The organism is Streptomyces venezuelae (assembly GCF_008642375.1).
Classification (GTDB): domain Bacteria; phylum Actinomycetota; class Actinomycetes; order Streptomycetales; family Streptomycetaceae; genus Streptomyces; species Streptomyces venezuelae_G.
This window is the reverse complement of sequence record NZ_CP029194.1, coordinates 3,634,524-3,746,615: the sequence shown is the minus strand read 5'-3', so window position 1 is coordinate 3,746,615 and position 112,092 is coordinate 3,634,524. Positions and strand designations below refer to the sequence as shown.

The following is a 112,092-nucleotide window of genomic DNA, read 5'->3' as shown; positions in this document are numbered from 1 at the left end:
GGCGATCGCCCTCCGGGGCGGCGGCGAGCCGCCCGAGTCACCGAGTGAGCGGGAGCCGAAAGCCGGTTCGTCACGGGACCGGAATGCCCGAACCTATAAACCGGTAGACAAAGACTCTGGGAAGAACGATCCCCACCCACCCCCCAAAGCGCGGGCGGAACGCGAACCGGACCCGGACCCGGACCCGCAGCCGGACCCCGCCCCCGAGGCGGACATCGAGGCGGACCCCGCCCCGCCGGACGGCGACCCGGAATTCCTCACGGCCGAACGCCTGTTGCTGTCCCTCCGTCACAGCCACAAGGACCTGCTGCTCGGGGTCCGGGAGGCACGGGGGCTGGCCGAGCAGGCGGCGGAATGGCTCCGGCGCGGGATCCCGGCCGCCGACCTGCGCCGCGCACTGACGGCGTACCTGCCGGGCACCGGCGTGCGGTCGGCGGTGGGCTTCCTGCGGCACCGCCTGACGGAGAAGATGCCGGCTCCGCTCGTCCCGGACGTCCCGGAGGCTCCTGCCGAGCCGCCCGCCCGCCCGGCGCCGCTGATCGCCTGCGAGGGCCCGGGAAACCCGCACGTCTTCCGGCCGGCGGTCGACGAGACGCGCTGCGGCCCCTGTCGCAGGGAAGCGGCCTGGGAAGAGCACGAGCAACGCCACGGCCTGCCCCGGAGCCGCCCGGACGACAAGCCGGTCCCCTGGCGGGAACGCTTCGACCGGTACGCCGAGGGCGCCGTCACCTAGGGGAGTCGTGGTCCGGGCGTACGGGTCAGGAGCTCGTCGCCACGGACGTCAGCCAGGCGTTCCAATCGCTCTCGTAGTCCAGCGACGTGAGGTGGGCGCGCGCCGCGGCCCAGTTGCCGGTGCGGTAGTGGCCGAGCACGGTGGCGACGTCGTCCGGGTGTCTCTCGATCATGTAACGGACGGCGAGGTAGCCCCAGTTGTAGGTGCGGGCGGCGTCGCTGTTGGCGTAGGTGGTGTCGAACAGCGTGCGCAGGGAGTAGGTGTGCTTGCCGGCCTCGGCTATCGCGTTGGTGTAGGTGACGCCGCGGTAGGAATACGATATGTACTCCGCGAGGCCCTCGCCCCACCACACGGTCGGGGTGGTCTGGCCGGCGTTGAAGTCGCCGTACAGGTCGAAGCGGCCGTCGAGGTAGTGGGCGTACTCGTGGTTGAGGTTCCAGATCTGCCAGCCCGGGCTCACGTCGGTGCGTTCGTAGCAGATGAACCGCGGCTGGTTGCCCGGCTTGGCGGGGTCTCCCTCCAGGTACATGCCGCCGTTGTTGGTGTCGATGCCGTAGATCTTCCGCGCGTAGGCCTTGTAGTCGGCGCTTGAGTTGAAGACGTCGACCTCCAGGGTGGTGTTGTAGTCGTTCGCTACCGGCCCTGAGTCCTTCACCACGCCGTGGAAGAAGGCGTCCTGGTTGGCCAGGCTCTCGCAGGTCGCCGTCAGTTGGGCGGCCGTCATCTCCTGCGCCCGGATTCTCAGGGACGGGCTACACGTGTGGACGATCGGCAGGATGCGGGACTCCAGCCCGCCGCCCCCGCCGGGAGCGCCCTTGGTGTTGCCGTGGGCCGGACGCTGCCCTGGGTCAGTGACGGCATGGTCCGGCTTGGGCCCGGGCGGGGCGGCTTGGGCGGCTTGTGCGGTCTGGAGGGGGGTGGCCGCGATGGCCGTGATCAGCAGAGCGGTGACGAGGGCGCGCAAGATTCACTCCCAGAGACTGGAACAGATGTCCACCCGTGACGGGCTGGCAGTAAAATGGCACACGTCACATTGCTTGGCAATGGATCGCGCGAGGGCCGGTACCGGCGTCATGCCGTACCTGCCGCGCAACGGCGTTCGGTCGGCGGCCGAGGGCTCCGAGCCGGCGGCGGCCGCTACTTCGCGAGTGCCGCCCCGACCACCTCCACGACCCGGTCGCGCTGCGCCTCGGGGGTGGCCTTGGGGTCGGGGCGCAGGGTGTAGGTGACTCGGCGGTGCGGGTCGGTCGTCGCGAACACGCCGCTGGTCCAGCCGCCGCTGGAGCCGGTCTTGCCCCAGACCCTGTGGCCGTTCAGGTCGATGCCCATCAGTCCGCCGGCGCTGAAGCAGGCCGTGCCCTTGGGGCAGCTGGTGTTCTCGGGGGCGCCGGGGACCCCGGGTATCTCGAAGAGGTGCCGCTGCTGGGCCGGAGGGAGCAGCCGCCCGCCCAGCAGGGCGCGGAGGAATCTGTCGAGGTCGGCCGCGGTGGACGTCAGCCCGCCCTCCGCCCAGGACCAGGCGATGGCCGGCTCCTCGGAGAGTGCGGTGTCGTGCAGGGCGAGCGGGCGCAGGACGCGCCGGTCGAGCTCGTCGGCGAAGGTGCGGCCGGTGAGCCGCTCCACGAGCAAACCGGCGACGAAGCTGTTGAGCCCGTTGTACTGCTGGACGGTGCCGGGCGCCGGAACGCGGCCGGAGGTGTCGGCCTCGAAGGAGGCGGTCACCACCCCGCGCGGTTCGAGCGGGACCTTCGCGGGCCGGGGGAAGTCGCTGGTGTGGTCGAGGAGCTGGCGGACCGTCACTCCGGAGTGGGCGGCCGGGATCAGCTCGGGCAGGTGGCGGCGTACGGGCTCGTCGATGTCGATCCGGCGCTCGGCGACGAGCTGGAGGAGCACGGCGTCGGTGAACACCTTGGTCACGCTCCCCACCGGGAACCGCGCGTCCGCCGCCACCGGCCCGGCCGTCCCGGTGTACGAGCCGCGCACGCCCCGGCCGGCCACCCGCACCAGGGCCGCGTCCGTCACGTCGTCGGGCAGGGTGGCGAGCAGCGCGCGGACCGGGCCGGGGGAGTGGTGCGGGACGGGTGCGGCCGTCGCTGCGGGTGCGGCCCCGATCCCGGCGGTGACGGCGGCCAGCGCGAGGCCGGTGACGGCGAGACGGTGAAGGGCGTGAGGGCGGGAGTGGGGGAGGGCGGTCATCGGTGACTCCTGGGGGCGAGGCGGGGCGAGGCGGAGTGGGTGGCACTGTGACTGGTTCGGCTTGTTCGCCTGGATCAACCATCGCTCCCACACCGCAAGTTGCTCATCGGTGATCACCCGGACCCGACCCTGACCGCACCCCGACTCCCCCTCGGGGCCGCACACGGGGGGAGCCCCGACCACCCCCTATAAACCCTGTGTATACACACTGCGTATAGTCGACCCCATGGCCCCGCCCTCATCCCCGCGCAGCGCGACCGCCCCCCGCCTCCTCAAGGCGCTCGTCGTCTCCCTGATCGCCGTCGCGGCGGCGCATCTCGTGCTGTCCGACACCCTGCGGCTGTCCTTCAGCAGCCAGGCCGCCGCGACGCTGGGCGCCGCGCCCGGCTACTCGGCGGACCAGGCGTTCACGAACGCGCTGATCAACACGTTCCTGGCGATGCCGTTCGTCCTGTGGGCGGGCATGCGGATCACCGGGGAGCGGCGGGTCGGTCCGATGGTGCTCGTGGGCACCGTCGCCTGGGTCGTCGCCCTGGGGAACGGCATCGACCTCATCGATGACGCACCCGGGGCGCTCCTCCCCCTCCGCTCCCTCGCCCTCGTCGTCGGCGTCACCGCACTCGCGTCCCTGGTGCGACGCCGGTCACCCGTCTCCTGACGGGTGACCGGTAGCGCGGGAGGGTCACCCCTTGCTGACCGCCGTCAGGATCTCCGGCAGCCGCCGCGCCGTGCGCGGCGCCGCCAGCTTCAGCCCCGCCTGGACGAGCAGCGCGCCGTAGAGGACGCCGGCCGGGAGGACGAGCCACAGCAGGGACTGCCGGTCGGAGAGGTGGAGGTAGACCGTCGCGCCGATGAGCGGGGCGCACAGCAGGATGGACCCGATCATGCCGCCGAGGATCGACATCCAGGCCAGACCGCCCTGCCCCGGCACCACGTTCTTGTAACCGCTGTCCTGCGGGATCGAGTACGGGAAGACCGCCGAGGCCACCGCGCCCGAACCCAGCAGCGCGCCCAGCAGGCCGAACGACAGGCCGAGCGCCTCCGGGAGGGCCGACCAGTCGCCGAGGACGGCGGCCGTCGCCACCGTCACCAGCGCGGTGAACGGCAGGGTCACCCACAACAGGGCCAGCGCCCGCGCCCGGAGTTCGGCGTACGCGTCGGCCGTCGTCGAGACGGTCTGCGCGACCATCCAGAAGGCCGAGGTGTCCTGGCCGAACTGGTTGTACATCTGGACGCCGAGCATGCCCGAGGCGAAGCACGCCCAGTAGATCGAGCCCGTCCCCTGGAAGGCGTTGAAGATCGGCACGATCACGCCCATGGCCAGCGAGGTCACCCACGCGGCCTTCGTCTTGGGATCGCGCCAGATGTACCGCAGGGTCCGTTCCATGGTCGCGCCCGTGCGCCCGCCCGGCAGGATCCGGCCGAGCAGCCCCGTACCGCCGGACTTCTCGCGGACGCCCTTGTCGGACGACGCGCCGATCGTGGAGCCGTCCGGCTCGACCATCAGCTTCACCAGGCTCCGCTGCCACCAGTGCACGAGCGCCACGAGCGCCGCCGCCGTGAGCAGCAGCCGGGCCGCCGCCACGGCGTAGTCGCCGGTGCTCGCCGCGTCCACGGCGCCGATCGCGGCGGCGGGCGGCAGCCAGCCGACGACGGTGGCCGCCGGTTCGAGCGGGCCGAGGCCGCCGGCCTGGCCGAGGCGCTGGGCGCCGAAGTTGACCAGCTGCATGCCGACCGCGATCACCAGACCGCTGAGCAACGCCAGGTCCCGGCCCTTGCGGGAGGTCAGGAGCCGGATGTTGGCCGCGACCACCGCCCGGGACAGCGCCACGCACACGACCGTCACGAGCGGGACGGCGAGGACGGCGACGACCGTTCCGGCGGCGCCGTGCGCGACCGACACGGCCGCGCCGAACGCCAGGCACAGCGTGAGGAACGGCCCGACGCCCACCAGGGACGCCACGAGCAGGGCGCGCACCAGCGGCCGGGGCCGCAGCGGCAGCATCACGAGCCGCGACGGGTCGAGCGTCTCGTCCCCGGTCGGCACGAACAGCGGCATGACCGCCCACGAGAGCGCCACGACCCCCGTGAGGAGGACCGCGATCGTGTCGGCGTCCGTGCTGCCCCGCAGCAGGACGGAGGACAGCACCATGGACGCGGCGAAGAGGACACCGAGGACGATCGAGACGATGTACGCGGCGGTCCGCCCGCCCGACTGCCGCAGCCCGTTCTTCAGCAGCGACAGCTTGAGCTGCACGAAGACCGAGGTGAGGGACGGTACGGGGGCGGGGGAAGGGGAGGGCGAGGCGGAGGCGGAAAGGGCCGTGGCGTTCGTGCTCATCGCTGCGCCCCGCCGCCCAGCCAGTCCAGGGACTCCCCGGCCGTCTCGCGCCCGTTCGCCCCGACCAGCTCCAGGAACGCCGCCTGGAGCGAGGGCCGGTCGCCTCGGACCTCCGCGAGCGTGCCCTGCGCGCGGATCCGGCCCGCCGCCATCACGGCGACCCAGTCGCAGAGCGACTCGACCAGCTCCATGACGTGGCTGGAGAAGACGACGGTCGCGCCGGACTGGGTGTACCGCTCCAGGACCCCGCGGATGGTCTGCGCGGAGACCGGGTCGACGCCCTCGAACGGCTCGTCGAGGAAGAGCACCTCGGGGTTGTGGAGGAGGGCGGCGGCGAGACCGATCTTCTTGCGCATGCCGGTCGAGTAGTCGACGACCAGCTTGTTCTGCGAGCCGGTCAGGTCGAGGACGTCGAGGAGCTGCGCCGCCCGCTTGTCGACCTCGGCGCCCGGCAGCCCCCGCAGCCGGCCGCTGTAGGCGAGGAGTTCACGGCCGGAGAGCCGCTCGAAGAGCCGCAGGCCCTCCGGCAGGATCCCGATCCGGGCCTTGACCCGGGCGACCGACTCGGGGTCCGCCCAGACGTCGTGCCCGGCGACCAGGATCCGCCCCTGATCGGGCCGGAGCAGTCCGGTGATCATGGAGAGGGTGGTGGTCTTTCCGGCCCCGTTGGGCCCGACGAGCCCGATGAACTTCCCCGCCGGCAGGACGAGATCGATCCCGTTCACCGCGATCTGCTGGCCGAAACGCTTCCACAGCCCCTCGACACGCACCGCGGGCACCGCACCGGAACCCGGTGCGGTGCCCGCAGTGGCGCCCGCCTTCTCGAATACTCCGTCAAATGCCTGGTCAGGCATGGTCCGTCAACCCTTCGGTTGTCCCCGTGTACAAGGGCACCACCATACGGGTGAGGCCTGACCCGGCCCAGGGATCACTGCGCCCGGGAACGGGCCTCCGCCGCTTCTCGGCCGCACGCGTACGCGAGGGGGCTGATCAGCTCCTCCGCGTCGGGGAGCCAGCGGTTCGCCGGGGTGGGCCGCCGCGCCCACTGCACCGCGCCGACGCCGCCGATCCGGGTGGGCGGGGCCGCCACGTAATGGCCCTCGCCGCGCGTCACGAGGTCGATCGAGGTCGGGATCCAGCCCAGCTTGCGGACGAGGTCGGGCACCTTGGCGGCGGCGCCCGGCAGCACGAAGAAGAACATCCGGCGGTCCGGCGTGCAGGTGACGGGGCCGAGCGTCAGGTCCATGCGCTCCATGCGGGCGAGTGCCAGGACCCCGGCCGATTCCGACACCTCGATCGCGTCGAACGTCCGGCCCGTCGGCAGCAGGATCGACGCCTTCGGTGTCTTCGACCACATGCGCCGTGCCCCGACGCCGCTCCCGGTGGCCTGGGTCGACCAGTCGGGCTTGACGGCGTGCGCGCCGGGGACGGCGCACTCCGCGCCGCAGGAGCAGCGCTCCCTGCCTTCGACGGCCTCAAGCCAGGTCCCGGGGAACACGTCCCAGTGCCGCTCTTCCGCGTACCGCACGGCGTTGTCCAGCAGTTGCTCGCCTCGCTGCTGGGGGATCTGTGCGGCTTCCGTGACTCCGATGGTCTCTTCCACGGTGAGCACAACTGCGCCCGTCACCTGGGGTTACGGGCGCGGGGGAGAGCGGTGTGACGCATCGATCCTGCATACGGGGCGCACGGGTGCACCGACGGGGGCGCGCGGGGGCCGGGGGAGCGGGGGTGGGTACGCACCAGTGGGGGCGCCGGCGGCAGCGTCGCGGCCGGCGTGTCCGGTGCCGACCGTGCGGCACGTACGACGCCGGCCTGTCCGGTTTCGCGTGTTCACATCGGCATTGACCGGATATCCACCGGGCAGTGATCACTTCTCGTGATCACTGCACCTGTGATCATCGTTCGGCCTCAGGGGGTAACTCATGGCAGCCAGGCCACTCGTCGCGCGTCAGCCGAACGAACGGCTCCAGGCGCTCATCCAGGAGGCGGCCTGCTCGCACGCCGGCCTCGCCCGCAGGGTCAACATGGTCGGCGCGGAGCGCGGCCTCGACCTGCGGTACGACAAGACGTCGGTGGCGCGGTGGTTGCGCGGGCAGCAGCCGCGCGGCCGGGCGCCGGGCATCATCGCGGAGGCCCTGGGCCGCAAGCTGGGCCGGACGGTCACGATCGACGAGGTCGGGATGGCGAACGGCCGGAACCTCGCCGCGGGCGTGGGACTCCAGTTCGCGCCGACCGTCCTCGGGGCGATCGAGCAGGCCTGCGAGCTGTGGCGCAGTGACGTGGGCAGGCGGGACTTCCTGACGGGCTCCACGGTCGCGGCCTCCGCGCTCGTCGAGCCGAGCAGGGACTGGCTGATCACCGGGCCGGACACGCACGTGGCGCGGCTCGCGGGCGCGCGCGTCGGGGTCGCGGACGTCGCGGCGGTACGGGAGATGACGAGCGCGCTGGTCGACCTCGACCGACGGTTCGGCAGCGGTCACGTACGGCCGGTGGTGGTGCACTACCTCAACAGCGTGGTGTCGGGGATGCTTTCGGGCTCGTACCGGGAGGCCGTGGGCCGGCAGCTGTTCGCGGCGGCGGCGCGGCTGACCGAGCTCGCCGGGTACATGGCGGTGGACACGGGCGAACCGGGGCTCGCGCAGCGCTACTACATCCAGGCGCTGCGGCTCGCGCAGGCGGCGGGGGACCGGGGCTACGGCGGCTATGTCCTGGCCGCGTCGATGAGCCACCTCGCCGCGCAGCTCGGGAACCCCCGGGAGATCGCCCAGTTGGCACGGGCGGCGCAGGAGGGGGCGCGGGGCAAGGTGCCGCCGCGGGCGGAGGCGATGTTCCTCGCGGCCGAGGCGCGCGGGCACGCGCTGATGGGGGACGAGAGCTCCTTCGAGACGGCGGCGGGCCGTGCCGTGCGGGCGCTGGAGCGGGCCGATCCGGAGGCGGGCGACGACCCGGTGTGGATCGCGCACTTCGACCGCGCCTATCTCGCGGACGAACTGGCGCACTGCTACCGGGACCTGGGGCAGGCGGAGGCGGCGGCGCGGGCGGCGCGGGAGTCGGTCGCGGGGCACCCGGAGACGCGGGCGCGGCGCCGGGCGATCGGTCTGGCCCTGCTGGCCTCGGCGCAGGTGCAGCAGCGGGAGGTGGAGCAGGCCTGCCGGACGGGGACGCAGGCGCTCGAACTCCTGGGCACGCTGCGGTCGTCGCGGGGCGCCGAGTACCTGGACGACCTGAGGGAGAGCCTGGAGCCGTACGCGGGAGAGGCGGTGGTGCGGGAGTTCCACGCGCGGATGGACCTGTCGGCGGCGTAGGCGGAGCCTTCGCACAAGGAGGTTGTGTAACCGGTCTCACACGTGTGTGCGGAGCGCCGCGCGTACCCGGTAGCGTGAGCCGACGATTCCGTAGGTCCATCAGTAGGAGTCCCGGTGACGCAGAACGGACAGGGTCAGGAGCCGCAGTACCCGGCGGCGCCCCCCGCGCACGACGGTGCCTGGGGTCCCGCCGGTGGTCAGCCGGGCGGGCAGCCGCTGCCGCCCGCGCAGCCGCTGCCCCCTGAGGCGACGCCGGGCGCCGCCGACATGCAGTCCACGCAGTATCTGGCGCCGGTCCCGCAGCAGCAGTTCCCGGCGCAGGCTCCGCCGATACCGCAGCAGCTCCCGCCGCAGCCCGGGTACGGCTACCCGCCGCCGGCCGCGCGGGCGGCCGCCGACATGCAGGCGACGCAGCACATCGCGCCCGTCCCCGGCGCGATGCCGCCGGTGCAGGCGCCGCAGCCGGGGTACGGCTACCCGCCGCCGGCTGCGCAGGCGGCCGCCGACATGCAGGCGACGCAGCACATGTCCGCCGTGCCGCCGCACCCGGGCGCGGGCTCCGACACCCAGTTCCTGGGCACGGGCCCGCTCCCGCACCAGGGGCCCGGGCAGCCCGCCGGCGCCGCGGACGCGACCCAGTACATCGCGCCCGTGCCGCCGCAGGCCCAGGCCCAGCAGCCCGGTGAGCGGCAGCCGCCCGCCGAGTTCGACAACCTCTTCCGTACGGAGGCGCCGCGGGCCCCGCAGCAGCCGCAGGCCTACCAGCCGCCGCTGGGGGCACCTCCCGGGCAGCAGGGTCCGGGGGGACAGGCCGCCCCGCCCGCGTACCAGCAGCACCAGGGGCCGCCGCAGCAGCACGGCTACCAGCCGCCTCAGCCCCCTCAGCAGTACGCGTACCAGGACGCCTACTACGACGACGAGCCCGAGCCGGCGCGCCGCAAGTCGCCGGTCGCGCTGATCGCCGCCGTCGTCGTCGGCTGCGCGGTCGTCGGCCTCGGTGCCGGGATGCTGCTCAGCGGTGAGGACGAGAAGGACCCCAAGACGCCCGGGCAGAACGTCGCGGCGAGCTCCGCCGCGCCGCCCTCCGCCACCACCGCCGCGCCGCCCACGGAGAAGCCGGTCGACCCGGCGGAGCCGCAGGCCAAGGAGCTGGACAAGCTCCTCGCGACCAGCAACAGCAGCCGTGACACGGTGATCAGCTCGGTCGCGCTGATCAACCAGTGCAAGGACCTGGACAAGGCGGCGAGGGACCTGCGGGGCGCCGCCGACCAGCGTCGGGGCCTGGTGACCAAGCTCCGTACGCTCTCGGTCGACAAGATCCCGAACAACCCCGCTCTGACGGGCGCGCTGACCAGGGCCTGGCAGGCCTCGGCCGCCGCCGACGACCACTACGCGGCCTGGGCCGTCCAGATGAAGGCCAAGAAGGCCTGCAAGGACGGCAAGGCCAAGAGGACCAACCGGCTGGCGGAGGCCGAGAAGAAGAGCGGCGAGGCCACCGCCGCCAAGAAGCAGGCGGCCGGGCTGTGGAACCCGACCGCCGTGAAGTACGGACTGGAGAAGCGGACGCCCACCCAGCTGTAGCCGTGAGAGGGGTGGCTACGGGGCGCTGAGGACGGTCTCGCCGACATCGACGAAGCCGGGCTTCTCCGCCACGAGCCGCCCCTGACGGACGACCTGGAACGTCACCTGGTGGTTGACGACCCGGGTGAGGCCGGGGGCGCCGAGCAGGTCCTCGTACTTCCAGCGCAGGCTGGGGGTGAGGCCGCCGGTGTCGACGCGTGCGCCCCGGTCGAGGGCGTGGGTGATCTGCTCGGGGCTGATCCGGTCCTTGTCGAGGCCTTCGATGACGGACTTGAGGACCGTGTAGGCGATCCACGTGGTCTGGACGCCGGCGTCGGCCGGGTCGACGCGGTTGTCGGCGAAGGCGTGCTCCTGGATGACCTTGCGCATCGGCGCCCAGCTCTTGTCGGAGGCCTCCGGGTACCAGCCGGTGACGAACGCGCCCTCGAAGGGGCTGCGGGCGCCGCCGGTGCGGTCGATGACGGGCTGGGCGACGCTGCCGAGCACCGAGGAGATGCGGACGGGGTCGATCTTCTTGCCGGAGCCGTCCTTCTTCCCCTCCGACGGGAGGCGGCGGAAGGAGTCGAAGAAGGTCTGGGTGCGCTCGCCGAGCACGGCGGTGACGCAGCCGTTCTCGTCGCCGGCCTTGTCGCGGGCCCGGCCGGCCTGCTCGGTGTACTCGCCGGCGTCCTCGACGGCCGGGATGTCGACCGCGCTGCGGTGACTGGCCTTGCGGAGGCCGGAGTTGAGGAGGTCGGGGAGCCGGTCGCCGGCGACGGTGTCGGGCCGGACGAGGGAGACCTTGCGGCAGGACTCGGCGAGCTGGATGCCGTGGCCGGCGATGAGGGAGGCCTGCCCGCCGTTGACGGGGTAGGAGAGCGAGCTGGTGAACTCGTCCTCCGAGATGCCGTAGCCGCCGATGTACGGGATGCCGGCGGCTTCCAGCGGGCCGAGGAACGCGCTGCCGTTCTGGCTGTACGAGCCGACGACCGCGACCACGTCCTCGCGGACGGCGCGGCGGGCGCAGGCGGCGGCGCCGGCGCCGGTGTTCTGTTCGTTGCAGGTGAGGACGCGGAGTTCGTGGCCGTCGATACCGCCCTGGGAGTTCACCCAGCGGGCGTAGGCCTGCGCCATTGCGGGCATTCCGGGCATGTTGGTCGCTCGGGTCTGGTCGGGCGCCCAGGTCATCACCGTGACGGGCTCCCTGGAGCCCCCCGTGGTCCCAGGGAGCACGCCACACCCGGTGAGCAGCGACGCTCCGGCCGCCGCGGTCGTGACGTACGCGAGGAGTGAGGTCAGTCGCCTACCGGTCATGGGCATGCACATTTCCGCCTCACGGGTAACGCGGGAGTGAGCACGGTTCAACGAAGGGTGACGTGAAGGTGAATTACGGGGGCGTGCGGGCGATGAGGAGGGGGCGAGTCCGCTTATCTGGCAAGGGAACGTACGATCGAAACGTGTCCAGTCCAGTCTCCGGTTCGGTTAACTCTTCCCGTCGCGGCCGTCGCTCCTCCACCATGGGCGGCATGCCGCTCAACGACATGCCGTGGTGGCGCTGGCGCATCAACGTGCGTTCCGCGCTGCACATGCTTTCCGACCCCGGGTTCCACGAGACCACCTGGCTGACCGGCCAGGAGGGGTACGGCGACGTCACCGACGCCGTCTACCGACTCGTCGAGGACACCTGGCTCGACAACTGGTCCGCCGAGAAGTACGTGGGCGCCGTCTTCCGTGACAGCGGTGAGGCCGCCCTCGTCGACGTCGCCGTACTCCGCGTGCTGCGGATCCTGCACCAGGTGGGCCCGGACGCGCCCGTCTCCGCCTATCTGCAGCACCAGGGCTGGCCCGAGGTCGTACAGGCCGCCCGCGAGGCACACGTACGGATGGCGCGGGCCGACGGGGAGGACCCCGACACGCCCCCGCGCTCCCTCGACGTGCTCCGTATCATGACCCGGTCCTGAGCCGTTCCGCCTGACGGACGGTGGCTCTTGCGGGCCTCGCGCGTATGGCAGGCTGACGGGATGACCGACCAGTACGTCCTCACCCTTTCGTGCCCGGACAAAAAGGGCATCGTGCACGCCGTGTCGAGCTACTTGTTCATCACCGGGTGCAACATCGAGGACAGCCAGCAGTTCGGAGACCACGACACGGGTCTCTTCTTCATGCGGGTCCACTTCTCGGCCGAGGCGCCGGTGAACGTGGAGAAGCTGCGCGCGAGCTTCACGGCGGTCGGGGACTCCTACGGGATGGACTGGCAGATCAACCGCGCCGACGACCGCATGCGGATCGTGCTCATGGTCTCCAAGTTCGGGCACTGCCTGAACGACCTGCTGTTCCGCTCGCGGCTCGGCGCGCTTCCGGTGGAGATCGTCGCCGTCGTCTCCAACCACACGGACTTCGCGGAGCTCGTCGGCTCGTACGGCATCCCCTTCCGGCACATTCCGGTCACCAAGGACACCAAGGCCGAGGCCGAGGCCGAGCTCCTCGACCTGGTCCGCGAGGAGAACGTCGAGCTGGTCGTCCTCGCCCGCTACATGCAGGTGCTCTCCGACGACCTGTGCAAGCAGCTCTCCGGGCGCATCATCAACATCCACCACTCCTTCCTGCCGAGCTTCAAGGGCGCCAAGCCCTACCACCAGGCGCACGCGCGCGGTGTGAAGCTGATCGGCGCGACCGCGCACTACGTGACGGCCGACCTCGACGAGGGCCCGATCATCGAGCAGGAGGTCGAGCGGGTGGGCCACGAGGTGACCCCGGACCAGCTGGTCGCGGTGGGCCGCGACGTGGAGTGCCAGGCGCTCGCCCGCGCGGTGAAGTGGCACGCGGAGCGCCGCATCCTCCTCAACGGCCGCCGCACGGTCGTCTTCGCCTGAGCCGCCCGGACCTCGGACTAGAGGCGACTGAGGGAGGCCGCCGCCGACAGGACGTCGCGGATGGCCTCCCGGTCGCCGTCCTGGCCCGCCGCGGCCTCCTCCGGCGAGATGTGGCCGGCCACCAGCTGGCAGAACTCCACCCCGTCCATCGCGACCTGCGCCACCGCCCGCTCCGGCGAGCCGACCGCCGCCGGGGAGTCCAGCGCGATGTACCAGTGGCCGCCGCCCGCGCCCTCGACCTCCAGGTGGAGCGAGCGGCCGGGCGCACCCGCCGCGACGAGCTGCCGGGCCGGGGCGGCGAGGCCGCTGCGCCGGCGGCCGGCGAGGGCCGCCGGGAGCAGCCGGGCCGCCAGGTCGATCATGCCGTGCAGATGGGCGCCGCTCGGCGGGGCGTACGGGTACGCCACCGCGTTGGCGATGTCGTCCGCGTGCAGCCAGCACTCGAAGGCCCGCTCCAGGAGCGAGTCCCGCAGGGGCAGCGCGAAGTCCTTGTAGGTGACCGTGAGGTCACCCACGCCACGGCCCGCGAAGGAGACCGTGCGGATCAGGGTGTGCGTCTGGTCCCGCCAGGGCCCGCGCAGCGCGCGGTTCGGCGGCCGGTCGAGCGCCGACCAGAACGCCTCGGTCCGCTCCGTCGGCGAGAGCTCGGGCACGCCCGCGCCCAGCGGGTCCTTGATGCCGAGCGCGGAGCTCACCAGGCCGTCCACGGCGAGGAAGTGGCCGATGACCCCGGCGACGGTGGTCTTGCGGCGCACCAGGTGGTCGTTCTCGTACCACTTGAGCCGCACCGGGGCGTGCCACTCCGACTCGCCGATGTCCCGGAGCAGCGCGTCGAGACGGGCGGTCTCCGCGTCGTACGGGGTGACCCACTCGGGCACCGGTACGCGGGCGGGGCGGCGGCCCAGGCAGTTCTCCAGGACCCGGGAGCGCAGCAGCGGGTCGAGGTCCAGGTCGCGGTCCTCGTGGAGCAGCGCGACGGCGTCCCGCAGCCGCAGGGCCTCCTCGGCGCAGGGCGCGCACTCGGTGAGGTGGTCCTCGACGGCCTTCGTCTCCCCGGCGGAGCACGCCGAGAGCGCCCAGGCCCCGAGGAGGGACTTGAGCACGCGGTGCGTCAGCTGGGGCACGTCCGGAGGTTCCTCGGCCTCCACCTCGGTCACCGGGGTCACCGGGGTCACCGGAGTCTCCGGGGTCTCCGGGTTCGCAGGAGTCTCCGGGGCCATCGGCGGGGCCGACGTCAGGTCCGCGTGGTCGTCCGCCGACCGGCGGGGTCCCGGTATCCACGGGGCGCGTGCGACGTCGTCCGCGTCGCCGTTCGCCCCCGTCACAGTGTCCGCCCGTAGCCGCCGGGCGGTGAGGAGCCCTCCAGGGGGCGGGTGTTCGCCGAGGAGAGCAGCTGCAGCCCGAGCCGGAGGCGCCGCCGCGCCTCGTCCTCGGTGACCCCGAGGTCGGCCGCGGTCTGGCGGTAGTCCCGCCGCTGGAAGTAGGCCAGTTCGAGCGCGGCCCGCAGCGGCGCCGGCATGGACGTCACGATGTGCTCCGCGCGGGCCGCGACATGGGCCCGCCGGACTTTCTGCTCCAGCTCCTCGGCGGAGCCCTGCCCGGTCTCCGCGTAGGCCGTCGCCTCGGCCTGCCGCAGCCGGTGGACGGCCTGCCGCTGGGTCAGCCGGGCCACCCACGACCGCATGTTCCCCTGCTTGGGGTCGTAGTCGTCGGGGTTCTCCCAGATGTAGCCGAAGACCTCGCGGGTGACCTGGTCGGCCGCCGCGTCGTCGTCGAGCACCCGGTGGGCGAGGCTGTGCACGAGCGAGGCGAACCGGTCGTAGAACTCGCCGAGCGCGGCGGCCTCTCCGGCGGCGAGCCGCTGCTGCATCTTGCGGTCCCAGCGCGGTGGTGTCTCCATCGCCATGCGAATCCTCCGTCCTGCCGGTCCTCGCGTCCTCGACAGTGCCCTCGTCGGTGCCCTGGTCCTGGCTTTCCAACTCCAAAGTAATGTGCCGGGCCGACAGAGCACGTCTGTTTGCCGCAAGTGCGCCCTTGACGCGGGTCTGGATGGTAAGGAAAGCGCCATACCTCGGAGAAGGGGTTTCGGCCGGTCGTGCCGGGGCAGGCGGCGACCGTGACGACGATCGAGGTCGACGAGGACGAACGCGGCCCCTGGACGGTGCTGAGCATCCGGGGGGAACTGGACCTGGTCACCTCCCCCCGGATACGCCGCCGCGTCCACGACGCGGTCGCGGGAGGCCGCCACGACCTGGTGATCGACCTGTCCGCCGTGCGGTTCTGCGACTCCAGCGGCGTCGGCGTCCTCATCGCCGCCCGCCGCCTCCTCCGCTCCTGCGGCGGCCGCCTCCGCCTGATCCTGCCCGAGACGGCGGTCGAAGGCGGCGACGGCCACGTCGACCGGGTGCTGTCCGCCCTCGGCGTCCGCCGCCTCTTCGAGGTCTACGGGGACGTCCCGGCGGCGGTGGAGGAGGTCAGCTGATCGACCGGATCGTGCTCCAGGAGCCGGTCCCGACCGTGGTGCGGGGGCCGTCCACCGGGGTTCCCGAGGCGCCGGTGCCGCCCGCGTAGAACAACAGGGTGCCGGTGCCCTCGTCCGTGGTCGCCCACAGGTCGGCGACCCCGTTCCGGTCGGCGTCGGCGGCTCCCGCGAGCAGCGGGCGCGAGGTGACGTCGTAGCCGTGGCCGTACGCGACGCGGTGGTCGAAGGTCCCGTCGTCGTCCCCCCGGTACAGCCAGAGGTCGCCGGTCCCGGTGTGCCGGGCGAGCAGGTCCACGCGGCCGTCCCGGTCGGCGTCGCCGGGGGAGGTGAGCGTCATGACGTCCCAGCCGCTGCCGCCGATCAGGACGGGCGCGGCCACCGCCGGCGCGGAGCCGCGGACCCCGGCGCGCAGCCACAGCCTGTCGTCGTACTGGAGGACCGCGTCCGGGTGTCCGTCGTGGGTGACGTCGCCGACGCCCACGACCTTCGTGTCGGTGGGCAGTCCGGTCGCGACCGTCACGGGCGCGGTGATCGAGCCGTCGCCGCGGTTGGCGTAGACGCGCAGTTCGCCGCCGACCCGGGCGAGCACGTCCTCCGTGCCGTCGCCCGTCCAGTCCCCGCGGTGCGCCACCGAGGCGGTGGACCAGCCGCCGGTGCCGATGACGTCGTGGGCGCCGGGGAGGCCGCCGGTGCCCTCGCCGTGGTAGAGCCGAAGCCTGCCGGCGTCGTCGACGGCGACGAGGTCGGGCGCGCCGTCACCGGTCTGGTCGCCGGGGACGGGGGCCGGGCGGCGGTAGCCGATGACCGGGGCGTGGTCGGACCAGCCGTTCGGCTCCTCGGCTCCGGACGCCAGGTTCTGCGTGGTGTCCAGGAGGGAGTGGTCGACGGTGCAGGACACGAACCGCTGCCCGCCGGGCCGCTGGGTGCCGAAGAGGTGGTCGAGACGGCTCCAGCGTCGGTCCTTGCCGTCCTCCCAGCGTACGAAGGTGTCGTCGCCGGTCTCGCAGCGGTCGAGGGTGGTGGCGATCGGGGCCAGGGCCGCCGAGGTCTCGCGGTTGTTGAGGTCGCCGCCGAGGACGACACCGGCGGCGAGGGCGCCCTGGAGGTGGTCGCGGACGGTCTCGCTCTGGCGCTGCGCCACGGCGTTGTTGTTGTCGATGAGGTGCGTAGTGCAGAAGGTGTCGGTGCGGCCGGTGACCCGTGCGCAGAGCAGGGGCATCCGGCGGTCGGAGAGCTCGGCGGGGACGGTCTCGACGCGCTCGACGGGGCCGTCGAAGGTGCCCTTGACGGCGAGCAGGACGCCGACCGAGCCGCCCAGGGCGATGCCGCGGCAGGCCGACACGGGCTTGAGCGGGCCGCTGGTGCCGAGGACGTAGTCACCGGCCCTGTTCCCGGCGGCGTGCGCGAGGGACCAGCCGGGGCCGAGGCGGGCGGCGAGCAGCGCCATGTGGCTCTTCTCGGCTCCGGCCGGCGGCGTCGCGCCCTGGTAGCCGCAGGCCTCCTGGAGCATCACGACGTTCGCCTGGTGGGCGTCGACGAGCTTCTTGACCTCGTCCATCTTGGGGCCGGGGTCGTTGCGGTGCGGGCAGTAGCCGAGCTGCCCGCGCTCGCCGCCGGCCTCGCCGCAGATGTTCCAGCTGACGACGCGTACTTCGTCGGCGTACGGGGCGGTGGCGGTCGGCGCGGTCGCCGTAGCTGCCGCCGCAGCCGCAGCCGCAGCCGTGGTCGCGGTCCCGGCCGTGGTCGCCGCCGTCGCCTGGCCCGCCGCCGGTATGCCGAGCAGCAGGCCCGCGACGGCCGCGAGGCCTGCAGCGAGCGCGATGGGTCGTCTTCTCATGTGGTCCCCCTCCGGTTCCGCGGGTGGGTGCCCGCGGAGGATTCCCGGGGATCATAGAGCGGCGCTCACCGAGCGCCGAACCGCTCCCTGAGCTGGTACTTGAGCACCTTGCGCAGGGTCTCGTTGCGCGGGAGGGCGGCCACGACCTCCAGTTGCTCCGGGAGTTTGTGGACGGAGAGACCGGCCTCGCGGAGGAAGGCCGTGACCGCCGGCAGGGTCAGCGGGGCGGCACCCGGGGGCTGTTCGACGACCGCGCAGACACGTTCGCCGCGCTCGGGGTCGGGGAGGCCTATGACGGCCGCGTCGCCGACGTCCGGGTGGCCGTGGAGGAGGTCCTCGATCTCCTTGGCCGAGATGTTCTCTCCCTTCCGGATGATGATGTCCTTGATCCGGCCCGTGAGGACGAGGTGGCCGCTCGGGGTCAGGTGGCCCACGTCCCCGGTGATGAGGAAGCCGTCCTCGTCGAAGGCGGCCGCGGTCTGTGCCGGGTCCAGGTAGCCCTGACAGACGGCCTCGCCGCGGAGCCGGACCTCACCGTCGCCGGTGCCGTCGCCGGTGATCCGGATCTCCATGCCGGCGGGCGGGCGGCCCTCGGTGGTCGCGAGGTTCTCGGCGGTGTCGTCCGGGTCGCCCATCGTGATCATCGGGACCTCGGTCATGCCGTACCCGTGGGTGAGCTGGCAGCCCAGCTCCTTGCGCACCGCGTGGTAGATCTCCGGCGGCTTCGGCGCCCCGCCGCCCGCGAGCAGCCGCAGGGTGGGGATGACCGGTTCGCCGGGCCGCGCGCGCTGTTCGGCGAGGAACATCGCGTAGAAGGCGGTCGAGCCGCCGGCGACGGTCACGCCGTGCGCGCGGTACTCGTCGAGCGCCTCGGGCAGCGCGAACTGTTCGAACATGACGGCGGGGAATCCGTACAGCAGGAGCATCACCGTGTAGTCGGGCCCGGCGATGTGCGCGTACGGGAAGGCCATCGAGCCGACGTCCTCGGCGGTCAGCCGCAGGGCGTGGGCGAGGCAGGAGCCGCCCGCGAGGAGCGAACGGTCGGTGTGCAGGACGCCCTTGGGGTCGGAGGTCGTGCCGGAGGTCCAGTAGATCCAGCGGACGTCGGTCCCTGAGGAGGGCGGCGGGGGCAGCACCGCCGGGTCGCCGTCGGGGAGGCTCTCGGGGGAGTACGCCTCGAAGATCCCGCGCGCGCCGAGCCGGCGGGCCATCTCCGTGTGGTCGAAGCCGCGCCATACGCCGGGGACGGCGAAGTACTCGGCCCGGGACTCGCGCAGGGCGAAGCCGACCTCCTTGTCCCGGTAGAAGGGGATCACCGGCGTCTGTACGGCGCCGAGGCGGGCGAGCGCGAAGGTGAGCACCGCGGTCTCGATGCGGGTGGGCAGCTGCCAGGCGACGACCGTGCCCGGCCGGACCCCCATCCCGTACAGCCCGGCGGCGCAGCGCTCGGCGCGCTCGCGCAGCCCGCCGAAGGTGAGGACGCGGTCGCCCTGGAGCAGGACGGGCCGGTCGGGGGTGAGGGCGGCGCGGCGCTCGACGAGCTCCCAGAGGGTGCGTGACTCGCCGAGGGCGTGCGCGGTCTGGTCCAGGGCCGTATCCATGACCGTACTCCTCTTGGCTGACGTTCCGTCAGATCGTGCGGTGAGCGTAGAGGCCGGGCGCTTGTCGGTCCAGGGGTGCGGGGCTAGCCTGATCCCGTCAGATCTGACGGTCCATCAGAAAACGCCATGAGAGACATGGAGGGGTCATGACGGAACTGCCCCGCATCATCAGCGTCGACGACCACGTGATCGAGCCGGCCCACCTCTTCGACACCTGGCTCCCGAAGAAGTACCGCGACCGAGGCCCCAGGCCCCTCACGGCCGGCATCGGCGAGCTCGCCTACGTCGCCGGCAAGTACCAGATCACGATGGACCCGGACGGCCCGCCGACCGACTGGTGGATCTACGAGGACCTCAAGTTCCCGTACAAGCGGAACATCGCCGCCGTCGGCTTCGACCGCGACGACATGACCCTGGAGGGGATCACCCGCGCCGAGATGCGGCGCGGCTGCTGGGACCCCAAGGCACGCCTCGCCGACATGGACCTCAACCACGTCGAGGCCTCCCTCTGCTTCCCCACCTTCCCGCGCTTCTGCGGCCAGACCTTCGCAGAGGCCCAGGACAAGGAGGTCGCCCTCGCCTGCGTCCGCGCCTACAACGACTGGATGGTCGAGGAGTGGTGCGGCGACAGCGGCGGCCGGCTCATCCCACTCTGCATCATCCCGCTCTGGGACATCGGACTCGCCGTGGCCGAGATCCGGCGCAACGCCGCCCGGGGCGTGAAGGCCGTGACCTTCTCCGAGATCCCCACCCACCTCGGCCTGCCGTCGATCCACTCCGGCTACTGGGACCCCTTCTTCGCCGTCTGCCAGGAGACCGGCACCGTCGTCAACATGCACATCGGCTCCAGCAGCCAGATGCCCGCCGCCTCCCCCGACGCCCCGCCCGCCGTCCAGGCCTCCCTGAGCTTCAACAACGCCATGGCCTCGATGATGGACTTCCTCTTCAGCGGAGTGCTGGTGAAGTTTCCGCGGCTCAAGCTCGCCTACAGCGAGGGCCAGATGGGGTGGATCCCGTACGCCCTCGAACGCGCCGACGACGTGTGGGAGGAGCACCGCGCCTGGGGAGGCGTCCGCGACCTCATCCCCGAGCCGCCGTCCACGTACTACTACCGGCAGATCTTCTGCTGCTTCTTCCGCGACAAGCACGGGATCGCGTCCCTGGACGTCGTCGGCCGGGACAACGCCACCTTCGAGACCGACTACCCGCACGTCGACTCGACCTTCCCGCACACCAAGGAGGTCGCCCTCGACCACGTCCAGGGCCTCGACGACGAGACGGTCTACAAGCTGATGCGCGGCAACGCCATCCGGATGCTGGACCTGGACTTCGACCGGGACCTCGACCGGGGCGTCCGGGCCGTCCGGGACGCCGTCTGATGGACCTCGCGTACAGCGCGGAGGAGGAGGAGTTCCGGGCGCGGCTGAGGGCCTGGCTCGCGGTCGTCCTGCCCGCGTTGCCGCCGAGGCCCGACCCGCTGGACTGGCCGGCCCGGCGCGCGTACGACTGCGGCTGGCAGCGCAGGCTGCACGACGCCGGATACGCCGACGTCCACTGGGACGCCTCCCCCACCCAGCGGCTGATCTTCCTGGAGGAGACCGAGCTCGCCGGAGCGCCCTACGTCGGCGCCAACTTCGTCGGGCTGCTGCACGCCGGCCCGACGATCGCCGCCGAGGGCACGGCCGCCCAGCGGGAGCGCTGGCTGCCGCCGGTCCTGCGCGGCGACGAGGTCTGGTGCCAGGGCTTCAGCGAGCCCGGGGCGGGCTCCGACCTCGCCTCCCTGCGGACGAAGGCCGTCCGGGACGGCGACGCGTACGTCGTCAGCGGGCAGAAGATCTGGACCTCGCACGCCGAGGTCGCCGACTGGTGCGAACTCCTCGTCCGTACGGACCCCACCGCACCCAGGCACCGGGGCATCAGCTGGCTCGCCATGCCCATGGACGCCCCCGGTGTCACCGTACGGCCGCTGCGGACCCTCGCGGGCTCGACGGAGTTCGCGGAGGTCTTCCTCGACGAGGTGCGGGTGCCGGTGGCCAACCGGGTGGGCGACGAGAACGACGGCTGGCGGGTCACGATGGTGACGCTCTCCTTCGAGCGCGGCACCGCGTTCGTCGGGGAGGTCGTCGCCTGCCGTCGCCTCCTCGGCGAACTCGCCCGTACGGCACGGGAGAACGGCACCTGGGACGACCCCGTCCTGCGGCGGCGGCTCGGCAGGCTCTCCGCCGAGTTCCAGGCGCTGTGGCGGCTCACCCAGGCGAACATCAGCGAGGCGCAGGCGACCGGCGGGGTGCCGGGCGCCGGCGGGTCCGTCTTCAAGCTGCACTACTCGCACGCCCGGCAGGAGCTGTACGAGGCCGCCGCGACGGTCCTGGGCCCGGACGCGCTGGACCTCGGGCGGGACTGGACGCTCGACCGGCTGTCCTCGCTCTCGTACACGATCGCCGCCGGCACCTCCCAGATCCAGCGCAACATCGTCGCCGAGCGCATCCTCGGCCTCCCGAAGGGACGGTGACCCCCGCCATGGACTTCCGACTCACCGAGGACCAGCGGGCGCTGCGGAAGGGGGTACGCGAGCTGCTCGCGCGGCTCTTCGGCCGGGAGGCGCTGCGGGCCGCCGTGGACTCCGGGGGCCTGGACCGGGAGCTGTGGCGGGAGCTCGGCGCGGCCGGGTTCTTCGCGCTGCGACTGCCGGAGGAGGAGGGCGGGGTGGGGCTCGGCCTCCCGGAGGCGGTGCTCCTCTTCGAGGAGGCGGGGCGGGTGCTGCTGCCGGGGCCGCTCGTTGCCACGCATGTGGCGGCGGGGGCGGTGCCGGGTGCGGCGGAGGGGGCTGTCGTGGTGACCTCCGCTTCGGAGGGGCTGGTTCCTTGGCTGGACGAGGCGGATGTGGTGCTGGGGGAGGCGGAGGGCGCCGTACCGGTGCGGTCGGTGGATCCGCTGACGCCGCTGCACAAGGTGCCCGGCACCGGGGGTTGTGCCCACCCTTCCCCAGAGGGGGGACCCCCACGCCGTGCGGAACGCCTGCCCACAACGGTTTCGACGGAGGCGGTGTCCGCTCTCCTCGCCGCCGCCGAGCAGGTCGGGAGTGCGGGGCGGACCACGGACATGGCTGTCGCCTACGCTCGGGAGCGGGAGCAGTTCGGGCAGGTCATCGGGGGGTTTCAGGCGGTCAAGCACCTGTGTGCGGGGATGCTCGTGCGGGCCGAACTCGCCCGGGCCGCCGTGCGGGCCGCCGCCGTGACCGCCGATCCGGTCGAGATCGCCGGGGCCAAGCTCCTCGCCGACGAGGCTGCCACTGCGAACGCCCGGGACTGCCTCCAGGTGCACGGCGGCATGGGCTTCACCTGGGAGGCGGACGTGCACCTGCACCTCAAGCGGGCCTGGGTGCGGGCCGAGCTGTGGCTGCCCGCCGCGCGGGCCGAGGAGGTGGTGGCGGCCCGCCTGTAGCGCGCCGCGTCCGTCGCGTCACGGAATGTCGATATCGGGTTGTGTCCTTCGGTGGGGCCGTCACGGCCCGGAGTCGGTCTCCGGCTCCGGTACTCTCCGTGGGATGCGAGTGCTCGTTGGCCCGGATTGTCCCGGTGTCGCCCCTGAGGTGACTCCGGGCCCGGGGATGCCCGCCGCTCGTACCCGGCGTTCGACTACCCGCAGAGTGCGTCGCACAGTATGGACCACTCGTACTCCTTCGCGCTGGAATATGCCCGAAGCGCTTGTTGCGGTGACTGTACGTCAACCATGCTGTCCCACAAGGGAATCACGTTCCGTGAAGGTGTGTCCGCCGGTTCGGATGGTGTGAGCGGTGCAGGTGCTTCAGGTTCAGTTGGAGGTCGGGCCCGACCCGGCGGAAGTGGGGCGAGCCCGGAGGTGGGCGCGTTCGCGGCTCGCCGGTTCGGGCATAGGGGACGACGAGCCGCTGGCGGAGACGCTGGTGCTGCTCATCTCCGAGCTCGTGACCAACGCCGTCGTGCACACGGGCTGCCCCGCAGTGCTGCGGATGCTGTTCGCGGCGGAGGGCGGCGTGCGGGTCGAGGTCGCGGACGCGAGCGACCGCCCGCCGCGGCCCCGGCACGCGGAGGGCGAGGACACCAACGGGCGCGGCCTGGAGCTGGTGGACGGCCTCGCGGACCGGTGGGGCTGGCAGCGCGAGGGCGCCGGGAAGAGCATCTGGTGCGAGGTGGACCGGGCCCCGGTGAACTCTGTGAACGGGCAGGGTGCGGTGGCGCCCGGCCGGGTGCACTGTTGACGGTTCGTTCCGTTTTGCCCACTCTGGTGTGAGCGATTCGTGGCGAGGGGAGCCGAGGGCCGTGTGCCCTCGGCGTGTGCGGGTCGTGGCCGGGTGGCGGCTCCCCCGCAGCGCTTCGCACGCGGGGGGACCCCCATTCGCTCCGCTCGCCGTGCTCGGGGCGCGTGCGAGCGCGCCGCCACCGGCAAAGACGTGTCTCAGAGGATCGCGATTGGGGCCACCGGTGTGCCCGTGCCACCGACGAAGGGCTCCGGCATCGCGGAGAGCAGGAAGGCGTAGCGCCGCTCCTGTGCACAGGCTGTGGACAGTGATTCGAGATTCCAGTTCTGGCCCTGGAGCATGCCCATCTCGACGAGGTCGAGGGCGTGGACGGGCAGCCAGAGGTCGTCGATCTCCGGCGGGAAGATCTCGAAGGTGAGCGTGTCGTTGGCGACGGCCGCGACGTCCCGGGCGTGGAACCACTCCGGCGTACGGACCGAGAGCCCGGGGGACGGGAAGGCGTACCCGTGCTTGTCCCCGGCCAGGTACACCTGCATCTGTCCCGTCCGTACGAGGACGATGTCGCCGGACCGGACGGTGACCCCGCCGAAGTCGGCGGCCTCGTCGAGGTCTTCGGGGGTGACGGCGTGGTCGCCGGGCAGTCGGTCGACGCCCTTGGCGGCGGCCACGTCGAGCAGGACGCCCCGTGAGACGACCTGGCGGGCGGTGTGGATGCCGCTGAACTCGGCGCGGCCGTGGGCGGTGATCGTGCCGGCGGGCCGGCCGTTGTAGATCCGTCCGGAGTGCGAGGCGTGCGTCAGGGCGTCCCAGTGGGTGCCGGCCTGGAGGCCGAGGGTCACGGCGTCGTCGCTGGTGGCGACCGTGCCGGGGCCGAACAGCTCCTGGTTGACCTGGATCATGACGTGGAGCGGGTTGACGCGGCCGGGGATCATGCCGGTCTGGACGCCGTCCTGCTTGAGGTCGACGGCGAGGGGGACGCGCCGGCCGGTGCGGACGGTCGCGACGGCGTTCCGTACGACCTCGTCGGTGACGAGGTTGAGGGTGCCGATCTCGTCGTCCTGGCCCCAACGGCCCCAGTTGTTGACGCGTTTGGCGATCTCGTGAAATGCGGCGGGCAGAGACATCGGGGGCCTCCGGGGTCTTGTTCTCGGGTATCTGACGGACCGTAGAATCCTGACGACGAATGAATCTAACGGACCGTCAGAAACTGCGGGAGGGGCCGGGCATGGGGAACTTCTTGGCTGGCAGGGTCGTCGCCGTCACGGGCGCGGGGCGGGGCATCGGCCGCGCCGTCGCCCTCGCGTGCGCGGCGGAGGGCGCGAAGGTCGTCGTGAACGACTACGGGGTGTCGATCGAGGGAGGCGAACCGACCTCGGAGATCGCCCTCTCCGTCGTGAAGGAGATCGAGGCGGCCGGCGGCACGGCCGTCGCCGTCGCCGACGACATCTCGACGATGGCGGGCGGACAGCGCGTCGTGGACATCGCGCTCGCCGAGTACGGGAGGATCGACGGCGTCGTGTGCGTGGCGGGCATCCTGCGCGAGCGGATGCTCTTCAACATGGCCGAGGAGGAGTGGGACCCGGTCGTCGCCACCCATCTGAAGGGCACCTTCACGGTCTTCCGCGCGGCCTCGGCCGTGATGCGCAAGCAGGGTACGGGGACCCTGATCGGCTTCACCAGCGGCAACCACCAGGGCTCCGTCGCACAGGCCAACTACTCGGCGGCGAAGGGCGGGATCATCTCGCTCGTACGCAGCGCCGCCCTCGGACTCCACAAGTACGGGGTCACCGCGAACGCGGTCGCGCCCGTGGCCAGGACCCGGATGTCCGCCAACGTCCCCATGGAGCTGAAGGAGATCGGCGAACCGGAGGACGTGGCCGCGCTCGTCGTCTACCTGCTCTCGGAGCGGGCCAGGGCGGAGAGGATCACCGGCCAGGTGTACACGATCGCCGGCCCGAAGATCGCGGTCTGGGCGCAGCCGAGGGAGCTGCGGGCCGGGTACGCGGAGGGCGGCGGCTGGACCCCGGAGCGGATCGCGGACTTCCTGCCGGGGACGGTGGGGACGGACCCCATGCCGATGCTGGAACGGCTCGAGGAGATGGCCAGGGCCGCGGCGGCCGGCGAGCGCCCCAACACGGACAAGAGGAGCGGGTCATGAGGGGTGTCGTGTTCGACGGGAAGTCCGTCCAGGTCGTCGACGACCTGGAGGTGCGGGACCCCGGGCCCGGGGAGGTGCTCGTCGGGATCGCCGCCGCCGGGCTCTGCCACAGCGACCTGTCCGTGGTCGACGGGACGATCCCCTTCCCGCCGCCCGTCGTCCTCGGACACGAGGGCGCCGGAGTCGTCGAGGCCGTCGGCCCCGGCGTCACCCACGTCGTCCCCGGCGACCACGTCGCCCTCTCGACCCTCGCGAACTGCGGCGCCTGCGCCGACTGCGACCGCGGCCGGCCCACCATGTGCCGCAAGGCGATCGGGATGCCGGGACAGCCGTTCTCGCGCGCCTCGACCGGACAGGCGCTGTTCCAGTTCGCGTCCAACTCCTCCTTCGCCGAGCGGACCGTCGTCAAGGCAGTCCAGGCCGTGAAGATCCCGAAGGGCATCCCGCTGACCTCCGCCGCCCTCATGGGCTGCGGCGTCCTCACCGGCGTCGGGGCCGTGCTCAACCGCGCGAAGGTCGACCGCGGCGAGACCGTCGTCGTCATCGGCACCGGCGGCATCGGCCTCAACGTCATCCAGGGCGCCCGGATCGCCGGCGCCCCGACGATCGTCGCCGTCGACACCAACCCGGACAAGGAGGCCGTGGCCCTGCGGTTCGGCGCCACGCACTTCCTCACCTCCACCGACGGCGTACGCGAGATCCTGCCCACCGGCGCCGACCACGTCTTCGAGTGCGTCGGCCACACCGGCCTCGTCCGTACCGCGATCGAACTCCTCGACCGGCACGGCCAGGCGATCCTCCTCGGCATGACCGCCCCCACGGCGGAGGCGAGCTTCCCGCCCGCCGCGATGTTCCTGGACAAGTCGATCCTGGGCTGCCGGTACGGCTCCTCCCGCCCCCAGAAGGACATCGCGCTCTACGCGGAGCTGTACCGCTCCGGCGGCCTCCTCCTCGACGAGCTGGTGACACGGACGTACCCCGTGGAGGAGTTCGCGCGGGCCGTCGAGGACGCCGAGCAGGGGAAGGTCGCGCGAGGCGTGCTCACTTTCTGAGCCGGACGGGAGAGGAGGCGAGGAGGGGGGAGGAGGCGAGGAGGACGAGGAGGGCGGTAATCCCCTGGGGACAGGACCGCCTGACGGTTACGGTCGTGGCCATGTCCTACCGCGAGCTCGCCACCCGCCCCGTCCTCGCCTGGTGCGCCGTCACCGCCGCCGGGCGGCTGCCCGTCGCCATGGCGCCGCTCGCGCTCGTCTTCCTCGTGCGCGAGCGGCCCGGGGGCTACACGCTGGGGGCGGTCGTCGCCGCCGTGTACGTCCTCGGGGAGATCGTCGCCGCGCCCGTCCTCGGTATGCGCATGAACGCCGAGCGCGCCCGGCCGCAGCTCGCCGCCGGACTGGCCTTCGGCACCGCCGGGTTCGCCGGGCTCGGGCTCGCACCCGGTGCGCACCCCGTCGTCCTCTCCGCCTTCGCGCTGCTCGCGGGCGCCGGACCCGCCGCCGTGCCCGGCGGGCTGCGCGCCCTCCTGACCGGCATGGTCCCGGAGCGGGCCGTCACGCAGGCGATGAGCATGGAGACGATGCTGACCTTCGGTGTCTGGGCCGCCGCGCCCGCGCTCGCCACCGGTCTCGCGCTCGGCGCGGGTCCCGCCGTACCGCTGCTGCTCCAGGCGGTCCTGATGGGGCTGTCGGTGGCCGGGCTGTGGCTGCTGCCGGCCGGCTGGACCACCGGGGAGCGGACGAAGGGGGCCCCGGAGCGGCGGGCGCTGCTGCGGGCCTGGCCCGTGTACGTCCTCGGGGCCGCCGGGCTCTCCCTGCTCGCGCTCGCCGAACTGATCCTGCCCGCCCTGCTCGAACAGCGCGGGATCGCCATCGGCTGGGCGGGCCCGATCCTCGCCGGATTCTCGATCGGCTCGGCGGTCGGCGCGTTCGTCTACGGCCTGCGAGGCCGCTGGCCGGGTGCGCTGCTCGTCCAGTCCGTCGTCCTGGTCCTCGCGGTGACCGCGGGCGTCGCGCTCGTCGCCCTCCTGCCCTGGGCCGCCGCCATCGGCGCCGTCCTGGTCGTCGCCGGACTCCTCCAGGCCCCCGCCGCCCTCAGCCGCAACCTCGCGCTGCGGCAGATCTTCCCGCCGTCCGCGCTCGCCGCCGGGTACTCGGTCATGTACGCGGCCGTCGGCGCCGGTTACGCGGCGAGCGGCGCCCTCGCGGGCGGCCTGCTCAAGGTGGTGGCCCCGTCGACGGCGATCCTCTACGGCGTCGTCCTGACCCTGCTGCTCGTCGCGGTCGGCGCGGTGGGGGAGCGGCGGCTGACCCGCCGCGCTCGGGCCGGTCAGGAGGCGGCGGCGCCCGGCGCCCCGGTGGTCGCGGAGGTTTCGGTGGTCTCCGACCCGCCCGTGGTCCCCGATCCACCCGTGGTCTCCGATGCCCCCGTGGTCTCCGACGGTTCCGGAGGGGAGGAGCGGAAGGTGCGCCGGTAGGACGTCGGCGTCACCCCGATCGCGCTCATCAGGTGCACGCGCAGCGACTGGGCCGTGCCGAAGCCCGCGTCCTGCGCGACCCGGTCGACGGGCAGGCCGGTGGACTCCAGGAGGTGCCGGGCGCGCTCGACGCGCTGCTGCGTGAGCCACTGTCCGGGGCTGATCCCGACCTCGTCGCGGAAGCGGCGGGTGAACGTCCGTACGCTCATCGCCTCCTTCCCGGCCAGGTCCCGCAGCTGGATCGGCTCGTGGAGGTGGGCGAGCGCCCACGCCCTTGCCGTGGTCGTGGTGTGCGTGCCGGCCTCGGGGAGGGGCCTCTCGATGTACTGGGCCTGCCCGCCGTCCCGGTGCGGCGGTACGACGGTCCTGCGGGCGACGTCGTTGGCGACGGCCGTGCCGTGGTCGCGGCGCACGATGTGCAGGCACAGGTCGATCCCGGCGGCCACGCCCGCCGAGGTGAGGACGTCGCCGTCGTCGACGAAGAGGACGTCGGCATCGACCCGCACGCTCGGGAAGAGCCGCTGGAAGTGCGCCGCGGAGGACCAGTGGGTGGTGGCCGGGCGTCCGTCGAGGAACCCGGCGGCGGCGAGCACGTACCCGCCGGTGCAGATGGAGACGAGCCGGGTGCCGGGCCGGATGTGCGCGAGGGCGGCGGCGAGCTCCTCGGTGAGCCTGCCCTCCTCGTAGACCGGGCCGAGCTCGTACGAGGCGGGGACGACGACCGTGTCGGCGGTGGCGAGGATCTCGGGACCGTGCTCCACGTGCACGGAGAAATCGGCGTCGGTGGGGACGGGTCCGGCGACCGGGGCGCAGGTGACGATCTCGTACAGGAGCGTGCCCTCGGCGTCCCGGGCGCGGCCGAAGATGCGGTGCGGGATGCCCAGCTCGAAGGGGAGGAGCCCGGGCAGGGCGAGGACGGCGACGCGGTGGGGCGGCCTCGGCACGGTGGGGGCTCCTTCGGAAGCGCGTGGACGGAAAACCAGTGGTGGTCCAGACCAGTTGACTGGTACCTCTTCGTGTCCGTGACGGACAACACGTACAAGTCTGAGGCCGCCGAACGGATTCCCGCACCGGGTTCCGCACCGGCCGGGCCGCCCGCACTGTGGAACCGTAACTTCCGGCTCTTCTTCGTCGCCCGCGCGGTCGCCGTCTTCGGCGAGGGCATGGTCCCGGTCGCCTACGCCGCAGGACTCCTCGGCGCCGGCCACCCCGGCTCCACCGTCGGCTTCGCACTCGGCGGCTGGACCGCCGCCTTCGCGCTCTTCGTGCTCTTCGGCGGCGTCCTCGCCGACCGGTTCACCGCCCGCCGCATGATGATCCTCGCGGACCTGCTCCGGCTCCCCGGCGCCGCCGTCCTCGCCGTCTCCTTCACCGTCGGCAGCCCGCCCCTGTGGGCCGTCTACGCCCTGTCCGTCCTCAGCGGCGTGGGCGCCGCCCTCTTCCAGCCCGGGGTCGCCTCCACGATCCCGCGCATCGCCCCCGACGTGCAGCGCGCCAACGCCGTCCTGCGGGTCGTCGAGGCCCTCATGATCATGGCGGGACCGGCCGCGGCGGGCCTGCTCGTCGCCGTGTGGAACGCGGGCGCGGCCTTTGCCGTCAATGGCGTGACCTTCGCCGTAAGCGCCCTCTGCCTCGCCCTCATGCGGCTCGTCCCCATCCCGTCCGACACGGCCCGCCGCGACTCCCTCGGCGCCGAACTCGCCGGCGGGTGGCGCGAGTTCCGCTCGCGCAGCTGGCTGTGGGGGGTCATCTGCATCTGGACCGTGTACGGGCTGACCGTCGCGGGCCCGATGGTGCCGCTCACCGCGAGCCTGGTCACCGGGGACCACGGCTCCGCCACGTACGGCGTGCTCATGGCGATCAACGGCGCGGGCAGTGCCGTCGGCGGCCTCCTGGCCCTCCGGCTGCGCCCCCGACGCCCCCTCGCGGCGGGCGCGGTCGCCCTCCTCGGCCTCCCCGTGAACCTCCTCCTGCTCGGCACGGGCGCCCCGGTGTGGCTGCTCGGCGCGGGTCAGTTCATCGGCGGCGCGGCCTTCGCCTTCTGGCTGGTCATGTGGTCCACCGCCGTCCAGACCCACGTCCCGCAGGAGGCCCTCAACCGGATGCACGCGTACGACGTGGCCGGCTCGCTCCTGATGATGGGCGTCGGCCGCGCGCTGTCGGGCCCGGTCGCGGCGGCCGTGGGTGCGGAGGAGGTGCTGCTCACGGGCGCGGGCATCGCCGTACTCGTCGTCGCGGCGCTGCTCGTCGTACGCCCGGTCAGGAGGCTGCCGCGGGTGTAGGCCCGCGTGAGTGGCCGATGTCCCGATCCTTTGGAAACGTGTCGTTCAGGCCAATGGTGGGGGCGGGGGCGCGGACGGGATGCTCTGTGGCATGGCCCAGACAACCGAGAGCGCCGCTTCCGCGCCCCCGAATCCCTCATCGCCCCGTCGCGCGCCCCGCGTCCACCGCGCCTGGTTCGTCGCGGCGGTCACCTTCGTCACGATCATCGGCGCGGCGGCCTTCGCCTCCCTGCCGGGCCTGCTGATCGAGCCGCTGCACGAGGAATTCGACTGGTCGCGCGGGACGATCGGCTTCGCCGTCTCGGTGAATCTCGCCCTCTACGGGCTCACGGCTCCCTTCGCCGCCGCGCTCATGGACCGCTTCGGCATCCGCCGCGTCGTCGCCCTCGCGCTGACGGTCATCTCCGTCGGCTCCGTCCTCACCGTGTGGATGACGGCCGCCTGGCAGCTGGTCCTCTACTGGGGCGTACTCGTCGGCCTCGGCAGCGGCTCGATGGCGCTCGCGTTCGCCGCGACCGTCACCAACCGCTGGTTCGTCGCCCGCCGCGGCCTCGTCACCGGCATCCTCACCGCGGCCGGGGCTTCTGGTCAGCTGGTCTTCCTTCCCCTTCTCTCCTGGCTGGTCGAGGACCACGGCTGGCGTCCCGCCGCGGTCACCGTGTCGCTCGCCGCCCTCGCGGTCGTCCCCTTCGTGTGGCTGCTGCTCCGCGACCACCCGGCGGACACGGGCCTCGCCCCGTACGGCGGGGAGTACGCCGAGAAGCCCGCCGCCGTCACGGGCGCCGCACGCCGGGCCGTCACCGTCCTGCTCAAGGCGGCCCGCACGGGCCCCTTCTGGCTGCTCGCCGGAACCTTCGCGATCTGCGGGGCCTCGACGAACGGCCTGGTCAAGACCCACTTCGTGCCCGCCGCCCACGACCACGGGATGCCCGTCACGGCGGCCGCCGGACTGCTGGCCGTCATCGGTGTCTTCGACGTCGTCGGCACGATCGCCTCCGGCTGGTTCACCGACCGCTTCGAGGCCCGCCGGCTCCTCGCGGTCTACTACGCGCTGCGTGGCGTCTCGCTGCTCTTCCTGCCGATGCTCCTCGCGCCCACCGTGCACCCGCCGATGCTCTTCTTCATCGTCTTCTACGGCCTGGACTGGGTGGCCACGGTCCCGCCGACGATCGCCCTCTGCCGCGAGCACTACGGCGAGGACTCGGCGATCGTCTTCGGCTGGGTCCTCGCCTCCCATCAGGTGGGCGCGGCCGTCGTCGCCTTCGGCGGCGGTGTCGCCCGGGACGTCTTCGGCTCGTACGACGTCGTCTGGTACGCCTCCGGAGCGCTCTGCGCGGCGGCGGCCCTGATGGCCCTGGTCATCCGGCGGCCCCGGACGGAGGCGACGATTCCGGTGGTCGCATGATGGTTCCCGACGAGTTTCCGAGGAGGTGATCGCGGATGAGCGATTCCGACGACGGCCGGACCGTCGGCCGCATGCTGCGGGTGGCGGTGCCGGTGCTGCTGCTGGAGGCGTCCCTGACGGTGGCGGCGAGGGCTGCCCTCGCCGAGCCCGGGGAGCCCGCCCGGGACGCGGCCATGCTCCTGGACGTCTTCACGCACCCGCTGCTGCTGCCGACGTGGCTGGGTGCCGTGCTGCTGGCGGCCGTGGTCATCGTGCTGCCCACGGTGTGGATGAGCGAGCACCTGGCCGGCCGCTTCGGCGGCGGCGCGGACCGCTGGGTACCGGCCGTCGCGGCCGCGGGCGCCACGCTGCCGGTCCTGCCCCGGGCCCTCTCGGCGGGCTCGGGCCCGACGGACACGGCCGGGGCGTGGCTGGCGGCCGTGGTGGTCCTGACGGTGGCTGCGCTGGTCACCCGGAGGGCGGGCGGAGCCCGCGGCCGCCGAAGGAACATGATGACCGCCAGGGGGTGATCGCACATGAGCGGTCCTGGGGCGGGGCGGACGCATGCCCGGATGCTGAGGGTCTCGACACTGGCGCTGTGCCTGGAGGCCGGGGTGGCCCTGGCGGTGCTGATGACGGTGGGCCTGTCGATGGAGCCGGAGCCCGGAGACGACACTGCCGGCGGCGCTCTCGTCCTGCTGGCGCTTCCGTTCGTGGCGGTGTTCGGCGTACTGGCGGCGTTCGCGGTCTCCGCCGTGCTGATCCTGCCCGTGGTGCTGCTGGGCGAGGCCCTGGGCCGCAAGTTCGGCCGCGACCCGCTCTGGTGGCAGCTGGCGCTCGCGGGCCTCGCCGGCGCCCTCCTCGCACCCCTCGGGGGCGTGCGGGGGTGGATCGTGGGCTGGGCGGTCCTGGCGGTGGCGGTGCTGCTCACCCGGCCGACGAGGCAGGGCTACTTCGTCTCCCTGCTTCTCTGGGGCACGCTCGCCGTGGTGAGCGTCTTCTTGGTGGGCGGGATCGTCCTGTACGCGCAGGGTTAGGGCGAGCTGAACCGCCCGAACCGCCCCCGGTGGAACAGCAGCGGATCCCCGTCCTCCGTCGCGCCGAGCGACTCGACCCGTCCGACCACGATCAGATGGTCGCCGCCCGTGTGGACGGCGGTGATCGTGCAGTCGATCCAGGCGGGCGAGTGGGCCAGGCGCGGTGAGCCGGTGGCCGGGGCGCGGTCCCACTCCACCCCCGCGAACTTGTCGGCCCCGCTGACCGCGAACGACCGGCAGAGATCGCCCTGCCCGGCCCCGAGGATGTTGACGCAGAAGGAGCCCGCGTCGGCGATCCGGGGCCAGGTCGTCGACGTACGGGCGACCATGAAGGCGACCAGGGGCGGGTCGAGGGAGAGCGAGGCGAAGGACTGGCAGGCGAACCCGGCCGGCCCTTCCGCGTCGAGGGCGGTCACGATCGTGACCCCGCTCGCGAAGTGACCGAGGACGCGGCGGAACTCGGCGGGATCGACGGGCGGTCGCTCGTCCTCCCGTACCGCGCGCAGTACCGGCCGTGGCAGTGCTTCGACGGCCGTCGGCGAACCGGCCGCTCTCAGGTGTCGGACGGCGGTGGCCGCCATCCCGGCGTGTCCCATCACATCACCCATTGAAACTGACGGTTCGTCAGATGGGAAGCCCCGGGACCTCCCGCACGCGAGAGCCCCTCGGGGCGACGGCCGTCCGCCGCCCCGAGGGGCTTCCTTCACTCGCGCCTCGCGAGGATCAGCCGACGACCGCCGAGGTCGCCGGGGTCCACGCGACACCGTTGAGATGACCGGTGCGGTAGGCCGTCACCCGCACGGTGATCTTCATCCCGCGCTGCGCGCTCGTCAGCGTGAACCAGGCCTTCGTCGCACCGCTGATCGCCCGCCCGTTCGCGTACCACTGATACGCGTACGAGCTCGGCGCCGGCGTCCACGTACCCCGGTTCAGGGTCAGCGTCCGGCCGACCTTGACGGTGCCGGTGAGGGACGGGGCCTTGGTGGCCTTGGGGGCGACGCCCTTGACGGCGGAGGCCGCGCCGGCGGAGGTCACGGCCGGGTGACCCGCCTTGCGAGCGGTCACGGAGACGGACAGCTGCTTGCCCTGGAGCGTCGACGGGAGCGTGTACGAGGATGCCGTGGCCCCCGCGATGATCGCGCCGTTGGCACGCCACTGGTACGCGTACGTGTCGGCCGCCGGCGTCCACGAGCCGGCCGTCGCCGTCACCTTGCCGCCGACGACGACCGTGCCGGTGACCTTGGGGGCGGCGGTGACGCGGAGCGGGGCGATGACGGTGATCTGGCCGCGCGCGAACCTCTCGGCGTCGTGAGTGACCACGGTCGCGTAGAGCTTCGTGCGCGGGGCGCTCGTCAGGTCGAGGGCGACCACCATGCTCCGGCGGTCGGTCGCGACGGAGACCGTAGTCGAACGGGCGCGGCAGGAGCCGGAGGTGAGCTCGACGACGTCCTTCTCGTGCAGGGCCGTGCCGGTGACCTTCATGGTGATCTTCCCGGCGCCGACGGTGCCCGGGGTGACGGTGCCGATGGTCCGGGCGTCGGCGCCGCAGGGCGAGTGCATGCAGGAGAACTTCGCCGCTACCGGCACGGGGGACGTGGTGGGCCTGGACGGCATGCCGATCAGGAGGACGGTCGGCCGGGACACCGGGTACCGCTCGTCCTCCGTCGGCGGAACCTCGCACTCGTAGCGCCCGTAGTAGTGCCGCTTCGTACAGCCGTCCTGGCGGTCCGCCAGCGTGTACAGCCTGGGGGTCGGCGTGCCCGGAATGTCGGTACCGGAACTCTGCGGCATGGCGAAGCGGTCGCCCGACATCGTCGGGAGCACGGCACAGATCGCGGTCTTCTGCTCGGACAGGGTGGCGACGAGCGGCCCGAAGCCGTAGCTCACGCAGCATGCGTACTGCTCCGGAGCGAGCGTCGCTCGGCCGACCGCGTCGCCCGGGGTGCCGAACGGAGCGAGCGGCAGGGCGGGGCAGGAGGGGTCGCCGGTGGGGGCGACGGTCTGCGTCGGGTCCGGCGCCGGCTCCGTGCTCTGCGTGGGCGTCGGGTCCGGTGTCGGTTCCGTGCTCGGCGTCGGCGTCGGCGTCGGTGTCGGGTCCGGTGTCGGGTTCGTGGTGGACGACGGCTCGCGTGTGGGCTCGTCCGAAGCCTGGGCGTCCGAGGCCGGCGCAGGCTCCGAGGGTGCGGTCGGCGCGGGCGTCGCCGCCACCGCCGCGCCCGTCGGGACCAGTGGGCTCAGCAGAGCAGTCAGCAGGGCCGGCTCCAGGAGAAAGGATCTTCCGGATCTTCGGGATCTTTTGCGTGAGCGCGCGGAGTTGGGCATTCCGTTCCCCCGGAGCGGCAGTGTGTGGCATATTTGCGCGACACACCACAAGGCTCCGGTACGACAGCCCCCGCTACCGCCCCTCGTACCGCGCCTCCCGCCGTTCCACGAAGCTCGCCACCCCCTCCTGCGCGTCCCGCGTCGTCATGTTCAGCTCCTGGGCCGTCGCCTCCGCCGCGAAGGCCGTCGTGCGGTCCGTGTCCAGGGACGCGTTCACCAGCTGCTTCGTCAGGGCGATGGCCCGCGTCGGGCCCTGCGCCAGGCGCTCGGCCCACTCCCGGGCCGTCTTCTCCAGGGCCTCCGCCGGGACCACCCGGTTCACCAGGCCCATCCGCTCCGCCTCCGCCGCCGGCACCGCGTCGCCGAAGAACATCAGCTCCTTCGCCCGCTGCGGCCCGATCAGGCGGGGGAGGAGGTACGCGCCCCCACCGTCCGGGACGAGCCCCCGCCGGACGAACACCTCGACGAAGCGCGCCGAGTCCGCCGCCAGCACCAGATCGCAGGCGAAGGCGAGGTGTGCCCCGATGCCCGCCGCCGTTCCGTTCACCGCCGCGATCACCGGCTTCTCGCAGTCCAGTACGGCCCCGATGAACCGCTGCGCCCCGAGCCGGATCATCCGGGCCACGTCCCCCGCCACCCGCTCCGCACCGGAGGACGGCGCTCCGCGCAGGTCCGCGCCCGCGCAGAAGCCCCGGCCGGTCGCCGTGACGACCACCGCCCGGATCTCCGGGTCGGCGGAGGCCGACGCCAGCAGGGCGATGATCCGCTCCCGCTGGTCCCAGGTGACCGCGTTCATCGCCTCGGGGCGGTTGAGCGTGATCCAGGAGACGCCGTTCTCCACGGCGTGCAGCACATCCGGCACGGAAGAAGCTCCTTATCGGCAGACCGCGAGCGCGTCCAGGGCCACCGCACCCTGCCCGCGCGGCAGCACCATCAGCGGGTTGATGTCCAGTTCGGCGAGGTCGCCGTCGAGTTCGAGGGCCATCCGCTGCACCCGCAGCACGACCTCGACCAGCGCGTCGACGTCGGCCGGCGGAGCGCCCCGTACGCCCTCCAGGAGCGCCCGCCCGCGCAGCTCCGCGAGCATGGACCGGGCCTCGCGTTCGCCGAACGGCGGGACCCGGACGGCCGTGTCGTTCAGGACCTCGACCAGGACCCCGCCGAAGCCGACGGTCACGGTCGGGCCGAAGAGTTCGTCCCGCGTCACGCCCACCACCATCTCGACCCCGCGCCCGACCATCTGACAGACGAGGATGCCGTCGAGGTCGATCGACTCGTACCGCGCGATGTCCGTGAGCTCGCGGTACGCGTCCCGCACCTGGCTCGCCGAGGTCAGCCCGACCTTCACGAGCCCCAGCTCCGTCTTGTGCGCGAGCTGCGCGCCCGAGGCCTTCATCACCACCGGGTAGCCGACGAGCCCCGCCGCCCGGACCGCCGCCGCCGCGCTCGTCACGAGCTGCTCGCGCGGCACCCGTATCCCGTACGCCCGCAGCAGCTGCTTCGCCGCGTGCTCGCTGAGCCGCCGGCCCGGCCGCATGAGGGCCTGCGCCTTGCGGAAGGAGGGGGAGGGGGTGCGGGGGGCCTCGTCGAAGGGGGAGCGGTAGCCGACGGTGAAGCGGTGGTGGTCGAGATAGGCCTTCACGGCCCCGATGCAGTTGCCGAACGTCCGGAAGGTGGCGACGCGCGAGGAGCCGAGGAGGGTCGTGCGGTACGCCTCCTCCGTCCCGACCGGCGAGCCCCACACCACGCACACCAGCTTGTCCGTGGCCTCGGCGGCGTCGACCAGGTCCTGCGCGAGCTTGTCGCTCATGGGCGGGAAGGGGCCGGTGATCGGACAGATGAGGACGCCGACGGAGGGGTCGGCGAGGATCGCGTCGATGATCTTCCGGCCGCGCCAGTCGCCCACCGGGTGCCCGCCGTTGTCGACGGGGTTCGAGACGCTCAGGTACTCCGGGATCCACTGGTGCAGTTCGTCCTGCTTGGCCTGCGGGAGCGTGGGGAGTTCGAGACCCGCCGCCGTCGCCAGGTCGGCGAAGTGGGCGCCCGTACCGCCGGAGATCGAGTAGACGACGACGCCGTCGGCCTGCGGCCTGCGGGCGCGGGCGAGCAGGGTCGCGGTGTCCTGGAGCTGGTCGAGCCCGTCGACCCGGATCACCCCGTACTGGCGCATGGCCGCGTCGACGACCTGGTCGGCGCCGGTGAGCTTGCCGGTGTGGGAGGCGGCGGTGCGGGCCCCGGTCTCGGTGCGGCCGACCTTCACGGCGACGACGGGGACGCCCTGGCGCGCGGCCCGGTCGGCGGCGAGGAGGAAGGAGCGGCCGTCCTTGAGACCTTCGACGTAGCAGGCGATGGCGCCGACCTCGGGCAGTCCGGCGAAGTACGAGATGAAGTCGGAGGTCTCCAGGTCGGCTTCGTTTCCGGTGGGCGCCCAGTGGGAGAGCCGGACGCCGAGCTCCTGGAGGGTGAAGACGGGCCGCCCCTGGTGGCCGGACTGGGTGATGAGGGCGACGGCCGGGCCTTCGAGGTCCTCGCGGAAGCGCTCGAAGGCGTTGAGGTTGGTGTTGGGACCGAGGAGCCGGAGCCCCGAGCGGCGTACGGCGGCGGCGAGACGTTCCTGCGCGGCGGCGCCCGCCTCGCCGGTCTCGGCGAAGCCGGAGGCGAAGGCGACCGCGAACCGCACCTTCGTGTCGGCGAGTTCCTCGATGACGGGGAGCGGGTCGGCGACGAGGAGGACGGCGAGGTCGACGGGTTCGGCGAGCGCGCCGACGGAGGATACGCAGTCGATCCCGAAGACGCTCGTACGGGTCGGGTGCACGGGCACGAGCCGGGCGCCGACCCGCTCGGCCCAGGCGAGCAGCTGCCGGGTGATGCCGGTGTTGGGGCGGCCCTCGGTGTCGGAGGCGCCGACGACGGCGACGGACCCGGGCCGGAAGAACCGGTCGAGGTCGGGTACGGGGGCGTGCAGCGGGCGTCCACTGACGTCCTGGTCGCCGGGGGCGGCGGTGAAGCCGTGCACGACGCCGGTGGGCTCCTCCCCGCAGGCGACCACGCGGGCGCGGAGATCGGTGGTGAAGGTGCCGTGAGTCGATCCAAGCATCGTTCCGCTCCACCTTCCGCCCATGACCATTGACCTGACGCACAGTCAGATTAGCGAACTGACGCTCAGTCAGGAATGGTTGTGCGGGGGTGGATGTTCGGGAATGTGCGGGGGTGGAAGTTCGGGACGTCCCCGAGCTTCCGGGTCCCACCCCCTAGGCCTTCTTCGGCTGCGACGCGTGCGCGACGACGAGGAGCAGTACGCCACAGACGGCGACCAGGATCCAGCCCGGACGCGACGCCTCCGCGAGCCCCGCCGGGGCGGCGGTCGCGACCAGGCCCCCGGCGAGCGCGATGCCCAGGGCGGCGCCGAGCTGCCGCGCCGTGGAGGTGATCGCCCCGGCCACACCGGCGCGGGCGGGCGGCAGGCCGTTGACCGCCGTGTTGGTGATCGGGGCGTTGGCGAAGCCGAACCCGATGCCGATGAGCGAGAGCGCGGCGAGCAGCAGGAGCACGCTCGTGTGCGGGGTGAGCCCGACCAGGCAGAGCCCGCCGGCCGTCAGGAAACCGCCGGCGAGGGACAGCGGCAGCCGCGGTCCCGTACGGCCGACCATGCGGCCGGACCAGGGGGCGCAGACGGTCGCGCCGACGGCCAGCGGCAAGGTCGCCGCACCGGCGGCCAGCGGCGACCAGCCCCGGGTGTGCTGGAGGTACAGGGTGTTCAGCAGCAGCGTCACGTTCAGGGCGACGAAGACGGCCACCGCGCCGACGACGGCACCGCTGAAGACGGGGCGCCCGAAGAGCCGCAGGTCCATCAGGGGTTCGGGCCGCCGGGACTCGGCCCACACGAATGCGGCCGTCGCCGCGGCCCCCGCGTATCCCGCGAGCGCCGCGGGCGACGTCCAGCCGATGCGCGGTCCCTCGATGAGGATGCCGACCACGACCGCGAGGACGACGGTCAGCAGGAGCTGGCCGGGCAGGTCGAGCCGCCGGGCGCGCGGGGCCCGGGACTCCGGCACGAAGACCGCGCTGAGCACCAGAGCGGCCACGATCACGGGCGCGTTGATCCAGAACAGCGCCCGCCAGTCGAGCCCCGCGAGCAGTGCGCCGCCCGTGAGGGGGCCGGCGGCCATGCTCAGTCCGAACACCGATGCCCAGACGCCGATCGCCTGCGCCCGCTCCTTCGGGTCCGGCATCGCGTTCACCACGATCGCGAGCGCCACAGGGCTGAGCATCGAGGCGCCGACGCCCTGCAGGGCGCGACCCGTGACGAGGGTGCCCGCCGTCGGGGCGAGCGCGCAGAGCAGCGAGGCCACACCGAACACGGCCAGCCCGCACTGGAAGACCCGGCGGCGCCCGAAGCGGTCCGCCAGCGCGCCGGAGGAGATCAGGAGACCGGCCAGCACGAGGGTGTAGGCGTCCACGATCCATTCGAGACCGCGCGTGCCGACGTCCAGGCCGCGCCCGATGGCCGGCAGGCCCACATTGACGATGGTGGTGTCCAGGCCCACCAGGAACATGCTGAGGCAGCAGACGGCCAGCACCGTCCAGCGTCTGCGCTTGCTCAGCACGGGTTGAGCGGGTTGAGCGGGCCGAACAGGCTGGGTGGATCGAACAGGCTGATCGGATCGAACAGGCTGATCGGGCTGATCGGCGTGTGTCGGCGGCGTCGCGGTCATGGTCCACCCCTGATGTCCGGGAACTGTGCCCGACAAGGCTCGGCCCGCGCGACGGCAGATGGCCACAGAACTTGCCGATACCGCAAGGGGGGGAAAGCCGCAGCGGCTTCTACCGCCCCCGGGCGGCCTTTCGCGCGGCCCCGCGCGCGATCCTCCGCGCGATCTTCTCCGCGTCGATCGCCAGCTCGCGCAGCATCCCGCTGATCGGGTTCGTGAAGCCGGTGAAGTACAGGCCCGGCGCCTCGCGCGGGCAGCGCGCCCCGTGCACCGCCGGGCGTCCGTTCCCGTCGAGCACCCCGTCCAGGTGTCCGAGGAGGGGCTCCAGGGCGCGCCGGTAGCCGGTCGCCGCGATCACCGCGTCCGGGGCGATCCGGGTGCCGTCCGCGAGGAGCACCTCGCCGTGCTCGAAGCCCTCGACGGCGGCGACGACCTCGACCTTCCCGGCCCGTACGGCCTCGATGAGACCCACGTCCTGCACCGGGACCGCGCCCTCCCGCTGGCGGGTGGCGAGGCCCTTCTCGGGGCGGGGCAGCCCGTGCGCCGACAGGTCCGGCAGGAAGCAGCGGCCGATCACCTCGCCCATCCGGTCGACCACGGACACCGGCAGGCGCCGCACCAGGATGCCGCTGCGCTGGGCGGGCCAGCCGAGGGTCGTGCGCCGCACGATGTGCGGGACGGTCCGCACCGCGAGCCGTACGCGCCCGGCACCGCCCTCGGCGAGGTCGGCGGCGATCTCGGCCCCGGTGTTCCCGACGCCCACGACGAGGACGTCCTTCCCGGCGTACGGCTTCGGGTTGCGGTACTCGCGGGCGTGGCTCAGCTCGCCCTCGTACGCGTCGAGGCCGGGCCACTCCGGCAGGCGCGGGGTGTGGTTGTAGCCGGTGGCCACGACCACGGCGCTCCCGGTGAGCCGGCGCCCGCCGGTCGCGTGCAGGACCCACTCGGCGCCCGCCCGGTCGACACGGAAGACCTCGACGCCCGTCACGATCTCCAGCTCGTGCTTCTCCGCGTACTTCTCCAGGTACCGCACGACGTCGGCGCGGGCGACCCAGCGTCCGAAGGAGCGGGGTATCCGCAGGCCGGGGAGGCCGGAGAGGCGCCGGGTGGTGTGGAGCCGCAGCCGGTCGTAGTGGGTGCGCCAGGAGGCGCCGACGGCGTCGGACTTCTCCAGGACGACGGCCCGTACTCCGCGCTCGCGCAGGGAGGCGGCGACGGCGAGCCCGCCGGGGCCGCCGCCGATGACGTACACGGGGTGAGCGGGAGACTGCTGGGGGGTGGTGGCCATGAATGCTGAGCGTAATGACGTGTACACGTAGTGGGTCTCGACCAAGAGGGATTTCGGTTGCGAATCGGTCACGCCCGCCGGCCTCTTGCGCGACCGGCCCGCCCTGCGCTGAACTGACGTACCGTCAGATCCGATGACTCAGCTCGTGGGGGCGCGCATGCAGACCGTCTGGCTCACCGGCGCCGAATGGCTCGCCGTCCTCCGCATCGGCCTCGGCCTGTGGTGGCTGGAGAGCTGGCGGCACAAGGACAGAAAGGGCTGGTTCGAGCGCGGCACCGGCATCGCCTGGGCCGCCGACGTCGCCGCCAAGCACAGGTGGCCGCAGGTGAAGAAGGGCTTCGACGCCGTCGTCGCCCCCCGGCCCAAGGTCATGGCCTACGTCGTCGTCTACGCCGAACTGGCCCTCGGCCTCGGCCTGGTCGTCGGCTTCCTCACCCCGGTCGCCCTCGTCGGCGGCCTCCTCCTCAACCTCCTCTACCTCGTCCTGATGATCCACGACTGGGCCGAGCAGGGGCAGAACGCGATGATGGCGCTGATCTCCCTGGTCGCGCTCCTCGCGATGTCCTGGCAGACCTGGTCCCTCGACCATGCGATCGGACTCTTCTGATGACGGCAGCCGACCCCGACATCGACGCCTTCACCCGCCCGTACTGGGACGCCGCAGCCGAGGGCCGCCTCCTGCTGCGCCACTGCGCGGCCTGCGACCGGACCCACCACTACCCGCGCGAGTTCTGCCCCCACTGCTGGAGCGAGGACGTCGGCTGGGAGCGGGCGAGCGGCCGCGCCACGCTCTACACCTGGTCGGTCGTCCACCGGAACGACCTCCCGCCCTTCGGCGAGCGCGTCCCGTACGTCGCCGCCGTCGTCGACCTCGCGGAGGGCCCGCGGATGATGACGGAGGTCGTGGACGTCCCGGAGGCGGACCTCCGGATCGGCATGGAGCTGCGGGTCGCCTTCCGGGCGGAGGGGGAGGTGGCGGTGCCGGTCTTCACGACCGGCTCCTGACGCGCGGTTCGGACGAGAGGTCTGGATGGGCGGTTCGGACGTGCGGTTCGGAGACGGCGGTCAGACCGGGGAGACGTTCCGCCAGAGGTGGCTCCGGTCGTTCGGGTTGCAGGTGTACATCATCAGGAACGGCGGGCCGGGGATCATGCACTCGCCGCTGTTCACGTTCTTGATGGTGTGACCGCTGGACGTCTTGGTGCCGATGGTCCACGACTGGAGGCTGGAGCCGTTGCAGGCAGTGGCGGTGAAACCGGGTGTCCCGCCAGGCTGGAGGCACTTGCCGGACTTCTTGTTGACCAGCCGGAAGGTGCCGTTCCCCATGGACGAGTAGGTCCAGGAGTAGGAGATGGTGCCGCTGCTGGGCGGGGTGCCGCACGGGGCGGTGTTGACCATGGTGCCGCCCCACCCGGGGTTGCTCTCGGACAGGCACTCTCCGCTGGAGACGTTCTCGACGGAGTACGTCCCCGAGGGCGACGAGCCGCCGCCGGTGGACGGCGGGGGAGCGGGCCGGGTGGTCGTCCGTGAGGGCTGCGGCGCGGGCGGCTGTGTGGTCTTCGTCCCGCCGCCACCTCCGCCGCCGGGGCTGGTCGTGGTGGATCCTCCGCCGTCCGGGCCGGTCGTCGAACCGCTTCCTGACCCGTTCCCGTCGCCGGGCGTGGTCCCGCCACCGCCACCGCCGCCCGCACCGGCCGTGCCGGGCGGCGGGGCCGCCGTGGACCCGCCCGGAGGCGCGGAGGACGGACCCGAGGAGGCGGAGGCGGACGGGGACGTGGAGGTGCCCGGCTTCGCGGAGGCGGAGGACGAGGAGGGTACGGGCGCGGGATGGCCGGGCGCCGGCTGCGAGGCGACGGCGGAGGGCGAGCCCGAGGAGCCGGGGGCCGCGCCGAGGCGGCCGATCTCGTACGGGCCGAGGGCGACGGTCAGGGTGGTGCCGGTCGCCACGACGACGGGCACGGCCAGCATGACGAATCGATTCCGCCGGACCCGCTCGGAGCCCGGGGCCGCCGCCCCGGTGATCGCGACGGGATCGGGGGCGGCGGTGGCCGGCTCCTTCCCGCCCTGCGGCGTGAGCGAGGCGGTCGCCACGTCCTGGGCCGGCTCGACGCGCTCCAGCTCCGCCAGGTGCTCGGCGGTGGGCGCCCCGGCGGCGAAGGCCGCGCGCTCGCCTATCCGTTCGGCGACGGCGGCGGGCCACGCGGTCCCGGCGGCCTTCTCGCCGGCCCGCTCGACGAGCTCGGCGGCGGTCGGCCGGTCCGCGGGGTCCTTGGCGAAGCAGGTCCGGACGAGCGCGGCGAGCTCGGGGTCGGTCTCGGTGAGCTTCCCGAAGTCGGGCTCGCCGTGGACGACGCGGTAGAGGAGGCCGGGGCCGGAGCCGTCACCGAACGGGGGCCGCCCGTTCGCCGCGTACAGGACCAGGCTCCCGAGCGCGAACACATCGGCGGCGCCGGTGAGTTGCCGGTCGGCGACGGCCTGCTCGGGGGCCATGTAGGCGGGGGTGCCGATGACCATGCCGGTCCTGGTGAGCCGGCTCTGGTCGGCGGCGCGGGCCACGCCGAAGTCGATGAGGGAGAGGCCGCCGTCGGTCAGCATGACGTTGGACGGCTTGAGGTCGCGGTGCACCATGTCGGCGCCGTGCACGACCTTCAGCCCGGCCGCCGCATCCCGCAGGAGCCGCCACAGGGACTCCGGGGGCAGCGGGCCGCCGTGCAGCCGTACGGCCTCGTTGAGGGTGATGCCCGGGATGAACTCGGTGGCGAACCACGGCGGTTTGGCCGTGCGGTCGCTCGCGAGGAGCTTCGTGTTGGCCCCGCCGGGCAGTCGGGCCAGGTTGTCGAGCTCGTGCCCGAAGTGGCTCAGGAAGTCGGCGTCCTCGGCGAGTATCGGAAGGACCCGCTTCACCGCCGCGAACTTCCCTGGTACGGCGCCGAGATAGACCCGCCCCATACCTCCGGAGCCCAGCACGCCGAGGAGCCTGAAGGCCCCGATCCGGCGGGGGTCTCCCGCCTCGAGTGGCATGGCTCCGCTGCCGTTCAGACTGCCCAAACCAGAGTGGTCTTCCAGTTCCCCCTGCATGGGCCACACATTAGCTGAGGGTGATTCACATCTGTACGGAGTCCAAGTGCCGCTTTCGGTGGGGTGGTTGAGCGGCGACTGGGCGACGGGTGGCGTACCCGCAGCGCGTTCATCGACATGTCATTGCAATGAGCGAGGGAAGCTTGTTGCGTTAGCTCACATGATGGTTGCAATGAAATTCCTGCCTTGACCTGCATGAATGGGGATTTGGGGCTGGGGGATTGTTGCGGGAACTATGAACGCAACGTAGCGTTTCTCTTGTCAGAAACGGCGCGGGCAAGAGTCCGAGAGCCGCGAAAGCAAGAACCCAAGGAGTACGTCATGCAGTTCCCCACCACCGCCCCGATCACCGTCGTCCTGAACGTCCCCGCGGGTCTGGTCCGGTTCATCGCCGCCGACCGGGCCGACGCCACGGTCGAGGTCCTCCCGGCGAACGCCTCGAACGTCCGCGACGTGAAGGCCGCCGGGCAGGTCGCCGTCGCCCACGCCGACGGTGTCCTGCGGATCGAGGCCGCCGAGGCCGGGAACCGGATCCTCGGCAACTCCGGCTCGGTCGAGGTCACGGTCCAGCTCCCCGCCGGCTCCCGCGTCGAGGCGAAGACGGCCGCCGCCGAACTCCACGGAGTCGGACGCCTCGGAGACGTCACCTTCGAGAGCGCGCAGGGCACGGTCAAGCTCGACGAGACCGCCGCCGCCCGCCTCACCCTCCAGGCCGGTGACATCACCGTCGGCCGCCTGGGCGGCGCCGCCGAACTCAGCACCCAGCAGGGCGACATCCGTATCACCGAGGCCCACGGCGGCACGGTCGTCCTGCGCACCGAGTCCGGTGACCTGGAGATCGGCGCCGCGCACGGTGTCTCCGCCACCCTCGACGCCGGCACCTCCTACGGCCGCATCAGCAACACCCTCCGCAACAGCGAGGGCGCCAAGGCCGGCCTGAACATCCAGGCCACCACCGCGTACGGCGACATCACCGCCCGCAGCCTCTGAACCCCTTCTCCCCTCTCCCCTCCTCCCTCCCCCTCCATCGACACCCCGAAAGCAGGCACAACGTGACCGTCACCGCCCCCACCGCCGCCCCCTCCACCTCGAACACCGCCGACACCACCGAAAGCAGGCACCCCATGGCCCCCGCCCCCTGGACCGGCACGATCTCCGTCGAGGACACCGCCCTCGCCGTGACCGACACCGGCGGCTCCGGCCGCCCGGTCGTCTACCTCAACGGCTCCTACGCCGACCAGAAGCACTGGCGGCGCGTGATCGACGAACTCGGCGGCGACTACCGGCACATCACCTACGACGAGCGCGCCCGCGGCAAGTCGGCGCTCTCCGCCGACTACTCCTTCGAGGCGTGCCTGCGCGACCTCGACGCCGTCCTCACCGCCCGCGGCGTCGAGCGCCCGATCCTGGTCGGCTGGTCGTACGGCGCGATGCTCGCCGTGCACTGGGCCGCACGGAACCCCGACCGCGTCCTCGGTGTCGTGTCCGTGGACGGCGCCCTGCCGCACTCGTGGCTCGACGAAGCCACCAAGGTGCAGGTCCGCAAGCTGTTCCGCCGCCTGAGCCCGCTGTTCCCGGTGGCCCGCCGGCTCGGCATGGCGGCGCGCATGAGCGCCGAGCAGCACGCCGAGATCAACATCGAGGTCAACGAGCTCTGCGCACCCGCCGCCCTCGACCCGGTCTTCGACCGCCTCACCGTCCCGACCAAGTACGTCCTCGCCACCGGCGGCAACCTCGGCGGCGACCCGAAGCTGATGGAGAAGATCCGAGGCAACCTCACCCCGGTGAGCGCCCGCAACCCCCACGTCCAGCTCAGCGCCAAGGTCCCCAGCAACCACTCCAAGATCCTGCGCAAGGACTTCCGCGCGGTGGCCGACGCAGCCCGCGAGATCGCCACCACCGCCCGCGAGACGGGCCGGTGAGCGAGCGGCAGGACCCCACCTCTAGGGCACGCGCTCACCGAGCCGCCTCATGGCCCGTTCGAGCTCCCCGCGCGCCCCGACCGGGACGAGGGCGGGCCTTCCCGGCAGGCGTACGCCTCCCGTGAGCGCCACCCTCGTCCGGCCGTCGTCCGTCGCGTCGGCAGCCATCCCGACGACCAGGAACCGGCTCTGCAGCCAGCCCCAGCCGGGGCGCAGAACGCCGTGGAAGTGAGCGCGCAGCCCGTACCGGCTGCGGGCCAGGGCCTCGACGCGGTCGCCGTCGACACGGAGGACCCGCACGGACCGCATGTCCGGCTGGAAGTCCCCGAAGCCCCCTTCGAGATCCCCCATCACGCCCCACACCTCGTCGAACGACGAAGGCAGCACCCCCTCGACGACGTACGCCCCCCGGATCGCGGCCCCCATGACGCGCAGCCGCCCCACATTGCTCGGTGTCATCCGCTCCACGCCTTTCGGAAACTCTGCCGGGCCCGGTGCAGCCGCGACTTCGCGGTGCCGGCCGGAACGCCGAGCACGGCCGCCGCGGACTCCTCGTCCAGCCCTTCGACATCGCGCAGGACGAGCACCGCGCGATGCTGCGGAGACAGCCGCGAGAGCACGTCGTCGATGTCGGCGGCCAGCTGCGGATCACCCCGCTCCGGTACGTCGGCCAGCTCGGCCGGCCGCGCCCGCGCCGCCCGCTTGGCCACCCGTACCGCCTCGCGTACGGAGATCCCCCGGACCCACCCGTACAGCGCCTCCGGGTCCCGCAGCGACCTCAGCGACGTGAACACGGCGACCAGCGCCTCCTGCGTGGCGTCCGGGCCGTCGTCCAGCGCGATGGGACGGCAGATCCGGGCGATGTACGGGGTGAGATGGTCGAGCAGGTCGTGCAGGGCCAGCGTGTCACCGCGCCGGGCGGCCCGGGCGAGCGCGACGCCCCGGTCAATGCCCAGGTCGACGCTCCGGCCGGCACCCCGGCCGGCGTGATCAGCGGGCGGCACGCAGCGCCGCCCATCCGCACACCAGGCACAGGGGCGTGTAGAGGAAGGCGTTCAGCCACGGGAACACCGCACCGGACCCGTCGCGGCCGGCCACGATCCACACCAGCCCGGCCGCCGCGCGCAGCAGCATCCCGGCGGCGACGGCCGCCGTGACCAGCCGCGCCGTCCTGCCGCCCCGACGACGCGCCCGGGCGGACACGGCCAGGGCGGCGACGCCCTCCAGTGCGGCGAGCGGCAGCACGACGGGCGGTCCGAAGGAGACGACACCGCCGAGGACGGCGAGCGAGAGCCCCCGCTCGTCGTGGGCCGGCCACGTCAGGCCGGTGGCCCAGTAGACGTGCACCAGGGCGAGGACGGCGAGCAGCGCCGAGACGGCATGCGCGCCGGTGGCCGTACGAGGCCGCTGGATGTCGATGACCGCCACGGGTCCCCCTCCGAGTCGAGGCCGGCGTCGGGCGCCGACACCCGAAGGAGGAGCCGAAGCGCCGGAACGTTCCCTGTGACCCGCCTCACAGGTCCGCCCGTGCGGACGCTTACGCGCTACACCAGCGTCGCCAGGATGTGCGGAGCCGCGTCGGCCAGCGTCGGGAAGTGACGGTGGGCGCCGTCCACGGGAGCGGGGCCGTTGACCGACCAGACCGTCATCCCGGCGGCGAGCCCGGAGCGGACCCCGGACGGCGCGTCCTCGATGACCAGGCAGTCCGTCGGGTCCGCGCCCAGCTTCTCGGCCGCGAGAAGGTACGGGACGGGGGACGGCTTCCCCTCGGCCACCGAGGCCGCGTCCACGATCAGCCCCGGCAGCGGCAGCCCGGTCCGCTCGAACCGGCCCCGCACCCGGTGCTCGTAGTTCGACGTGACGAGCGCCCACCGGTCCGCGGGAAGCCCGCCGAGCAGCTCGGCGGCCCCGTCGAAGGCCGCGTACGTGCCCGTACGGACGTCCTCGTCCTCCAGCGCGTGCAGCAGGGCGAGGCACTCGTCCGGATCGTGCCCCGGGGCGACGGCCGCGAAGGTCTCGACGGGCCGCGTCCGCAGGGCCACGGCGTGGACCTCGTCCCCGTCGAGCCCGTACCGAGCGGCCCACTCGTGCCACATGCGGCGCTGGTCGGCGACGGCGTCCATGAGGGTGCCGTCGACGTCGAAGAGTACGAAGCTGCCGGTGGAGGTCACGCCCGGATGCTACGAGGAGCCGTCCGAGGCGTGACGCCGGGGCCGGGCCGGGATCGGTCACGACACCGACGTGAACTTGGTCCCCTCGCCCGCGTACAGCGAGGTCGCCGTCTTCGTGAACGGCGTGGCCCACGCCCCGGTCCCCAGGAAGACGTGCGTCCCCGCCGACCCGTACGCGACGAGGTCGGACCGGCCGTCGTTGTCGGCGTCGCCGACGCCCACCAGCTGGCTGTAACCGCCCCAGCCCGTACCGATCCTGGTCCGGGCCGCGAACGTACCGTCGCCCTTCCCGAGGTACAGCCACAGCACCCCGGCGGTGTCCCGCGCGAGGAGGTCGCCGGCGACACCGCCGGCGATGTTCCCGACGGCCGTCAGCTGGTTGTAGACACCCCAGCCGGACCCGACCTTCACCCGGGCCGCGTAGGGCGCCATGGCGCTTCCCGCGCCCTTGTACAGCCACAGCAGACCGGAGGCGTCGGTGGCGACGAGATCGTCCCTGCCGTCGCCCGTGAGGTCCGAACCGGCCGCGAGCTTGTTGTAGATGCCCCAGCCGGGGCCGACCTTGGTCCGCGTCCCGAAGGTGCCGTCGCCCTTGCTGAGGTAGGTCCACAGCACCCCGGCCGTGTCCCGCGCGAGCAGGTCGGGCGAGCCGTTGTCGGTGTAGTCGTGCGGGTTGGCCTTCCGGACCACCTTGAGCGAGCCGTTCGCGTATCCCGGGAACCCGATGCCGTTGGTCGGCGTCAGGGTCACCTGCCACGAGTAGGCGCCGTTCGGGGCACTGGCCCCGTCGATCAGCCCGTCCCAGGTGAGCCGAACCTCGTCCACGTCAGCGCGGTCCCACCCGCGCCGTCGTCCTTCGAGGTGAGAACCCGGTGTTACCGGAGCTGACGAGCTTCTCGCCGGCCGGAAGCGGGACGGTCGCATTCGCCGCGGCCGGAGCCGCCGGAGCCGTCACGGTCGCCTCGGCGGCCGGCGCGGTGACGAGCGTCCCGCCGACGAAGGTGACGGCGAGCACGGCGGTGACGGCCACGGCGAGCCGGCGGCCGCGTAGGTGCGCGTGATTCATGGTGCGTATCCCCCCAGGAAACGGGCGGGGTGTCACACAACACCCCGCCCGCTCCTCATGATTGCTTGAAGATCGCAGCGTAAGAGATCACGCCGGGGGATGCGGTGGCTGCGTCCATCAGAGTGCCGTCGTCGCCGGAGAGGAGGCATGTGCCAGAGGCAAGGGGGAGGTCCTAGGTATGAAGAGAACCCTCGCCCACCCCCTCGCCGCCGCCACACTCGTCGGCCTGGCGCTCACCGGCACCGCGACCGCAGCCCCCGGACCGGGGGACTCCACCGCCACGGCGCCGAAGCCGCCCACCCGCCTGCACCTGACGGTCACCGACTCGGCCGGTGTCGCGAAGGACGTGTTCCTCGGCTGCCGCCCGACCGGCGGGAACCACCCGGACGCGGCCCTGGCCTGCGACGCCCTCCACGACGCCGGCGGCGACTTCGACAAGCTGAAGGGCGACCCGGACGCGATCTGCACCACCGAGTACGACCCGGTCACGGCGAAGGCGGAGGGCACGTACAACGAGGTCCCCGTCTCCTGGGAGAAGGAGTTCGGCAACGCGTGCGAGCTGAACGCGAGGACGACGCCCGTCTTCGCGTTCTGAGCACGTCCGACGGGTCAGACGGTCGCGTACGCCACGAACGACGCCCAGCTGGCGGGAGCGACGGCCGGCTGGGGGCCCTCGGGGTCCTTGGAGTCGCGGACGTGGATGATGGTGGGGTGCGCGGCGACTTCGATGCACTCGCCGCCCGAGGCGTCGTCTGGAGGAGGCCTGGAACCGCCTGTACTTCGTAGCAGTGGTTGGCGACCGCCTCCGCTTCCTCCTTCGTGAAGCTCCGGAACCAATCCGCGTGCCGCACCCGCGCCTTCGCCAGCGCCTCCCGTACGTCGTCCACCGCAGCGATCAACACGCCCCCGGCGCCCAGCACCGGATCCGCCCGCAGCAGGAAGTCCGGCTGGGGAATCGGTACTCCCCGTTCGATCGAGGACACCAGGTCCTCGCTGCAATGGGCGATGTCCGCCAGTTCCGCCTGGCTCAGGTCCGCGTTCCGGTGAGTTCACGCTCCGGCTCTCGGCCACGCGCCGGGGCGCACGCCTCGCCCGGCTACTCGCCGTGCAGCAGCTCCACGAGTGGGGCGTGCCCGGCTCCGCCGCCGAGGCGGCCGAGCTGGTCGTCGCGGCGATCGCGAGCAACACCGCCGTGCACGGCCGGGTGCCGGGGAGGGACTTCGAGGTGCGGATGGGCTGGACGGCGACCACGTACGGATTGAGCTCTCCGACGCGCGCGGCGAGCGCCGCCCGTCACGCGTCGAGGACCCTGAGGAGGGCGGCTACGGGCTCCTGCTCGTAGCCGCCCTCGCCACCACCTGGGGTGTGAAGGACCGGTCCGTCGGCAAGACGGTCTGGGCGACCGTCCCGCTGACGGCGCAAAGTCACAGCAGCAGCCGTCAGTAGATGTGGTGCCCGGACGTGGCCAGCCCCCGTCCGTCCTCGCCCCAGTAGTACATGCCGTGGTTGCGCAGTGCCTGGCCGGTCGCGAAGGGAGCCTTCCAGTTGCCCGAGCCCTTGTACACGTGGAGAAGGGTGTCCGGAGCGTTCTTCTCGTCGTACGCGACCAGGTCGTTCCGGCCGTCGCCGTCGGTGTCACCGATACCGATGAGCTTCGTGTACGCGTTCCAGCCGTTACCGACCTTGGTGCGGGGAGCGAAGGTGCCGTCGCCCTTGCCGAGGTAGAGCCAGAGGCCGCCGTCCCTGTCGCGGGCGACGAGGTCTCCGGTGGCGGCGCCGCCGATGTCTCCGGTGGCGGTGAGCTCGCTGTAGGCGCCCCAGCCGCCGCCGACCTTCACGCGCTTGGCGAAGGGTGCGGTGGCACTGCCCGTCGCCTTGTAGAGCCACAGCACGCCGGCAGTGTCGGTGGCGAGGAGGTCGGGCCGGCCGTCGCCGGTGAGGTCGGAGCCGCCGGCGAGCTTGTTGTAGATCTGCCAGCCGCCGCCGACTCGCGTACGGGGAGCGAGGCCCCTGCCGTTGCCCTGGTGGAGCCAGAGGGCACCGGTCTTGTCCAGGCCGACCAGGTCGCCGGCCTTCGTGCCGCCGATGTCGCCGGTGGCGGTGATCAGGGCGTACGTGTTCCAGCCGGTGCCGAGATCCCGCGGCTGGTACTCGTCGGCTGCGGACGTGTCGGCGGTGTTCAGGACGTGCCCGCCGTCGAACGCGGTCAGCTTGCCTGTCTGGCTACGGACCAGCAGGTCGGGGCTGCCGTTGTCGTTGACGTCGTGCCGCTCCGGCGTGCGGGTCAAGGTGAAGCCGCCGGTCCGCACGATGTCGTCGCCGATGCCGTTGGCGGGCGATGCCGTCATCGTCCAGGTGTAGGCCCCGTTGTACGCGGGGAGGTCGTCCCTGTCGAAGAGGCCGTTCCAGTCGAAGGTGTAGGGAACCGTCGAGGACTGCCAGGCCCGGTACGAGGTCCACTGCAGGCCGGACGCGGTGTGCGTGAGGACGAGTCCGACGAGCGCGTTGTGCCGGCTGAACGTCCACGACGCCTTCAGCGAGCCGCCGTTGCGGTCGAGGTCGACCACACCGCTCGGTGCGGTCTCCTTCGTGAGGAGGAAGGCTGTGGGGACACCGGTGGACGCGAGGAGGGACGCGGCGGGCTTGCCGGTGGCCGGGTCCAGGGCGATCCGGTAGAGGCCCTCGCCGTGTTCGAGTGTGCCACCAGTGGCGATCAGGCTGCCGTCGGGGGACTGCGTCGTGTAGGTGACGTGGTCGAGGAGGTCGACCACGCCACCGCCCTCGGCCGTCCCGCCCTTCAGCGGCCGGGCGGTCAGCGTGTAGTCGGGGGTGTCGCTGGTGGCTATGCCGCCGTGGGTCACACCCGCGACGACCCAGTCACCCATCAGCCGCACGGTCGTGCGGTAGTACACCGCGCCCAGTGGCGTCCGCTCGACCTCCGTGGCGCCCCGCCGGACGACGGCGAGGGTCACTTGGGTGGGGTCCGTCTGCTCGATCCAGGCCACATGGGTCGGTGACACGGCCGGAACGGAGGGGTTGTTGGTCGTCTTGAGGGTCTCGTACGTCTCGACGACCGACGCGGAAGCGGTGTCCGCGACGGCGAGCCGGTAGCGGTCGACACCGTTCGCCCGGGTGAGGTAGCTGATGAGGAAGGTGCCCGGCGTGCCGGAAGTGAACCGCAGGTTTGTGGCGCCCGTGGGCAGGCCGGTCAGCTTGCGGGAGACGAGCCGGCCCTGGGCGTCCTGGCCGAACACGTACGGTTCCGGCTGTTCCTCCGCGCTCGTCGATGCGACGAACCCGGTGCCCAGGTAGAGCTTCGGGGCGTAGGTCCCGTCGAGCGTACTGACGTCGTAGGTCATCAGCTCGGTGCCCGTGGACATGTCGACGTGCGTGCGGACGGTGCCCGAGGACCGGACGACGATGTCCGTGCCGGCGATTCCCCCGTACAGCTGTCCGGGCAGCTGCGTCCGGACGCCGTCCTTGTGCCGCGTCCAGGTGTAGGAAATCGCCGAGCCCGACCCGTGGGACGCCAGGAAACCCGTGGGACCGCTGCTGTGGGCCACTGTGCCGACCGGCATCGTGAGGACGTCCTGCTGCTCCGTCCCCTGCTCCGCGCTCACCATGGTGGACGCCGGCGATGGGTTCGGGGCGGCCGAGGCGGACGGCGCGGCCAGCCCGGTGGCGGTGACGGCGACTACGGCCGTGACGGCCCCCGCGAGGCGTCGCCGGGGCACACGAACGTGGATCAAGGGGGGTCCTCCCGCAAGGGTGCTGGTACGGCAGTGATGCGCCGTTGCGGGTGGGACTCGCAGGGAAGGCGAATGGTTGTACGAGGAACCGGAGGGAGCCCCGGCCCAGGCAGGGCAGGGGCTCCCCGAGTTCGGACGACTCGGGCCGCCTCCGATCTTCGTACAGGGGAGAGGGGACGGCCGGGGCTTGGTGCAGCTGCCCCGGTTCTCTCCGGGTCAGTACAGCGTCGGGTACTGGCGGGCGAGGTCCGCCGGGAGCGTCGTGGCCGACCCGAGCGTGAACGGCACGCGCCAGTCGCCGCTGCCGCCGTACACGACGACCTCGTCGCCGCGGCCGGCGGCGAGGTCGGGACGGCCGTCGCGGGTGGTGTCGCCGATGGCGACGATGGAGCCGAACTGGTTCCAGCCGCCGCCGATCCGGGTGCGGGCGGCGAAGCTGCCGTCGCCCTTGCCGAGGTAGAGCCAGAGGACGCCGGCGGTGTCGCGGGCGACGAGGTCTCCGGCCGGGCCGCCGCCGATGTTCCCGGTGGCGACGATCTTGTTGTAGACGCCCCAGCCGCCGCCGACCTTGGTGCGGGCGGCGAAGGGGGCGGTGACGGAGCCGGTGCCCTTGTAGAGCCACAGGGCGCCGGCCTTGTCGGTGGCGAGGAGGTCGGAGCGGCCGTCGCCGGTGAGGTCGCTGCCGGCGGTGAGCTTGTTGTAGACGCCCCACCCGCCGCCGATCCTGGTCCGCGTGGCGAAGGGCTCGGTGGCCTTGCCGGTGCCCGCGTAGGACCACAGCACGCCCGTCTTGTCCCGGGCGATCAGGTCGGCGTGGCGGGCGCCGCCGATGTTTCCGGGCGTGACGATCTGGTCGTAGACGTCCCAGCCGCCTCCGTTGATCGACTCCGGTTCCGTCTGAGCCCCGGAGCGGTCGAGCGTCTGGCGGGCGTCGTAGAGGAAGAGGTGGCCGCCGGCCCGGAAGATCAGGTCCGGCGAGCCGCTGTCCGAGAAGTCGTGCGGCGCGGGCTTGCTCGCGACCTTGAGGGCACCCGCTCGCTCGACCGGCCCGCCGATCCCGTTCGTGGGCTTCGCCGTCATGCGCCAGGTGTAGTCGCCGTTGTACGCGGCCGTCGCGTCGTCGAAGGTGCCGTCCCACCAGGCGTTGACGCGCCCCTGCCGGTTCAGTTCGTGGGTGAGGACGCGGCGCTTCCCGGAAGCGGTGTGCGTCAGCTCGACGCGTACCGTCGCGGAGGTCGAGCCGGCGAACTGGAAGATCAGGTTCGCGTCGCGCGTGCCGAAGTCGATGGTGGCGGGGACGGTCTGGGAGGCCAGTTCGAGCACGATGGGGCGGCCGGTGCTCGCCACGAGGGTGGCGGTCGGGGTGGCGCCGTCCGCGCCGAGGGTGATCCGGAAGAGGCCCTCGCCCTGCGCGATCGTGCCGCCGAGGACCAGCAGGCCGCCGTCGGTGTCGTTGCGGATCTCGCTCACGGTGTCGAGGAGCGTCACCGTCCGGTTGTCGGTCAGCGAGCGGACCGTCAGGGAGTGGAGGGGGTTGGGGAAGACGGCCCTCGCCCCGCCGGTCGCGGCGTACGCGACCCAGTCGGCGCCCAGGAGACCGGTCGCGAGCCCGCCCGTCCCGAGGGGGATGGACGTGCTCCCGCCCTCGCCCCGGCGGGCGACACGGAGGACGGCCTTCTCGGCGCTGGAGTGCTCCGCCCAGACCAGGTGCGTGGCGGACGCGCGGACTCCGGAGTCCTGGCCGCCCGCCGTGAGGGGCCGGTTCTCCACGACCGCGGCGGAGGCGACGTCCACCAGGGCCACGCGGAGGGGGCCCGTCCAGGTCTCTCCGTGGCGGACGACCAGGGTGTCGGGCGAGGACTGGTCGTACCAGCGGACGATCGCGTCGGCGGGCATCCCGGTGACCGTGCGGTCCACGAGGGTGTCGCCGGACTTGGAGACGAGGTGGATGTCGGCGCCGCCGCCGGCGCGAGGGACCTCCATGACGAGGGTGGAGCCGGCCGCCTGCACGAACTTGGCGGACGCGCCGAGGGAGCCGGTGTCGATCACGACGGGGGCGGCGCCGGTGGCCATGTCGTACAGCTTGTACGTGGTCCCCTCGATCCGGACGATCACGTCGGACCGGGGGCTTCCCTGGTACGTGCCCTTGGGCAGGACGGTGGTGACACCGGTGTCGTAACGCGTCCAGCGGTACACGTCCCCGATGTCGTAGCTGTCCCGGCGAAGCGTCAGGAAGCCCGTCGGGCCGTTGCCGAGGACCTTGGACTCGGGCAGCAGTGCGGCGGCGTCCGCCTCCTGCGCCGTCGTGCCGGGAGCGGGAGCCGTGGCGAGGGTTCCCGTGGTCGCCGTGGTCGCCGTGGTCGCCGTGGTCGCCGTGGCCGGTCCGGCCGCGAGCGTGCCCACGGTGACGGCGAGTACGGCCGTGACGGCGGCGGCGAGCCGGATCCGACGTCGAGGTGCGCGCGCGTTGGACGGAACAGACAAAGCGGTGATCTCCCCCAGGGGTACGGGTGTGGCCTTCGTGGCCACACCCACAAGACCCGCGGGAAGATCGGAGAGTTGTACGCCGCTCGAGATTCCTTACGGAGCTTTCTGGGCGTCGTTCGCCTCGAAGACGAGTCCGGTGACGCACGGGTGACCGGCGAACCGTTCCGACGTGCCGCCGCCCAGTCCCACCCGGTCGCCTTCCCGCGCGAAGAGCTTCCCGGCGGCGTCGTACACGGCCGTCCCGCCGTTCTCCTCGCGAACCGACCAGCCGTGTCCCCACACGATCGGCGTGAGCTCGGCGCTCTTGGACGCCTTCACCGCGACACAGTTGTCCTCGGTGACCACGAGAGTCCCGGGGAGGTGGGCGAAGAGCCCGGGGAAGGGGTCGCCGGCCTTGCGGGTGATGATCCGCGCGGGAGCCTTCCGGTCCGTGTCGGCCGTCGGCCGAGGGTCCGCCGGTGCCGTCGCCACCACCGCGCGGGCGGTGCCGTCCTTCGGGCTCTGCGCGCCGGCTGTTCCGCACGCGGCGGTCGCCGTGGCGGCGAGCAGGCAGCCCACGAGAGCCATCGCGCCCCGCAGGGCCGGGCGCGGACGGCTGGTGTGCCGATCGGGGTGCTCGGGCATCGGTTTCCGCTCCTTCGCAAGACGTGGTGCTTCCCGTCAACATCCGGGAACTCAAGGCGAGTCGGGCATTGGACGCCTCCAGGGCCGGACGGGTTCCGGCCCTGGAGGTGGTGATGTGCCGATGCCGGCGCGTCAGGGGAGTCCTGCGCGGGGCGGTGAGGGCGGGGCCGCTCAGCCGACCAGGTCGACCGACTGGCTCGCCGTGAAGATCGGCAGCGGGGTGCGCGGCGAGAACGGGGCCGTCAGGCCGCCCGTTCCCAGGTGCACGTACGAGTTGGCGGCGCCGCCGTAGCCGTAGAGGTCCGCGCGGCCGTCCCGGTTCACGTCGCCGGCGCCGACGATGTGCGCGTAACCGCCCCAGCCCGCGCCGACGCGCACGCGCGCCCCGAACGTGCCCGTGCCCGTGCTCGGGTACAGCCAGAGGACCCCGGAGGTGTCACGGGCGACGAGGTCGCCGTGCACCGTGCCGCCGAGGTTGCCGGTGGCCACGATCTGGTTCATGACGCCCCAGCCGCCGCCGACCCGCGTGCGCGCGGAGTAGGGGGCCTGCCAGTTGCCCGTGCCCTTGTAGAGCCAGAGGACGCCGGAGGTGTCGGTGGCGAACAGGTCGGCCTTGCCGTCGTTGTTGACGTCGCTGCCGCCGGTGATCTTGTTGTACGCGTTCCACCCGGGGCCGATCTTGGTGCGGGGCGCGAAGGTGCCGTCGCCCTTGCCGAGGTACAGCCAGAGGTTGCCGTCCTTGTCCTTGGCGACGAGGTCGCTCGTCGCCGCGCCCGCGACGTTGCCCACTGCCTCGATGTGGCTGTAGATGTTCCAGCCGGAGCCGAGCAGCGTGCGCGTGGAGACGGGGTGGTCCGACGTCAGCTTGGTGGTGAGGTCGTCGCGCCAGACCCGCCCGGCGGAGTCCCGGGTGAGAAGGTCCAGGGTGCCGTTGTCCGAGAAGTCGTGCGCACCGGCCTTCCGGACCACCTTGAGGACGCCGGCCTTCTTCACCTCCGGGCCGATGCCGCTGCGCGGCTTGAGGCGGAGTTCCCAGGTGTAGTCGCCGTTGAAGGCGTCGAGGGAGGAGTGGACGAGCTTGCCCGACCAGTCGACGGTGGCCTTGTTGCCCGGGTTGGCCGTCGGGTTGTCGGTCCAGACGGGTATCTGCTCGGTCTTGCCGGTGCGGGTGTGCTTCAGCGTGAACGTGCCGTCCACGTTCGCCTGGGTCAGGGTCCAGCTGAACCTCGCCCCCTGGCTCTTGTCGAGGTCGACCACGGTCGGGGCGGCGTCCTGGGAGACGATCCCGAGCGCCGTCGGCGTGTTCGCGGTCGCGACCGTGGTGACGGTCGGTACGCCACCCGTCGCGTTCGCCGAGACCTTGTAGACGCCCTCGCCCGATTCCGGGCCCTCGGTGAGGCTGCCGCCGCGCACGACGAGGTTGCCGTCGGTGTCCGAGACCGCGGTGACGACGTGATCGAGGAGCTTGACCGGTGTCCCGCCGCCGAGGGGGCGGGCGACCAGCGGGTAGTGCGGCGACGGACCGTTGGACTGGTAGCCACCGGCGCTGGTGTAGGTCACCCAGTCACCCAGGAGGCCCGTGCGCATCGACTCGCCGCCGGTGACGAGGCCCAGGTTGGTGGTCGTGGGCGCGCCGCCGCCGCGCGGGGCGGTGTGGAGGAGAGCGACGCGCTTCCCGCCGAGCGGTCCTTCGGGGTAGTCGTACTCGATCCAGGACCAGTGGGTCGCGGAGAGCGCTACGTCGCCGAACTCCAGCGAGCCCGCCGGGCGCGTCTCCAGGACCTCGCCGGTCACGGTGTCCACGGCGGCCATGTGGTAGCGGAGGGTTGCGCCGCTGCCCGTCTCGTACACGATGACGGCCGTGCCGGGCGTCGTGAGGACGACCTTGGTCACCTTGGCGTTGCCCGGGATGCCGGGGACGGGGGTGGGGGGCGTCGGGTACTTGCTCCCTCGGAGGATCTCGACTCGCACCGCGCCGGTGTAGCGGTCCTCGGTGACGGTCACGAGCGCTGCGCCGATGGCCCCGTACACGGAGGTGCCGTTGTTCATCGAGACACCGCCCACGGCGCTGCTCGGGTTGGCCATGTCGTGCATCGAGTACGAGAGCGAACCGGGCTGGGAGCCCCAGACGATGTCCGAACCCTGTCCGAAGAAGCCGGTGTTCGGAGTGTTCAGGAGGGTGGTGGAGCCGTCGGCGTACTTCGTCCAGAGGTAGTCGGTCCTCAAGGGGTCGTAGTGCCGGACCGTGCTGAGGAAGCCGGTGGCCCCGGCGCTGGTGACCCGCGCGTTCTGCGGGATCGTGCCGATCGCCTCGGCAGCCGACCCGACCGCCGGGCCGGGGACGGGGGCCGCCGTGGCGGGGGTGGCGACGAGGGCCGTACCGGCGGTGACGGCCAGGACGGCGACGACGGCGGCGGCGAGGTGACGCCGGGAGGAGGTACGTGAGCGAGTCAAAGGACCGTTTCCTCTTGAGTCGTGGGTGTCAGAGTGCGTGCTGGTAGGCCGCGCCGGCGTACATGAGGAGCTCGGCGGAGGCGCGGGCCGCGAAGGGCGCGCTCCAGTTGCCGGTGCCGGCGTAGACGTACGAGGGCCGGCTCGGGCCACCCCACGCGTACAGGTCGGTCCGGCCGTCCTTGTTCGCGTCGCCGAAGCCGATGAGCTCCGTGTAGCCGCCCCAGCCGCTGCCGACCTTGACGCGGCTCGCGAACGTGCCGTCGCCCCTGCCGAGGTGGAGCCAGAGGATGCCGGCCGTGTCGCGGGCGAGCAGGTCACCGGCGGGGCCGCCGGCCAGGTTCCCCACGGTCGTCAGCTGGTTGTAGCCGCCCCAGCCGCCGCCGAGCTTCTTCCTGGCGCCGAAGGGGGCGGTGGCGCTGCCGGTGCCCTTGTAGAGGTAGAGGTCCCCGGCCTTGTCGGTGGCGACGAGGTCGGCGCGGCCGTCCCCGGTGAGGTCGCTGCCGCCCGCGAGCTGGTTGTAGACGCCCCAGCCGGAGCCGATCTTCGTACGGGCACCCAGCGGCTTCGTCTCGCTGCCCGTGCCCTGGTAGAGCCACAGCGCGCCGGTCCTGTCGCGGGCGATCACGTCGGCGACGTTCGTCCCCGCGACGTTCCCGACGGACTCGATCCGGTCGTACGTGTTCCAGCCGGAACCGACCGCCGCGCGCTGGTAGGTCGGCGCGAGCTTCCTCGTGTACGAGTCGTACGTGCTGTCGACTCGCCACAGCGCGCCGTCCCGGTCCCGGGCGAACAGGTCCGGCGAGCCGTTGTCGCTGTAGTCGTGCGGCTTGGCCGAGCGGACCACCTTGAAGGTGCCCGACTGCTTCACCTCGGCACCGATGCCGTTCTGCGGGACGGCGCGGAACTCCCAGGTGTAGTCGCCGTTGAAGGCCGACTTGCCGTTCGCCGAGAGGTCGGCGAGGACGCCCTGCCAGGTGATGCCGAAGGTGATGTCGTCGAAGGTGTGCCGGGACGGGTACGTGCGGCGCAGTTCCAGCAGGCGGGAGTAGGACTGCCCGGTCTTCTTGTGGGTGAGCTTCAGGTGGACGTCGGCGTTGAGCCGGGACAGCCGCCACTTCAGCTCGGTCTCGCGGTCCCGGTCGAAGTCGACGACGGCCGGCACCTGCGAGCCGAGGTAGGTCAGCGCGGTCGGCTGTCCGGTCGTCGCGACCTTCTCGACGGCGAGCTGCCCGCCGCCGGGGGAGGAGACCTCGTAGAGGCCCTCGCCCTGTTCGAGCGTGCCGCCGCGGATCAGCAGGCTGCCGTCGGCCGCCGGCTCCATGGAGTTGGCGTAGGCGGTGAGCTCGACGGGCTCGGCGGTCGCGCCGGCCGTCAGGTCGACGGCGCGCACGCGCGTGTTCGGGAACGTCCCGTGCTCGGTGAGCTTGCTCGGGACCCCGAACACCAGCCAGTTGCCGACGAGGCCAGTGAGGTGCTCGTCGACGAAGCCGAGGACGCGCCGCTTCGTGGTGCCGGTGCTCCGGTCGACCGTGTGGACGACGATGCCGTCGTCCTCGGTGAAGTGGGACCAGGCGACGTGCGAGGCGGAGAGGGACATCTGGGACTGGAGGTAGCCGGAGTCGGAGGCTCCGTACGTCTTCACGACCGCGCCGGTGGCCAGGTCGATGACGGCACGGCCGCCCGTGATCAGATCGGAGCCGGTCTCGTAGCCGACGAGGATCTCGCCGTCGACGGCGGAGGCGCCGGCGGAGAAGTGCCGCGCGTCGGCGGGGAGTCCGGTCACCTCGCGCTCGTGGGCGACGTCGTTCTCGGAGGTGACGAGGAGCAGCTTCTCCGAGCCGTTCGCACCGATCCGCTTGGCGAGGACCGTGTCGGGGCCGACGGCCCGGACGTAGGTGGCCCCCAGTGAGCCGAGGTCGAAGGAGACCACGACGGCGGGCCGGTCGGCGACGGGCGCGGACATGTCCAGGAGCGTCACGGTACGCATCAGGTGCGGGGCGGCGGAGTCACCGACCACCAGGATGTCCGTGCCGGTGCCGTCGACGCCACCGCCGACGGGGGACGCGACGGCGGCCGAGACGCCGTCCTCGTACCGGGTCCAGCGGAGCTCCTGTCCCGTCTCCCCGGAGCGGGAGAGGAAGCCGGTGGCGCCGGCGCCATCGATCTTCCCGTCGGCCGGGAACGGCACGGTCACGTCCGCGGCGGCGGTGGGGCCCGCGGCGGCGGTGAGGCCCGCGGGGGCGGTGACGCCCGCCGGGGCCGCGGCGAGCGCGGCGGGGCCGGCGGCCAGGGCCGTACCCGCGGTGATGGCGAGGACGGCGGTCACGGCGGCGAGGTGACGGCGACGGAAGGACGAGCGGTTCTGCAAGGTGAATTCCCCCCAGGGCTAACAAAGATGGCGATCGCCACTCCGATGTGACTCTTGATCGCCATCGGAGGTTGTACGACTCGTTCGAACAAATGACCCGGCAGGGCGAGTCGGCCCGGTTGTCAATCACGGTTGACATGACTCGGCTGTCAACTTAGGTTGACGGTATGACCGATGCGACCGATCTCGCCGCGCGGGCGGGCGACCGCGACCCCCGGGTCGGGCTACGGGCCGTCTCCGCCCTGCGGCGGCTACTGGAACAGCTGGAAGCCGTCCAGGTCCGCAGTGCGCGCAACCAGGGCTGGTCGTGGCAGGAGATCGCGACCGAACTGGGAGTCAGCCGGCAGGCCGTCCACAAGAAGTACGGGAGGCAGTGATGTTCGAACGGTTCACGAAAGCCGCACGTGCCGTGGTGAAGGGGGCGGCCGAGCACGCGGAGCGCCGCGGCGCCGCGGCCGTCACCAAGGAGCACCTGCTGCTGAGCCTGCTAGACCGGGAGGACACCAGGGCGGCGACCGCGCTGCGCGAGCTGTGCCCGCCGGACCGCCGTCCCTCCCTCGTGGCCGCACTGGCCGACGCCCGGCGCCGGGCGGGACTGTCCCGGGCGGACACGGACGCCCTGGCGGGCCTCGGTATCGACGTCGGCGCGATCGTGGCGCGGGTGGAGGAGGCCCACGGCGAGGGCGCGCTGACCGGCGACCGCAAGGACTCCGGGTGGTGGTCGGGCCGCCGGACCTTCTCCCGGGAGGCCAAGACCGTCCTGGAACAGTCCCTGCGGGTGGCCCTGGCCCGCAAGGACCGGGAGATCGGCGACGAGCACATCCTCCTGGCGCTCACCATGACCGGCGGCGTCGTCGCGGAGGCCCTGGCCGACCACGGCGTGACGTACTCCTCCGTGGACACCGCGGTCCCCGGCACGAAGGGCCCCTGACCCGCACCCTGCGGGCGCCGGAGGCTATCAGCCCGCGCTGACGCGCCTCACGACGTCCCGCGCCGCTCCACCACGCCCCGGACGAACGCCGCCTGCCCCGCGTGCTGGAGGTCGTCCGCGATCACCGAGACCAGGCGGACGCCGAGGGTGACCGGGGGGTCCCAGGCGGTGTCGACGATCCGGCCCAGGTCCGCGTTGGTCACCGTCCCGATCAGCTCCACCGTCCGCGCGTGCACGGCGTCGTGGTAGCCGAGCAGCAGCTCCGCCGACGCGCGCACCGCGCCGACCTGGGCGCTCGTCTGGCCGTAACCGGTGGCCCGCCGGGAGAAGGGCAGGTCGAAGCGGGTCTCCCAGCCGTCCGACACCCACAGCTGCGCCGTGTCGAAGGCGTCCGCGAGGTGGTCGTCCTGGATCCGGGTGAGGTGCCAGACGAGCCAGGCGACCGAGTTGGCGTCCGGGTCGATCCGGGCGGCGAGCTCGTCCTCCGTCAGCCCTTCCACGGCCTCGTGGACGGCCTCGCGGATCCGTCCGAACGAGTCGACCAGCAGACCTGCGCTGGTCACGGGATGCACGGGATGCACGGGATGCACGGGATGCACGGGGTTCACGGGAGTCTCCTCTCCGCCCTCCACCCCTCCAGCACCGCTTCGACGTCGAAGAGCGTCAGGTTCAGCGGCGGTCCGGCCGGCGGCCGGGCGAGGGCTTCGGCGATCTTGGTGTTGATCTCGCCGAGGATCCGGCGGACCTGGCTCTCCGAGACGGCCGCGGCCACCGCCTCCACCGCGTCCTCGGCCTCCTTGCGCAGCGCCAGCGAGGGAGGCAGCACGGACGCGCCCTCGCTGTGCATCTTGCCCTTGATCCACCACAGCTCGTCGTACGGGGCGGAGTCGTCGGGCAGCGGCTTCCCGAAACCGGCCAGGCTGCGGAACTCGCCGCGCTCCGAGGCCTCCCGGATCTGCTTGTCGACGAACGACTCGAAGCTCACACCCGGCGGTTTCCGTTCGGTCATGTGTCCAGCCTACGTAACGACGACCGTACGAGTGTGGGTCTCGCGGACTACTACGGCACCCGGTCTTCCGGCACGCTGTGGTCCGTTCAACGCGCGTCGACCCCTGTCCCCGTTCGGTTCCTGGAGGATGCATGCGTGCCCGGATCACCCCGCTAGGCACCCTGCTCGCGCTCGTCGCGGGCCTGCTCACCGCGCTCGTCACGACCACCCCCGCCCAGGCCGCGCCGCTCTTCAAGGCGCCCTACCCCTGCGGCCAGAAATGGACCTACGGCCACCACTCCGCCGAGGTCCGCCAGGCCCTCGACTTCATCCGCGCCGACGGCGGCAGCACGGCCGGCACCCCGGTCCTCGCCTCCGCGTCCGGTAGCGCCTACCGCTACTCGCAGCCGAGCGGCGCGGGCAACTACATCGTGGTCGACCACGGCAGCGGCTGGAAGACGTACTACTTCCACCTCAACGCCTACTCCGTCGCCAACGGCGCCCGGGTCGCCCAGGGGCAGCAGATCGGAACCACCGGCTCCACCGGCAACAGCTCGGGCGCCCACATCCACTACGAGCAGCTCTACAACGGCGTCGGCCAGCCCATCGTCATCAACGGCACCTCCCTCGCCCCCTACCCGGGCTCCTACGGCTCCAAGTACCTGACGAGCGACAACGGCTGCTCGGGCGGCGGTGGCGGGAAGTACTGGGTCGACACCTTCGCCAACGCCACGGGCTACGCCCAGGCCAACACCAACGACGCCCAGGGCGTGCTGAACGCGGGCACGAACTACGTCTACTGCAAGGTCTGGGGCCAGGAGGTCCGGGACGCCTCCGGAAACTTCAACCACTGGTGGCTGCGGACCGACCTCGACACCGTCTACGCCGGCAAGAACGGATACGGAGCGTACGTGTCCGCCTACTACCTGTCGCGCTGGGGCGACGACGAGGCCCGTGACAACAACGGCGCCACCATCCCCAACTGCTGAGTACCCGGAAAGAGGATCGGAAAGAGGCCCCGAAAGAGGCAGGAGCCCCGCTCGTGCCGAGGCACGGAGCGGGGCTCCTTGGGTACTGCTCTAGTCCAGCGCTGACGCCGACCCGGGCACCTTAGGCCGGGGTGACGTTCTCCGCCTGCGGGCCCTTCGGGCCCTGCGTGACGTCGAAGGTCACGAGCTGGTTCTCCTCGAGCGAACGGAAGCCGTTCGCGTTGATCGCGGAGTAGTGGACGAAGACATCCGGGCCGCCGCCGTCCTGGGCGATGAAGCCGAAGCCCTTTTCAGCGTTGAACCACTTCACGGTTCCGGTAGCCATGAGCCCTCCTATGGGCCAAAGGGTCGCCCTGCTCCAGAACCTGCAAACAAGTCTGAAAACTACAAAAGCCTGCGGGTCACATGCTCCGCAGGCTCTGTACTGCAAGGGAAACCAAACTGCAACTTGCGAACGAGCCTAGCACGCAGGACGCGGCGGGCGGTAGAGGGAAAGATCACGTCGTCCGCATGTTTGATCTGCGGTTCCTTACCCACTGCGGACGTGTCGCGCGCCCCGGCGATGCCCGCCGTACGGGACGGGTCTAGCCTCGCGATGTGGACAATGCAACCGATGACCACCAGCGCAGCCGGCCCCGCGTCGGACACATCCAGTTCCTGAACTGCCTGCCCCTTTACTGGGGGCTCGCGAGGACCGGAACGCTGCTCGATCTCGAGCTCACGAAGGACACCCCGGAGAAGCTCAGCGAGCGCCTCGTCAGAGGCGACCTCGACGTCGGTCCCATCACCCTCGTCGAGTACCTCCGCAACGCGGAGGACCTCGTCGCCCTGCCCGACATCGCCGTCGGCTGCGACGGTCCCGTCATGTCGTGCGTGATCGTCTCCCAGCGGCCGCTCCGGGAGCTGGACGGGGCCCGGGTGGCGCTCGGTTCCACCTCCCGCACCTCGGTGCGCCTCGCGCAGCTGCTGCTCGCCGAGCAGTACGGGGTGAAGCCCGACTACTACACGTGCCCGCCCGACCTCGGCGTGATGATGCAGGAGGCGGACGCGGCGGTCCTCATCGGCGACGCCGCGCTCCGGGCCTCGCTGCACGACGCCCCCCGCCTCGGGCTCCAGGTCCACGACCTGGGCCTGATGTGGAAGGAGTGGACCGGGCTGCCCTTCGTCTTCGCCGTGTGGGCGGCGCGCAAGGACTACCTGGCCCGTGAGCCGGAGACCGTCCGCGAGGTGCACCAGGCGTTCCTGGCCTCGCGCGACCTCTCCCTCGAAGAGGTCGCCAAGGTCGCCGAGCAGGCCGCCCGCTGGGAGACCTTCGACGCGGAGCTCCTGGAGCGGTACTTCCGTACGCTCGACTTCCGCTTCGGCCCGGAGCAGCTCGCGGGCGTCCGGGAGTTCGCCCGCCGCACCGGCCCGACGACCGGCTTCCCGGCCGACGTCCGCGTGGAGCTGCTGGCGCCGAGCACCCTGCGGCAGCCGTGAGAAGCCCTGGCGTACGCTGGTTCGGTCGTTCAGAACCCCTCCGAAAGGGACGCACCCGGTGACCGAGAAGGCCGAACTGCAGTCCGTTCTCGACCGCGCAGCCGCGGGTGGCCGGATCACCCCCGAGGAGGCGCTCGACCTGTACCGCTCGGCGCCGCTGCACGCGCTGGGCGCCGCCGCCGACGCCGTGCGCCGCCGCAGGTACGCGGGGACCGAGCACATCGCGACGTACATCATCGAGCGGAACATCAACTACACGAACGTCTGTGTGACGGCGTGCAAGTTCTGCGCGTTCTACGCCGCGCCGAAGGACACGAAGAAGGGCTGGACCCGGGACCTCGACGACATCCTGCGCCGCTGCGCGGAGACCGTGGAGCTCGGCGGCACCCAGATCATGTTCCAGGGCGGTCACCACCCGGACTTCGGCGTCGAGTACTACGAGAAGCACTTCGCGGCCATCAAGAAGGACTTCCCGCAGCTCGTCATCCACTCCCTCGGCGCCTCCGAGGTCGAGCACATGGCCCGGATCTCCGGCGTCTCCGTCGAGGAGGCGATCACCCGCATCCACGCCGCCGGCCTCGACTCCTTCGCGGGCGCCGGCGCCGAGCTGCTCCCCGAGCGGCCGCGCAAGGCCATCGCCCCGCTCAAGGAGAGCGGCGAGCGCTGGCTGGAGATCATGGAGATCGCCCACAAGCTGGGCGTCGAGTCCACCTCCACGATGCTGATGGGCACCGGCGAGACGAACGCCGAGCGGATCGAGCACCTGCGCATGATCCGTGACGTGCAGGACCGGACGGGCGGCTTCCGGGCCTTCATCCCGTACACCTACCAGCCCGAGAACAACCACCTCAAGGGCCGTACGCACGCCACGCTCTTCGAGTACCTGCGCATGATCTCGATCGCGCGGCTCTTCCTCGACAACATCGCGCACATCCAGGGCTCGTGGCTCACCACGGGCAAGGAGATCGGCCAGCTGACCCTGCACTACGGCGCGGACGACCTCGGCTCGATCATGCTGGAGGAGAACGTCGTCTCCTCGGCGGGTGCCAAGCACCGCTCCAACCTGCGCGAGATGATCGACATGATCCGCACGGCGGACCGCGTCCCGGCGCAGCGCACCACCACGTACGAGCACATCGTCGTCCACGACGACCCGGCGAACGACCCGGTGGACGAGCGCGTCGCCTCGCACATCTCGTCCACGGCGATCGAGGGCGGCACGGCGCACCCGGAGCTGAAGCTCCTCGACGCGAACTGAGGCCGTCGTGCTGACGATCCACGTTGCCGAGGCGACACCCGAGACCGCCGTCCTGGTCGACGGCGAGCTCGTCGCCGCCGTCGGCCCGTACGAGGACCTGGTCGCCGTCCGGCGCGAGGCGCGGTTGCGGCGGTGGCCCGGCATCCTCACGTCCGGTCTGCTCAACCCGTACGCGCCCGAGCTCCTCGAAGGCATGTACCACCCGGACCCCCGGGAGGCCGAGGGTTTCGGCACCGAGCCGATCACGGGGGAGCGGGCGCAGCGGATCTTCCGGATGGACGCCTCCCGCCGGGGCGCCTCCGCGCGCCGCGGCGTGCAGCGGCTCCTCGCGCACGGGACGGTCGCGGTGGCGGGCGAGCTCCGCAGCCAGGCGGCGGCGGACGCCGTGCGCCGGGCCGGCCTGGCGGTGGGCCGCCGTCCCGACAAGCTCCCGGGCGGCCCGTCCTTCTCGCCGGTGCCGCTGATCCTGCTGCCCGGCCTGGCACCGGGCGGCCCGGCCCGCTTCGCCGTCTTCGACGTCCCGGACCGGACCGCCCTGGTCCGCCTCGGCGCGTCGACCTGCGTCGCCACCGTGATCGGCGGCCGACTGGTCTACCGCGCCCGCTGACCCGACCCGAAGGCCGTTTCGGGCGTCCCCAGGGGCGGCTCCGGCAACTCCATCGGGCGCGCGTCCGCTTCCTTCACCAGCTCCAGGAAGCGCGGGTCCTGGGTCACGGTGAAGCTGTCGCGTCCCGTCACCGGCAGCACCGCCTTCCCCGCGTAGACGGTGAGCTCGACCCGGCTCTTGCGGTACCAGTACTGCACGGTCGACTTGACGGTCGGAAAGTCGATGAACGAGCCGGTCCTCAGCTGCGTTTCCTCCTCGCAGGCGGGGGCGTTCCTCGGCCTCGACTTGCAGTACCCGAGGACGGAGTCGTCGTCCGGCCGCACCGACACGACCATGCGGAGGGTCTCGCCGCCCGCCGTGATCCGGTACTCGGCCACCTCGTCCCGCACCGGACGGACGTCGGTGACCCGGTCGGGCAGCAGCTCGTCCAGCAGCGCCGTCATCCTCCGCTGGTACTCCGCGCGGCGCTCCCGCTCGGCCTCGCCGACGGCGGGCGTCGACACCCCGGTGACGTCCGTCCCCGGGCCCGGCAACAGCGTGAGGCCGAGGGCCCCCGCCGTGAGCACGCCGAACGCCGCGGCCCCGACCGCGAACCGGGCCCTGGCCCGCCGCCTGCGGCCCTCGCGCACCGCGAGCGGGACGGGCCCGTTCCGGGCGGCGGGGCCCCGCCTGCCAGAATGGGTGGATCCGTCCGCACCCGATCTTGCGAGGCCGAAGCCAGTGACCCGCGCCACTCTGGAAAAGCAGCCGCACGAAGTCGCCTCGATGTTCGACGACGTGGCGGCGAACTACGACCTCACGAACGACGTGCTCTCGCTCGGCCAGGACCGCCGCTGGCGCAAGGAGGTCGCGAAGGCGGTCGACGCCCGCCCCGCGCAGAAGATCCTCGACCTCGCGGCGGGCACGGCCACGTCCTCGCAGCCCTTCGCCCGTGCGGGCGCGTACGTCGTCCCCTGCGACTTCTCGCTCGGGATGCTCCGGGTGGGCAAGAAGAACCACCCGTGGATGCCGTTCACTGCCGGCGACGGCACGAAGCTGCCCTTCCGTGACGACGTCTTCGACGCCGTGACGATCTCCTTCGGGCTGCGGAACATCCAGGACACCGAGCAGGCGCTGCGCGAGCTGTACCGGGTGACGAAGCCGGGCGGCCGGGTCGTCATCTCCGAGTTCTCGCACGCCACCTGGGCGCCGTTCCGCACGGTGTACGAGGAGTACCTGATGCGGGCGCTGCCGCCGGTGGCGCGCGCGGTCTCCTCGAACCCGGACGCGTACGTGTACCTGGCCGAGTCCATCCGGTCCTGGCCGGACCAGCCGACCCTGGCGGGGATGCTCCAGAAGGCCGGCTGGTCGAAGGTGGCCTGGCGGAACCTGACCGGCGGGATCGTGGCCCTGCACCGGGGGTTCAAGCCCGCCTGACCGACCGCCGCGTCACGTGCGTCAGGGCTACCGCGCGTCCAGCCCGTAGCCGCCGACGCCCGTGTACACCGAGTCGGCCACGGTGCGGTGCACGAGCTTGCCGTCCGCAAGGTCCGTCGGCGGGGTGTGGATCTTCGCCTTCTCCGTCGGATCCTTCGACGGCACCTTCGTCGCCAGCACCGTGGAACCGCCGCCGTCCAGGTTGAGGGCATCGACGATCCCGAGCTGCGGGGAGTCCAGGAGGGCGGCGAAGCTCCGCAGATAGTCGCCGTCTTCGTTGTCCTGCCCGGTGAGGGTGACGAGCACCGGGTGGCCCTGGGAGTTCGTGGCGAGCGCGGTGCGCGAGTCGGTGCAGATCAGGGTCGTACCGTCGGTGCCCTTCTCCTTACCGCTGCAGGAGTCGGGCAGCTCGGTGGGGATCGCCGAGTTGCGGAGCAGCTGGTGGAAGGAGCTGACGACGTCGACCGAGTCGTCCAGCGGGATGTTCCGGCCCAGGTTGACGTCGCGGAGCTTCTGGTCGATCGTCACCCGGTCGTCGAGGGCGAGCCGGTCGCGGAGCCACTGGGCGCCGGTGCCGATGCCCTGGATGACGCGGCCGCCCGCGGGGACCTCGGTTCCGCCGCGGCCCTCGCGGGCGAGGGTGACGACGCCGTGCGCGTCGACGACGACCTCGAAGCCCGCGTCGGCGGTGGCGGCGACGAGGGGGTCGGTTCCGGGCTTCGGGGTGGACAGGCCGTAGTCGTCGGTGAAGACGACGATCTCGTCAGGGTCGGTGAAGACGGGCGGGCTCTTGCTCACCTCCGTGTCCTCGGCGTCGCGCGCGCAGTGCGGGGGGCGTCCCGGGGTCCGGTTGACGTCGTCGATCCGGATGGTCTCGCCGGACGGGCCGATCAGCTCCATGTCCGTGAGGAGCTTGGTGATGTACGGGATGCCGTGCTGGATCACCGCTCCGGTACTGCCCTTTCCGCCGCTCCAGCAGCTGGAGCTGTGCAGGACGCCGTCCGTGACCGAGGCACCGGTGTGGGCTGCGGTCTTCTCGACGCCGACTCCGGCGGGTTCCCGCTGGAACAGGCCGCCGTTGACTCCCGCGTACGGGTGGCGGACCAGCACGGAGGTGACCTCGGCGAGCTGGTCGGAGACCTGCTCGGCTGAGCCGTCGTCCGTTCCGACGGTGCTTTCCAGGGTGAGGGACCCGGCGGTGGGGTCGATCTCGACGATCTGGAGCTTGCGGGCCTTGGCGCGCTTGGTGTCGGCGGGGGTGGTCTCGATCCAGGTGGTGTGGGTGACGCCCGGGGCGACCGTTACGGGGGCGCCCAGGGTCCAGGCGGCGAGCGGGTCGGTGGGCGCTTGACCGGCGCCGGAGGCGGGCGAGGTGAGGGCGAGGGCGGCGCCGAGAGCGGCGGCCACGGCGACCCAGGGGCGGCGGTTCCTGGTCACTGGCAGTCTCCCGTGGTGGCGACGAGCTCGTGCGAGTGGAAGGTGCCGGCGAAGGGCGCCGGGACGGTGACGCTGTCGCCGCGCAGGACGACGTACGCGCCGAACTTCTTCTCGTCCGAACCGGTCCAGGTGCCGGTGTACGTCGGCTCGGGGTAGAAGCACACGTGCTTCTGCGTCCGGTTCCAGGCGGACGTGGGTGCCGCCTCGGCGCCGTAGCTGTTGCCGTAGTTCTTGGTGGCGGGGTCGGTCGCCGGGAGGTGCACGGTCATCGTGCCGCGGCCGTTGGCCTCGGTGAAGGTGCAGACGCGGTTGTCGGGGCAGCGTTCGTAGCCGGTGAAGCAGTGGGCGGAGGAGGGCGCGAGCTTGTGCGAGCTCGCCGTGGCGGCGGGGAACTCGACGGCGGCGCCCGGCGGGACCGGCTTGACCGTTCCGCCGTACGCGCCTCCGGTGGAGAAGCAGGCCCAGTGGGTGGTGTTGTTCATGGCGGAGAGGGCCCGGTCGTCCCAGCCCCCGTCGTACGTCTCACGGTTGTCGCCGAGGGGGAAGTCCCGCCGCTCGCCGCCGCCGCCGGAGGCGTCGTAGAGGCAGAGCTTGCCGCTCGCGCAGTCGTCGAAGGCGTCGGCGCTCGCGGGAGAGACGAGGAAGGCCGAGCAGATCAGGGTGAGGACGGCGGCGAGGGCGAGGCCCCATCGCCGCAGGGTTCTTTGTCTGTTCACACGAATGATCATGACAGCGCAACTCGAACAACGGATCGAATTCTGCCGAGAGGGGAAGCGCGTGCGGCACACCCTCCGATCCCCTCGCGCCCGCCCCCCATAGACTGCCCCGGTACGTCCGTACCGCCCCAGTCGTCGAGCCTTCGGGAGACTCCGCCGTGACCGAGCAGCCCCTCTCCGAGCACACCGCAGATGTGATCGTCGTCGGGGCGGGCCCGGCCGGCTCCACCACCGCGTACTACCTGGCCAAGGCCGGACTCGACGTCCTGCTCCTGGAGAAGACCGCCTTCCCCCGCGAGAAGGTCTGCGGCGACGGCCTCACCCCCCGCGCCACCAAGCAGCTCGTCTCCATGGGCATCGACATCTCCGAAGAGGCCGGCTGGCTGCGGAACAAGGGCCTGCGGATCATCGGCGGCGGCGTCCGCCTGGAGCTCGACTGGCCGGAGCTCGCCTCGTACCCGGACTACGGACTCGTCCGCAAGCGCGACGACTTCGACGAGCAGCTCGCCCGGCAGGCGCAGAAGGCCGGCGCCCGGCTGTACGAGCGCTGCAACGTCGGCGCCCCGATCGTCGACGACCGCACCGGCCGCATCACCGGCGTCCACGCCAAGCTCGGCGACGAGAAGCGCGAGGTCACCTTCCACGCCCCGCTCGTCGTCGCCGCCGACGGCAACTCCACGCGGCTCTCCCTCGCCATGGGCCTGCACCGCCGCGAGGACCGCCCGATGGGCGTCGCCGTCCGCACGTACTTCACCAGCCCCCGCCACGACGACGACTACCTGGAGTCCTGGCTGGAGCTGTGGGACCGCCGCGGCCCGCAGGACCGGCTGCTCCCCGGCTACGGCTGGATCTTCGGCATGGGCGACGGCACGTCCAACGTCGGCCTCGGCATCCTCAACTCCTCCTCCGCCTTCCGCGAGCTGGACTGGCGCGAGGTGCTCAAGGCCTGGTGCGCCTCGATGCCGGAGGACTGGGGCTACACCCCGGAGAACATGACGACGCCGATCCGCGGCGCCGCCCTCCCGATGGCCTTCAACCGCCAGCCGCACTACACGAAGGGCCTGCTGCTCGTCGGCGACGCGGGCGGCATGGTCAATCCGTTCAACGGCGAGGGCATCGCGTACGCCATGGAGTCCGGCCAGATCGCGGCCGACGTCATCGTCCAGGCCCACGCCCGCGCGACCCCCGCGCAGCGCGAACTGGCCCTGCGGAACTACCCGCAGGTCCTCAAGGACACCTACGGCGGCTACTACACGCTCGGCCGCGCCTTCGTGAAGCTCATCGGCAACCCGAAGGTCATGAAGATCGCGACCCAGCGCGGCCTGACCCACCCGCTCCTGATGAAGTTCACGCTCAAGATGCTCGCGAACCTCACGGACCCGACGGGCGGCGACGCGATGGACCGCATCATCAACGGCCTCTCGAAGGTGGCCCCGAAGGCCTGACCCCCCACCGGCGCACGACGAAGGGCCGTCCCTCCCCCGAGGAGTGACGGCCCTTCGTCGTGTGATCGGTCGTGCCGCCGGATCAGAGGATCCGGACGGCGCCCGACGGGGTGTCCCAGTCGAGCGAGCGCTCGACGACGCCCGTGGACGGGTTCTGCGCGCCGACGTACTTGCCGCCGCCGACGTAGATGGCGACGTGGTACGAGCCGCTGCGGCTGCCCCAGTACAGGATGTCGCCCGGCTGGAGGTTGCTCAGCGAGACGGAGGTGCCACGGCTCGACTGGTCGCCGGAGATGCGCGGCAGGTCGATGCCGGCCGAGGCGTAGGCGGCCTGGACGAGGCCGGAGCAGTCCCAGGAGTTGGGGCCGGTGCCGCCCATGACGTACGCGTCGCCGACCTGGGCACGCGCGAAGGCCACGATCGCGGCGGCGGTGCCGGAGGGAGCCTGCGTCTCGTTGCTGCTGCTGCCCGTGGAGGAGCCGCTGTCCGAGGAGCCGGAGGAGCCCGAGTCGGAGGAGCCGGAGCCCGAGCCGCTGTCGCTCGTGGAGGTGGTGGAGAGCTGGGTGCGCGCACGGTCGCGGGAGGCGCGCTCCGCGGCCTCCTGGCGCTCCTGCTCGGCCTTCTCCGCCGCGGCCTTGGCCTCGGCCTCGGCGCGGGCCTTCTCGGCGCGCTCGGCCTCGGCCTTGCGGTCCGCCTCGGCCTTGGCCTTCTTGGCCTCCTTCGCGGCCTTCTGCAGGGCCGCGTTCTCCTGGGTCTCCAGGCTCTGGTCGAGGGCCTCCTGCTGGGACGCCTCGGCCGAGGCGGCGACAGCGCTCGCCAGGCCCGCGGTGTCGAGGGACCCGAGCGTGGGCATTTCGATGGTCTCGGTCACCGGCTCGGCATTCGCCGGCCCGGCAGCACCGGCCACCGCGATGGTGCCGAGGACGCCACCGGCAACTCCGGCACGGAGCGCGAGCTTCGAGGCGCTGCGGCGGGGCTTCCGGTGGCTGGGTATGTGAGCGGAGTGGGACATGGGAACAACCGCTATCAGGGCTTGGCGGTTCCCTTCAAGAAACGTGGGCTGCGCCACAGTTGCCCAAGGAATGGCCGAATCCGCTTCCCTGACACCCTTATTGACGCCGTAACGGGCAAATCGGGCATGGCTCATCACGCCCTTGATCATGTGTTTTCAATAAAACGTCCGGATTGCCCGTCACTTACCACCTCTTCACCTCTGTGGCCAAGCCCCGCTTTCCCGGACCCCTTTGGCGCGTGACGCAGGTCACATCCCGGCTCGTGAACGCGCGCACGCGTCCACCTCCGTACGCCGGACCCCCCGACCGGGCGACGGCGGCTTCCTTTATCACTTTGATCCATCCCATCGCCAATTTGCCTGTATGGGCCATGGCTTGATAGTGCGCCACCCCCTCCGAGCAGCGACTTCCGGTACGGATGTCACATCTGGTGATCACCTGGGCGCTTCGCGCAACAAGATCACCCCTCATCCGGCTTCATGATCCTTCGTCAGGTGGTGGAGATCACAAACTCCTTGCTGCACCCCGTGTCGCAGATCACAGAGGGGCGGGCATAAGATGCGGGGCAGCCGGGCTTGTGAACTGCCTCACATGGGGGCGATCTTTCACGGTCCGGTCGTGCGATCCAACGGTCAAGGACGACTGGAAGGAGCGAGGAGCGTGAATGCGTACGCGCCCGTCCTCGTGCTCGGTGCCCTGGGTGCGGGGTTTGCGATCTTCTCCGTGGTCATGGCCACGCTTATCGGGCCAAAGCGGTACAACAGGGCAAAGCTTGAGGCGTACGAGTGCGGCATCGAGCCGACACCCACTCCCGCCGGAGGCGGCCGCTTCCCGATCAAGTACTACCTGACGGCGATGCTCTTCATCGTCTTCGACATCGAGATCGTCTTCCTCTACCCCTGGGCGGTCACCTTCGACGCCCTGGGGCTTTTCGGGCTCGTGGAGATGCTGCTCTTCGTGCTCACCGTCTTCGTCGCCTACGCGTACGTGTGGCGTCGCGGCGGCCTGGAATGGGACTGAAGGGCTGAGGGGCACCAATGGGACTCGAAGAGAAACTCCCGAGCGGCTTTCTGCTGACGACGGTCGAACAGGCCGCGGGCTGGGTGCGCAAGGCGTCCGTGTTCCCCGCGACCTTCGGCCTCGCCTGCTGCGCCATCGAGATGATGACCACCGGCGCCGGCCGGTACGACCTGGCCCGCTTCGGCATGGAGGTCTTCCGCGGCTCACCGCGCCAGGCCGACCTCATGATCGTCGCCGGCCGCGTCAGCCAGAAGATGGCGCCGGTCCTGCGGCAGGTCTACGACCAGATGCCCAACCCCAAGTGGGTCATCTCGATGGGCGTCTGCGCCTCCTCGGGCGGCATGTTCAACAACTACGCGATCGTGCAGGGCGTCGACCACATCGTGCCCGTCGACATCTACCTGCCCGGCTGTCCGCCGCGGCCGGAGATGCTCCTCGACGCGATCCTCAAGCTCCACCAGAAGATCCAGACCTCCAAGCTCGGCGTGAACGCCGAGGAGGCGGCCCGGGAGGCGGAGGAAGCGGCGTTGAAGGCGCTGCCGACCATTGAGTTGAAGGGTCTGCTCCGGTGAGCGACGAGACACCCAATCCCGAGAAGGACCTCAGCGCGCAGAACCTGCCGGGGCAGCGCGGGGAACACGGCGAGGAGGTTCGCCTCCAGCGTGGCATGTTCGGTGCCAACAACGGCGGCGACACGTCCGGCTACAGCGGCCTCGTCCGCTCGATCCGCCTCCCCGGCCCGGCCACCCGCCCGTACGGCGGCTGGTTCGACGAGGTCGCCGACGAACTCGAAGGCGCACTGGAGGAGCAGGGACTGCTCCCCGCCAACGCCATCGGGAAGACGGTCGTCGACCGCGACGAGCTCACCTTCCACATCGAGCGCGAGCACCTCGTCCGCGTCGCCCGCACCCTCCGCGACGACCCGGCGCTCCGCTTCGAGCTCTGCACCGGCGTCTCCGGCGTCCACTACCCCGGGGACAAGGGCCGCGAGCTGCACGCCGTCTACCACCTGCGCTCGCTCACCCACGGCAGGCTGATCCGCCTGGAGGTCTCGGCGCCCGACGCCGACCCGCGCATCCCTTCCCTCGTCGCCGTCTATCCGACGAACGACTGGCACGAGCGCGAGACGTACGACTTCTTCGGCATCGTCTTCGACGGCCACCCCGCCCTCACCCGGATCATGATGCCGGACGACTGGCAGGGCCACCCGCAGCGCAAGGACTACCCCCTCGGCGGCATCGCCGTCGAGTACAAGGGCGCCCAGATCCCGGCTCCGGACCAGCGGAGGTCGTACTCGTGAACACCCCGTCCGCCTCCCCCCGGGAGACGACAGAAGGCGCCGTCTACACGGTGACCGGCGGCGACTGGGAAGAGGTCGTCCAGTCCGCCGCCAAGGCCGACGACGAGCGCATCATCGTCAACATGGGCCCGCAGCACCCGTCCACCCACGGCGTGCTCCGGCTCATCCTGGAGATCGACGGCGAGACCGTCACCGAGGCCCGCTGCGGCATCGGCTACCTCCACACCGGCATCGAGAAGAACCTCGAGTACCGGACCTGGACGCAGGGCACCACCTTCGTCACGCGCATGGACTACCTCACCTCGTTCTACAACGAGACGGCGTACTGCCTCGGCGTGGAGAAGCTCCTCGGCATCACCGAGCAGATCCCGGACCGCGCCAGCGTCATCCGCGTCCTGCTCATGGAGCTCAACCGGCTCTCCTCGCACCTGGTGTGCATCGCCACCGGCGGCATGGAGCTCGGCGCCACCACGATCATGATCTACGGCTTCCGGGACCGCGAGATGATCCTGGACCTGTACGAGCTGATCACCGGCCTGCGCATGAACCACGCGTTCATCCGCCCCGGCGGCCTCGCCCAGGACCTGCCGCCCGGCGCCGTCGACGCCGTCCGCGAGTTCGTGAAGACCATGAAGAAGAACCTGCCGGAGTACGACAAGCTCGCCACCGGCAACCCCATCTTCAAGGCCCGCATGCAGGACGTCGGCTACCTCGACCTCACCGGCTGCATGGCCCTCGGTGCCACCGGACCGATCCTGCGCTCCGCGGGCCTCCCGCACGACCTGCGCAAGACCGACCCGTACTGCGGCTACGAGGACTACGAGTTCGACGTCCCGACCGCCGACACCTGCGACTCCTACGGACGCTTCCTCGTCCGCCTGGAGGAGATGCGGCAGTCGCTGCGGATCGTCGAGCAGTGCCTCGACCGCCTCGCGCCGGGCCCGGTCATGGTCGGCGACAAGAAGATCGCCTGGCCCGCGCAGCTCGCGCTCGGACCCGACGGCCTCGGCAACTCCCTCGACCACATCAAGAAGATCATGGGCACCTCCATGGAGGCCCTGATCCACCACTTCAAGCTGGTCACCGAGGGCTTCCGGGTCCCCGCCGGGCAGGCCTACGCGGCCGTCGAGTCCCCCAAGGGCGAGCTCGGCGTCCACGTCGTCTCCGACGGCGGCACCCGCCCCTTCCGGGTCCACTTCCGCGACCCGTCCTTCACCAACCTCCAGGCCATGGCCGCGATGTGCGAGGGCGGCCAGGTCGCCGACGTCATCGTCGCCGTCGCCTCCATCGACCCCGTGATGGGAGGCGTCGACCGATGACGGAGAACGTCAGCCTGGGGATGCCCCAGCTCCCCGCCCCCGCGTACCCGGCCGAGGTCCACGCGCGTCTGGAGCAGGACGCGCGGGAGATCATCGCCCGCTACCCGGACTCCCGCTCCGCGCTCCTGCCGATGCTGCACCTCGTGCAGTCGGAGGAGGGCCATGTGACCCGTACCGGCATGCAGTTCTGCGCCGACCTCCTCGGCCTGACGACCGCCGAGGTCACCGCCGTCGCCACCTTCTACTCGATGTACCGGCGCAAGCCCTCCGGCGACTACCAGGTCGGCGTCTGTACGAACACGCTCTGCGCCGTCATGGGTGGCGACGCCATCTTCGAGGAGCTCAAGCAGCACCTCGCCGTCGGCAACAACGAGACGACCGACGACGGCAAGATCACCCTCGAGCACATCGAGTGCAACGCGGCCTGCGACTTCGCACCGGTCGTGATGGTCAACTGGGAGTTCTTCGACAACCAGACCCCGGAGTCCGCCAAGAGGATGGTGGACGACCTGCGGGCCGGACGGACCGTCGAACCCACCCGCGGCGCCCCCCTCTGCACCTTCAAGGAGACCGCCCGCATCCTCGCCGGCTTCCCCGACGAGCGCCCCGGCGCCGTCGAGGCCACCGGCGGAGCGGGCCCCGCCTCCCTCGTCGGACTGCGACTGGCCAAGGGCGAGGCGCCCCACCACCGAATCGTCCACCCGCGCGGTGAGGCAACCCGTCAGGAGGGGGAGTGATGACCTTGGCGGCCGAGATCGACAACAACAACAGCCCCGAGAAGCTTCTCGCCCCCGTCCTCTCCGCCTTCTGGGACCAGCCCAACTCCTGGACCCTGGAGACCTACGAGCGGCACGAGGGATACCAGGGCCTCAAGCGGGCCCTCGCGATGAGCCCCGACGACCTCATCGCGTACGTCAAGGAATCCGGCCTCCGCGGCCGCGGCGGCGCAGGCTTCCCCACCGGCATGAAGTGGCAGTTCATCCCGCAGGGCGACGGCAAGCCGCACTACCTCGTCGTCAACGCCGACGAGTCCGAGCCCGGCACCTGCAAGGACATCCCCCTCCTCTTCGCCAACCCGCACTCCCTCATCGAGGGAATGATCATCGCCTGCTACGCGATCCGCTCCGAGCACGCCTTCATCTATCTGCGCGGCGAGGTCGTCCCCGTCCTGCGCCGCCTCCACGAGGCGGTCCGCGAGGCCTACGCGGCCGGCTACCTCGGCCGGAACATCCTGGGCAGCGGTCTGAACCTCGAACTCACCGTCCACGCCGGCGCCGGCGCGTACATCTGCGGCGAGGAGACCGCCCTGCTCGACTCGCTCGAAGGGCGCCGCGGCCAGCCCCGGCTGCGTCCCCCCTTCCCCGCGGTCGCCGGCCTGTACGCCTGCCCCACTGTCGTGAACAACGTCGAGTCCATCGCCTCCGTTCCCGCAATCCTCAACCGCGGCAAGGAGTGGTTCACCTCGATGGGCAGCGAGAAGTCCCCGGGCTTCACGCTCTACTCGCTCAGCGGGCACGTCGCCACACCCGGCCAGTACGAGGCCCCCCTCGGCATCACCCTGCGCCAGCTCCTCGACATGAGCGGCGGCATGCGGCCGGGCCACCGGCTCAAGTTCTGGACCCCCGGCGGCTCCTCCACCCCCATGTTCACCGAGGAGCACCTCGACGTGCCCCTCGACTACGAGGGCGTCGGCGCCGCCGGATCCATGCTCGGCACCAAGGCCCTCCAGTGCTTCGACGAGACGACCTGCGTCGTCCGGGCCGTCACCCGCTGGACCGAGTTCTACGCCCACGAGTCCTGCGGCAAGTGCACCCCCTGCCGCGAAGGCACGTACTGGCTCGTCCAGTTGCTCCGCGACATCGAGGCCGGCAAGGGCCAGATGTCCGACCTCGACAAGCTGAACGACATCGCCGACAACATCAACGGCAAGTCGTTCTGCGCCCTCGGCGACGGCGCCGCCTCACCGATCTTCTCCTCGCTCAAGTACTTCCGCGACGAGTACGAGCAGCACATCACGGGCAAGGGCTGCCCCTTCGACCCCGCCAGGTCGACCGTCTGGGCCGACCGGCGCGCAGACAACACGGAGGTGAACGCATGACAGTCACCACGTCTGCCCCCTCCGGGGGCGGCGAGGCGGCGCTCCCGCCCCAGGACCTCGTCACGCTGACCATCGACGGCATCGAGATCTCCGTCCCCAAGGGGACGCTGGTCATCCGCGCCGCCGAACAGCTCGGCATCGAGATCCCGCGCTTCTGCGACCACCCGCTCCTCGACCCCGCCGGCGCCTGCCGCCAGTGCATCGTCGAGGTCGAGGGCCAGCGCAAGCCCATGGCCTCCTGCACCATCACCTGCACCGACGGCATGGTGGTCAAGTCGCAGCTCACCTCGCCCGTCGCCGAGAAGGCGCAGCACGGCGTGATGGAGCTGCTGCTCGTCAACCACCCGCTGGACTGCCCGGTCTGCGACAAGGGCGGCGAGTGCCCCCTGCAGAACCAGGCCATGTCCCACGGACAGTCGGAGTCCCGCTTCGACGGCGTCAAGCGGACGTACGAGAAGCCGATCCCGCTCTCCACGCAGGTGCTGCTCGACCGCGAGCGCTGCGTCCTGTGCGCCCGCTGCACCCGCTTCTCCAACCAGGTCGCGGGCGACCCGATGATCGAGCTGATCGAGCGCGGCGCGCTCCAGCAGGTCGGCACCGGCGAGGGCGACCCCTTCGAGTCGTACTTCTCCGGCAACACCATCCAGATCTGCCCGGTCGGCGCCCTCACCTCGGCCGCCTACCGCTTCCGCGCCCGCCCCTTCGACCTGGTCTCCTCGCCGTCGGTCTGCGAGCAGTGCGCGGGCGGCTGTGCCACCCGCACCGACCACCGGCGGGGCAAGGTCATGCGGCGGCTCGCCGCCGAGGACCCCGAGGTCAACGAGGAGTGGATCTGCGACAAGGGCCGCTTCGGCTTCCGGTACGCGCAGCAGCGCGACCGGCTCACCACCCCGCTCGTCCGGAACACCGAGACGGGTGAGCTGGAGGCCGCGTCCTGGCCGGAGGCCCTGGAGGCCGCCGCCCGCGGACTCGTCCGCGGCCGCACCGGCGTCCTCGCCGGCGGCCGGCTGACCGTCGAGGACTCCTACGCGTACGCCAAGTTCGCCCGGGTCGCCCTCGACACCAACGACATCGACTTCCGGGCCCGGGTCCACTCCGGCGAGGAGGCCGACTTCCTGGCCTCCGCCGTCGCCGGACGCGGGAGGGACCTGGACGGCAGCGGCCTCACGTACACCTCGCTGGAAGCGGCGCCGGCCGTGCTCCTCGTCGGCCTGGAGGCCGAGGAGGAGGCCCCGGGCGTCTTCCTGCGGCTCCGCAAGGCCTGGCGCAAGCACGGTCAGAAGACCTACGCGGTCGCCGCCTTCGCGACCCGCGGCCTGGAGAAGGCGGGCGGCACTCTGCTGGCGGCCGCGCCCGGCACCGAGACCGAGTGGCTCGACGCCCTCACCTCCCGGGTCGGCCTCGAAGGTCCGGGACTCGCCGCCGCCGAGGCCCTTCGCGAGGAAGGCGCCGTCATCGCCGTCGGCGAGCGCCTCGCGGGCGTGCCGGGCGCGCTCACCGCCGCCCTGCGGGCCTCGGCCGCCACCGGCGCCCGGCTCGTCTGGATCCCGCGCCGTTCCGGCGAGCGCGGGGCGGTGGAGGCGGGCGCGATCCCGACGCTGCTGCCCGGCGGCCGGCCCGCGACCGACCCGCGCGCGCGGGAGGAGGTCGCCGCCGCCTGGGGCGTCCGCGAACTCCCGCACCGCTACGGCCGTGACACCGGTCAGATCCTGGAGGCCGCGGCCACCGGAGAGCTCGGCGCCCTGCTCGTCGCCGGCGTCGACGTCGTCGACCTGCCCGACCCGGCACGCGCGCGTGAGGCCCTCGACTCGGCCTTCGTGGTCTCCCTGGAGCTGAGGCCCGGCGAGGTCACCGACCGCGCCGACGTCGTCCTCCCGGTCGCCGCCGTCGCCGAGAAGTCCGGCACCTTCCTCAACTGGGAGGGCAGGGCACGCCTCTTCGAGGCCGCGCTCAAGCCCGAGCACATGACCAGGGCCCTGTCGCCGACGGACGCGCGCGTGCTCCACATGCTCGCCGACGCCATGGACGCCCACCTGGCCCTGCCCGACCTGCGGTCCGCGCGGCGGGAGATCGACCGGCTCGGCCGCTGGACCGAGGAGCGGGCCTCCGAGCCCGCCGAGCCCGGCCAGGCCGCGCCCCGGCCCGGCGACGGCGAGGCCGTCCTCGCCGGACACCGGCTGCTCCTCGACCTCGGCCGTCTCCAGGAAGGCGACACCGCCCTGGCCGGCACCCGCCACGCGGCGGTCGCCCGGCTCTCCGCCGCCACCGCCGCCGACACCGGCGTCAAGGACGGCGACACGCTCGAGGTCACCGGCCCGGCCGGCTCGGTCGCCTTCCCGCTCCAGGTCACCGAGATGCCCGACCGCGTGGTCTGGCTCCCGATGAACTCGGCCGGCACCGGCGTCCACTCCGACACCGGCGCCCACCCCGGCGACCTGGTCCGCATCGGCCCGGCCACCCCGAAGGAGGTCCAGGCATGAGCACCCTCCTCGCCGCCGAAGACCTGTCCATGTTCGGCACGGACCCCTGGTGGCTCGTCGCGATCAAGGCCGTCTTCTGCTTCGCCTTCCTGATGGTCACCGTGCTGTTCTCCATCGTGTGGGAGCGCAAGGTCGTCGCCTGGATGCAGCTGCGCATCGGGCCCAACCGGCACGGCCCCTGGGGCCTCCTCCAGTCCCTCGCGGACGGCATCAAGCTGATGCTCAAGGAGGACGTGATCGTCCGGAAGGCCGACAAGGTCGTCTACGTCCTCGCCCCGATCATCGCCGCGATCCCGGCCTTCATGGCGATCGCCGTGATCCCCTTCGGGCCCGCGGGCAACGAGGTGTCGATCTTCGGTCACCGCACGGCGATGCAGCTCACCGACCTGCCGATCGCGATGCTGTACGTCCTCGCGGTCGCCTCCGTCGGCATCTACGGCATCGTCCTCGCGGGCTGGTCCTCCGGCTCCACCTACCCGCTCCTCGGCGGCCTGCGCTCCTGCGCGCAGATGATCTCGTACGAGATCGCCATGGGCGCGGCCTTCGCCTCCGTCTTCCTCTACTCCGGGTCGATGTCGACCTCGGCGATCGTCGAGGCGCAGGCGGACCGCTGGTTCGTCATCCTGCTGCCGGTCTCGTTCATCATCTACATCGTCACGATGGTCGGCGAGACGAACCGCGCCCCCTTCGACATGCCGGAGTCCGAGGGCGACCTCGTCGGCGGCTTCAACACCGAGTACTCGTCCATCAAGTTCGCGATGTTCATGCTCGCCGAGTACGTGAACATGGTGACGGTCTCGGCCGTGTCGGTGACGCTCTTCCTGGGCGGCTGGCGGGCCCCGTACCCGGTCTCCACCTTCTGGGAGGGCGCGAACCACGGCTGGTGGCCGATGCTCTGGTTCGTCCTCAAGGTGCAGCTGCTGCTCTTCTTCTTCATCTGGCTGCGCGGCACCCTGCCCCGCGTCCGCTACGACCAGCTGATGAAGCTCGGGTGGAAGGTCCTCATCCCGGTCTCCGTGGTCTGGCTCATGCTCGTCGCCACCGTCCGGGCCCTGCGGAACGAGAACATCGCGTTCAGCAACATCGTCCTGTACGTGGCCGGCGCCGTCCTCGGACTGCTGCTGCTCTCGTTCCTCTTCGACACCTTCCGCGACAGGAAGGCGAAGGCGGAGGCGGCGGCGCCGGAGAAGGAGCGCGCCTTCGACCCGATGGCCGGAGGTTTCCCCGTACCGCCCAAGCCCGGACAGTCCCTGCCGCCCGTGCCCCGGCGCAGGCCGCGGCGCGAGGGGGACCTCGTTGTCAGTGGCGCCTCCGATACTGCTACTGCGAGTGAGGGAAAGGAGACGGACGGTGTCTGACTTCCAGAATCCGGTGGCCGGCTTCGGCGTGACCTTCAAGGCCATGTTCAAGAAGCGGCTGACCGAGCAGTACCCGGAGCAGCAGAAGACGACGGCGCCCCGCTTCCACGGCCGGCACCAGCTCAACCGTCACCCCGACGGCCTGGAGAAGTGCGTCGGCTGCGAGCTCTGCGCCTGGGCCTGTCCCGCCGACGCGATCTACGTCGAGGGCGCGGACAACACCGACGAGGAGCGCTACTCGCCCGGCGAGCGGTACGGCCGCGTCTACCAGATCAACTACGCCCGCTGCATCCTGTGCGGGCTGTGCATCGAGGCCTGCCCCACGCGCGCGCTGACGATGACCAACGAGTTCGAGCTGGCCGACTCCTCCCGCGAGAACCTGATCTACACCAAGGAGCAGCTGCTCGCGGGCCTGGAGGAGACCATGGTCGACTCCCCGCACGCGATCTTCCCCGGCATGACCGAGCAGGACTACTACCGCGGCCTCGTCACCGAGGCCGCGCCCGGGACCGTCCAGCAGGTCGCCGTCTCCAAGGGTGAGAAGGGCGAGTCTGAGGGGGCGGACGCATGAGCGCCGACCTCGCTGCCTACACCACGTCTTCGGGCGAGGCCTTCCAGTTCTGGGTCCTCGGCACCGTCGCCGTCGTCGGCGCCCTCGCCACGATCCTGATGAAGAAGGCCATGCACAGCGCGCTGTCGCTGGCCGGCACGATGATCGTCCTCGCGGTCTTCTACCTCGCCAACGGCGCGTATTTCCTCGGCGTCGTCCAGATCGTCGTCTACACCGGCGCGATCATGATGCTCTTCCTCTTCATCGTCATGCTGGTCGGCGTCACGGCCGCGGACTCCCTGAAGGAGACCATCAAGGGCCAGCGCTGGTGGGCCGCGGCCTGCGGTCTCGGCTTCGGCATCCTGCTGGTCGCCGGCATCGGCCAGGCCTCGCTCACCGAGTTCAACGGCCTCGGCGCGGCCAACACGGCGCACGGCGGAAACGTGGAGGGCCTCGCCGCCCTCATCTTCACCAAGTACGTCTTCGCCTTCGAGATCACCGGCGCGCTCCTCATCACCGCGGCCGTCGGCGCGATGGTGCTCACGCATCGCGAGCGCACCGAGCGGGCCCGCACCCAGCGCGAGCTCTCCGAGCAGCGCGTCCGGCAGGGCACGCACGTGCCGCCGCTGCCCGCGCCCGGTGTCTACGCCCGGCACAACGCCGTGGACGTCGCCGGTCTGCTGCCCGACGGCTCCCCGTCGGAGCTCACCGTCATGCAGACCCTGCGCAAGCGGGGTCAGGTCCGGGACGTGTCCAGCGAGGCGCTCGCTGACCTCAAGGCGCTGGAGCAGCGCTCCGAGGAGCGGCTCGGCCGGGACCGGGACGAAGAGGAGGCCACCCGGTGAACCCCGTCAACTACCTGTATCTCGCGGCCCTGCTGTTCACCATCGGTGCGGCGGGGGTGCTGATCCGGCGCAACGCGATCGTGGTCTTCATGTGCGTCGAGCTGATGCTCAACGCCTGCAACCTCGCGTTCGTCACCTTCTCCCGCATGCACGGCAACCTCGACGGCCAGATCATCGCGTTCTTCACGATGGTCGTCGCCGCCGCGGAGGTCGTCGTCGGGCTCGCGATCATCGTGTCCGTCTTCCGTGCCCGCCACTCGGCCTCGGTCGACGACGCCAGCCTGATGAAGCTGTGAGGGGCTGACCCGTGGAAAATCTCATTGCGCTGCTCGTCGGGGCACCTCTGCTCGGCGCGGCCGTCCTGCTCTGCGGCGGACGGCGGCTCGACAGGACCGGCCATTGGATCGGCACGCTGCTCGCGGCCGTCTCCTTCGTCATCGGCCTGGCGCTCTTCGCCGACATGCTCGGCAGGAGCGCCGACGACCGGGCCATGTACCAGCGGCTCTACACCTGGATCCCCGTCGAGGGCTTCCAGGCGGACGTCGCCTTCCAGCTCGACCAGCTGTCGATGACCTTCGTCCTGCTGATCAGCGGGGTCGGCACGCTCATCCACGTCTACTCCATCGGCTACATGGAGCACGACGAGCGCCGCCGCCGCTTCTTCGGCTACCTCAACCTGTTCGTCGCGGCGATGCTCCTGCTCGTCCTCGCCGACAACTACCTGCTCCTGTACTTCGGCTGGGAGGGCGTCGGCCTCGCCTCGTACCTCCTGATCGGGTTCTGGCAGCACAAGCCCAGCGCGGCGACCGCCGCGAAGAAGGCCTTCCTGGTCAACCGGGTCGGCGACATGGGCCTCTCGATCGCCATCATGATCATGTTCACCACCTTCGGGACCTTCACCTTCGGGCCGGTCCTGGAGGCCACCGGGCAGGCGTCCGAGGGCACGCTGACCGCGATCGGCCTGATGCTGCTCCTCGCGGCCTGCGGCAAGTCGGCCCAGGTGCCGCTGCAGTCCTGGCTCGGGGACGCGATGGAGGGCCCGACCCCGGTCTCGGCCCTCATCCACGCGGCCACGATGGTGACCGCCGGCGTCTATCTGATCGTCCGCTCCGCCGACATCTTCAACGCGGCGCCGGACGCACAGCTCGTGGTCGTCGTGGTCGGCGCCGTCACGCTCCTCTTCGGTGCGATCGTCGGTTGCGCGAAGGACGACATCAAGAAGGCGCTCGCCGGCTCGACGATGTCCCAGATCGGCTACATGATCCTGGCAGCCGGCCTCGGCCCCATCGGCTACGTCTTCGCGATCATGCACCTGGTGACGCACGGCTTCTTCAAGGCCGGGCTCTTCCTCGGCGCCGGTTCGGTCATGCACGGCATGAACGACGAGGTCGACATGCGGAAGTACGGCGGCCTGCGGACGTATATGCCGGTCACCTTCGTCACCTTCGGTCTCGGCTACCTCGCGATCATCGGCTTCCCCGGTCTGTCCGGCTTCTTCTCCAAGGACAAGATCATCGAGGCGGCCTTCGCGAAGGGCGGCACCGAGGGCTGGATCCTCGGCGCGGTCACCCTGCTGGGCGCGGCCATCACCGCGTACTACATGACCCGCGTGATGCTGATGACCTTCTTCGGCGAGAAGCGCTGGCAGAACGACGAGAACGGCGAGCCGCCCCACCCGCACGAGTCGCCCAGGTCCATGACGATCCCGATGATCCTGCTGGCCTTCGGGTCGGTCTTCGCGGGCGGGTTCTTCAGCATCGGCGACCGGTTCGTGAGCTGGCTGGAGCCCGTCACCAACTTCGAGCACGGCCACCCGCCGATCAGCGCCGCGGCCGTCACCACCGCCACGGTCGCCGTCATGGTGATCGGCGTCGGGCTCGCCTACCTCCAGTACGGGCGCAGGCCCGTCCCCGTGGTCGCCCCGCGCGGCTCGCTCCTCACCCGGGCGGCCCGCCGCGACCTCCTCCAGGACGACTTCAACCACGCCGTCTTCGTCACGGGCGGCACGCACCTCACCCGCTCGCTCGTCTACGTCGACCACAGCCTGGTCGACGGCGTCGTCAACGGCACCGCGGCCTCCGTCGGGGGACTCTCCGGCCGGCTGCGCAAGCTCCAGAACGGCTACGCCCGTACGTACGCGGTCTCCATGTTCGGAGGTACTGCGGTGCTGATCGCCGCGACCCTGCTGATGAGGGCGGTGTAACTCCTATGTCCTTCCCGCTCCTTACGCTGACGGCAGCGGTGCCGGCGGCCGGCGCGATTCTCACCGCCGCCGTCCCCGCCGCCCGTCGCACCGCCGCCAAATGGCTGGCGCTGCTCGTCTCGCTCGCCACGCTGGTGCTCGCCGCCGTCGTCTTCGTACGGTTCGAGCCCGGCGGCGAGCGGTACCAGCTGACCGAATCGCACGCCTGGATCAAGGACTTCGGCGTCCGGTACGAGCTCGGGGTCGACGGCATCGGGGTGGCGCTCATCGCGCTCACCGCCCTGCTGATCCCCTTCATCATCCTGGCCGGCTGGCACGATGCCGACCCCCTGGAGACGAAGTCCTCGCGCTGGCGCCCGACCCAGGGCTTCTTCGCCCTGATCCTCATGGTCGAGGCGATGGTGATCCTCTCCTTCGAAGCCACCGACGTCTTCCTCTTCTACGTCCTCTTCGAAGCCATGCTCATCCCGATGTACTTCCTCATCGGCGGCTTCGGCGACCGGGCGCACTCGGGCTCCGACGAGAACGCGGCGGCCCAGCGCTCGTACGCGGCGGTCAAGTTCCTGCTCTACAACCTGGTCGGCGGCCTCATCATGCTGGCCGCGGTCATCGGGCTCTACGTGGTCGCGGGGAACTTCTCGCTCACGGAGATCGCCGAGGCGAGGGCGAACGGCTCGTTGGAGATGGCGACCAACACCGAGCGGCTGCTCTTCCTCGGCTTCTTCTTCGCCTTCGCGGTGAAGGCGCCGCTCTGGCCGCTGCACACCTGGCTGCCGAACGCGATGGGGGAGGCGACCGCCCCGGTCGCGGTCCTCATCACCGCCGTCGTCGACAAGGTCGGCACCTTCGCGATGCTCCGCTTCTGCCTGGGGCTCTTCCCCGAGGCCTCGAAGTGGGCCACTCCGGCGATCATCGTCCTCGCGCTCATCAGCATCGTGTACGGGGCGCTGCTCGCCGTCGGTCAGCGGGACATCAAGCGGCTTGTCGCCTACGCGTCGATCTCGCACTTCGGCTTCATCATCCTGGGCATCTTCGCGATGACCACCCAGGGCCAGTCCGGTGCCACGCTCTACATGGTCAACCACGGCATCTCGACGGCCGCGCTGATGCTCGTCGCCGGCTTCCTGATCTCCCGGCGCGGCTCGCGGCTCATCGCCGACTACGGCGGTGTGCAGAAGGTCGCCCCGGTGCTCGCCGGCACCTTCCTGATCGGCGGCCTCGCGACCCTGTCGCTGCCCGGACTCGCGCCGTTCGTCAGCGAGTTCCTGGTCCTGGTCGGCACCTACGCCCGGTACCCGGTGGCCGGGATCATCGCCACCACCGGCATCGTCCTCGCCGCGCTCTACGTCCTCGTCCTGTACCAGCGGACGATGACCGGGCCGGTGAAGGAGGAGGTGCGCTCGCTGCCGGACCTGCGGGCGCGTGAACTGGCGGTGGTCGTCCCGCTGATCGCCGTCCTGATCTTCCTCGGCGTCTTCCCGAAGCCGCTGACGGACGTCGTCAACCCGGCGGTGCAGCACACCATGTCCGACGTCCAGCAGAAGGACCCCCAGCCCACCGTGCCCAACGTGGAGGCCGCCCAGTGAGTGCAACGGCTGTCCACAGCCTGTGGACAACGGCGGCGGTCGAGCCGCTGAACAAGATCCCGGCCCCCCACATCGAGTACACGCAGCTCTCGCCCGTACTCATCGTGGTCGGCGCCGCGATCGTCAGCGTCCTCCTCGAGGCCTTCGTGCCCCGCAAGGGCCGGTACGTGGCCCAGGTGTTCCTCTCCGTCCTCGCCCTCGCCGCGGCCTTCGCCGCGGTCGTCGCCCTGGCGGCCGGCGGCTACGGCACCACCAAGGCCCAGATCGCGGCCATGGGCGCCATCGCCGTCGACGGACCCGCCCTGTTCCTCCAGGGCACGATCCTCCTCGCCTCGATCGTGGCGATCTTCACCTTCGCCGAGCGCAGGCTCGACCCGGCCGACCACGGCCACAAGGTCGACTCCTTCGCCGCCGAGGCCGCAGCCGTCCCCGGCAGCGAGCAGGAGAAGGCGGCCGTCAAGGCCGGGTTCACCACCACCGAGGTCTTCCCGCTCGCGCTCTTCGCGATCGCCGGCATGCTGGTCTTCCCCGCGGCCAACGACCTCCTGACGCTCTTCGTCGCCCTGGAGGTCTTCTCCCTCCCGCTGTACCTGCTCTGCGCCGTCGCCCGCCGCAAGCGGCTGATGTCGCAGGAGGCGGCCGTCAAGTACTTCCTGCTCGGCGCCTTCTCCTCGGCGTTCCTGCTCTTCGGGATCGCCCTGCTCTACGGCTACGCGGGCTCCGTCTCGTACGCGACGATCGCCCGGGTCGTCGACGGCGCCGTCGTCTCCGTCGACCCGGCGCTCGCCGACACCATGGGCAACGACGTCCTGCTGCTCATCGGCTTCGCCATGGTCCTCACGGGGCTCCTCTTCAAGGTCGGCGCCGTGCCGTTCCACATGTGGACCCCGGACGTCTACCAGGGCGCCCCGACCCCGGTCACCGGCTTCATGGCCGCCGCGACCAAGGTCGCCGCGTTCGGCGCGCTCCTCCGCCTGCTGTACGTGGTGCTGCCGGGCCTCACCTGGGACTGGCGGCCGGTCATGTGGGGCGTCGCGATCGTCACGATGCTGGGCGGTGCGATCGTCGCCATCACCCAGACCGACATCAAGCGGCTCCTGGCCTACTCGTCCATCGCGCACGCCGGGTTCCTGCTGGCGGGTGTCATCGCCGCCACCCCCGACGGCATCTCGTCCGTCCTCTTCTACCTGGGGGCGTACTCCTTCGTGACGATCGGTGCGTTCGCCGTCGTCACCCTGGTCAGGGACGCGGGCGGCGAGGCCACCCACCTCTCCAAGTGGGCCGGGCTCGGCCGCCGTTCGCCGCTCGTCGCGGCGGTCTTCGCGGTCTTCCTGCTCGCCTTCGCCGGCATCCCGCTGACCTCCGGCTTCTCCGGCAAGTTCGCGGTCTTCAAGGCGGCGGCGGACGGCGGAGCGGGCGCGCTCGTCGTGGTCGGTGTGCTCTCCTCGGCGATCGCCGCGTTCTTCTACATCCGGGTGATCGTGCTGATGTTCTTCAGCGAGCCGAAGGCGGACGGCCCCACGGTCGCCGTGCCCTCGGCCCTGACGACGCTCACCATCACCGCGGGCGTGGTGGTCACGCTGGTGCTCGGCCTCGCGCCGCAGTACTTCCTGGACCTGGCGAACCAGGCGAGCGTGTTCGTCCGGTAGCGGGGTACGGCAGAGGGCCCGGTCTCCGTGCGCGGAAGGCCGGGCCCTTCGTCGTACGCCTACGCCTTCGGGTGGCCCTCAGGGCAGGGGGTGCAGTGCACCCGGGGGTTGTACGGGGTGAAGACGCCCTTCGGGTTCTTCTTGAAGATCCACGCGTGCAGCGAGTAGTGCGGCCCGAGGGGCTCGAAGTCGAACGGCCCGTCGAAGCCCCGGCCGAAGAGCTGCGGCCTGGGCAGGTTTTCGTCCGGGTCGGGGACGACCCACTCGACCGCGACCAGCTCGCGCTTGCCGGTCTTGTGGTTCTCCTCGTACAGCACGGCGGCAGGCTTCGTCGGGTCGGTGGAACCGAGGTTCGCCGGGTTGACGTAGTGGTAGCCCATGCCACCGAGCTTCGGGTCCTCGACGCACACGTCGGTGCGCAGGTAGCCGTCGTCGATGGCCTTCTGCTCCGACTTGTACTTCACCGTGGCGTCGTACGTCTTCTTCAGGTCCGGATGCGGGAAGTCGGTGACCGGCTTCGCGGCGGGGACGGCCGGGGCGGCGAAGGCGGCCGGGGTCGCGCCCAGGGCCAGTGAGCCGGCGGCCACCAGGGCGAGCGCGGCTATGAGGGGACGGGGTCGAGCGGACATGTGGGTGTGCTCCTAGAGAGGGGGCGCGCCCGTGCGGGGCGCCTGACGGGGGCGGACTCTCCCCTGATCCCGCCGCCTCCAGCAGCATCGGCCGCCCGGCGGGGATGCCGCACGCGGGGTGACCCATTGGAGGTGCCCGTGCCATCGTGGAGACCGCCCCGAATGGTCTGTACCAGTCGTCGAGAGGGAAGCGGCACGATGCGTGGCTCGACCGTCTTACCAGGGACCCCCTGCGCCGCCCCCGGGCGGGCGAACCGCCCGTCCACCGGCTCGAACTGCGCCTGCCCGACGACGTGCCCTTCGCCGCCGGGAGCTTCGACGCCCTCGGCCCCATGTCCCGGGCCGCCTTTCCCCACCGCCACACCTTCTACGAGATCGTCCACGTCACCGCCGGGACCGGCGCCCACATCGTCGACCTGGCCCGCTGGGAGCTGCGCCCGCCCCACCTGGCCGTGATCGTGCCCGGACAGGTGCACCGCTGGGAAGGCGCCCGCGGCCTGGACGGCACCGTCGTCCTCTTCACCGAGGACTTCCTCCTCGACCACCCCGGCGACCGGGAGCTGCTGCGCCGTCTCGGCGAGCGCCCCTGGCTCACCCTCGACGGGCCCACACACGCCCGTACCGCCCGCCTGATGGCCGAACTCGCCGAGGAGTACGGGCACGGCGACCCCGGCTTCGCGACGGTCCTGCGGTCCCTGCTGCGCGTCCTCCTCGTCCGTACGGCGCGACTGCCCGGCCCGGGTCCCGACGCGGGAGCCGCCCCCGGAACCGGGCCACAGGCCGGCCGTACGGGGGCCGTCGCCGAGGAGTTCGCCCGTCTGATCGCCCGGACCGGCGAGGACCACCGGTCCGTGCGCGAGTGCGCCGAGCTGATCGGGGTCACGCCCGGCCACCTCACCGCGGCCGTCCGGGCCGCCACCGGACGGACCCCAGGGGTGCTGCTCCGCGAGGCGCGCACACGCGAGGCCCAACGCCTGCTGCTCGGCACGGACCTGTCGAGCCGTCAGGTCGCCCGCCGGGTCGGCTTCGACGATCCCGCGTACTTCTGCCGCTTCTTCCGCCGCGAGACCGGACGCAGCCCGGGGGACTTCCGAAAACACCACGACGGCCGTGTTCCGTCCCTCGAAGGCGGCGGCGCGCGGGCCTAGGTTCGTAGCGACCCAAGCCCCCCGCACGAGGAGCAGGCATGGACCACGAAACCAGCACCGGGCACGTCACCCGCAAGGCGGTGCTGCGCGCCGCGCTCGCCGCCGGCATGGCGGCGCCCGCGGTGCTCATGGGCGTCCCGGCGCTCGCCCGGACCCTCACCGCCGGCGAGGCGGCGCCCGCGCTCACCCCGGAGTGCGACGACGGCGACGCCCCGACCCCGCCGCAGACCGAGGGCCCCTACTTCAAGCCCAACTCGCCGCTGCGCACCAGCCTGTCGGAGTCCGGCACGGCCGGCGTGCGGCTCACCGTCAGCGGCTACGTCTTCGGGCTCGCCTGCCGGCCGATCGCGGGCGTCCTCCTGGACTTCTGGCAGGCCGACACCAACGGCGCCTACGACAACACCGGCTTCCGCTTCCGCGGACACCAGTTCACCGACGCCCAGGGCGCCTTCAAGCTCACCACCATCGTGCCCGGCCTCTACCCCGGCCGCACCCGGCACATCCACGTCAAGCTCCAGGCCCCCGGCCGCCCGGTGCTGACCACCCAGCTGTACTTCCCGAACGAACCCCGCAACAACACCGACACGATCTTCGACCCGCGGCTGCTGATGACCGTGCGGGACACGGGCGGGGCCCGGGAGGCCGCCTTCGACTTCGTCCTGAACGTGCCGCAGACCCCCGGCCCGACCCCGACGGCCACCGCGACGACCCGGCCGCCCGGCGGCAGCTGGGCCGCCGGGACCTCCTACCGGGCGGGGGACACCGTCACGTACGGCGGCCCGGGCTACGTGTGCCTCCAGGCGCACACGGCCCAGGCCGGCTGGGAGCCGCCGAACGTCCCCGCGCTCTGGCGGCTCCGGTAGCGGGAGGCTCCCGCCCGCGGGCTACGCGGAAGGAACGATCCGGCCCCGGACCTCGCCGAGTCCCACGCGCGTGCCGTCCGGGCCCGGCGCCCAGGCCGTGAGCACGACCTCGTCGCCGTCCTCCAGGAACGTCCGCTTGCCGCCGGCCAGTTCGATCGCGTCCCGGCCGTTCCAGGTGAGTTCGAGCAGTGAGCCGCGCTGGCCCACCTCGGGCCCGGAGACCGTCCCGGAGCCGTACAGGTCACCCGTGCGCAGCGAGGCGCCGTTCACCGTCATGTGGGCGAGCTGCTGGGCCGCCGTCCAGTACATGGTGGAGAACGGCGGCTCGGCCACGGCTTCGCCGTTGATCTCCACCGTGATCCGCACGTCGAAGCCGCCGGGCTCCTCCGCGGCCGCGTCGTCCAGGTACGGCAGCAGCGGGAAGTCGCGGGCCGGCGGGGTGGTCCGGGCGGCGTCGAGCGCCTCCAGGGGCGTCACCCAGGCCGCGACCGAGGTCTGGAACGACTTGCCGAGGAACGGGCCGAGCGGCACGTACTCCCAGGCCTGGATGTCCCGCGCCGACCAGTCGTTCAGCAGGGTCAGACCGAAGACGTGCTCCTGGAAGTCGCCGAGCGCGACCGGCCGGCCGAGCTCCGACGGGGTGCCGACGAGGAAGCCGACCTCCGCCTCGATGTCCAGCTTGACCGACGGACCGAAGACCGGGGCGGCGTCCGTCGGCGCCTTGCGCTGCCCGGAGGGGCGTACGACATCGGTGCCGGAGACCACGACCGTGCCCGCGCGACCGTGGTAACCGATCGGCAGGTGCTTCCAGTTGGGGGTGAGGGCGTCGCCGTCGGGGCGGAAGATCCGGCCCACGTTCGTCGCGTGGTGCTCGCTCGCGTAGAAGTCGACGTAGTCCGCGACCTCGTACGGCAGGTGCAGCGTCACCCCGTCCAGCGGGTGCAGCAGCGGCTCGATGTCCGCCCGGTGCGCGGGCACCGTCACCCAGGCGGTGAGCGCCCGGCGCACATCGCGCCAGGCGGTCCGCCCGGCCGCGAGCAGCGGGTTCAGGCTCGGCTGGGCGAGCAGCGCCGCGTAGGGCGAGCCGAGCGCGTGCGCGGCTGCGCCCGCGTCCAGCACGTACCCGCCGATCCGGACGCCGAGCCGGCGCCGCTCGGGCTCGTCGGCGGTCGTGAAGACGCCGTACGGGAGGTTGTGCGGGCCGAAGGGATCGCCCTCGGCCAGGTCGAGCGGGCTGTGCTCGGACATCTGTGCGTGCCTCGCTTTCCACGTGTGTGGGGGACACGTTACGGGGCGGGCCGCCGGGCGCTGATGACATGGATCACACAGAAAGTGCGGCCTCCGTGGGCAACTGTCCGACTTCGCGCGGTTTGCGCGCCCGGCGAGTGATGCACCCCGCCCCGGACCCCGAAAAGAGGTCTCCCACAGAGGTGTTCCGGACCATACGATCGCGGTGGTATCGCGCCGCGTGAAGTCGCCGCAGGCGCGCGCCCGCTTTTCTTTCACCCCTCCCTGACCAGGAAAAAGGTCCCGCACTGTGAAGATTCGTCGCATCCTCGCGACCGCCGTGGCCGCCGCTGTGACCACCCCGGTCGTGTTCCTCTCCGCCGCGCCGGCGTTCGCCGACACCAAGCCGACGCCCGCCTCGACGGAGAAGCCCGCCTCGGACGAGGACCCGGACGGTGATGACTTCGCCGAGTACGAGAAGCTCCTCGCCGCCGTCGCCGCGGCGGAGGAGAAGCTGGAGGAGCTCAAGGCCAAGCGCAAGGCGGCCGTCCAGGACGTCAGGGACAACAAGGTCGACGAGGCCCTGAAGACCGAGCTGGCCGCGGCCAAGGCCGCCGCAGAGGCCGCGAAGACCGCGAAGGACACCGCCGACGCGGCGCTCGTCACCGCCGAGGAGGCCCTGGCGGCGCTGAAGGAGACCGGCAGCACCGCCACTCCGGAGGAGATCGCGACGGCCGAGCAGGCCGTCACCGCCGCGAAGACCGCCGCCGAGGCCGCCGCCGCCGGCAAGACCGCCGCCGACCGCCGTCTGAAGGACGCGGACACCGCCTTCGACGACGCGCATGTCGAGCTCACGCGGAAGGTGAGCCGCATCGACGCCGAGATCGTCGTGGCCGAGCAGGATCTCACCGACGCCGAGGAAGCCCTGGAGGAGTTCGAGGGCGGCATGATCTGCGAGGAGGAGGAGATCGAGAAGGACCCCTCCCTCAAGGTCGCGCTGGACGGGCCGAAGACGGTCACCGCCGGTACCGGCGCCGTCTTCTCGCTGCGCGTCACCAACGTCTCCGACAAGACCCTGGAGTCGGTCCAGGCCTACGCCGGCGCCCTCCAGCTCCCGGAGGCCGGTGACCTCATCGACGAGGAGACGGACTGGGAGAGCCGCTTCATCCAGGTCGAGTGGTCCTCCGCCGACAACCTGGAGTGGACGGAGTTCTCCGAGAAGGACGACGCCATCGAGATCGGCAAGCTGGTCAAGGGCGGCTCCGCCGACGTGAAGCTGCGCCTCACGGTCGACGAGGACGCCCCTGTCGGCAAGGGCGTGGCCTTCGCGGGCGGCGCGTACGAGACCAACGCCGAAGACGCCTGCGGCATGGCCGAGGACGTCGCGACCGCCTACTTCGACATCCTCGCGGCCAAGGACGACAAGCCGTCCCCGAAGCCCACCTCGGCGACGGAGTCCCCCGAGCCGTCCCCGTCGACGACGACGCCCACCCCGGCGCCGACCGTCACCAGCACGGGCAACACCGGCACCACCCAGCAGGGCGGCTCGTCCCGCACCCCCGTGAACAACGGCACCCTCGCCGCCACCGGTGCGAACGACACCCTGCCGCTGGGCCTCGCCGCCGCGGGTGCCGTCGCCCTCGGCGCCGGCGCGCTGGTCTTCGCCCGCCGCCGCAAGGCCGGCGCGAACGCGTAAGGCAGTGAACGGAAGGCGCCCGTACCCCCGTCGGGGTGCGGGCGCCTTCGCGCGTCCTCAGCCCGCCGTGCGCGGGATCTGCTCCTCCCAGGTGCGGTGGAAGACGACCTCGTCGCCGTCCTTGCACACCACCTCGTTCGAGGTGAAGAAGGAATCCGCGTCGCAGGAGATCTCCGAGCGCGTGTCGACCGTGACGTCCCAGGCCGTCTCGGGCCGGTGCAGCCGGATCGACCACTCCGAGCGGGTCCGCGCGGACAGCGGGTCGCCCTCGTCGATCGTGTACGTCTCCACGGCGTCCTCGGTGAACTCCAGGCCGTCCGGGTAGACGCGCGTGCCGCCGTACTTCGGGTCGACCTCCAGCTTCCATTCGCCCTTCGCCACGTCCCGCACCACGACCCGCTCCGGGCGCGGCTCCTCCAGGGTGCGCGGGTAGGCGACGCCCAGCGGCTCGGACTGCTCCGGCTCCGCCCATTCGACGGCGTCCTCCGTGTGGCGGCGCACCGGCAGGGTGAGGGAGGAGCCCACCGGGTCGAGCGTGAAGCCCTTCGCGTCCGGCTGCGGCCAGATCCACGGCCAGTACGTGGAGGAGACCGCGAGCCGCACCCGGTGGCCGGGCGGGAAGGTGTGCCCGATGCCGTTCAGCTCGAAGTCGACGTTCTCCGCCTCGCCGACCTGCGCCTCCACGGCCCGGTCGCGGCCGTAGCGGGCGGAGAAGTTGAGCGCGCCGCGCGTGACGAGGGTGGAGGACCCGTCGGGGGCGATGTCGCAGAGCCGGGCGACGACCTGGCCGGTGGGTGCGCCGGCGCGCAGGGAGAGGCTCACGGACGGGCGGCCGAGGATCTCGATGGGGCCGCCGTCCTCGGGGACGGGGAAGTCGAAGCAGGCCGAGTGGGCGTCCTCCTCGCGCTGGTCGGGCGGGAGGTCGGCGTCGTTGCCGAAGGGGAAGAACCGGCCGGCGTCGATGCCGGTCTGCTGGGGCGAGTCGACCACGACGGGGGAGCCCTGGAAGGCGTACGCGACGGGGGTGACGTTCGGGGAGGGCCAGGCGGGGTCGGTGACCCAGCGGCCCGGCAGCTCCTCGTAGACGGTGGCCGGCGGGTGCGACTCGCTGATCCAGGAGCGCAGCAGCGGCTCGGCCATCACGTCGTTCTCGACGCCCTTGAGGTGGTGGTCCCACCAGCGCAGGGTCTCCTGGAGGAAGCCGATGGCGGGCCCTGGCGGCAGGCCGCGGTCCGGGTACTGGTGGGACCAGGGGCCGATGATGCCGCGCACCCGGTCCTGGGGGAGGTGCTGGGCGAGCCGCAGGACGGTGTCCCGGTAGGGGTCGTGCCAGCCGCCGACGGCGAGGACGGCGGCCTCGACCGCGGAGTAGTCCTCGCAGACGCTGCCGTGCTTCCAGTAGGCGTCGCGGGTCTGGTGGGCGAGCCAGGTGTGGATGAGCGGGTCCACGGCCTCCAGTCGCTCCAGCCACATCGCGCGCCACTCCTCGCCCGCGTACCGGGGGTCGGGCGGGCGGCAGACGAAGGCGAGCATGGTGGCGGCCCAGGCGTGCATGTCGACGCCGAGGACCGAGCCGCCCATGTAGTGGACGTCGTTGTCGTACCGGTCGTCGGTGGAGCAGACGGTGACGATCGCCTTCAGCGGCTCGGGGGCGAGGGCGGCGATCTGGAGCGCGTTGAAGCCGCCCCAGGAGATGCCGAACATGCCGACGCTGCCCGAGCACCAGGGCTGTTCGGCGAGCCAGTTCACGACGGCCACGCCGTCGGCGAGCTCGACGGCGTCGTACTCGTCGCCGGGGAGGCCCTCACTGTTGCCGTGGCCGCGGACGTCGACCCGTACGGAGGCGTAGCCGTGGCCCGCGTACCAGGGGTGGCGCTGCCAGTCGCGGGGCGCGGTCCAGTCCGTGAGGCGGTACGGCAGGTACTCCAGGAGGGCCGGTACGGGCTCGTCGGTCACGGGGCGCCAGATCCGGGCGTACAGCCGGGTGCCGTCCGGGAGGGGGATGCGGACGTCCTCGTGGCGGGTCTCGTACGGGAAGTCGGTGCGGATCTTCGGCATGAACTCACCTCGGGGGCTGCCTCAGTGGACGGGGTGCATGGTGCGGCGCAGCCAGGGCGCCAGGGCGATCACGGCGAGGCCGACGGCGACGGCCACGGCTCCGTTGACGCCGAAGTACACGGGCTTGGAGACGTCGTCGTAGAGCTTCACGGTCTGGGCCTGGATGCCGTTGGCGAGCGCGAGCGACAGGAACCACAGCGACATCGTCTGGCTGGAGAAGGCCTTCGGGGCGAGCTTGCTCGTGGCGGACATCCCGGAGGTCTCCAGGAGCACGTCGCCGAGGCCGAGAAGCAGGTACGAGCCGACGATCCACCAGGCGGCCATCCGGTACGTGTCGTCGGCGTGCCCGGAGGTCGGCAGGACCATCAGGAGGAAGGAGAGGCCGCCCAGGATCACACCGAAGGCGATCTTGTTGGAGGCGTGCGGCTGCCGGGGTCCCATCCGGGCCCAGGCGGCGGCCACGACGGGGGCGAGGAGGACCTCGAAGGCGCCCAGGGCGGAGGCGTACCAGCTCGCCGGGAAGTCGAAGCCGAGGATGGTCGTGCGGGCGTTGGTGGAGGCCAGCAGCATCATCGTCGAGTACGCCTGGAAGAGGATGAAGTTGAACGCCACCGAGGCCAGGAAGAGCACGATGTACGGCTTCAGCCGGCCGCGCTCCTCGGCCGTGACCCGGGGGCTGGTGAACATCACCCAGAAGTAGACGACGGGCGCGACGACCGAGATCAGGGTCAGCAGGTCCACGAACCGGTCCATGGTGAGCCAGCCGGCGAGGGCGAGCGCCACGGCGACGGCGGCCGTCACGAGCGCGCCGACGACCATCAGCCGGACGGCCCGGCGCAGGGCGTCCGCGGCGAGCGGGAACTCGGCGGCGTGCTTGCGCCCGGCCAGGTGACGGCGGCCCGCCACGTACTGGATCAGGCCGAGGGTCATGCCGAGCGCGGCGGCCGAGAAGCCCCAGTGGTAGCCCTTGTGGTCGGCGAGCCAGCCGGTGATCAGCGGTCCCGCGAAGGCGCCGATGTTGATCGCCATGTAGTAGAGCGCGAAACCGGCGTCGCGGCGGTCGTCGTCGGTGCGGTACAGCTTGCCGACCATGGTCGCGACGTTCGGCTTGAGGAGACCGGTGCCGGCACTGATCAGGCCGAGGCCCGCCCAGGTCATCGCGGCGGTCGGCACGGCCATCGCGTAGTGGCCGCAGGCGATCAGGATCCCGCCCCAGAGGACCGCGTGGTACGAGCCGAGGATGCGGTCCGCGAGCCAGCCGCCGGCCACCGAGACGAGGTAGACGAGCGTGCCGTAGGCGGCGGAGACGGAGGCGGCGGTGCCGGCGGCCATGCCGAGGCCGCCGTCGGAGACGCTCGCGGCGAAGTAGAGGACGAGGATGGCCTGCATGCCGAGGAACGAGAACCGCTCCCAGACCTCCAGGCCCGAGAGGGTCAGCAGACCTCGGGGGTGCCCGAGGAACGCGTGGTCGTCCTCGGGGGGCGGCTGCTCGCCGTTCGGATCCGTATCGATCGCTGTTCGGGACAAAACGCCTACTCCTGGTCGTATGAGCTGATCACGAACATACCGGGGGTGACGGGAAGGCGCCCACGGTGATCGAAAGGTGACCGGATACGCTGGCTTGAGTGAATCGAGCGACACATCGACAATCCGTGTGATCGTCAAACAGTCCATGTGATCGTCAGCAGGCGTCAGCAGACAGGAGACCCCCTCGTGACCGTCGTCGGGCCGTTCGGTCTTAGCGTGCGGGACCAGGCTCTTGAGGCCGATGTCCAGACCGGGTTGGCGGCTGTGGAGGCGGGCCTCCTGGACGCCACCAAGAGCGATGTCCCCTTCATCACGGAGGCCGCGCAGCACCTCGTCCTGGCCGGTGGCAAGCGGTTCCGCCCCCTGCTCGTGATGCTCGCCGCCCAGTTCGGCGACCCCTACGCGCCGGGCGTGGTGCCCTCCGCCGTGGTCGTCGAGCTCACCCACCTGGCCACGCTCTACCACGACGACGTCATGGACGAGGCGGACGTGCGGCGCGGGGTGCCGAGCGCCAACACGCGCTGGGGCAACTCGATCGCCGTCCTGACGGGTGACTTCCTCTTCGCCCGCGCCTCGCACACGCTCGCGGACCTCGGCCCCGAGGCCGTACGGATCCAGTCCGAGGCGTTCGAACGACTCGTCACCGGGCAGATCCTGGAGACCGCGGGACCGACCGACGGCCGCGACCCCGTCGAGCACTACCTCGACGTCCTCGGCGGCAAGACCGGCTCGCTCGTCGCCGTCTCCTGCCGCTTCGGCGCGATGATGTCCGGCGCCGACGAGAGCGTCGTCGACATCCTCACCCAGTACGGGGAGCGGCTCGGCGTCGCCTTCCAGCTCGCCGACGACGTCCTCGACATCGCCTCCGACTCCCACGAGTCCGGCAAGACCCCGGGCATCGACCTCCGCGAGGGCATCCCGACCCTGCCCGTCCTGCACCTGCGGGCCGCGGCGGCCGCCCACGGCCGCCCGGAGGACGTCGAGCTCGTCGCCCTCGTCGACAGCGACCTGACGGACGACGAGCGGCACGCCGAGGTCCTGCGGCGGCTGCGCGTCCACCCGGCCCTGGAGCAGGCCCGGCGGGACACCGTGCGGTACGCGGAGGAGGCGCGGGAGATGCTGGCGCCGCTGCCCGACGGGTACGCGAAGGCGGCGCTCCAGGAGATGTGCGACGCGGTGGTCCACCGCGCCCGCTGACGCCTCTCGGGGGCTTCGCCCGTGGGGCCCCGTACCCCGTGCGGGTGAGGGGATCTCGGGGTCGGGTCATCCCGAAGCAGTACGCGAGGTTGATCCCCGGGGCTGACGCTTCCGTGCCGCCGTTTTGGTCAGATGGAGTCATCGACCACTAGGGCGCACGGAGAAAGCGGAGACCATGGCAGACACCCGTAAGGCGAGCCGGTTCATCGTCCCGGTCGCGGTGGCAGGAGTGGCCGCGGCGACCATCGGGCTCGTCCCGGCACTGGCGGCGGCCGGTGACCCGGACCTGCCGGAGATCACGGCCCAGCAGCTCATCGAGAAGATCGCCGCCTCGGACACCCAGACCCTGTCCGGCACGTTCAGGATCTCCACCGACCTCGGCCTGCCCCTCGACGGACTGGCCGGCCTCGGCGGTCTCGCCGGCGGCGCCGGCGGCTCCTCCACGGCGGACCCCACCGAGAAGCTCACCGAGCTCGTCTCCGGTACGCACACCCTGCGGGTGGCCGCCGACGGCCCCGACCGCCAGAAGCTGACGCTGCTCGACGGCTCCGACGAGTACAGCCTGATCCACAACGGCGACGACGTCTGGGCCTACGACAGCAAGTCGAAGGAGGTCTTCCACGAGAAGGGCGCCTCCGGTGCCCCCGAGGACGCCGACAAGCAGCTCCCGGCCACTCCGAAGGAGATGGCGGACGAGATCCTGAAGGCGGCCGGCGACACCACCTCGATCACCGTCGACGGCACGGCCAAGGTCGCCGGCCGGGACGCGTACCAGCTGCTGATCAAGCCGAAGCAGTCCGGCTCGACGGTCGAGTCCGTCAAGATCGCCGTGGACGCGGCGAGCGGCACCCCGCTCAAGTTCACCCTCGCCTCCGTCGAGGGCGGCAAGCCGGTCGTCGACGCGGGCTTCACGAAGGTCGACTTCGGCAGGCCCGCGGCCTCGACCTTCGACTTCAAGGTCCCCGAGGGCGCGAAGGTGACCGAGGGCGCCGCGGAGAAGGGCGCGAAGGAGGAGAAGCTCCCCGAGGACTTCGAGAAGGACTTCGAGAAGGGCTTCGGCGACCTGGCCGGCCTCGGCGACTTCGGGAAGGACGGCGGCCTGAACGTCATCGGCGAGGGCTGGACGACGATCGCGAAGCTCGACAGCGGCGCCCCGGCCCCCAAGACCGACGAAGCGCCGAAGGAGATCCAGGGTCTCCTGGATTCCTTCGGCGACAAGGTCACCGGGAAGTTCGGCTCGGGCACCGTCTTCAAGACGAAGCTGGTGAACGCGCTGCTCACCGACGACGGCAAGGTCTACGTCGGCGCGGTGACGCAGGACGCGCTGGTGGACGCCGCCAACGCCGGTAAGTAGGAGCCAGGTTGGGACCCCGGGCGGGTCGGGGGCGATGGTCACCGACCCACCCGGGAGCGTGCACTTCGGCTGGTTCTTCCCCCGGCCTTACGGGAAGGTCAGCTTGAAGTTGTTGATGTAACCGGTGTCGACCGAGGCCTTGTCCTGGACGCGCAGCTTCCAGGCGCCGTTGGCGACCTCCGAGGAGGCGTTCACGGTGAAGGTCTGGACGATGTTGTCGGCGCTGCCGCCCGACCGGTTGGACAGGCTGTAGACCGAGCCGTCGGGGGCGACGAGGTCGACCACGAGGTCACCGCGGTAGGTGTGGACGATGTCCACGCCGACGGCGAGGTTGCTCGGGGCGTTGCCGGTGATCCCGGTGACGTTGACCGTCGAGGTCACCGCGGCGCCGTTGTCCGGGACCGAGACGTCGGCGCTGTTCTCGAAGACCGTGCCGGTGGGCGGCGTGGTCGTGGAGCCCGACAGCTTCCAGACCGCGTACGCGGCCGCGTCGCTGTTGCGGTCGAGGGCGGTGTCGTTGATGTTCGACGTCGTGTCGCACGACGAGTGGTAGCAGCGGTCGAAGGCCGTGGCCGTACCGCCCCACTTCGACACCTGGGCGCTGGACTTGACCCGGCTCGCGCCCGTGAAGAGACCGCCGACGGGTATGCCGACGTTCTTGAACGAGGCGTGGTCCGAGCGGCCGTCGCCCTCGGTCTCGATCTCGGTGGGGACACCGAGACCCGCGAAGTACTCCTTGAAGGTCTGCTCGATGACCGGGTCGTCGTCGTAGACGAAGTAGCCCGGGTTCGGCGAGCCGATCATGTCGAAGTTCAAGTAGCCGGAGACCTTGGCGCGTTCGGCCGTGGGCAGCTGGCTGACGTAGTACTTCGAGCCGACGAGACCGAGTTCCTCCGCGCCCCACCAGCCGAAGCGCAGGTGCTTGGAGGGCTGGTAGCCGGAGCGGGCGACCGCGAGGGCCGTCTCCAGGACGGCGGCGGAGCCGGAGCCGTTGTCGTTGATGCCGGCGCCGGAGGAGACCGAGTCGAGGTGCGCGCCGGCCATCACGACCTGGTTCGGGTCGCCGCCCGGCCAGTCGGCGATGAGGTTGTAGCCGGTGGCGCCGCTGGTCGTGAACTGCTGGACGGTCGTGGTGTATCCGGCGGCGTCGAGCTTGGCCTTCACGAAGTCGATGGACGCCTTGTAGCCGGTACGGCCGTGGGCGCGGTTGCCGCCGTTGGCGGTGGCGATCGACTGGAGGTCCGTCAAGTGCTGCTTGACGTTGGCCAGCGGGATGTCGGGCGCGGCGGCTGCCGCGCGCGCGTCGGCGCCGGCGGTGCCGGTGAGACCGGCGAGTGCGAGGGCCGCGAGTGCGGCGACCGCGGTGACGCGTCTGGGCACGGAGATGTTCATGTGGGGGCTCCGGATTCCGAACGGGGATGGGACGGAACGTGCGAGACGCCTCGGGCTTGGGTGCCACGAGGCGCTGGAGCTGTGCGTGTTTCGTGCGTGTGCGGTGTTCGTGTGTTCAACTGCTCTTGCTGCTGCTGAATGTTCAGTCTGATGTCGAGTTCACGTCAAGAGCGTATTCAGGACAAGGCCGTTCGTTCAGCGGACAGTCGGCGGATGAGCTGTCGAGTCGGCGGGTCGAGCGTGACCGTCTTAGCGGTGGGCCCGGGCGCCTCCGCGAAAACCTGTTGGAGGACCACGGCGACCACTGCTACTTTCCCCGAGGCCGTGCGAGAGAACGAGGAGGTGGTACCCGTGAACGCAGTATCGACATGGGTGCTCCCCTCCGGGGTCACGGTCGGGCGATAGGTCGTCCGGGAGCGCCGTTCACGAGCACTCCCGAAAGGCACGACCATGCGATTCACTTCTGAGCAGCGCCTCGACGACGGCGTCCTCGAACGCGAGTTCACCCTCGGGGAGATCCCCGGCATCCTGTGGACGCCCGCATCCGCGCCCGCATCCGCACCGGCGCCGCTGATCCTGATCAGCCCCCCGCCCCTCGGCCTGCGCAGGATGTACCCCCGACTGGCGGGGCGGGCCCGGTACTACGCGGCGAAGTACGGCTTCGCCGCAGCCACCGTCGAGCTCCCCGGGAGCGGTGACCGGCCCCGATGGGCCGCCGCCGAGCAGGCCCGCGCCGACCTGCGGCAGGCCATGGAGGCCGGCGAACCGGTCGGCGACGAGATCATCGACGCCCTCGTCCTCCCGCTCGTCGAAAAGGCGGTCCCGGAATGGCAGGCCGCCCTGGACGCCCTCCTGTCGCTGCCCGAGATCGCCGGCCCGGTCGGATACGAGGGGGGAGTGATCTCCATCGGCGTCCGGCTGGCGGTGGTCGAGCCGCGCATCTCGGCCGCCGGCTTCTTCGCCGGGAGTTTCGTGCCTCGCTCCATGTTCGAGGAGGCCCGCCGGGTCACCATTCCGCTGCAGGTCCTGCTGCAATGGGACGACGAAGGGAACGACAGGCAGGCGGCCCTGGACCTGTTCGACGCCTTCGGCTCCAAGGAGAAGACGCTGCACGCCAACATGGGCGGGCACACCGGCGTCCCGCTGTTCGAGCTCGACGCCGGGGCCCGGTTCTTCGCCCGGCACCTGAAGTGAGGCCAGGCCACCGTCATCGAGGACGGGCCCCGGCCATCCTCGATGCCGGTGGCCGACAGATGCGCAACCGCCCCGATCGCGGCAGTACCGCCCGGTAGAGCGGTGATGCGGTGGTCATGGCGCCGGCTCCTCGTCCGTGACCTCGGGCCCGAGTCATCAGCCTCGTGCTAGGCGGCCTCTCTGGCCGTGGCCCGGCAATCGCCGCACCGTCCCGGGGCGGCGGAGCGGAAGGCACGGTCGCAGTCGTCGCAGTTCTGGAGGGGGTCCGGGGGAGTGGGTGCCGGCGGCACGGTGGGGAGCGGGGGCGGCAGGAGAGCTAACAGGCGGTGGGTGATCAGCCCGGCCGGGCTGATCAGGCCGCCGGGGAGGTCCGCGCAGAGCGTCCGCCGTACGGCGTCGGGGTGCGCCCCGCGCTCCAGCCAGGCCCTGACCCCGGGCGCGAGCCGCCGCACATCCCGCTCGGAGAGCAGCAGCCGGGGCTCGTACGCGCGGAGGCCGGCGAGGAGATCGACGGCGGGGCGGTCGGGCTCGGCGAGCGGGGCCGGGGCTGCTTCGCGTACGGTCCCCTCGCGTGCGGGCTTCCCCGGCGGAGCCGTGGGCGCGTCCTGTGGCGGGGGTGGGGGCGGGGGTGGGGGTGTCGGCGTCACGGGGGAGGCGTCGGGGTCAGCCCCCGGCCGGTTGTACGAGACCGTACGCGGCACGAACCGCCCGTCGGGGAGCCGTTCGCGGGTCCGCGTGAGGTACCCGTACCGCTCCAGCTCCCGCATCGCGGAGGCGATCTTCAGCTCGCTCTCGGGGAAGCGGGCGGCGAGGGCTTTGACGTTGACGGGCGTCCCGGCGGGCAGCGACTGGAGGTGGACGGAGAGTCCGATCGCCACCAGCGAGAGCTCGCGGTGCTGGGCGAGGTGGTTGCCGACAACCACGTATCGCGTGGTGTGGCGGACGTTGCGGTGAATGAGCCCGGAGGCGCGCGGTCGCGCGCTAGGCTGCCTTGAAGCCATCGGGAAGTTGTGACCTTCCTCGGTGGTCAGGCCCTCGATCGGGATTGCGAGTCCCGGCCGGGGGCCGACGCATGTCTGGGGTTGTGAGCGAGAGCATATGCCAGGCAACCGGCCTCAAATCCAGCCCAGTTGGCGCAAGTCACCCGAGTGAGTGACAGGCGTTCCGGGGGAGGTTGGTGGGGGAGGGTGGGGTATTTCCCTGTTCTTTTTCCTTTGTCGCGCGGGCAGCCGCGTCGCGGACGTCCGCGACGCGGCTGTTCAGGAAAGCCCCAGCTCAGCCCAGACGGTCTTCTGCGGAACGGGCCCGCGCCGCACACCCCAGCGGAGTGAAAGCGCCGCCACGATCACCAGCCCCCGCCCGCTCTCTCCGGCGCGGGAGTGACAGCCGACGAGCGGCGCCCGGTCACCCCGCGTGTCGGTGACCTCGACGCGGAGCGTCTGGAGGGATGCGGTGATCCCCAGTCGGAAGTTCCGCCCCGGGATGTGGCCGTGCGTCACGGCGTTGTTGGCGAGCTCGGCCACGATCTGCGCCACCGGCTCGGAGGCGGCTTCCAACCCCCAGGAACGCAGCTGCTCCACGGCGAGAAGCCGGGCGAGCCGGGCGCCTCGGCGGGTGGAGGAGAGCTGGAGAGCGAAGTGGCGTGTAGACGCCATGAGTTGGCTTGAATCCTGGTTCATGTGACCCAGCGTGGCGGGCGCTGCTTACGCTGCCCATCGAACACGCCCTTACGTACGGTTACTGTCCTGTGGCTGTCCCGCCTTGTCTCGACTGTCTCGGACCGCACCCCGGGTAGAGGGCCGCCACGAGGAGGTGGGCACGCATGAGCGTGGACGAGGTGAACGGTGCGGCAGTCGAGGACACGGGGTGGGAGGTCGATCCCGGCGACGAGTCGGGCGCGGCGGTCGTCGCCACGGTCGGCCGTCAGATCCGGCTGTGGAGAGAGACGAAAGGCCTGCGGCCGGCCGAGTTCGGGGAGCTGATCGGCTACAGCGAGGACCTGATCCGGAAAGTGGAGCGGGGGGACCGGATTCCACGACCGGAGTTCCTGGACAAGGCGGACGGGGCGCTGGGGGCGGGTGGGCTGATCGTCGGGATGCGGACGGACCTCATGGAGGTCCGCTACCCGAAGAAGGTGAGGGACCTGGCGAAGCTGGAGGCGCGGGCGGTCGAGTTCTGTCTGTACGCGAACTCCAACGTGCATGGCTTGTTGCAGACCGAGGAGTTCTCCCGAGCCCTGCTGCAGACGTGGCGCCCGGCGTACGCCCCGGATGAGCTGGAGCGGTTCGTGACGGCACGAGTAGCGCGCCGCTCGGTCCTGGAGAAGAGTCCGGCTCCTGAGTTCAGCTTCGTCCAGGAAGAGGCGTCGCTGCGACGGCCCATCGGGGGAAGAATGGTGATTCGTCGTCAGCTGGAGCACCTGCTGGAGGTGAGCGAGTTGCCCCATGTCGAGATTCAAGTGATGCCGACCGAGCACGCGGACCACCCCGGCACGGGAGGGCGGATCGCACTCCTGAAGTTCGCGGACGGGACGGCAGTTGGGCGCATGGACGGCGACTTCGGAGGCCGTCCTGTCTCCGACCTCAAGCGTCTCCGGCTGTTGGACCTGCGCTATGGCATCATCCGGTCCAAGGCCCTCACTCCGGCGGAGTCGCGGGACTTCATCGAGCAACTGCTGGGAGAGACATGATCGGCAACCGTGAGCTGAACTGGTTCAAGAGCAGCTACAGCGACAGCAGCAACGGCAACGACTGCGTCGAGGTCGCCACCACCCCCGGCACCGTCCACGTCCGTGACTCCAAGGACACCGAGGGTCCCCGTCTCGCCTTCGGCCCGGCTGCCTGGGCAGGGTTCGTGAGCCACGCGTCCGAGTAGCGCCGACGTTCGGGTGTGGAGGCTCCAGGGGCGGGCCGGCTTCGTTGGCTTCTGGTGGGGCCGCCCTCTTTCCGAGTGTGGCGGGCTCCATCACCGCGTCAAGGGCGCTCCCGATGGTCGCGTCGGCAAGCCGATGGCCTACGGCCACCCTTGACCCGGCGGCGGAGCCCGCCTTTTCACACTCGGAGGGCGGCCGGGGGCCGGGGCCCACGCACTCTGCCCGGGCATCGGTGCCGGTCGCGAGGCGGGTGGCAGCCCGGTGGGTGGGGGCTGGGTTCGCAGCCGAGGCCGGTGGTCGAAGACCGGCCGGTGGGGTCGCGCGGCAGTTGAATGGGGCGGCCTGACGGCGCTTAGCGGATGACGGCCGTCGTTCGGTCTGACTTCAGGCCCCACTGGTCACTCCCAGTGGGTGGTGTCGAAGCAAAGGTGCAGATACTCCGGGTAGCAGGTGGCGACAGAACGTCTATAGCGGGCATTTCGGTCTAATGGATGGTGCGATTGCGGGGTTTGTTCGCCCGATGGCCCCCAGTGGTCTCCCGACGGCCTCTTGGGCCCTCGCCGGGTGGTCGGTGATGCAAACTGCGCGCTACTCGCAGTAACTTTCCCCTGGAAAAGGGTCGACCCGGATATTTCGCCCACTCGGGCGGTCGGAGTGCGCAGTTCGTTCGGCCGAGGGCCCCTTCCACCCGCCGGGAGTGATCAGCGGGGCCTGAGTCCCGGCCATCCGGCGACCGCAACCCGCTCGGCTCGGCCCGGCTGCCCCATTCAACGACCGCGCGACCCCGTCGACGGGACTTCGCCCACCGGCCCCGGCTGCGAACCCAGCCCCACCCCACCGGGCTGCCACCCGCGCACGCGACCGGCACCGATGCCCGGGCAGGGTGCGTGGACCCCGGCCCCCGGACCGCCCTCCGAGAGTTGTTGCGCAGCTTCCGGTGTCGGGTCAAGGGTGGCCGTAGGCCATCGGCTTGCAAACCCGACCATCGGGAGCGCCCTTGACGCGGCGCCGGAAGCTGCGACTCTCGGAAAGAGGGCGGTCCCACCAGAAGCCCGGAAGAACCGTCCACCCCCAGCACCTCAAGGCCCCCGCCCCGAGCGCCCCGTCCGAATTCCGCCAGCGGGTGGGGGAGGGGCGCGTGAGGCTGGCCGCATGAGCCTTTACACCGCACGTGCCATTCCGTCCTCCGCCCTCGCCGAGCTGCGCGTCACCGACGACGCGGGGCGCCCGTGCGTCCCGTACACCGCGACCGAGGGCGGTCCGCTCCGCTGCTGCCTGCGGCCCGCCGTCGCGGGGGAGCGGATCGCGCTCGTGTCGTACGCGCCGCTGCGGCGCTGGGCCGCCGGGACCGGGGCCGAGCCGGGGGCGTACGACGAGCAGGGCCCCGTCTTCGTGCACGCCGAGGAGTGCGAGGGCCCCGGGCCCTCGGAGGCGTACCCCTTCGAGCGGGCCGGGGCGCTGCGGACCGTCCGGCGGTACGACGCGGAGGGCCGGATCGCCGGCGGGCGGCTCCTGGAACTGCCGGAGGCCCCCGGCGAAGGCTTCGACCGGGCCTTCGCGGAGGCCTTCGCCGACCCTGCGGTCGTGCTGGTGCACGTCAGGGCGGTGGAGTACGGCTGCTTCCAGTTCGAGGTGCGCAGGCCCTGACCGGCCGGCGGCCCGCCTCCCCCGCGCCGCCTACTGCACGCAGAACTCGTTGCCCTCCGGGTCGGCCATCACCGTCCAGGCCCCGGACGGCTCGTCCACCCGCCGCAGCACCTTCGCGCCCAGTGCCTCCAGGCGGATGACCTCCGCCTCGCGGGTGCCCGGGTCCGGGTGGAGGTCGAGGTGGAGCCGGTTCTTCGTGGTCTTGGTCTCGGGAACGCGCTGGATGAGGAGGCGCCGGCCGAGACCGCCGCCCGTCGCCGGGTCGTGGGGGTCGTCCGGGTGGCGGACGGCCGCGAGGTCGCGCCAGCCGAGGCGTTCCCGGTCCGTGCCCTCGTGGACGGTCACGGTCGTCTCGGGCGGGGCGGCCCCGGCGTCGAGGAGGCGCCGGATGAGCGCGTCGTGGTCCTCCTCCACGTAGCCGAGGGCGGCGGACCAGAAGACGGCCTGCGCGTGCGGGTCGGCGGCGTCGAGGACAAGCTTCCAATGGATGGGCTTCATGTAACCAGTTATATTGGTTACATGAAGCAGGCCGCCACCGGAATGACCCTCCGGCGCCGCGACGGGCAGCGATTCCACTTCGACGCCGGAGCCCTCTGCCTGGAGCTGCTGCTCACCGGCGGACCGGGTCCCGTCGCCGCGCAGTACGAGGTCCTCGACCGGGTCGACGGGCTGCTCGACTGGGTGCGGGACTGCCGCCTGGCCCCCGGGCTCGACGTGACCGTCACGGACGACGAGCTGGCGGCCGTACGGGACGTGCGGGACGCGCTCTGGGGCCTCGCCCTCGCGCGGGCCCACGGCGCCGCCCCCGACCCCGGGGAGCTGGCGCTCGTCAACGCCGCCGCCGCCGAGCCGCCGCTCGTCGCCCTGATCGCCGCCGACGGCACGCGCGCGTGGGCGCCCGGAGCCACCGGGACCCGCCTCCTCGCGACGGTCGCCCGGGACGCGGTCGAGCTCCTCACCGGGCCGCACGCCGATCGGGTCCGCGTCTGCGGCGCCGACGACTGCGCCCTCGTCTTCGCCGACACCTCACGCCCCGGGCGCCGCCGTTGGTGCTCGATGGACCGGTGCGGCAACCGCCACAAGGTACGGGCACACCGGGCCCGTACGCCGTCGGAAGGAGAAACATGATGCCCGTGGGACTGACGCAGGACGCCGGCTGGGAGATCGGCGTCTCGAAGACCCTGCCCCTGCCCGTCGCGGTCGTCTGGGACTTCCTCATGAGCCCCGAGGGGCTGAGCCTCTGGCTCGGACCCGGCGCCGCGCTCCCCGCCGAGGGCGACGCCGCCCTCCGCAGCCTCCGGCCGCGCGACCGCGTCCGCCTGTCGTACGGCGAGACCGTCCTCCAGGTCGCGGTCTCTCCGGCGGGCGACGGGCGGACCGTCCTCCGTTTCCATCAGGAGCACATGGAGAGCGCCGAGGAGCGCGAACGTCAACGCGCCCACTGGAAAGGCGTGATGGCCACGATCGTGCGGAGGGTGGGGGAGTGAGCGAGGACGAGGTGAGGGTGAGGTGAGGGTGCGGATGAGGCGAGGACGTCGCCATGGCTCGTGACCTCTCCACGGAGCCCGTCCTCCCCGCCGGCGTCATCGCCGGCTCCCCGCAGCCCGAACTCCCCGCCGACGGCGGCCTGGTGCTCCGCCCGTGGGTCGACGCCGACGTCCCGGTCTTCCTCGTCGCCTGCCAGGACCCCGCGATCCGGCAATGGCACACGCGCCGGCCGGCGTCCGAGGGCACGGTCCGCGCCTGGTTCGACGGATACCGCAGGGGCTGGGAGCGTGAGCGGGGCGGGCACTGGGCGATCTGCGGCGGCGGCAGCGGCGACGGCGAGGTCCTCGGCCGGATCGCGCTGCGAGGCATGGACTTCGACGACGGCCTCGCCGACTGTGCGTACTGGGTGCTCCCGACCGCCCGCGGCGCGCGGGTCGCCTCCCGCGCCCTGGCGGCGCTCAGCGCGTGGGCCATGGGCGAGATCGGGTTCCAGCGGCTTGAGCTGGACCACTCGACCCGCGACGAGGCCTCGTGCAGGGTGGCCCTGGCCTCGGGTTACGTACTGGAGGGCACCAAGCGGAGTGCGGCCCTTCATGACGACGGACGGCACGACATGCACCTGCACGCGCGGGTACGGGACGACGCGGGACGGTCCGGGACCCCGTCGGCGGCCTCGGCGTCGTAGGGTCGGGCCGCCGGGTCGTTGGTTTTCGGACACAGAGGAGAGCGCACGTCATGAGGATTGCCGTACTGGGAACGGGCGAGGTCGGTCGCCGGCTCGCCGGCAAGCTCGTCTCGCTCGGGCACGAGGTCACCCTCGGCTCCCGCACCGCGTCCAACGCCGAGGCCGTGAAGTGGGCCGCAGAGCACGGCGGCGGGCACGGCACCTTCGCCGACGCGGCGGGCCCCGCCGAGCTGGTGGTGAACGCGACGGGCGGGCTCGTCTCCCTCGCCGTCCTGGAGGCCGCGGGAGCGGAGAACCTCCGCGGCAAGGTCCTCGTCGACGTGTCCAATGCCCTCGACTTCTCGGAGGGCTTCCCGCCCAAGGTCGGCATGCCCGACGGCGGCAGCGTCGCCGAGCAGCTCCAGAAGGCCTTCCCGGAGACCCGCGTCGTCAAGACGCTCAACACCATGAACAACACGGTGATGGTCGAGCCGAGCCGGGTACCGGGCCCCCACGACGTCTTCCTCAGCGGCGACGACGAGGACGCGAAGGCCGTGGTCGCGGAGCTGCTCCGCTCCTTCGGCTGGCCCGCCGACCGGATCCGGGACCTCGGCGACCTGACGAGCGCCAGGGCCGCCGAGCAGCTCGTGCAGCTGTGGCTGCGCCTCTACGGGACGCTCGGCACCGGCGACTTCAACTTCTCGGTCTCGGTGGCGGGTTCCTGAACCAGGAGGTGGTCCAGCAGCCCCTCGGGCGTCGGATACGGCTCCTCCCGGGGCAGCAGCCGGCCGGCGGCGGTCAGGTCGCCCGCGCGGACCAGCGCGTGGACGTCGTGGGCGAGCGGGGTCACGTCGGTGACGGAGACCGTCCATTCGTCCGCGTACCGGCGGGAGGCCTCGCCCGACAGGCCGAGCTGGAGCGAGCGGTACGGGAGCGGCCGCAGGTGCGGGTCGCGCTCCGGGTCCCACTGGACGCGGGCCGGGGCCTGCTTCAACTGCCGCTGCCAGGAGCCCTGGTCGGGGTGGAAGCCGCGTACGTAGTGCGAGAGGCAGGCGTTCCGCAGGGCCCACTCGAAGCCCTCGCGGGTGATCTCCACGGCGAGGACCGTCTCCTGGCCCTCCTTCGTGCCCCAGCCGCAGCGGTACATCATCCAGAGGAACGACGGCTTGATCCACGTCATCCGGTCACGCTTCCAGGTGGCCGGGAATCGACCGTCGCGGGCGGCCGGGAGGCCGATCTCCGGCCGGTAGGCCTGGTAGACGGTGACGGTGTCCGCGGTGTGGAGCGCCCGGATCCGGTATTTCGGTTCTTCCATGGACCTCAGGGTGGGTGACGCCCCGGGGGCCGGGCCACCGGATTTCCCGGGGTGTCCCCTGCCCCCGGCCGGGGTGTCCCCCCTGCTCCCGGCCGGCCCTCGGACGAGGGCCGACTCCGTCAGACGAGGGCCGACTCCTTCGCGTCGTACTCCTCGCGCGCCGCCGCGATCTCGTTCTGGTGCTGCTCGGTCCAGGTCACGAGGGAGCGGATCGTCGTGTGCAGGGTGCCGCCCAGGGGCGTGAGCTCGTACTCGACGCGGGGCGGCACCACGGGGTGGACGGTGCGCTTCACCAGGCCGTCGCGCTCCAGCTGGCGCAGGGTCACGGTCAGCATGCGCTGGCTGACGCCGTCGATCTCGCGCTTGAGCTCGGTGAAGCGCAGGACGCGGC

At 71.8% G+C, this 112,092-nt stretch carries 104 protein-coding genes and 3 pseudogenes (2 of these 107 running past the window's edge); 59 read left to right on the top strand and 48 right to left on the bottom strand.

Features of this window, described 5'->3' with window-relative positions; all coding sequences use genetic code 11:
* Positions 1–733, top strand: the 3' portion of a protein-coding gene (locus tag DEJ46_RS39155; protein ID WP_223834703.1) for a hypothetical protein. It extends 233 nt beyond the left edge of the window; only the last 733 of its 966 coding nucleotides appear in the window; its start codon lies beyond the left edge, outside the window; it ends in the stop codon at positions 731–733.
* A 37-nt stretch (positions 734–770) separates the two neighbouring features.
* On the opposite strand, the pseudogene DEJ46_RS16875 reads toward DEJ46_RS39155, so the two are convergent.
* Positions 771–1,523: pseudogene (locus tag DEJ46_RS16875) on the bottom strand (collagenase); the annotation flags it as partial.
* 347 nt (positions 1,524–1,870) lie between these two features.
* Complete coding sequence (locus tag DEJ46_RS16870; RefSeq protein WP_150267363.1) at positions 1,871–2,929, bottom strand: serine hydrolase domain-containing protein; 1,059 nt, start codon at positions 2,927–2,929, stop codon at positions 1,871–1,873.
* Positions 2,930–3,155: 226 nt separating this feature from the next.
* Between DEJ46_RS16870 and DEJ46_RS16865 the strand changes: the two genes are divergently transcribed.
* Entirely contained in the window at positions 3,156–3,587 is a 432-nt protein-coding gene (locus DEJ46_RS16865) for a hypothetical protein (protein ID WP_150267361.1), read from the top strand.
* 24 nt (positions 3,588–3,611) lie between these two features.
* Here DEJ46_RS16865 and DEJ46_RS16860 read toward each other — a convergent pair whose 3' ends face one another.
* From DEJ46_RS16860 to DEJ46_RS16850, 3 genes are all read right to left on the bottom strand, one after another.
* Positions 3,612–5,270 carry a transporter gene (locus DEJ46_RS16860; RefSeq protein ID WP_150267359.1) on the bottom strand — a complete coding sequence of 553 codons (1,659 nt, stop codon included), beginning with the start codon at positions 5,268–5,270 and terminating at the stop codon, positions 3,612–3,614.
* On the bottom strand, positions 5,267–6,124 hold the full coding sequence (locus tag DEJ46_RS16855) for an ABC transporter ATP-binding protein (protein WP_150267357.1): 858 nt from the start codon (positions 6,122–6,124) through the stop codon (positions 5,267–5,269). The genes DEJ46_RS16860 and DEJ46_RS16855 overlap by 4 nt, the downstream gene beginning before the upstream one ends.
* Positions 6,125–6,198: 74 nt before the next feature.
* Positions 6,199–6,882 carry a bifunctional DNA primase/polymerase gene (locus DEJ46_RS16850; RefSeq protein ID WP_150267355.1) on the bottom strand — a complete coding sequence of 228 codons (684 nt, stop codon included), beginning with the start codon at positions 6,880–6,882 and terminating at the stop codon, positions 6,199–6,201.
* 310 nt (positions 6,883–7,192) lie between these two features.
* On the opposite strand from DEJ46_RS16850, the gene DEJ46_RS16845 reads away from it, so the two are divergent.
* The gene (locus DEJ46_RS16845) at positions 7,193–8,575 is read left to right on the top strand and encodes a transcriptional regulator (RefSeq protein WP_150267353.1); all 1,383 of its coding nucleotides are present in this window, start codon (positions 7,193–7,195) and stop codon (positions 8,573–8,575) included.
* A gap of 114 nt (positions 8,576–8,689) precedes the next feature.
* Entirely contained in the window at positions 8,690–10,156 is a 1,467-nt protein-coding gene (locus tag DEJ46_RS16840; protein WP_150267351.1) for a hypothetical protein, read from the top strand.
* Between the two features lie 15 nt (positions 10,157–10,171).
* Here the strand turns inward: DEJ46_RS16840 and DEJ46_RS16835 are convergent, their stop codons facing one another.
* Complete coding sequence (locus tag DEJ46_RS16835; RefSeq protein ID WP_150267349.1) at positions 10,172–11,449, bottom strand: ABC transporter substrate-binding protein; 1,278 nt, start codon at positions 11,447–11,449, stop codon at positions 10,172–10,174.
* Positions 11,450–11,652: 203 nt separating this feature from the next.
* Here DEJ46_RS16835 and DEJ46_RS16830 point away from each other — a divergent pair, with 203 nt between their 5' ends.
* Both DEJ46_RS16830 and purU read left to right on the top strand, forming a co-directional pair.
* Complete coding sequence (locus DEJ46_RS16830; RefSeq protein WP_150267347.1) at positions 11,653–12,096, top strand: SCO4402 family protein; 444 nt, start codon at positions 11,653–11,655, stop codon at positions 12,094–12,096.
* A 60-nt stretch (positions 12,097–12,156) separates the two neighbouring features.
* On the top strand, positions 12,157–13,008 hold the full coding sequence (gene purU, locus DEJ46_RS16825) for a formyltetrahydrofolate deformylase (RefSeq protein ID WP_150267345.1): 852 nt from the start codon (positions 12,157–12,159) through the stop codon (positions 13,006–13,008).
* Between the two features lie 17 nt (positions 13,009–13,025).
* On the opposite strand, the gene DEJ46_RS16820 is transcribed toward purU, so the two are convergent.
* Together DEJ46_RS16820 and DEJ46_RS16815 are read right to left on the bottom strand one after the other, a co-directional pair.
* A complete protein-coding gene (locus tag DEJ46_RS16820; protein WP_150267343.1) occupies positions 13,026–14,333 on the bottom strand; it encodes a maleylpyruvate isomerase N-terminal domain-containing protein in 1,308 nt (435 codons plus the stop codon).
* Entirely contained in the window at positions 14,330–14,914 is a 585-nt protein-coding gene (locus DEJ46_RS16815; RefSeq protein ID WP_055641984.1) for a sigma-70 family RNA polymerase sigma factor, read from the bottom strand. The genes DEJ46_RS16820 and DEJ46_RS16815 overlap by 4 nt, the downstream gene beginning before the upstream one ends.
* 210 nt (positions 14,915–15,124) lie before the next feature.
* Here DEJ46_RS16815 and DEJ46_RS16810 point away from each other — a divergent pair, with 210 nt between their 5' ends.
* Positions 15,125–15,490 (top strand): STAS domain-containing protein, encoded by a 366-nt coding sequence (locus tag DEJ46_RS16810; protein ID WP_150267341.1) that lies wholly within the window; start codon positions 15,125–15,127, stop codon positions 15,488–15,490.
* Here the strand turns inward: DEJ46_RS16810 and DEJ46_RS16805 are convergent.
* A complete protein-coding gene (locus DEJ46_RS16805) occupies positions 15,483–17,327 on the bottom strand; it encodes an FG-GAP-like repeat-containing protein (RefSeq protein WP_190622691.1) in 1,845 nt (614 codons plus the stop codon). The two genes, DEJ46_RS16810 and DEJ46_RS16805, sit on opposite strands and share 8 nt — an antisense overlap.
* 65 nt (positions 17,328–17,392) lie before the next feature.
* Positions 17,393–18,916 carry a class I adenylate-forming enzyme family protein gene (locus DEJ46_RS16800; protein WP_150274496.1) on the bottom strand — a complete coding sequence of 508 codons (1,524 nt, stop codon included), beginning with the start codon at positions 18,914–18,916 and terminating at the stop codon, positions 17,393–17,395.
* 158 nt (positions 18,917–19,074) lie between these two features.
* Here DEJ46_RS16800 and DEJ46_RS16795 point away from each other — a divergent pair, with 158 nt between their 5' ends.
* From DEJ46_RS16795 to DEJ46_RS16780, 4 genes are all read left to right on the top strand, one after another.
* Entirely contained in the window at positions 19,075–20,307 is a 1,233-nt protein-coding gene (locus DEJ46_RS16795) for an amidohydrolase family protein (RefSeq protein WP_150267339.1), read from the top strand.
* Positions 20,307–21,440: an acyl-CoA dehydrogenase family protein gene (locus DEJ46_RS16790; RefSeq protein WP_150267337.1), complete on the top strand. Its 1,134-nt coding sequence runs from the start codon at positions 20,307–20,309 to the stop codon at positions 21,438–21,440. The genes DEJ46_RS16795 and DEJ46_RS16790 overlap by 1 nt, the downstream gene beginning before the upstream one ends.
* 8 nt (positions 21,441–21,448) lie before the next feature.
* Entirely contained in the window at positions 21,449–22,372 is a 924-nt protein-coding gene (locus DEJ46_RS16785) for an acyl-CoA dehydrogenase family protein (protein WP_150267335.1), read from the top strand.
* A gap of 352 nt (positions 22,373–22,724) precedes the next feature.
* Entirely contained in the window at positions 22,725–23,168 is a 444-nt protein-coding gene (locus DEJ46_RS16780) for an ATP-binding protein (RefSeq protein ID WP_150267333.1), read from the top strand.
* 197 nt (positions 23,169–23,365) lie between these two features.
* On the opposite strand, the gene DEJ46_RS16775 is transcribed toward DEJ46_RS16780, so the two are convergent.
* Positions 23,366–24,292: a cyclase family protein gene (locus DEJ46_RS16775; RefSeq protein WP_150267331.1), complete on the bottom strand. Its 927-nt coding sequence runs from the start codon at positions 24,290–24,292 to the stop codon at positions 23,366–23,368.
* A 101-nt stretch (positions 24,293–24,393) separates the two neighbouring features.
* Here DEJ46_RS16775 and DEJ46_RS16770 point away from each other — a divergent pair, with 101 nt between their 5' ends.
* From DEJ46_RS16770 to DEJ46_RS16760, 3 genes and pseudogenes are all read left to right on the top strand, one after another.
* Positions 24,394–25,326: an SDR family oxidoreductase gene (locus DEJ46_RS16770; protein WP_150267329.1), complete on the top strand. Its 933-nt coding sequence runs from the start codon at positions 24,394–24,396 to the stop codon at positions 25,324–25,326.
* A complete protein-coding gene (locus DEJ46_RS16765) occupies positions 25,323–26,378 on the top strand; it encodes a Zn-dependent alcohol dehydrogenase (protein WP_150267327.1) in 1,056 nt (351 codons plus the stop codon). Before DEJ46_RS16770 ends, DEJ46_RS16765 begins: the two co-directional genes overlap by 4 nt.
* Before the next feature lie 101 nt (positions 26,379–26,479).
* Positions 26,480–27,682 (top strand): annotated as a pseudogene (locus DEJ46_RS16760) (MFS transporter); the annotation flags it as partial.
* Here the strand turns inward: DEJ46_RS16760 and DEJ46_RS16755 are convergent.
* Entirely contained in the window at positions 27,652–28,743 is a 1,092-nt protein-coding gene (locus tag DEJ46_RS16755; RefSeq protein ID WP_223834701.1) for a GlxA family transcriptional regulator, read from the bottom strand. The pseudogene DEJ46_RS16760 and the gene DEJ46_RS16755 sit on opposite strands and share 31 nt — an antisense overlap.
* Positions 28,744–28,815: 72 nt before the next feature.
* On the opposite strand from DEJ46_RS16755, the gene DEJ46_RS16750 reads away from it, so the two are divergent.
* The 4 genes from DEJ46_RS16750 to DEJ46_RS16735 all read left to right on the top strand — a co-directional run bounded on the left by DEJ46_RS16750 (position 28,816) and on the right by DEJ46_RS16735 (position 32,502).
* A complete protein-coding gene (locus DEJ46_RS16750; RefSeq protein ID WP_150267325.1) occupies positions 28,816–30,081 on the top strand; it encodes an MFS transporter in 1,266 nt (421 codons plus the stop codon).
* 91 nt (positions 30,082–30,172) lie between these two features.
* Positions 30,173–31,486: an MFS transporter gene (locus tag DEJ46_RS16745; RefSeq protein WP_150267323.1), complete on the top strand. Its 1,314-nt coding sequence runs from the start codon at positions 30,173–30,175 to the stop codon at positions 31,484–31,486.
* A gap of 35 nt (positions 31,487–31,521) precedes the next feature.
* Positions 31,522–31,995, top strand: a complete 474-nt coding sequence (locus DEJ46_RS16740; protein WP_150267320.1) for a hypothetical protein — start codon at positions 31,522–31,524, stop codon at positions 31,993–31,995.
* Positions 31,996–32,001: 6 nt separating this feature from the next.
* On the top strand, positions 32,002–32,502 hold the full coding sequence (locus DEJ46_RS16735) for a hypothetical protein (protein WP_150267318.1): 501 nt from the start codon (positions 32,002–32,004) through the stop codon (positions 32,500–32,502).
* Here DEJ46_RS16735 and DEJ46_RS16730 read toward each other — a convergent pair.
* The 6 genes from DEJ46_RS16730 to DEJ46_RS16695 form a co-directional block, all read right to left on the bottom strand.
* Positions 32,499–33,083: a flavin reductase family protein gene (locus DEJ46_RS16730; RefSeq protein ID WP_150274494.1), complete on the bottom strand. Its 585-nt coding sequence runs from the start codon at positions 33,081–33,083 to the stop codon at positions 32,499–32,501. The two genes, DEJ46_RS16735 and DEJ46_RS16730, sit on opposite strands and share 4 nt — an antisense overlap.
* Positions 33,084–33,225: 142 nt before the next feature.
* Positions 33,226–34,710 carry a hypothetical protein gene (locus DEJ46_RS39150; protein WP_190622688.1) on the bottom strand — a complete coding sequence of 495 codons (1,485 nt, stop codon included), beginning with the start codon at positions 34,708–34,710 and terminating at the stop codon, positions 33,226–33,228.
* 187 nt (positions 34,711–34,897) lie between these two features.
* Positions 34,898–35,686, bottom strand: a complete 789-nt coding sequence (locus DEJ46_RS16710) for an enoyl-CoA hydratase/isomerase family protein (protein ID WP_150267312.1) — start codon at positions 35,684–35,686, stop codon at positions 34,898–34,900.
* 12 nt (positions 35,687–35,698) lie between these two features.
* On the bottom strand, positions 35,699–37,921 hold the full coding sequence (locus tag DEJ46_RS16705) for an acetate--CoA ligase family protein (protein WP_150267310.1): 2,223 nt from the start codon (positions 37,919–37,921) through the stop codon (positions 35,699–35,701).
* Between the two features lie 154 nt (positions 37,922–38,075).
* On the bottom strand, positions 38,076–39,431 hold the full coding sequence (locus tag DEJ46_RS16700; RefSeq protein WP_223834699.1) for an MFS transporter: 1,356 nt from the start codon (positions 39,429–39,431) through the stop codon (positions 38,076–38,078).
* A gap of 217 nt (positions 39,432–39,648) precedes the next feature.
* Entirely contained in the window at positions 39,649–40,824 is a 1,176-nt protein-coding gene (locus tag DEJ46_RS16695; RefSeq protein WP_150267306.1) for a flavin-containing monooxygenase, read from the bottom strand.
* Between the two features lie 157 nt (positions 40,825–40,981).
* Here DEJ46_RS16695 and DEJ46_RS16690 point away from each other — a divergent pair, with 157 nt between their 5' ends.
* Together DEJ46_RS16690 and DEJ46_RS16685 are read left to right on the top strand one after the other, a co-directional pair.
* Complete coding sequence (locus DEJ46_RS16690) at positions 40,982–41,431, top strand: DoxX family membrane protein (RefSeq protein ID WP_150274492.1); 450 nt, start codon at positions 40,982–40,984, stop codon at positions 41,429–41,431.
* Positions 41,431–41,829 (top strand): Zn-ribbon domain-containing OB-fold protein, encoded by a 399-nt coding sequence (locus DEJ46_RS16685; protein WP_150267305.1) that lies wholly within the window; start codon positions 41,431–41,433, stop codon positions 41,827–41,829. Before DEJ46_RS16690 ends, DEJ46_RS16685 begins: the two co-directional genes overlap by 1 nt.
* A gap of 60 nt (positions 41,830–41,889) precedes the next feature.
* On the opposite strand, the gene DEJ46_RS40510 is transcribed toward DEJ46_RS16685, so the two are convergent.
* The gene (locus DEJ46_RS40510) at positions 41,890–43,845 is read right to left on the bottom strand and encodes a serine/threonine-protein kinase (protein WP_150267303.1); all 1,956 of its coding nucleotides are present in this window, start codon (positions 43,843–43,845) and stop codon (positions 41,890–41,892) included.
* Positions 43,846–44,223: 378 nt separating this feature from the next.
* On the opposite strand from DEJ46_RS40510, the gene DEJ46_RS16675 reads away from it, so the two are divergent.
* Together DEJ46_RS16675 and DEJ46_RS16665 are read left to right on the top strand one after the other, a co-directional pair.
* Entirely contained in the window at positions 44,224–44,892 is a 669-nt protein-coding gene (locus tag DEJ46_RS16675) for a DUF4097 family beta strand repeat-containing protein (protein WP_150267301.1), read from the top strand.
* 62 nt (positions 44,893–44,954) lie between these two features.
* Positions 44,955–45,824 (top strand): alpha/beta fold hydrolase, encoded by an 870-nt coding sequence (locus tag DEJ46_RS16665; RefSeq protein ID WP_223834690.1) that lies wholly within the window; start codon positions 44,955–44,957, stop codon positions 45,822–45,824.
* 21 nt (positions 45,825–45,845) lie between these two features.
* Here DEJ46_RS16665 and DEJ46_RS16660 read toward each other — a convergent pair whose 3' ends face one another.
* The 6 genes from DEJ46_RS16660 to DEJ46_RS16635 all read right to left on the bottom strand — a co-directional run bounded on the left by DEJ46_RS16660 (position 45,846) and on the right by DEJ46_RS16635 (position 49,061).
* Entirely contained in the window at positions 45,846–46,283 is a 438-nt protein-coding gene (locus tag DEJ46_RS16660; RefSeq protein WP_150267299.1) for a hypothetical protein, read from the bottom strand.
* Entirely contained in the window at positions 46,280–46,780 is a 501-nt protein-coding gene (locus tag DEJ46_RS16655; RefSeq protein WP_150274488.1) for an RNA polymerase sigma factor, read from the bottom strand. Before DEJ46_RS16655 ends, DEJ46_RS16660 begins: the two co-directional genes overlap by 4 nt.
* A gap of 34 nt (positions 46,781–46,814) precedes the next feature.
* Entirely contained in the window at positions 46,815–47,252 is a 438-nt protein-coding gene (locus DEJ46_RS16650; RefSeq protein ID WP_223834688.1) for a DUF3995 domain-containing protein, read from the bottom strand.
* 116 nt (positions 47,253–47,368) lie between these two features.
* Positions 47,369–47,995 carry an HAD family hydrolase gene (locus DEJ46_RS16645; protein WP_223834686.1) on the bottom strand — a complete coding sequence of 209 codons (627 nt, stop codon included), beginning with the start codon at positions 47,993–47,995 and terminating at the stop codon, positions 47,369–47,371.
* A 57-nt stretch (positions 47,996–48,052) separates the two neighbouring features.
* Entirely contained in the window at positions 48,053–48,820 is a 768-nt protein-coding gene (locus DEJ46_RS16640) for an FG-GAP repeat domain-containing protein (protein WP_223834684.1), read from the bottom strand.
* A 1-nt stretch (position 48,821) separates the two neighbouring features.
* Positions 48,822–49,061 carry a hypothetical protein gene (locus DEJ46_RS16635; protein WP_150267295.1) on the bottom strand — a complete coding sequence of 80 codons (240 nt, stop codon included), beginning with the start codon at positions 49,059–49,061 and terminating at the stop codon, positions 48,822–48,824.
* Positions 49,062–49,239: 178 nt separating this feature from the next.
* On the opposite strand from DEJ46_RS16635, the gene DEJ46_RS16630 reads away from it, so the two are divergent.
* On the top strand, positions 49,240–49,656 hold the full coding sequence (locus tag DEJ46_RS16630) for an SSI family serine proteinase inhibitor (protein ID WP_150267293.1): 417 nt from the start codon (positions 49,240–49,242) through the stop codon (positions 49,654–49,656).
* A 14-nt stretch (positions 49,657–49,670) separates the two neighbouring features.
* Here DEJ46_RS16630 and DEJ46_RS40910 read toward each other — a convergent pair whose 3' ends face one another.
* A complete protein-coding gene (locus tag DEJ46_RS40910) occupies positions 49,671–49,898 on the bottom strand; it encodes a DUF397 domain-containing protein (RefSeq protein ID WP_150267291.1) in 228 nt (75 codons plus the stop codon).
* A 202-nt stretch (positions 49,899–50,100) separates the two neighbouring features.
* On the opposite strand from DEJ46_RS40910, the pseudogene DEJ46_RS16615 reads away from it, so the two are divergent.
* Positions 50,101–50,507, top strand: a pseudogene (locus DEJ46_RS16615) (ATP-binding protein); the annotation flags it as partial.
* Here DEJ46_RS16615 and DEJ46_RS16610 read toward each other — a convergent pair.
* The 5 genes from DEJ46_RS16610 to DEJ46_RS16590 all read right to left on the bottom strand — a co-directional run bounded on the left by DEJ46_RS16610 (position 50,501) and on the right by DEJ46_RS16590 (position 60,743).
* Positions 50,501–52,810, bottom strand: coding sequence for an FG-GAP repeat domain-containing protein (locus tag DEJ46_RS16610; protein ID WP_150267289.1), 2,310 nt, complete (start codon positions 52,808–52,810; stop codon positions 50,501–50,503). The pseudogene DEJ46_RS16615 and the gene DEJ46_RS16610 overlap by 7 nt on opposite strands.
* Positions 52,811–53,026: 216 nt before the next feature.
* Positions 53,027–55,294 carry an FG-GAP repeat domain-containing protein gene (locus tag DEJ46_RS16605; RefSeq protein WP_150267287.1) on the bottom strand — a complete coding sequence of 756 codons (2,268 nt, stop codon included), beginning with the start codon at positions 55,292–55,294 and terminating at the stop codon, positions 53,027–53,029.
* A 96-nt stretch (positions 55,295–55,390) separates the two neighbouring features.
* On the bottom strand, positions 55,391–55,921 hold the full coding sequence (locus DEJ46_RS16600) for a hypothetical protein (protein WP_150267285.1): 531 nt from the start codon (positions 55,919–55,921) through the stop codon (positions 55,391–55,393).
* A gap of 171 nt (positions 55,922–56,092) precedes the next feature.
* Positions 56,093–58,375 carry an FG-GAP repeat domain-containing protein gene (locus tag DEJ46_RS16595; protein ID WP_150267283.1) on the bottom strand — a complete coding sequence of 761 codons (2,283 nt, stop codon included), beginning with the start codon at positions 58,373–58,375 and terminating at the stop codon, positions 56,093–56,095.
* 28 nt (positions 58,376–58,403) lie between these two features.
* Positions 58,404–60,743, bottom strand: a complete 2,340-nt coding sequence (locus tag DEJ46_RS16590; RefSeq protein WP_150267281.1) for a VCBS repeat-containing protein — start codon at positions 60,741–60,743, stop codon at positions 58,404–58,406.
* A 167-nt stretch (positions 60,744–60,910) separates the two neighbouring features.
* On the opposite strand from DEJ46_RS16590, the gene DEJ46_RS16585 reads away from it, so the two are divergent.
* The gene (locus tag DEJ46_RS16585) at positions 60,911–61,120 is read left to right on the top strand and encodes a helix-turn-helix domain-containing protein (protein ID WP_030315760.1); all 210 of its coding nucleotides are present in this window, start codon (positions 60,911–60,913) and stop codon (positions 61,118–61,120) included.
* On the top strand, positions 61,120–61,674 hold the full coding sequence (locus DEJ46_RS16580; protein ID WP_150267279.1) for a Clp protease N-terminal domain-containing protein: 555 nt from the start codon (positions 61,120–61,122) through the stop codon (positions 61,672–61,674). Before DEJ46_RS16585 ends, DEJ46_RS16580 begins: the two co-directional genes overlap by 1 nt.
* 47 nt (positions 61,675–61,721) lie before the next feature.
* Here the strand turns inward: DEJ46_RS16580 and DEJ46_RS16575 are convergent, their stop codons facing one another.
* Both DEJ46_RS16575 and DEJ46_RS16570 read right to left on the bottom strand, forming a co-directional pair.
* Positions 61,722–62,237 carry a mycothiol transferase gene (locus tag DEJ46_RS16575; protein WP_150267277.1) on the bottom strand — a complete coding sequence of 172 codons (516 nt, stop codon included), beginning with the start codon at positions 62,235–62,237 and terminating at the stop codon, positions 61,722–61,724.
* A 41-nt stretch (positions 62,238–62,278) separates the two neighbouring features.
* Entirely contained in the window at positions 62,279–62,683 is a 405-nt protein-coding gene (locus DEJ46_RS16570) for a DUF1992 domain-containing protein (protein ID WP_150267275.1), read from the bottom strand.
* Between the two features lie 131 nt (positions 62,684–62,814).
* Between DEJ46_RS16570 and DEJ46_RS16565 the strand changes: the two genes are divergently transcribed.
* Positions 62,815–63,651, top strand: coding sequence for a M23 family metallopeptidase (locus tag DEJ46_RS16565; protein ID WP_150267273.1), 837 nt, complete (start codon positions 62,815–62,817; stop codon positions 63,649–63,651).
* Between the two features lie 121 nt (positions 63,652–63,772).
* Here the strand turns inward: DEJ46_RS16565 and DEJ46_RS16560 are convergent, their stop codons facing one another.
* The gene (locus DEJ46_RS16560; protein ID WP_030208785.1) at positions 63,773–63,976 is read right to left on the bottom strand and encodes a cold-shock protein; all 204 of its coding nucleotides are present in this window, start codon (positions 63,974–63,976) and stop codon (positions 63,773–63,775) included.
* Between the two features lie 272 nt (positions 63,977–64,248).
* Here DEJ46_RS16560 and DEJ46_RS16555 point away from each other — a divergent pair, with 272 nt between their 5' ends.
* The 3 genes from DEJ46_RS16555 to DEJ46_RS16545 are packed head-to-tail and all read left to right on the top strand — an operon-like array spanning position 64,249 to position 66,995.
* Entirely contained in the window at positions 64,249–65,130 is an 882-nt protein-coding gene (locus tag DEJ46_RS16555; RefSeq protein WP_150267271.1) for a menaquinone biosynthetic enzyme MqnA/MqnD family protein, read from the top strand.
* Positions 65,131–65,188: 58 nt separating this feature from the next.
* Positions 65,189–66,388 (top strand): cyclic dehypoxanthinyl futalosine synthase, encoded by a 1,200-nt coding sequence (gene mqnC / locus DEJ46_RS16550; protein WP_150267269.1) that lies wholly within the window; start codon positions 65,189–65,191, stop codon positions 66,386–66,388.
* Between the two features lie 7 nt (positions 66,389–66,395).
* A complete protein-coding gene (locus DEJ46_RS16545; RefSeq protein ID WP_150267267.1) occupies positions 66,396–66,995 on the top strand; it encodes a hypothetical protein in 600 nt (199 codons plus the stop codon).
* Here DEJ46_RS16545 and DEJ46_RS16540 read toward each other — a convergent pair.
* Positions 66,980–67,561, bottom strand: a complete 582-nt coding sequence (locus DEJ46_RS16540) for a hypothetical protein (protein WP_150267265.1) — start codon at positions 67,559–67,561, stop codon at positions 66,980–66,982. The genes DEJ46_RS16545 and DEJ46_RS16540 overlap by 16 nt on opposite strands.
* Before the next feature lie 154 nt (positions 67,562–67,715).
* Here DEJ46_RS16540 and DEJ46_RS16535 point away from each other — a divergent pair, with 154 nt between their 5' ends.
* A complete protein-coding gene (locus DEJ46_RS16535) occupies positions 67,716–68,411 on the top strand; it encodes a demethylmenaquinone methyltransferase (RefSeq protein ID WP_150267263.1) in 696 nt (231 codons plus the stop codon).
* A 27-nt stretch (positions 68,412–68,438) separates the two neighbouring features.
* On the opposite strand, the gene DEJ46_RS16530 is transcribed toward DEJ46_RS16535, so the two are convergent.
* The gene (locus DEJ46_RS16530) at positions 68,439–69,848 is read right to left on the bottom strand and encodes a phosphodiester glycosidase family protein (protein WP_150267261.1); all 1,410 of its coding nucleotides are present in this window, start codon (positions 69,846–69,848) and stop codon (positions 68,439–68,441) included.
* On the bottom strand, positions 69,845–70,564 hold the full coding sequence (locus tag DEJ46_RS16525; protein ID WP_223834682.1) for a peptidase inhibitor family I36 protein: 720 nt from the start codon (positions 70,562–70,564) through the stop codon (positions 69,845–69,847). The genes DEJ46_RS16530 and DEJ46_RS16525 overlap by 4 nt, the downstream gene beginning before the upstream one ends.
* Before the next feature lie 158 nt (positions 70,565–70,722).
* Between DEJ46_RS16525 and DEJ46_RS16520 the strand changes: the two genes are divergently transcribed.
* Positions 70,723–72,009 (top strand): geranylgeranyl reductase family protein, encoded by a 1,287-nt coding sequence (locus DEJ46_RS16520; protein WP_150267257.1) that lies wholly within the window; start codon positions 70,723–70,725, stop codon positions 72,007–72,009.
* Between the two features lie 82 nt (positions 72,010–72,091).
* On the opposite strand, the gene DEJ46_RS16515 is transcribed toward DEJ46_RS16520, so the two are convergent.
* Positions 72,092–73,021 carry a C40 family peptidase gene (locus DEJ46_RS16515; RefSeq protein WP_150267255.1) on the bottom strand — a complete coding sequence of 310 codons (930 nt, stop codon included), beginning with the start codon at positions 73,019–73,021 and terminating at the stop codon, positions 72,092–72,094.
* 661 nt (positions 73,022–73,682) lie between these two features.
* Between DEJ46_RS16515 and DEJ46_RS16510 the strand changes: the two genes are divergently transcribed.
* From DEJ46_RS16510 to nuoN, 14 genes are read left to right on the top strand one after another with little or no spacing between them, the layout of a single operon-like run.
* Positions 73,683–74,042: an NADH-quinone oxidoreductase subunit A gene (locus DEJ46_RS16510; RefSeq protein ID WP_019888619.1), complete on the top strand. Its 360-nt coding sequence runs from the start codon at positions 73,683–73,685 to the stop codon at positions 74,040–74,042.
* A gap of 17 nt (positions 74,043–74,059) precedes the next feature.
* Positions 74,060–74,614, top strand: coding sequence for a NuoB/complex I 20 kDa subunit family protein (locus DEJ46_RS16505; RefSeq protein WP_024756031.1), 555 nt, complete (start codon positions 74,060–74,062; stop codon positions 74,612–74,614).
* Positions 74,611–75,342, top strand: a complete 732-nt coding sequence (locus DEJ46_RS16500; protein ID WP_150267253.1) for an NADH-quinone oxidoreductase subunit C — start codon at positions 74,611–74,613, stop codon at positions 75,340–75,342. Before DEJ46_RS16505 ends, DEJ46_RS16500 begins: the two co-directional genes overlap by 4 nt.
* Positions 75,339–76,661, top strand: coding sequence for an NADH-quinone oxidoreductase subunit D (locus DEJ46_RS16495; protein WP_150267251.1), 1,323 nt, complete (start codon positions 75,339–75,341; stop codon positions 76,659–76,661). The genes DEJ46_RS16500 and DEJ46_RS16495 overlap by 4 nt, the downstream gene beginning before the upstream one ends.
* Entirely contained in the window at positions 76,658–77,398 is a 741-nt protein-coding gene (nuoE, locus tag DEJ46_RS16490; RefSeq protein WP_150267249.1) for an NADH-quinone oxidoreductase subunit NuoE, read from the top strand. Before DEJ46_RS16495 ends, nuoE begins: the two co-directional genes overlap by 4 nt.
* Positions 77,398–78,759 (top strand): NADH-quinone oxidoreductase subunit NuoF, encoded by a 1,362-nt coding sequence (gene nuoF / locus DEJ46_RS16485; protein ID WP_150267247.1) that lies wholly within the window; start codon positions 77,398–77,400, stop codon positions 78,757–78,759. Before nuoE ends, nuoF begins: the two co-directional genes overlap by 1 nt.
* Positions 78,756–81,239, top strand: a complete 2,484-nt coding sequence (locus DEJ46_RS16480) for an NADH-quinone oxidoreductase subunit G (RefSeq protein WP_150267245.1) — start codon at positions 78,756–78,758, stop codon at positions 81,237–81,239. Before nuoF ends, DEJ46_RS16480 begins: the two co-directional genes overlap by 4 nt.
* The gene (gene nuoH, locus DEJ46_RS16475) at positions 81,236–82,597 is read left to right on the top strand and encodes an NADH-quinone oxidoreductase subunit NuoH (protein ID WP_150267243.1); all 1,362 of its coding nucleotides are present in this window, start codon (positions 81,236–81,238) and stop codon (positions 82,595–82,597) included. Before DEJ46_RS16480 ends, nuoH begins: the two co-directional genes overlap by 4 nt.
* The gene (gene nuoI / locus DEJ46_RS16470; RefSeq protein WP_190622686.1) at positions 82,590–83,168 is read left to right on the top strand and encodes an NADH-quinone oxidoreductase subunit NuoI; all 579 of its coding nucleotides are present in this window, start codon (positions 82,590–82,592) and stop codon (positions 83,166–83,168) included. The genes nuoH and nuoI overlap by 8 nt, the downstream gene beginning before the upstream one ends.
* The gene (locus DEJ46_RS16465) at positions 83,165–83,992 is read left to right on the top strand and encodes an NADH-quinone oxidoreductase subunit J (protein ID WP_150267239.1); all 828 of its coding nucleotides are present in this window, start codon (positions 83,165–83,167) and stop codon (positions 83,990–83,992) included. Before nuoI ends, DEJ46_RS16465 begins: the two co-directional genes overlap by 4 nt.
* Positions 83,989–84,288, top strand: coding sequence for an NADH-quinone oxidoreductase subunit NuoK (gene nuoK / locus DEJ46_RS16460; protein WP_017239464.1), 300 nt, complete (start codon positions 83,989–83,991; stop codon positions 84,286–84,288). Before DEJ46_RS16465 ends, nuoK begins: the two co-directional genes overlap by 4 nt.
* Positions 84,289–84,299: 11 nt before the next feature.
* Complete coding sequence (nuoL, locus tag DEJ46_RS16455; RefSeq protein WP_150267237.1) at positions 84,300–86,195, top strand: NADH-quinone oxidoreductase subunit L; 1,896 nt, start codon at positions 84,300–84,302, stop codon at positions 86,193–86,195.
* 5 nt (positions 86,196–86,200) lie between these two features.
* Entirely contained in the window at positions 86,201–87,781 is a 1,581-nt protein-coding gene (locus DEJ46_RS16450) for an NADH-quinone oxidoreductase subunit M (RefSeq protein ID WP_150267235.1), read from the top strand.
* The gene (gene nuoN / locus DEJ46_RS16445) at positions 87,778–89,430 is read left to right on the top strand and encodes an NADH-quinone oxidoreductase subunit NuoN (protein ID WP_150267233.1); all 1,653 of its coding nucleotides are present in this window, start codon (positions 87,778–87,780) and stop codon (positions 89,428–89,430) included. Before DEJ46_RS16450 ends, nuoN begins: the two co-directional genes overlap by 4 nt.
* A 59-nt stretch (positions 89,431–89,489) precedes the next feature.
* On the opposite strand, the gene DEJ46_RS16440 is transcribed toward nuoN, so the two are convergent.
* A complete protein-coding gene (locus DEJ46_RS16440) occupies positions 89,490–90,059 on the bottom strand; it encodes a hypothetical protein (RefSeq protein ID WP_223834680.1) in 570 nt (189 codons plus the stop codon).
* A 146-nt stretch (positions 90,060–90,205) separates the two neighbouring features.
* On the opposite strand from DEJ46_RS16440, the gene DEJ46_RS16435 reads away from it, so the two are divergent.
* Together DEJ46_RS16435 and DEJ46_RS16430 are read left to right on the top strand one after the other, a co-directional pair.
* Positions 90,206–91,207 (top strand): AraC family transcriptional regulator, encoded by a 1,002-nt coding sequence (locus DEJ46_RS16435; RefSeq protein WP_411757756.1) that lies wholly within the window; start codon positions 90,206–90,208, stop codon positions 91,205–91,207.
* 38 nt (positions 91,208–91,245) lie between these two features.
* Positions 91,246–92,070, top strand: coding sequence for a carbohydrate-binding protein (locus DEJ46_RS16430; RefSeq protein WP_150267229.1), 825 nt, complete (start codon positions 91,246–91,248; stop codon positions 92,068–92,070).
* A gap of 21 nt (positions 92,071–92,091) precedes the next feature.
* On the opposite strand, the gene fahA is transcribed toward DEJ46_RS16430, so the two are convergent.
* Positions 92,092–93,318, bottom strand: coding sequence for a fumarylacetoacetase (gene fahA, locus DEJ46_RS16425; RefSeq protein WP_150267227.1), 1,227 nt, complete (start codon positions 93,316–93,318; stop codon positions 92,092–92,094).
* 289 nt (positions 93,319–93,607) lie between these two features.
* Here fahA and DEJ46_RS16420 point away from each other — a divergent pair, with 289 nt between their 5' ends.
* On the top strand, positions 93,608–94,993 hold the full coding sequence (locus DEJ46_RS16420) for an LPXTG cell wall anchor domain-containing protein (RefSeq protein ID WP_150267225.1): 1,386 nt from the start codon (positions 93,608–93,610) through the stop codon (positions 94,991–94,993).
* 57 nt (positions 94,994–95,050) lie between these two features.
* Here DEJ46_RS16420 and DEJ46_RS16415 read toward each other — a convergent pair whose 3' ends face one another.
* Together DEJ46_RS16415 and DEJ46_RS16410 are read right to left on the bottom strand one after the other, a co-directional pair.
* Positions 95,051–97,051 (bottom strand): CocE/NonD family hydrolase, encoded by a 2,001-nt coding sequence (locus tag DEJ46_RS16415; RefSeq protein ID WP_150267222.1) that lies wholly within the window; start codon positions 97,049–97,051, stop codon positions 95,051–95,053.
* Between the two features lie 21 nt (positions 97,052–97,072).
* A complete protein-coding gene (locus DEJ46_RS16410) occupies positions 97,073–98,578 on the bottom strand; it encodes a peptide MFS transporter (protein WP_150267220.1) in 1,506 nt (501 codons plus the stop codon).
* 186 nt (positions 98,579–98,764) lie between these two features.
* On the opposite strand from DEJ46_RS16410, the gene DEJ46_RS16405 reads away from it, so the two are divergent.
* Together DEJ46_RS16405 and DEJ46_RS16400 are read left to right on the top strand one after the other, a co-directional pair.
* The gene (locus DEJ46_RS16405) at positions 98,765–99,775 is read left to right on the top strand and encodes a polyprenyl synthetase family protein (RefSeq protein WP_150267218.1); all 1,011 of its coding nucleotides are present in this window, start codon (positions 98,765–98,767) and stop codon (positions 99,773–99,775) included.
* Positions 99,776–99,950: 175 nt separating this feature from the next.
* Positions 99,951–101,129 carry a LolA family protein gene (locus DEJ46_RS16400; RefSeq protein ID WP_150267216.1) on the top strand — a complete coding sequence of 393 codons (1,179 nt, stop codon included), beginning with the start codon at positions 99,951–99,953 and terminating at the stop codon, positions 101,127–101,129.
* An 87-nt stretch (positions 101,130–101,216) separates the two neighbouring features.
* Here the strand turns inward: DEJ46_RS16400 and DEJ46_RS16395 are convergent, their stop codons facing one another.
* Positions 101,217–102,521 carry a M28 family metallopeptidase gene (locus DEJ46_RS16395; RefSeq protein ID WP_150267214.1) on the bottom strand — a complete coding sequence of 435 codons (1,305 nt, stop codon included), beginning with the start codon at positions 102,519–102,521 and terminating at the stop codon, positions 101,217–101,219.
* A gap of 450 nt (positions 102,522–102,971) precedes the next feature.
* On the opposite strand from DEJ46_RS16395, the gene DEJ46_RS16385 reads away from it, so the two are divergent.
* Entirely contained in the window at positions 102,972–103,715 is a 744-nt protein-coding gene (locus DEJ46_RS16385; RefSeq protein ID WP_150267212.1) for an alpha/beta hydrolase, read from the top strand.
* Between the two features lie 167 nt (positions 103,716–103,882).
* Here DEJ46_RS16385 and DEJ46_RS16380 read toward each other — a convergent pair whose 3' ends face one another.
* Positions 103,883–104,716, bottom strand: a complete 834-nt coding sequence (locus DEJ46_RS16380; protein WP_150267211.1) for a helix-turn-helix domain-containing protein — start codon at positions 104,714–104,716, stop codon at positions 103,883–103,885.
* A 258-nt stretch (positions 104,717–104,974) separates the two neighbouring features.
* Complete coding sequence (locus tag DEJ46_RS16375) at positions 104,975–105,370, bottom strand: ATP-binding protein (protein ID WP_317852180.1); 396 nt, start codon at positions 105,368–105,370, stop codon at positions 104,975–104,977.
* A 167-nt stretch (positions 105,371–105,537) separates the two neighbouring features.
* On the opposite strand from DEJ46_RS16375, the gene DEJ46_RS16370 reads away from it, so the two are divergent.
* From DEJ46_RS16370 to DEJ46_RS16360, 3 genes are all read left to right on the top strand, one after another.
* Entirely contained in the window at positions 105,538–106,404 is an 867-nt protein-coding gene (locus tag DEJ46_RS16370; protein ID WP_150267209.1) for a helix-turn-helix transcriptional regulator, read from the top strand.
* The gene (locus tag DEJ46_RS16365; RefSeq protein WP_150267208.1) at positions 106,401–106,589 is read left to right on the top strand and encodes a DUF397 domain-containing protein; all 189 of its coding nucleotides are present in this window, start codon (positions 106,401–106,403) and stop codon (positions 106,587–106,589) included. The genes DEJ46_RS16370 and DEJ46_RS16365 overlap by 4 nt, the downstream gene beginning before the upstream one ends.
* A 1,150-nt stretch (positions 106,590–107,739) precedes the next feature.
* The gene (locus tag DEJ46_RS16360) at positions 107,740–108,234 is read left to right on the top strand and encodes a DUF1203 domain-containing protein (RefSeq protein ID WP_150267207.1); all 495 of its coding nucleotides are present in this window, start codon (positions 107,740–107,742) and stop codon (positions 108,232–108,234) included.
* 30 nt (positions 108,235–108,264) lie between these two features.
* Here DEJ46_RS16360 and DEJ46_RS16355 read toward each other — a convergent pair whose 3' ends face one another.
* A complete protein-coding gene (locus tag DEJ46_RS16355; RefSeq protein WP_190622684.1) occupies positions 108,265–108,732 on the bottom strand; it encodes a VOC family protein in 468 nt (155 codons plus the stop codon).
* 21 nt (positions 108,733–108,753) lie between these two features.
* Between DEJ46_RS16355 and DEJ46_RS16350 the strand changes: the two genes are divergently transcribed.
* The 4 genes from DEJ46_RS16350 to DEJ46_RS16335 are packed head-to-tail and all read left to right on the top strand — an operon-like array spanning position 108,754 to position 111,111.
* Entirely contained in the window at positions 108,754–109,362 is a 609-nt protein-coding gene (locus DEJ46_RS16350; protein WP_190622682.1) for a CGNR zinc finger domain-containing protein, read from the top strand.
* Positions 109,362–109,721 (top strand): SRPBCC domain-containing protein, encoded by a 360-nt coding sequence (locus tag DEJ46_RS16345; protein ID WP_150274478.1) that lies wholly within the window; start codon positions 109,362–109,364, stop codon positions 109,719–109,721. Before DEJ46_RS16350 ends, DEJ46_RS16345 begins: the two co-directional genes overlap by 1 nt.
* Positions 109,722–109,774: 53 nt before the next feature.
* Positions 109,775–110,407, top strand: coding sequence for a GNAT family N-acetyltransferase (locus DEJ46_RS16340; protein WP_150267205.1), 633 nt, complete (start codon positions 109,775–109,777; stop codon positions 110,405–110,407).
* A 50-nt stretch (positions 110,408–110,457) separates the two neighbouring features.
* The gene (locus DEJ46_RS16335; RefSeq protein WP_150267203.1) at positions 110,458–111,111 is read left to right on the top strand and encodes an NADPH-dependent F420 reductase; all 654 of its coding nucleotides are present in this window, start codon (positions 110,458–110,460) and stop codon (positions 111,109–111,111) included.
* Here DEJ46_RS16335 and DEJ46_RS16330 read toward each other — a convergent pair.
* Both DEJ46_RS16330 and DEJ46_RS16325 read right to left on the bottom strand, forming a co-directional pair.
* The gene (locus DEJ46_RS16330; RefSeq protein ID WP_150267201.1) at positions 111,054–111,701 is read right to left on the bottom strand and encodes a DUF4291 domain-containing protein; all 648 of its coding nucleotides are present in this window, start codon (positions 111,699–111,701) and stop codon (positions 111,054–111,056) included. The two genes, DEJ46_RS16335 and DEJ46_RS16330, sit on opposite strands and share 58 nt — an antisense overlap.
* Positions 111,702–111,820: 119 nt before the next feature.
* Positions 111,821–112,092, bottom strand: the 3' portion of a protein-coding gene (locus DEJ46_RS16325; RefSeq protein WP_150267198.1) for a winged helix-turn-helix transcriptional regulator. It continues 166 nt past the right edge of the window; the window shows 272 of its 438 coding nt (coding positions 167–438); its start codon lies beyond the right edge, outside the window — the gene reads right to left on this strand; its stop codon occupies positions 111,821–111,823.

Bases quoted from the DNA above. Each gene is read 5' to 3' on its own strand.
- DEJ46_RS16870 (WP_150267363.1), bottom strand. From the start codon at position 2,929: ATGACCGCCCTCCCCCACTCCCGCCCTCACGCCCTTCACCGTCTCGCC.
- DEJ46_RS16865 (WP_150267361.1), top strand. From the start codon at position 3,156: ATGGCCCCGCCCTCATCCCCGCGCAGCGCGACCGCCCCCCGCCTCCTC.
- DEJ46_RS16860 (WP_150267359.1), bottom strand. From the start codon at position 5,270: ATGAGCACGAACGCCACGGCCCTTTCCGCCTCCGCCTCGCCCTCCCCT.
- DEJ46_RS16855 (WP_150267357.1), bottom strand. From the start codon at position 6,124: ATGCCTGACCAGGCATTTGACGGAGTATTCGAGAAGGCGGGCGCCACT.
- DEJ46_RS16845 (WP_150267353.1), top strand. From the start codon at position 7,193: ATGGCAGCCAGGCCACTCGTCGCGCGTCAGCCGAACGAACGGCTCCAG.
- DEJ46_RS16835 (WP_150267349.1), bottom strand. From the start codon at position 11,449: ATGACCGGTAGGCGACTGACCTCACTCCTCGCGTACGTCACGACCGCG.
- DEJ46_RS16830 (WP_150267347.1), top strand. From the start codon at position 11,653: ATGGGCGGCATGCCGCTCAACGACATGCCGTGGTGGCGCTGGCGCATC.
- purU (WP_150267345.1), top strand. From the start codon at position 12,157: ATGACCGACCAGTACGTCCTCACCCTTTCGTGCCCGGACAAAAAGGGC.
- DEJ46_RS16815 (WP_055641984.1), bottom strand. From the start codon at position 14,914: ATGGCGATGGAGACACCACCGCGCTGGGACCGCAAGATGCAGCAGCGG.
- DEJ46_RS16805 (WP_190622691.1), bottom strand. From the start codon at position 17,327: ATGAGAAGACGACCCATCGCGCTCGCTGCAGGCCTCGCGGCCGTCGCG.
- DEJ46_RS16795 (WP_150267339.1), top strand. From the start codon at position 19,075: ATGACGGAACTGCCCCGCATCATCAGCGTCGACGACCACGTGATCGAG.
- DEJ46_RS16790 (WP_150267337.1), top strand. From the start codon at position 20,307: ATGGACCTCGCGTACAGCGCGGAGGAGGAGGAGTTCCGGGCGCGGCTG.
- DEJ46_RS16785 (WP_150267335.1), top strand. From the start codon at position 21,449: ATGGACTTCCGACTCACCGAGGACCAGCGGGCGCTGCGGAAGGGGGTA.
- DEJ46_RS16775 (WP_150267331.1), bottom strand. From the start codon at position 24,292: ATGTCTCTGCCCGCCGCATTTCACGAGATCGCCAAACGCGTCAACAAC.
- DEJ46_RS16770 (WP_150267329.1), top strand. From the start codon at position 24,394: ATGGGGAACTTCTTGGCTGGCAGGGTCGTCGCCGTCACGGGCGCGGGG.
- DEJ46_RS16765 (WP_150267327.1), top strand. From the start codon at position 25,323: ATGAGGGGTGTCGTGTTCGACGGGAAGTCCGTCCAGGTCGTCGACGAC.
- DEJ46_RS16745 (WP_150267323.1), top strand. From the start codon at position 30,173: ATGGCCCAGACAACCGAGAGCGCCGCTTCCGCGCCCCCGAATCCCTCA.
- DEJ46_RS16740 (WP_150267320.1), top strand. From the start codon at position 31,522: ATGAGCGATTCCGACGACGGCCGGACCGTCGGCCGCATGCTGCGGGTG.
- DEJ46_RS16735 (WP_150267318.1), top strand. From the start codon at position 32,002: ATGAGCGGTCCTGGGGCGGGGCGGACGCATGCCCGGATGCTGAGGGTC.
- DEJ46_RS16730 (WP_150274494.1), bottom strand. From the start codon at position 33,083: ATGGCGGCCACCGCCGTCCGACACCTGAGAGCGGCCGGTTCGCCGACG.
- DEJ46_RS16705 (WP_150267310.1), bottom strand. From the start codon at position 37,921: ATGCTTGGATCGACTCACGGCACCTTCACCACCGATCTCCGCGCCCGC.
- DEJ46_RS16695 (WP_150267306.1), bottom strand. From the start codon at position 40,824: ATGGCCACCACCCCCCAGCAGTCTCCCGCTCACCCCGTGTACGTCATC.
- DEJ46_RS16690 (WP_150274492.1), top strand. From the start codon at position 40,982: ATGCAGACCGTCTGGCTCACCGGCGCCGAATGGCTCGCCGTCCTCCGC.
- DEJ46_RS16685 (WP_150267305.1), top strand. From the start codon at position 41,431: ATGACGGCAGCCGACCCCGACATCGACGCCTTCACCCGCCCGTACTGG.
- DEJ46_RS40510 (WP_150267303.1), bottom strand. From the start codon at position 43,845: ATGCCACTCGAGGCGGGAGACCCCCGCCGGATCGGGGCCTTCAGGCTC.
- DEJ46_RS16675 (WP_150267301.1), top strand. From the start codon at position 44,224: ATGCAGTTCCCCACCACCGCCCCGATCACCGTCGTCCTGAACGTCCCC.
- DEJ46_RS16660 (WP_150267299.1), bottom strand. From the start codon at position 46,283: ATGACACCGAGCAATGTGGGGCGGCTGCGCGTCATGGGGGCCGCGATC.
- DEJ46_RS16635 (WP_150267295.1), bottom strand. From the start codon at position 49,061: ATGAATCACGCGCACCTACGCGGCCGCCGGCTCGCCGTGGCCGTCACC.
- DEJ46_RS16630 (WP_150267293.1), top strand. From the start codon at position 49,240: ATGAAGAGAACCCTCGCCCACCCCCTCGCCGCCGCCACACTCGTCGGC.
- DEJ46_RS16600 (WP_150267285.1), bottom strand. From the start codon at position 55,921: ATGCCCGAGCACCCCGATCGGCACACCAGCCGTCCGCGCCCGGCCCTG.
- DEJ46_RS16585 (WP_030315760.1), top strand. From the start codon at position 60,911: ATGACCGATGCGACCGATCTCGCCGCGCGGGCGGGCGACCGCGACCCC.
- DEJ46_RS16580 (WP_150267279.1), top strand. From the start codon at position 61,120: ATGTTCGAACGGTTCACGAAAGCCGCACGTGCCGTGGTGAAGGGGGCG.
- DEJ46_RS16570 (WP_150267275.1), bottom strand. From the start codon at position 62,683: ATGACCGAACGGAAACCGCCGGGTGTGAGCTTCGAGTCGTTCGTCGAC.
- DEJ46_RS16565 (WP_150267273.1), top strand. From the start codon at position 62,815: ATGCGTGCCCGGATCACCCCGCTAGGCACCCTGCTCGCGCTCGTCGCG.
- DEJ46_RS16560 (WP_030208785.1), bottom strand. From the start codon at position 63,976: ATGGCTACCGGAACCGTGAAGTGGTTCAACGCTGAAAAGGGCTTCGGC.
- DEJ46_RS16515 (WP_150267255.1), bottom strand. From the start codon at position 73,021: ATGTCCCACTCCGCTCACATACCCAGCCACCGGAAGCCCCGCCGCAGC.
- DEJ46_RS16505 (WP_024756031.1), top strand. From the start codon at position 74,060: ATGGGACTCGAAGAGAAACTCCCGAGCGGCTTTCTGCTGACGACGGTC.
- nuoE (WP_150267249.1), top strand. From the start codon at position 76,658: ATGACGGAGAACGTCAGCCTGGGGATGCCCCAGCTCCCCGCCCCCGCG.
- nuoF (WP_150267247.1), top strand. From the start codon at position 77,398: ATGACCTTGGCGGCCGAGATCGACAACAACAACAGCCCCGAGAAGCTT.
- DEJ46_RS16480 (WP_150267245.1), top strand. From the start codon at position 78,756: ATGACAGTCACCACGTCTGCCCCCTCCGGGGGCGGCGAGGCGGCGCTC.
- nuoH (WP_150267243.1), top strand. From the start codon at position 81,236: ATGAGCACCCTCCTCGCCGCCGAAGACCTGTCCATGTTCGGCACGGAC.
- DEJ46_RS16465 (WP_150267239.1), top strand. From the start codon at position 83,165: ATGAGCGCCGACCTCGCTGCCTACACCACGTCTTCGGGCGAGGCCTTC.
- DEJ46_RS16450 (WP_150267235.1), top strand. From the start codon at position 86,201: ATGTCCTTCCCGCTCCTTACGCTGACGGCAGCGGTGCCGGCGGCCGGC.
- DEJ46_RS16440 (WP_223834680.1), bottom strand. From the start codon at position 90,059: ATGTCCGCTCGACCCCGTCCCCTCATAGCCGCGCTCGCCCTGGTGGCC.
- DEJ46_RS16430 (WP_150267229.1), top strand. From the start codon at position 91,246: ATGGACCACGAAACCAGCACCGGGCACGTCACCCGCAAGGCGGTGCTG.
- fahA (WP_150267227.1), bottom strand. From the start codon at position 93,318: ATGTCCGAGCACAGCCCGCTCGACCTGGCCGAGGGCGATCCCTTCGGC.
- DEJ46_RS16415 (WP_150267222.1), bottom strand. From the start codon at position 97,051: ATGCCGAAGATCCGCACCGACTTCCCGTACGAGACCCGCCACGAGGAC.
- DEJ46_RS16400 (WP_150267216.1), top strand. From the start codon at position 99,951: ATGGCAGACACCCGTAAGGCGAGCCGGTTCATCGTCCCGGTCGCGGTG.
- DEJ46_RS16395 (WP_150267214.1), bottom strand. From the start codon at position 102,521: ATGAACATCTCCGTGCCCAGACGCGTCACCGCGGTCGCCGCACTCGCG.
- DEJ46_RS16385 (WP_150267212.1), top strand. From the start codon at position 102,972: ATGCGATTCACTTCTGAGCAGCGCCTCGACGACGGCGTCCTCGAACGC.
- DEJ46_RS16380 (WP_150267211.1), bottom strand. From the start codon at position 104,716: ATGGCTTCAAGGCAGCCTAGCGCGCGACCGCGCGCCTCCGGGCTCATT.
- DEJ46_RS16375 (WP_317852180.1), bottom strand. From the start codon at position 105,370: ATGGCGTCTACACGCCACTTCGCTCTCCAGCTCTCCTCCACCCGCCGA.
- DEJ46_RS16370 (WP_150267209.1), top strand. From the start codon at position 105,538: ATGAGCGTGGACGAGGTGAACGGTGCGGCAGTCGAGGACACGGGGTGG.
- DEJ46_RS16365 (WP_150267208.1), top strand. From the start codon at position 106,401: ATGATCGGCAACCGTGAGCTGAACTGGTTCAAGAGCAGCTACAGCGAC.
- DEJ46_RS16360 (WP_150267207.1), top strand. From the start codon at position 107,740: ATGAGCCTTTACACCGCACGTGCCATTCCGTCCTCCGCCCTCGCCGAG.
- DEJ46_RS16355 (WP_190622684.1), bottom strand. From the start codon at position 108,732: ATGAAGCCCATCCATTGGAAGCTTGTCCTCGACGCCGCCGACCCGCAC.
- DEJ46_RS16350 (WP_190622682.1), top strand. From the start codon at position 108,754: ATGAAGCAGGCCGCCACCGGAATGACCCTCCGGCGCCGCGACGGGCAG.
- DEJ46_RS16345 (WP_150274478.1), top strand. From the start codon at position 109,362: ATGCCCGTGGGACTGACGCAGGACGCCGGCTGGGAGATCGGCGTCTCG.
- DEJ46_RS16340 (WP_150267205.1), top strand. From the start codon at position 109,775: ATGGCTCGTGACCTCTCCACGGAGCCCGTCCTCCCCGCCGGCGTCATC.
- DEJ46_RS16335 (WP_150267203.1), top strand. From the start codon at position 110,458: ATGAGGATTGCCGTACTGGGAACGGGCGAGGTCGGTCGCCGGCTCGCC.
- DEJ46_RS16330 (WP_150267201.1), bottom strand. From the start codon at position 111,701: ATGGAAGAACCGAAATACCGGATCCGGGCGCTCCACACCGCGGACACC.